The 115,343-nt window shown below is 62.6% G+C and carries 110 protein-coding genes and 2 pseudogenes (1 of these 112 only partly in view); 66 read left to right on the top strand and 46 right to left on the bottom strand.

From position 1 onward, the window contains the following. The 4 genes from J5J83_RS07155 to J5J83_RS23120 all read left to right on the top strand — a co-directional run. Positions 1-289, top strand: a 289-nt coding sequence (locus tag J5J83_RS07155) for a hypothetical protein (RefSeq protein ID WP_212347117.1), incomplete at its 5' end; no start/stop codon positions are given. A 66-nt stretch (positions 290-355) separates the two neighbouring features. After that, positions 356-1,027 (top strand): YXWGXW repeat-containing protein, encoded by a 672-nt coding sequence (locus J5J83_RS07160; RefSeq protein WP_212347120.1) that lies wholly within the window; start codon positions 356-358, stop codon positions 1,025-1,027. A 173-nt stretch (positions 1,028-1,200) separates the two neighbouring features. After that, complete coding sequence (locus tag J5J83_RS07165) at positions 1,201-1,932, top strand: serine protease (RefSeq protein WP_212347123.1); 732 nt, start codon at positions 1,201-1,203, stop codon at positions 1,930-1,932. 110 nt (positions 1,933-2,042) lie between these two features. Then, positions 2,043-2,171: a hypothetical protein gene (locus J5J83_RS23120; RefSeq protein WP_282959122.1), complete on the top strand. Its 129-nt coding sequence runs from the start codon at positions 2,043-2,045 to the stop codon at positions 2,169-2,171. Between the two features lie 82 nt (positions 2,172-2,253). Here the strand turns inward: J5J83_RS23120 and J5J83_RS07170 are convergent, their stop codons facing one another. Beyond that, positions 2,254-3,276 carry a nucleoid-associated protein gene (locus tag J5J83_RS07170; RefSeq protein WP_212347126.1) on the bottom strand — a complete coding sequence of 341 codons (1,023 nt, stop codon included), beginning with the start codon at positions 3,274-3,276 and terminating at the stop codon, positions 2,254-2,256. A gap of 169 nt (positions 3,277-3,445) precedes the next feature. Between J5J83_RS07170 and J5J83_RS07175 the strand changes: the two genes are divergently transcribed. Further along, on the top strand, positions 3,446-4,774 hold the full coding sequence (locus tag J5J83_RS07175) for a ferric reductase-like transmembrane domain-containing protein (RefSeq protein ID WP_212347129.1): 1,329 nt from the start codon (positions 3,446-3,448) through the stop codon (positions 4,772-4,774). Positions 4,775-4,821: 47 nt separating this feature from the next. Here J5J83_RS07175 and J5J83_RS07180 read toward each other — a convergent pair whose 3' ends face one another. Next, the gene (locus tag J5J83_RS07180) at positions 4,822-5,370 is read right to left on the bottom strand and encodes a peroxiredoxin-like family protein (RefSeq protein WP_212347132.1); all 549 of its coding nucleotides are present in this window, start codon (positions 5,368-5,370) and stop codon (positions 4,822-4,824) included. A 203-nt stretch (positions 5,371-5,573) separates the two neighbouring features. Between J5J83_RS07180 and nudC the strand changes: the two genes are divergently transcribed. From nudC to J5J83_RS07225, 9 genes are all read left to right on the top strand, one after another. Beyond that, on the top strand, positions 5,574-6,419 hold the full coding sequence (nudC, locus tag J5J83_RS07185) for an NAD(+) diphosphatase (RefSeq protein WP_282959123.1): 846 nt from the start codon (positions 5,574-5,576) through the stop codon (positions 6,417-6,419). A gap of 158 nt (positions 6,420-6,577) precedes the next feature. Beyond that, complete coding sequence (atpD, locus tag J5J83_RS07190) at positions 6,578-7,963, top strand: F0F1 ATP synthase subunit beta (RefSeq protein WP_349251943.1); 1,386 nt, start codon at positions 6,578-6,580, stop codon at positions 7,961-7,963. Then, positions 7,960-8,355, top strand: a complete 396-nt coding sequence (locus tag J5J83_RS07195; protein WP_212347141.1) for a F0F1 ATP synthase subunit epsilon — start codon at positions 7,960-7,962, stop codon at positions 8,353-8,355. The genes atpD and J5J83_RS07195 overlap by 4 nt, the downstream gene beginning before the upstream one ends. After that, a complete protein-coding gene (locus J5J83_RS07200) occupies positions 8,352-8,663 on the top strand; it encodes an AtpZ/AtpI family protein (protein WP_212347144.1) in 312 nt (103 codons plus the stop codon). The genes J5J83_RS07195 and J5J83_RS07200 overlap by 4 nt, the downstream gene beginning before the upstream one ends. Next, a complete protein-coding gene (locus J5J83_RS07205; protein ID WP_212347147.1) occupies positions 8,660-9,349 on the top strand; it encodes a F0F1 ATP synthase subunit A in 690 nt (229 codons plus the stop codon). The genes J5J83_RS07200 and J5J83_RS07205 overlap by 4 nt, the downstream gene beginning before the upstream one ends. Continuing rightward, positions 9,346-9,612, top strand: a complete 267-nt coding sequence (locus J5J83_RS07210; RefSeq protein WP_212347150.1) for a F0F1 ATP synthase subunit C — start codon at positions 9,346-9,348, stop codon at positions 9,610-9,612. Before J5J83_RS07205 ends, J5J83_RS07210 begins: the two co-directional genes overlap by 4 nt. A gap of 12 nt (positions 9,613-9,624) precedes the next feature. Further along, positions 9,625-10,374 carry a F0F1 ATP synthase subunit delta gene (locus J5J83_RS07215; protein ID WP_212347153.1) on the top strand — a complete coding sequence of 250 codons (750 nt, stop codon included), beginning with the start codon at positions 9,625-9,627 and terminating at the stop codon, positions 10,372-10,374. Then, a complete protein-coding gene (locus J5J83_RS07220) occupies positions 10,364-11,884 on the top strand; it encodes a F0F1 ATP synthase subunit alpha (protein ID WP_212347156.1) in 1,521 nt (506 codons plus the stop codon). Before J5J83_RS07215 ends, J5J83_RS07220 begins: the two co-directional genes overlap by 11 nt. Further along, positions 11,881-12,708: a FoF1 ATP synthase subunit gamma gene (locus tag J5J83_RS07225; RefSeq protein WP_212347159.1), complete on the top strand. Its 828-nt coding sequence runs from the start codon at positions 11,881-11,883 to the stop codon at positions 12,706-12,708. The genes J5J83_RS07220 and J5J83_RS07225 overlap by 4 nt, the downstream gene beginning before the upstream one ends. Before the next feature lie 32 nt (positions 12,709-12,740). On the opposite strand, the gene J5J83_RS07230 is transcribed toward J5J83_RS07225, so the two are convergent. Both J5J83_RS07230 and J5J83_RS07235 read right to left on the bottom strand, forming a co-directional pair. Continuing rightward, positions 12,741-14,543 carry an ABC transporter transmembrane domain-containing protein gene (locus J5J83_RS07230; RefSeq protein WP_212347162.1) on the bottom strand — a complete coding sequence of 601 codons (1,803 nt, stop codon included), beginning with the start codon at positions 14,541-14,543 and terminating at the stop codon, positions 12,741-12,743. A 68-nt stretch (positions 14,544-14,611) separates the two neighbouring features. Beyond that, positions 14,612-15,115, bottom strand: coding sequence for a hypothetical protein (locus J5J83_RS07235; RefSeq protein ID WP_212347165.1), 504 nt, complete (start codon positions 15,113-15,115; stop codon positions 14,612-14,614). 132 nt (positions 15,116-15,247) lie between these two features. Here J5J83_RS07235 and J5J83_RS07240 point away from each other — a divergent pair, with 132 nt between their 5' ends. Beyond that, the gene (locus J5J83_RS07240; RefSeq protein ID WP_212347168.1) at positions 15,248-16,483 is read left to right on the top strand and encodes a sodium:proton antiporter; all 1,236 of its coding nucleotides are present in this window, start codon (positions 15,248-15,250) and stop codon (positions 16,481-16,483) included. Between the two features lie 127 nt (positions 16,484-16,610). Beyond that, on the top strand, positions 16,611-17,447 hold the full coding sequence (locus J5J83_RS07245; RefSeq protein ID WP_212347171.1) for a D-2-hydroxyacid dehydrogenase: 837 nt from the start codon (positions 16,611-16,613) through the stop codon (positions 17,445-17,447). Positions 17,448-17,540: 93 nt separating this feature from the next. Here the strand turns inward: J5J83_RS07245 and J5J83_RS07250 are convergent, their stop codons facing one another. Both J5J83_RS07250 and J5J83_RS07255 read right to left on the bottom strand, forming a co-directional pair. Continuing rightward, a complete protein-coding gene (locus J5J83_RS07250) occupies positions 17,541-17,804 on the bottom strand; it encodes a hypothetical protein (RefSeq protein WP_212347174.1) in 264 nt (87 codons plus the stop codon). A 364-nt stretch (positions 17,805-18,168) separates the two neighbouring features. Continuing rightward, entirely contained in the window at positions 18,169-18,528 is a 360-nt protein-coding gene (locus J5J83_RS07255; RefSeq protein WP_212347177.1) for a hypothetical protein, read from the bottom strand. A gap of 670 nt (positions 18,529-19,198) precedes the next feature. On the opposite strand from J5J83_RS07255, the gene J5J83_RS07260 reads away from it, so the two are divergent. Next, positions 19,199-21,208 carry a PEP-CTERM sorting domain-containing protein gene (locus J5J83_RS07260; protein ID WP_212347180.1) on the top strand — a complete coding sequence of 670 codons (2,010 nt, stop codon included), beginning with the start codon at positions 19,199-19,201 and terminating at the stop codon, positions 21,206-21,208. Positions 21,209-21,328: 120 nt separating this feature from the next. Here J5J83_RS07260 and J5J83_RS07265 read toward each other — a convergent pair whose 3' ends face one another. From J5J83_RS07265 to J5J83_RS07290, 6 genes are all read right to left on the bottom strand, one after another. Then, the gene (locus J5J83_RS07265; protein WP_249115648.1) at positions 21,329-21,880 is read right to left on the bottom strand and encodes a glycine zipper 2TM domain-containing protein; all 552 of its coding nucleotides are present in this window, start codon (positions 21,878-21,880) and stop codon (positions 21,329-21,331) included. Positions 21,881-22,024: 144 nt separating this feature from the next. Further along, on the bottom strand, positions 22,025-22,924 hold the full coding sequence (locus J5J83_RS07270) for a transglutaminase family protein (RefSeq protein WP_212347182.1): 900 nt from the start codon (positions 22,922-22,924) through the stop codon (positions 22,025-22,027). A 55-nt stretch (positions 22,925-22,979) separates the two neighbouring features. Continuing rightward, a complete protein-coding gene (trmA, locus tag J5J83_RS07275) occupies positions 22,980-24,068 on the bottom strand; it encodes a tRNA (uridine(54)-C5)-methyltransferase TrmA (protein ID WP_212347185.1) in 1,089 nt (362 codons plus the stop codon). 163 nt (positions 24,069-24,231) lie between these two features. Next, a complete protein-coding gene (locus J5J83_RS07280) occupies positions 24,232-24,621 on the bottom strand; it encodes a thioredoxin family protein (RefSeq protein ID WP_349251868.1) in 390 nt (129 codons plus the stop codon). A 163-nt stretch (positions 24,622-24,784) separates the two neighbouring features. Then, entirely contained in the window at positions 24,785-25,954 is a 1,170-nt protein-coding gene (ribA, locus tag J5J83_RS07285; protein ID WP_212347188.1) for a GTP cyclohydrolase II, read from the bottom strand. Positions 25,955-26,182: 228 nt separating this feature from the next. Further along, positions 26,183-26,698: a ribonuclease HI family protein gene (locus J5J83_RS07290; protein ID WP_212347190.1), complete on the bottom strand. Its 516-nt coding sequence runs from the start codon at positions 26,696-26,698 to the stop codon at positions 26,183-26,185. Positions 26,699-26,797: 99 nt separating this feature from the next. Between J5J83_RS07290 and J5J83_RS07295 the strand changes: the two genes are divergently transcribed. The 17 genes from J5J83_RS07295 to J5J83_RS07375 all read left to right on the top strand — a co-directional run bounded on the left by J5J83_RS07295 (position 26,798) and on the right by J5J83_RS07375 (position 42,206). Continuing rightward, positions 26,798-27,001, top strand: a complete 204-nt coding sequence (locus J5J83_RS07295; RefSeq protein ID WP_212347193.1) for a heavy-metal-associated domain-containing protein — start codon at positions 26,798-26,800, stop codon at positions 26,999-27,001. A 158-nt stretch (positions 27,002-27,159) separates the two neighbouring features. After that, positions 27,160-28,971: a diguanylate cyclase gene (locus tag J5J83_RS07300; RefSeq protein ID WP_212347196.1), complete on the top strand. Its 1,812-nt coding sequence runs from the start codon at positions 27,160-27,162 to the stop codon at positions 28,969-28,971. Between the two features lie 53 nt (positions 28,972-29,024). Continuing rightward, a complete protein-coding gene (locus J5J83_RS07305; protein ID WP_212347199.1) occupies positions 29,025-30,836 on the top strand; it encodes a GGDEF domain-containing protein in 1,812 nt (603 codons plus the stop codon). Between the two features lie 64 nt (positions 30,837-30,900). Further along, positions 30,901-31,347: a flagellar export protein FliJ gene (gene fliJ / locus J5J83_RS07310; RefSeq protein ID WP_212347202.1), complete on the top strand. Its 447-nt coding sequence runs from the start codon at positions 30,901-30,903 to the stop codon at positions 31,345-31,347. Between the two features lie 75 nt (positions 31,348-31,422). After that, complete coding sequence (locus J5J83_RS07315) at positions 31,423-32,688, top strand: flagellar hook-length control protein FliK (RefSeq protein ID WP_212347205.1); 1,266 nt, start codon at positions 31,423-31,425, stop codon at positions 32,686-32,688. A gap of 93 nt (positions 32,689-32,781) precedes the next feature. Beyond that, complete coding sequence (locus tag J5J83_RS07320) at positions 32,782-33,348, top strand: flagellar basal body-associated FliL family protein (RefSeq protein WP_212347208.1); 567 nt, start codon at positions 32,782-32,784, stop codon at positions 33,346-33,348. Between the two features lie 12 nt (positions 33,349-33,360). Continuing rightward, a complete protein-coding gene (gene fliM, locus J5J83_RS07325) occupies positions 33,361-34,371 on the top strand; it encodes a flagellar motor switch protein FliM (protein WP_212347210.1) in 1,011 nt (336 codons plus the stop codon). Then, entirely contained in the window at positions 34,364-34,837 is a 474-nt protein-coding gene (fliN, locus tag J5J83_RS07330; protein WP_212347213.1) for a flagellar motor switch protein FliN, read from the top strand. The genes fliM and fliN overlap by 8 nt, the downstream gene beginning before the upstream one ends. A gap of 44 nt (positions 34,838-34,881) precedes the next feature. Further along, positions 34,882-35,319, top strand: coding sequence for a flagellar biosynthetic protein FliO (gene fliO, locus J5J83_RS07335; protein ID WP_349251869.1), 438 nt, complete (start codon positions 34,882-34,884; stop codon positions 35,317-35,319). Next, positions 35,306-36,058 (top strand): flagellar type III secretion system pore protein FliP, encoded by a 753-nt coding sequence (gene fliP, locus J5J83_RS07340; RefSeq protein ID WP_212347216.1) that lies wholly within the window; start codon positions 35,306-35,308, stop codon positions 36,056-36,058. The genes fliO and fliP overlap by 14 nt, the downstream gene beginning before the upstream one ends. Before the next feature lie 10 nt (positions 36,059-36,068). Continuing rightward, positions 36,069-36,338 (top strand): flagellar biosynthesis protein FliQ, encoded by a 270-nt coding sequence (gene fliQ, locus J5J83_RS07345; RefSeq protein WP_212347219.1) that lies wholly within the window; start codon positions 36,069-36,071, stop codon positions 36,336-36,338. 13 nt (positions 36,339-36,351) lie between these two features. After that, on the top strand, positions 36,352-37,146 hold the full coding sequence (gene fliR / locus J5J83_RS07350; RefSeq protein ID WP_212347222.1) for a flagellar biosynthetic protein FliR: 795 nt from the start codon (positions 36,352-36,354) through the stop codon (positions 37,144-37,146). Between the two features lie 41 nt (positions 37,147-37,187). After that, positions 37,188-38,198: a hypothetical protein gene (locus J5J83_RS07355; protein WP_212347225.1), complete on the top strand. Its 1,011-nt coding sequence runs from the start codon at positions 37,188-37,190 to the stop codon at positions 38,196-38,198. 190 nt (positions 38,199-38,388) lie between these two features. Then, the gene (locus J5J83_RS07360; protein WP_212347228.1) at positions 38,389-39,156 is read left to right on the top strand and encodes a hypothetical protein; all 768 of its coding nucleotides are present in this window, start codon (positions 38,389-38,391) and stop codon (positions 39,154-39,156) included. 28 nt (positions 39,157-39,184) lie between these two features. Beyond that, positions 39,185-40,162 (top strand): TylF/MycF/NovP-related O-methyltransferase, encoded by a 978-nt coding sequence (locus tag J5J83_RS07365; RefSeq protein ID WP_212347231.1) that lies wholly within the window; start codon positions 39,185-39,187, stop codon positions 40,160-40,162. 264 nt (positions 40,163-40,426) lie between these two features. Beyond that, on the top strand, positions 40,427-41,095 hold the full coding sequence (locus J5J83_RS07370) for a hypothetical protein (protein WP_212347234.1): 669 nt from the start codon (positions 40,427-40,429) through the stop codon (positions 41,093-41,095). Positions 41,096-41,204: 109 nt separating this feature from the next. Continuing rightward, the gene (locus J5J83_RS07375; protein WP_212347237.1) at positions 41,205-42,206 is read left to right on the top strand and encodes a DUF4402 domain-containing protein; all 1,002 of its coding nucleotides are present in this window, start codon (positions 41,205-41,207) and stop codon (positions 42,204-42,206) included. A gap of 106 nt (positions 42,207-42,312) precedes the next feature. On the opposite strand, the gene J5J83_RS07380 is transcribed toward J5J83_RS07375, so the two are convergent. From J5J83_RS07380 to flgB, 16 genes are all read right to left on the bottom strand, one after another. Further along, positions 42,313-42,918, bottom strand: coding sequence for a methyltransferase domain-containing protein (locus J5J83_RS07380; RefSeq protein ID WP_212347240.1), 606 nt, complete (start codon positions 42,916-42,918; stop codon positions 42,313-42,315). A gap of 53 nt (positions 42,919-42,971) precedes the next feature. Continuing rightward, positions 42,972-45,056 carry a tetratricopeptide repeat protein gene (locus tag J5J83_RS07385; protein ID WP_212347243.1) on the bottom strand — a complete coding sequence of 695 codons (2,085 nt, stop codon included), beginning with the start codon at positions 45,054-45,056 and terminating at the stop codon, positions 42,972-42,974. A gap of 40 nt (positions 45,057-45,096) precedes the next feature. Next, positions 45,097-49,575 (bottom strand): tetratricopeptide repeat protein, encoded by a 4,479-nt coding sequence (locus J5J83_RS07390; RefSeq protein ID WP_212347246.1) that lies wholly within the window; start codon positions 49,573-49,575, stop codon positions 45,097-45,099. Positions 49,576-49,716: 141 nt separating this feature from the next. Further along, positions 49,717-50,445 carry a hypothetical protein gene (locus J5J83_RS07395; protein ID WP_212347249.1) on the bottom strand — a complete coding sequence of 243 codons (729 nt, stop codon included), beginning with the start codon at positions 50,443-50,445 and terminating at the stop codon, positions 49,717-49,719. 13 nt (positions 50,446-50,458) lie between these two features. Next, complete coding sequence (locus tag J5J83_RS07400; RefSeq protein WP_212347252.1) at positions 50,459-53,503, bottom strand: hypothetical protein; 3,045 nt, start codon at positions 53,501-53,503, stop codon at positions 50,459-50,461. A gap of 359 nt (positions 53,504-53,862) precedes the next feature. After that, entirely contained in the window at positions 53,863-55,089 is a 1,227-nt protein-coding gene (flgL, locus tag J5J83_RS07405) for a flagellar hook-associated protein FlgL (RefSeq protein ID WP_212347255.1), read from the bottom strand. A gap of 10 nt (positions 55,090-55,099) precedes the next feature. Next, complete coding sequence (gene flgK / locus J5J83_RS07410; RefSeq protein ID WP_212347257.1) at positions 55,100-57,088, bottom strand: flagellar hook-associated protein FlgK; 1,989 nt, start codon at positions 57,086-57,088, stop codon at positions 55,100-55,102. Between the two features lie 87 nt (positions 57,089-57,175). Beyond that, positions 57,176-58,204, bottom strand: coding sequence for a flagellar assembly peptidoglycan hydrolase FlgJ (gene flgJ / locus J5J83_RS07415; RefSeq protein WP_212347260.1), 1,029 nt, complete (start codon positions 58,202-58,204; stop codon positions 57,176-57,178). 13 nt (positions 58,205-58,217) lie between these two features. After that, positions 58,218-59,291, bottom strand: coding sequence for a flagellar basal body P-ring protein FlgI (locus J5J83_RS07420; protein WP_249115923.1), 1,074 nt, complete (start codon positions 59,289-59,291; stop codon positions 58,218-58,220). A 55-nt stretch (positions 59,292-59,346) separates the two neighbouring features. Continuing rightward, entirely contained in the window at positions 59,347-60,027 is a 681-nt protein-coding gene (locus J5J83_RS07425) for a flagellar basal body L-ring protein FlgH (RefSeq protein ID WP_212347266.1), read from the bottom strand. 10 nt (positions 60,028-60,037) lie between these two features. Further along, entirely contained in the window at positions 60,038-60,820 is a 783-nt protein-coding gene (gene flgG, locus J5J83_RS07430) for a flagellar basal-body rod protein FlgG (protein ID WP_212347269.1), read from the bottom strand. A gap of 154 nt (positions 60,821-60,974) precedes the next feature. Next, complete coding sequence (gene flgF, locus J5J83_RS07435; RefSeq protein ID WP_212347272.1) at positions 60,975-61,709, bottom strand: flagellar basal-body rod protein FlgF; 735 nt, start codon at positions 61,707-61,709, stop codon at positions 60,975-60,977. A gap of 19 nt (positions 61,710-61,728) precedes the next feature. Further along, positions 61,729-63,069 (bottom strand): flagellar hook protein FlgE, encoded by a 1,341-nt coding sequence (flgE, locus tag J5J83_RS07440; RefSeq protein ID WP_212347275.1) that lies wholly within the window; start codon positions 63,067-63,069, stop codon positions 61,729-61,731. 15 nt (positions 63,070-63,084) lie between these two features. Further along, positions 63,085-63,762 carry a flagellar hook assembly protein FlgD gene (locus J5J83_RS07445; RefSeq protein WP_212347278.1) on the bottom strand — a complete coding sequence of 226 codons (678 nt, stop codon included), beginning with the start codon at positions 63,760-63,762 and terminating at the stop codon, positions 63,085-63,087. Between the two features lie 42 nt (positions 63,763-63,804). Next, complete coding sequence (flgC, locus tag J5J83_RS07450) at positions 63,805-64,209, bottom strand: flagellar basal body rod protein FlgC (protein WP_212347281.1); 405 nt, start codon at positions 64,207-64,209, stop codon at positions 63,805-63,807. A gap of 20 nt (positions 64,210-64,229) precedes the next feature. After that, entirely contained in the window at positions 64,230-64,634 is a 405-nt protein-coding gene (gene flgB / locus J5J83_RS07455; protein ID WP_212347284.1) for a flagellar basal body rod protein FlgB, read from the bottom strand. A gap of 236 nt (positions 64,635-64,870) precedes the next feature. On the opposite strand from flgB, the gene flgA reads away from it, so the two are divergent. The 5 genes from flgA to J5J83_RS07480 all read left to right on the top strand — a co-directional run bounded on the left by flgA (position 64,871) and on the right by J5J83_RS07480 (position 70,418). Further along, on the top strand, positions 64,871-65,581 hold the full coding sequence (flgA, locus tag J5J83_RS07460; RefSeq protein ID WP_212347287.1) for a flagellar basal body P-ring formation chaperone FlgA: 711 nt from the start codon (positions 64,871-64,873) through the stop codon (positions 65,579-65,581). Between the two features lie 114 nt (positions 65,582-65,695). After that, positions 65,696-65,998 carry a flagellar biosynthesis anti-sigma factor FlgM gene (gene flgM, locus J5J83_RS07465; protein ID WP_212347290.1) on the top strand — a complete coding sequence of 101 codons (303 nt, stop codon included), beginning with the start codon at positions 65,696-65,698 and terminating at the stop codon, positions 65,996-65,998. A 24-nt stretch (positions 65,999-66,022) separates the two neighbouring features. Further along, a complete protein-coding gene (locus J5J83_RS07470) occupies positions 66,023-66,502 on the top strand; it encodes a flagellar protein FlgN (protein WP_212347293.1) in 480 nt (159 codons plus the stop codon). A 78-nt stretch (positions 66,503-66,580) separates the two neighbouring features. Next, the gene (locus tag J5J83_RS07475; protein ID WP_212347296.1) at positions 66,581-68,554 is read left to right on the top strand and encodes a DNA topoisomerase IV subunit B; all 1,974 of its coding nucleotides are present in this window, start codon (positions 66,581-66,583) and stop codon (positions 68,552-68,554) included. A 169-nt stretch (positions 68,555-68,723) separates the two neighbouring features. Next, positions 68,724-70,418 carry a sensor domain-containing diguanylate cyclase gene (locus tag J5J83_RS07480; protein WP_212347299.1) on the top strand — a complete coding sequence of 565 codons (1,695 nt, stop codon included), beginning with the start codon at positions 68,724-68,726 and terminating at the stop codon, positions 70,416-70,418. An 87-nt stretch (positions 70,419-70,505) separates the two neighbouring features. Here J5J83_RS07480 and J5J83_RS07485 read toward each other — a convergent pair whose 3' ends face one another. Genes J5J83_RS07485 through J5J83_RS07500 form a run of 4 tightly spaced genes read right to left on the bottom strand, consistent with a single transcriptional unit; the run spans position 70,506 to position 73,866 of the window. Then, positions 70,506-71,525, bottom strand: a complete 1,020-nt coding sequence (locus J5J83_RS07485) for a TRAP transporter substrate-binding protein (RefSeq protein ID WP_212347302.1) — start codon at positions 71,523-71,525, stop codon at positions 70,506-70,508. A gap of 36 nt (positions 71,526-71,561) precedes the next feature. Continuing rightward, positions 71,562-72,854: a TRAP transporter large permease subunit gene (locus J5J83_RS07490; protein WP_212347305.1), complete on the bottom strand. Its 1,293-nt coding sequence runs from the start codon at positions 72,852-72,854 to the stop codon at positions 71,562-71,564. 5 nt (positions 72,855-72,859) lie between these two features. Further along, positions 72,860-73,366, bottom strand: a complete 507-nt coding sequence (locus J5J83_RS07495) for a TRAP transporter small permease subunit (RefSeq protein ID WP_212347308.1) — start codon at positions 73,364-73,366, stop codon at positions 72,860-72,862. After that, positions 73,363-73,866, bottom strand: coding sequence for a gluconokinase (locus J5J83_RS07500; protein WP_212347310.1), 504 nt, complete (start codon positions 73,864-73,866; stop codon positions 73,363-73,365). The genes J5J83_RS07495 and J5J83_RS07500 overlap by 4 nt, the downstream gene beginning before the upstream one ends. A gap of 141 nt (positions 73,867-74,007) precedes the next feature. Between J5J83_RS07500 and J5J83_RS07505 the strand changes: the two genes are divergently transcribed. Beyond that, positions 74,008-75,036 (top strand): LacI family DNA-binding transcriptional regulator, encoded by a 1,029-nt coding sequence (locus J5J83_RS07505; RefSeq protein WP_212347312.1) that lies wholly within the window; start codon positions 74,008-74,010, stop codon positions 75,034-75,036. 30 nt (positions 75,037-75,066) lie between these two features. Here the strand turns inward: J5J83_RS07505 and J5J83_RS07510 are convergent, their stop codons facing one another. The 4 genes from J5J83_RS07510 to J5J83_RS07525 all read right to left on the bottom strand — a co-directional run bounded on the left by J5J83_RS07510 (position 75,067) and on the right by J5J83_RS07525 (position 78,948). Then, positions 75,067-76,644, bottom strand: coding sequence for a DHA2 family efflux MFS transporter permease subunit (locus J5J83_RS07510; protein WP_212347314.1), 1,578 nt, complete (start codon positions 76,642-76,644; stop codon positions 75,067-75,069). Beyond that, positions 76,641-77,900 carry an HlyD family efflux transporter periplasmic adaptor subunit gene (locus tag J5J83_RS07515; protein WP_212347315.1) on the bottom strand — a complete coding sequence of 420 codons (1,260 nt, stop codon included), beginning with the start codon at positions 77,898-77,900 and terminating at the stop codon, positions 76,641-76,643. Before J5J83_RS07515 ends, J5J83_RS07510 begins: the two co-directional genes overlap by 4 nt. After that, complete coding sequence (locus tag J5J83_RS07520; RefSeq protein WP_212347317.1) at positions 77,893-78,429, bottom strand: MarR family transcriptional regulator; 537 nt, start codon at positions 78,427-78,429, stop codon at positions 77,893-77,895. Before J5J83_RS07520 ends, J5J83_RS07515 begins: the two co-directional genes overlap by 8 nt. Positions 78,430-78,564: 135 nt before the next feature. Continuing rightward, positions 78,565-78,948, bottom strand: a complete 384-nt coding sequence (locus J5J83_RS07525) for a hypothetical protein (RefSeq protein WP_212347319.1) — start codon at positions 78,946-78,948, stop codon at positions 78,565-78,567. A gap of 86 nt (positions 78,949-79,034) precedes the next feature. On the opposite strand from J5J83_RS07525, the gene J5J83_RS07530 reads away from it, so the two are divergent. Then, positions 79,035-79,577 carry a hypothetical protein gene (locus J5J83_RS07530; RefSeq protein WP_212347321.1) on the top strand — a complete coding sequence of 181 codons (543 nt, stop codon included), beginning with the start codon at positions 79,035-79,037 and terminating at the stop codon, positions 79,575-79,577. A 147-nt stretch (positions 79,578-79,724) separates the two neighbouring features. After that, the gene (gene parC, locus J5J83_RS07535) at positions 79,725-82,052 is read left to right on the top strand and encodes a DNA topoisomerase IV subunit A (protein ID WP_212347323.1); all 2,328 of its coding nucleotides are present in this window, start codon (positions 79,725-79,727) and stop codon (positions 82,050-82,052) included. A 12-nt stretch (positions 82,053-82,064) separates the two neighbouring features. Here parC and motD read toward each other — a convergent pair whose 3' ends face one another. From motD to flhB, 7 genes are all read right to left on the bottom strand, one after another. Then, positions 82,065-82,931, bottom strand: a complete 867-nt coding sequence (motD, locus tag J5J83_RS07540) for a flagellar motor protein MotD (protein ID WP_212347325.1) — start codon at positions 82,929-82,931, stop codon at positions 82,065-82,067. 16 nt (positions 82,932-82,947) lie between these two features. Next, the gene (locus tag J5J83_RS07545) at positions 82,948-83,688 is read right to left on the bottom strand and encodes a flagellar motor protein (protein ID WP_212347327.1); all 741 of its coding nucleotides are present in this window, start codon (positions 83,686-83,688) and stop codon (positions 82,948-82,950) included. Positions 83,689-83,710: 22 nt separating this feature from the next. Further along, a complete protein-coding gene (locus J5J83_RS07550) occupies positions 83,711-84,487 on the bottom strand; it encodes an RNA polymerase sigma factor FliA (RefSeq protein ID WP_212352882.1) in 777 nt (258 codons plus the stop codon). A 122-nt stretch (positions 84,488-84,609) separates the two neighbouring features. Beyond that, positions 84,610-85,410, bottom strand: coding sequence for a flagellar FleN (locus J5J83_RS07555; protein ID WP_212347329.1), 801 nt, complete (start codon positions 85,408-85,410; stop codon positions 84,610-84,612). A gap of 1 nt (position 85,411) precedes the next feature. Further along, a complete protein-coding gene (gene flhF, locus J5J83_RS07560; protein ID WP_212347331.1) occupies positions 85,412-86,875 on the bottom strand; it encodes a flagellar biosynthesis protein FlhF in 1,464 nt (487 codons plus the stop codon). 204 nt (positions 86,876-87,079) lie between these two features. After that, on the bottom strand, positions 87,080-89,185 hold the full coding sequence (gene flhA / locus J5J83_RS07565) for a flagellar biosynthesis protein FlhA (RefSeq protein WP_212347333.1): 2,106 nt from the start codon (positions 89,183-89,185) through the stop codon (positions 87,080-87,082). A gap of 11 nt (positions 89,186-89,196) precedes the next feature. Then, positions 89,197-90,339 (bottom strand): flagellar biosynthesis protein FlhB, encoded by a 1,143-nt coding sequence (flhB, locus tag J5J83_RS07570; protein WP_212347334.1) that lies wholly within the window; start codon positions 90,337-90,339, stop codon positions 89,197-89,199. Between the two features lie 299 nt (positions 90,340-90,638). On the opposite strand from flhB, the gene tssI (J5J83_RS07575) reads away from it, so the two are divergent. The 9 genes from tssI (J5J83_RS07575) to J5J83_RS07615 all read left to right on the top strand — a co-directional run bounded on the left by tssI (J5J83_RS07575) (position 90,639) and on the right by J5J83_RS07615 (position 100,275). After that, complete coding sequence (gene tssI / locus J5J83_RS07575) at positions 90,639-92,873, top strand: type VI secretion system tip protein VgrG (RefSeq protein ID WP_212347336.1); 2,235 nt, start codon at positions 90,639-90,641, stop codon at positions 92,871-92,873. An 11-nt stretch (positions 92,874-92,884) separates the two neighbouring features. Next, on the top strand, positions 92,885-94,006 hold the full coding sequence (locus J5J83_RS07580; protein ID WP_212347339.1) for a DUF2169 domain-containing protein: 1,122 nt from the start codon (positions 92,885-92,887) through the stop codon (positions 94,004-94,006). Next, positions 93,999-95,450: a GH-E family nuclease gene (locus J5J83_RS07585; RefSeq protein WP_212347342.1), complete on the top strand. Its 1,452-nt coding sequence runs from the start codon at positions 93,999-94,001 to the stop codon at positions 95,448-95,450. Before J5J83_RS07580 ends, J5J83_RS07585 begins: the two co-directional genes overlap by 8 nt. 23 nt (positions 95,451-95,473) lie before the next feature. Further along, positions 95,474-95,890 carry a hypothetical protein gene (locus tag J5J83_RS07590; RefSeq protein WP_212347343.1) on the top strand — a complete coding sequence of 139 codons (417 nt, stop codon included), beginning with the start codon at positions 95,474-95,476 and terminating at the stop codon, positions 95,888-95,890. A gap of 87 nt (positions 95,891-95,977) precedes the next feature. Beyond that, positions 95,978-96,391 carry a hypothetical protein gene (locus tag J5J83_RS07595; protein WP_212347346.1) on the top strand — a complete coding sequence of 138 codons (414 nt, stop codon included), beginning with the start codon at positions 95,978-95,980 and terminating at the stop codon, positions 96,389-96,391. A gap of 312 nt (positions 96,392-96,703) precedes the next feature. Continuing rightward, positions 96,704-97,828: an ISAs1 family transposase gene (locus tag J5J83_RS07600; protein ID WP_212352883.1), complete on the top strand. Its 1,125-nt coding sequence runs from the start codon at positions 96,704-96,706 to the stop codon at positions 97,826-97,828. A 357-nt stretch (positions 97,829-98,185) separates the two neighbouring features. Next, positions 98,186-98,938 (top strand): PoNe immunity protein domain-containing protein, encoded by a 753-nt coding sequence (locus J5J83_RS07605; protein WP_212347349.1) that lies wholly within the window; start codon positions 98,186-98,188, stop codon positions 98,936-98,938. Positions 98,939-99,176: 238 nt separating this feature from the next. Further along, positions 99,177-99,716, top strand: a complete 540-nt coding sequence (locus J5J83_RS07610; RefSeq protein WP_212347352.1) for a hypothetical protein — start codon at positions 99,177-99,179, stop codon at positions 99,714-99,716. Positions 99,717-99,780: 64 nt separating this feature from the next. Continuing rightward, entirely contained in the window at positions 99,781-100,275 is a 495-nt protein-coding gene (locus J5J83_RS07615) for an immunity protein YezG family protein (RefSeq protein WP_212347354.1), read from the top strand. A gap of 218 nt (positions 100,276-100,493) precedes the next feature. Here the strand turns inward: J5J83_RS07615 and J5J83_RS07620 are convergent. After that, positions 100,494-101,036, bottom strand: a pseudogene (locus J5J83_RS07620) (IS1634 family transposase); the annotation flags it as partial. Positions 101,037-101,286: 250 nt separating this feature from the next. Here J5J83_RS07620 and J5J83_RS07625 point away from each other — a divergent pair. From J5J83_RS07625 to J5J83_RS07695, 15 genes and pseudogenes are all read left to right on the top strand, one after another. Then, complete coding sequence (locus J5J83_RS07625) at positions 101,287-102,153, top strand: hypothetical protein (protein ID WP_212347357.1); 867 nt, start codon at positions 101,287-101,289, stop codon at positions 102,151-102,153. Between the two features lies 1 nt (position 102,154). Further along, the gene (locus J5J83_RS07630; RefSeq protein WP_212347360.1) at positions 102,155-103,243 is read left to right on the top strand and encodes a DUF4150 domain-containing protein; all 1,089 of its coding nucleotides are present in this window, start codon (positions 102,155-102,157) and stop codon (positions 103,241-103,243) included. Between the two features lie 23 nt (positions 103,244-103,266). Then, positions 103,267-104,268, top strand: a complete 1,002-nt coding sequence (locus tag J5J83_RS07635) for a type VI immunity family protein (protein WP_212347363.1) — start codon at positions 103,267-103,269, stop codon at positions 104,266-104,268. After that, complete coding sequence (gene tssI, locus J5J83_RS07640) at positions 104,231-106,234, top strand: type VI secretion system tip protein TssI/VgrG (protein ID WP_212347366.1); 2,004 nt, start codon at positions 104,231-104,233, stop codon at positions 106,232-106,234. The genes J5J83_RS07635 and tssI (J5J83_RS07640) overlap by 38 nt, the downstream gene beginning before the upstream one ends. Then, positions 106,224-106,742, top strand: a complete 519-nt coding sequence (locus J5J83_RS07645) for a DUF6484 domain-containing protein (RefSeq protein ID WP_212347369.1) — start codon at positions 106,224-106,226, stop codon at positions 106,740-106,742. The genes tssI (J5J83_RS07640) and J5J83_RS07645 overlap by 11 nt, the downstream gene beginning before the upstream one ends. Positions 106,743-106,757: 15 nt before the next feature. Further along, on the top strand, positions 106,758-107,855 hold the full coding sequence (locus tag J5J83_RS07650) for a DUF2169 domain-containing protein (protein WP_212347373.1): 1,098 nt from the start codon (positions 106,758-106,760) through the stop codon (positions 107,853-107,855). 299 nt (positions 107,856-108,154) lie between these two features. Next, positions 108,155-108,880, top strand: coding sequence for a hypothetical protein (locus tag J5J83_RS07655; protein WP_212347376.1), 726 nt, complete (start codon positions 108,155-108,157; stop codon positions 108,878-108,880). A 16-nt stretch (positions 108,881-108,896) separates the two neighbouring features. Further along, positions 108,897-109,286 carry a DUF4150 domain-containing protein gene (locus J5J83_RS07660; protein WP_212347379.1) on the top strand — a complete coding sequence of 130 codons (390 nt, stop codon included), beginning with the start codon at positions 108,897-108,899 and terminating at the stop codon, positions 109,284-109,286. Between the two features lie 3 nt (positions 109,287-109,289). Beyond that, on the top strand, positions 109,290-110,510 hold the full coding sequence (locus tag J5J83_RS07665; protein WP_212347382.1) for an HNH/endonuclease VII fold toxin-2 domain-containing protein: 1,221 nt from the start codon (positions 109,290-109,292) through the stop codon (positions 110,508-110,510). A 15-nt stretch (positions 110,511-110,525) separates the two neighbouring features. Then, positions 110,526-111,539, top strand: a complete 1,014-nt coding sequence (locus tag J5J83_RS07670; protein WP_212347386.1) for a hypothetical protein — start codon at positions 110,526-110,528, stop codon at positions 111,537-111,539. Further along, a complete protein-coding gene (locus J5J83_RS07675; protein ID WP_212347389.1) occupies positions 111,536-112,852 on the top strand; it encodes a hypothetical protein in 1,317 nt (438 codons plus the stop codon). Before J5J83_RS07670 ends, J5J83_RS07675 begins: the two co-directional genes overlap by 4 nt. Before the next feature lie 7 nt (positions 112,853-112,859). Next, positions 112,860-113,264 (top strand): thioredoxin domain-containing protein, encoded by a 405-nt coding sequence (locus tag J5J83_RS07680; protein WP_212347391.1) that lies wholly within the window; start codon positions 112,860-112,862, stop codon positions 113,262-113,264. 26 nt (positions 113,265-113,290) lie between these two features. Further along, positions 113,291-113,473, top strand: a complete 183-nt coding sequence (locus tag J5J83_RS07685; RefSeq protein ID WP_212347394.1) for a contractile injection system protein, VgrG/Pvc8 family — start codon at positions 113,291-113,293, stop codon at positions 113,471-113,473. Between the two features lie 68 nt (positions 113,474-113,541). Then, positions 113,542-114,198 (top strand): hypothetical protein, encoded by a 657-nt coding sequence (locus J5J83_RS07690; protein ID WP_212347396.1) that lies wholly within the window; start codon positions 113,542-113,544, stop codon positions 114,196-114,198. Between the two features lie 124 nt (positions 114,199-114,322). Beyond that, positions 114,323-114,807 (top strand): annotated as a pseudogene (locus J5J83_RS07695) (transposase); the annotation flags it as partial. A gap of 90 nt (positions 114,808-114,897) precedes the next feature. On the opposite strand, the gene J5J83_RS07700 reads toward J5J83_RS07695, so the two are convergent. Together J5J83_RS07700 and groL are read right to left on the bottom strand one after the other, a co-directional pair. Next, positions 114,898-115,209 (bottom strand): hypothetical protein, encoded by a 312-nt coding sequence (locus J5J83_RS07700; protein WP_212347399.1) that lies wholly within the window; start codon positions 115,207-115,209, stop codon positions 114,898-114,900. 97 nt (positions 115,210-115,306) lie between these two features. Then, positions 115,307-115,343, bottom strand: the 3' end of a protein-coding gene (gene groL, locus J5J83_RS07705; RefSeq protein ID WP_212347402.1) for a chaperonin GroEL. Its footprint extends 1,586 nt past the window's final position; the window shows 37 of its 1,623 coding nt (coding positions 1,587-1,623); its start codon lies beyond the right edge, outside the window; it ends in the stop codon at positions 115,307-115,309.

The raw sequence follows: 115,343 nt of genomic DNA on the forward strand, positions 1-115,343 counted from the left end.
CCAGCGGGGGCGCCCAATGAAACGAGACGGAGAGGACGGCGGCAACAGCCAAACGACGAGCGGTCTGGGGCTTCATGCGCGGGTGGACGAAGCGTCAGGACGCAATCGTCATGAAGTCAGGTCAGGAATAACGGCATTTTATATGACATTTTCATCAGTGATGATTCATTCGACATCCATGCGCTATCCGCCCGTCCGCACCGGTAATCCGTCAGATGCAGCCGCTCCCGACATCCACCCCTACAAGCCATTACCTTGCGTAACACCCGTCCCGCTTCAGATGCCTTAATGTATGGACAGAACGCAGCAAGTACGCGTCAACGCCGCTTGAAGGCCGCAAAGGAGTTGGTCGACCATGAGCACACATATTCTTGGGATTGCTGCCCGTCTTGGCCTGCCGCTCGGAATGACCGTGGTCCTCAGCGCCTGCGTGGTTGCGCCGGCAGACCCGTATTACCGCTCGACGCCGGCCTACGATCCGTACTACGGCACCGAGACCATCATCGTCTCGCCGCCACCGCGAGTGGAATACCGTGGCTATCCGCCCGCCTCGGACTATCTCTGGATCGACGGCACGTGGAACTGGGTGGACCGGCGTCAGGTATGGGTACCGGGCTATTGGGTACCACCGTCACGCTATGCCGAAGAGCGGCGTCGGCGCGACCGCATGATCGAGCGCGAACACGACCGTGTGCGCCGTGAGTGGCAGGATGACCGAAACCGCGACCGGACCAGGAACGAATACCGCGAAGATCAGCGGAATCTGCGCCGGGCGGAAGAGCAGGCCCGCGAGCGCGCTGAAGCCGAACGCACCGCAGCGATCAAGAAGCGTCTGATCGAGGAGCGTGCTCGCCCAAGCAACCGCCAGCAGGAACTCGAACAGAACAACGCTCGCGATCAGCGTCGCAACGCCACCGAGGAAGCCAATGCGCGGCGCCAGCGTCGTGATCAGGACGGACCGGACAGCCGGGACCCCTCGGACGTCCGGCGCTGGATTCGGGAGCGCGAGGGCGCACGGCCAAACTGAGCAGCCGGATTGCATTCGCCGCCACCCGCCGCAAGGCGGACCGTCGCCGCTGCACTCGGGGTAATATGGTGCACGCGCGACGGGCTCGACCGGCCCGAAGCGCGACGAGGGCGGGACCACGTTGCCGAATACGTGGCACGCGTCTGTCGCTTCGCACTCACTTTGGCAAAGCAATGATCGAACCGCTGCTCCTGACCTCTGCACGCATCTTCACGTTCTCCAATCAACAGCAGCTGACCAACGCCAGCGGCTTCTACTTCGAGCGTGGCGAGCGCCTGTTCCTGGTGACCAGCCGCCATGTCTTCTTCGATCTTCCCAGCCAGCATCAACCGAACCGGATCGAGATCGAGCTGCACATGGATGCCGAGAACCTCAGTGCGTCGACCGGCTTTTCGATGCCGCTTTACCGAAACGGCAAGAGCATCTGGCGCGAAGGTCTCGATACGGCGGGCGATATCGATGTGGCGATTCTCGAGATCGACCGCAAGGCGCTTCCCGCCAAGGCGATCTATCGCGCCTTCACACCGCGACATCTGCTTGGACACTTCGATCAGGTCGAAGTCGGCACCTCGCTGCTGGTGGTGGGGTTCCCGCTCGGCTTTCACGATACGCTGAACCACATGCCGGTCGTGCGGCAAGCCATCATCGCCTCGTCCTTCGGCCTGCGATTTCAGGGCAAGGGCTACTTCCTCACCGACGCCCGCACCCACCGCGGTACCAGTGGCGCACCCGTGGTGATGCGCATCACCGACCCCGACGCAGAGCACGCAGCCCTGCCCTGGATGTTGCTCGGCATTCACTCCGCCCGCCTCGATGTCGGCAGTCGCGATCTCGAACTGGATGAGGCACTGGGGTTGAACTGCGCCTGGTACGCCGACATCCTGATGACGCTGACGACCGACTGAGTGGCCGGCTGCGCCGGCCGGTCATATTTTTCGCCCCACGGTTTCCCGGCGCTGCAAAGCCTATACTGGATCAGGGCCCGCATCTGCGGGCACCGGCCAGGAGAGTCACCATGAGCAAGTCACAACACAGCAACAAGGAAGCCCGAAAAGAACCCGCACTGTCGCCGAAAGAGAAAAAGGCCGCGAAACAGGCCAAGAAGCATCAGTCCGACGTAAAGCCGCTGCTTCCGCCGCACTGACACGAACACACGACAGCGGTGAGCGTCGGCAGCAATCGTCGCCCCGCAGGCATCCACTCCACGGGCGTATCCCGATGCAGCATCAGCCTTCGAGCAGCATCCGCTTGAGGTAATCCGGCAAACCTGACAACACCAGCGTATCGGAAGCGCGATCGTATTGAATCGCGCCCGATTGCAGGCCGCTGCGGTCGAACTCCAGCTTCCATTGTTCGCCACTGGCGCTGAAACGCACCAGTGGGCGAATGGCACGGCGGTCGGGCACGAATCCGCTATTGAGTTTGATCGCCTCGGCGTTGAGTGCCGTGTCCAGGCGCTCGGCTTGCTCGGGCCACACTTGGCGCGCGATTTCATCGAGCGCAACCGGTTCGCCACTTTCGCCCAGTTCGTCGAGGTAACCGTGCGCGCGCTGCAATAGCGCGTCGCGCACAGGTGGCTCGAGACGTTCGGTTTCGACAAACTGATTCAGCGCCAACACCAGCTTCTTGGTCTCCTTGAGCGCCACCAGCACGTCGCTGCAGCCCAGAAAGCGCTTGAACCAGGCGGCCACATCGCCACGCCCCTTCAGAAAGCTGATGTAGCGCTCATCGCCCCGCTGCCAGCCGGCAAGGTCGATCCGCCCCGCGGCACGAAGACTCGAGAAGTCGAGATAGCTGCAATCGGCGATGTCGAGCGTGCCATTGATCGCACTGCCGATGCACTCTCCGATCAGCGCCACCCACAGGCAGTCCGTACCGCCTTCGGAGATGCGCGCAATGATGACGAAGGCGCTGGCGTCGAGCTCCTCGTCATGGGCGCAGATCTGCAGTTGCGCCATCATCCGTTGCGACAGGGTGATGAAGTCGGAACTGCGCTCGACAACGTACTCGCGCACCAGACGCGACATCGGAAAACCTTCCTCGTCATCCTCGAACCGCCCGAACACCTTGCTCGAACGCCCGGCGTAATGCGTGCACAGACGCTCCACCAAGCGCACCGCCGCGTCGTCGAGCGTGCAGGCCGATGCGCGCAATTCGACCGCTGCCGGGGCCTGTGCCTCCTTGACGAGGCGATGGACGACAAGGTCGGTGACCGTGTGCTGGATCGGGCTTTGGGGATTCGCGCTCATGCTCGGGGCTCGGGAGAGTTCGGGGGCGCGCATTCTCTCATGCCAGCCCCTCTGCCTTCCACGCGGGACCACACTACGCTTTGGTACAAATCACCCTGTAGCCTAAAGGGATAATGATCTCGTCTGCTGGTGCAGGCCCCGTAAACATCCGCTTCAAGCGAGTCGAACCATGAAAAACATCAAATTGGCCTATCTGCTGCTGATCGGCGTGCTCACCCTGCTGTGGCTGATGGCTGACGGCGTCATCGGCGCGCCCTACCAGTTCTTCGCCTTGCGCGCGTCGATGATGAATTACACCGGCATCATCGGCATCGGTGCGATGAGTGTCGGAATGATCCTGTCACTGCGTCCGGCCCGGCTTGAGCCCCTGCTCGGCGGCCTGGACAAGGGCTACCGCCTGCACAAGTGGCTGGGCATCACCGGCCTGGTATTCTCAATCATTCACTGGCTGTTCGCGAATGCGCCGAAATGGGCCGTGGGCTGGGGCTGGCTGGAACGTCCGGCGCGCAAGCCGCCCGTCGAACAGCAGAATGTCATTCTCGCCTTCTTCGACAGTCAGCGCCATCTCGCGGAATCCATCGGTGAATGGGCATTTTACGGTGCGCTGGCGCTGATGGTGCTGGCGCTGGTGAAGTGGTTTCCCTATCGCTATTTCTTCAAGACCCACCGCATCCTGGCGATCGCCTATCTCCTGCTGGTCGCGCACGCGGTGGTGCTGATGAAATTCAGCTACTGGGGCGAGCCCATCGGCCCGCTGATGGTCATGCTCATGGCCGCCGGCAGCGTCGCGGCCGTGCGTGCCCTCACCCGGCGGATCGGTCAGCAGCGCCGGATCGACGGCACGGTCGAGGCCCTCGACTATCACCCCGACAATCACGTGCTCAAGGTGACGGTCAAGCTTCGCAGCCCGTGGCCTGGACATCGGGCCGGGCAATTCGCCTTCGTCACCTTCGACGCGGCGGAAGGCCCCCACCCCTTTACCATCTCGTCGGCCTGGCATGGCGACGGCAGGCTCACCTTCCTGATAAAAGGTCTTGGCGACTACACCCGCAGCCTCCCCGCGAGCTTGAAGGTCGGTGATGCCGCCCGGATCGAAGGACCGTATGGTCGTTTTGAATTCGACAGCGACAAGCCGCAGCAGATCTGGGTTGCCGGCGGGATCGGCATCACGCCGTTCATCGCACGCATGCAGGCATTGGCCGACAAGCCCGACACGCCCGCCGTCGATCTGTTCTACAGCACCAGCACGCCCGACGCGCGCTTCATCGGCAAAGTCAGGCAGATTGCCGAGGCGGCGCGGGTCCGTCTGCATGTACTGGTCGCCGGCAAGGAGGGGCGACTCGATGCCGAGCAGATTCGGCGCCAGGTCCCCGACTGGAAATCCGGCGATATCTGGTTCTGCGGCCCCGCCCGCTTCGGCCAAGCCTTGCGCCGCGACTTCGCCGCACGCGGGCTGCCCGCCGAGGACTTCCATCAGGAACTGTTCGATCTTCGCTGACGACACCGGCCGGGACGCAAGTCCCGGCGGCGCCCAGACCTCCCCGCTTACACGGCGCCGACGTACTCACCGCGCGCGGGATAATCGTTGGCGATTGCGAAATCGAGCGCCCCCAGCAGATCCTGAAACTGTGGCCGCGCGAAAGGCATCGTCTGCACCGCCCCATAGAACAGCGTGCCATCGGGGCGCACCAGGAACACGCCGGGCTCGCTGAACAGCGCCGGCTCCTCGACACCAATCGAGGTCGCGCCGCGTGAGCTGCTGATGTACAAGCCCCACTGGCGCGCGCTGTGCAGACTCAGTCCATACGCGAAACGCACCCCCCTGGCCTTGACCTTCTCTGCCATCTGCCGGGCACGCTCCTCGGTATCGCCACTCACGGCAATGACCTTCACACCCCGTTGCGCGAACTCCGGGGCAAGACGTTCGAGTTCGATCAGGTATTTGGCGCAAATCGGGCAATGCAGGCCACGATAGAACACGACCAGTTCAAAACGTTCTCCGGGCTCGGCACCGAGCACGAAACGGCCACCGCCGATGAGCGGCACATTGAGCGCAGGTACGGGCTGGCGCGGAATCAGGCTGTTTACCGACATAGGGTTCTCCTCTTTTGATCGTGGGGGTCCATCCGTGCCTTCCCGCCGGGATGGAGCTTCCGTCGGCGCATCTCCCTGCGGACATTGGGGCACCATTGAACGTCTGGATTGTGCCGTACAATCCGGACTGAGACTGCGCTTTGTCGGCCGACTGCGTCGTTTCCTTACACACGCCGAGCCAGGCGCACGAATGCCGAACGGGCTTGCCGACAGACGGCTCACACGCGCCTTGGCGGCCAAACGAGCGGCACCATGACACGGACATCCACATGAACGAAGCTGTTTTCTGGCTGCTGCGATACGACGGTCGCGTGCTGGTCACGACTGACGAGCACGGTGCAGCCGCTTTTCCCTACGGCCCTGCAGCGACATTTGGCGCGCCCCCGGACGCACTGAGGATTGGCGAATGGCAAGGGTGCGCATGCCATGCTGCGGATCTGAGCGACATCCCCCACGGCGTCAGTGGTGAGCTGACCTCGGTGCGAGCCCTGTTCGGCCTTGCCGGGGCAGAAGCCTTCGCCCTGGCAGGGCGGGCCACGCAGTTGCTCGACTGGCAGCAAAACCACCGCTACTGCGGTCGCTGCGGCACACCGACGGAGATGCTGACTGGCGAACGTGCGATGTACTGCCCCCAGTGCGGTCTGGTGGCCTACCCGAGGATCTCGCCCGCGGTAATGGTACTCATCGCACGCGGGGATGCCCTGCTGCTGGCGAGGAGTCCGCACTTTGCGCCAGGCGTCTTCAGCGCACTTGCCGGTTTCGTCGAGGCCGGCGAAACGCTGGAGGAATGCGCTGCGCGCGAAGTGCGCGAGGAGGTCGGCATCGAGATCGACAATCTGCGCTACTTCCGAAGCCAGTCGTGGCCCTTCCCCAACTCGCTGATGGTCGCCTTCTTTGCCGATTACGCTGGCGGCGACATCACGCCCGACCCATCCGAGATCGAAGCAGCCGACTGGTTTCCACGCAGCGCGCTGCCGCTGCTGCCGAACCCGGTGAGCATTGCACGGCAATTGATCGACGCGGCATGCAAGGGCACCCCCCGCACATAATCCCCCGCTTCGAACGGGTGCGTCCACGTCACGATTTTCCGCATCATGCATGTTGATCGGTGCATTGGAGAATTCTGCCGAAATCGCCGCATACCGCGTTCAACCGCGAGCCAAAGCGGCGTAGGATGATGCCAATGGCGACACCATCCGGCGACTCCATGACATCCGCAGCAGCACATCGCAGAATCGGCACCATCGAGGCCGTCAAGGGCCCGGTGGTTGATATCGTGTGCGAACAGTCGCCACCACTGCACCGCGCGCTCTATGCCCAGCCCAACGGCGAACGCTGCGTGCTCGAGGTGTTTCGCGAACTGGGCGAGCGCCATGTACGCACCATTGCGCTCCACCGCACCGCGGGCCTGGCGCGCGGGCAGGCGGTGATGGATAGCGGCAGCCCCTTGCAGATTCCGGTCGGCCCCCAATGCCTGGGGCGTCTGCTCGACGTTTTCGGCAATCCGCTCGACGCCGAAGCACCCTTCGAAGCGCTCGATTTCCGCCCGCTGGTCGCCCCGCCAGGCCCGCTGTCGGAAGCGCGCGCGGCCGAGAGCGTACTCGAGACCGGGATCAAGGTCATCGATCTGCTGTGCCCTTTCGTGCGTGGCGGCAAGACCGGACTGTTCGGCGGCGCGGGCGTGGGCAAGACGGTACTGATCACCGAATTCATGAACGCGGTGATTCAGCTCCATGCCGGCGTATCGGTATTTGCCGGCATCGGCGAGCGCATCCGCGAAGGGCACGAGTTGTGGCACGACATGCGCGAGGCCGGGGTCATGCCGCGCACGGTGATGGTATTCGGGCAGATGGACGAATCGCCGGGGGTGCGCTTCCGTGTCGGCCTCACCGGGCTCACCTACGCCGAGTACCTGCGCGACACCCTGGGCAAGGACGTGCTGCTGCTGATCGACAACGTGTTCCGCTTCGTTCAGGCCGGCAGCGAAATCTCCGGCCTGCTCGGGCGCATGCCCGCCACCGTCGGCTATCAGCCCACGCTGCTGTCCGAGGTAGCCGATCTCGAAGAGCGCATCTCGTCGAGCACCGCGGGCAGCATCACCTCGGTCCAGGCCGTCTATGTGCCGGCGGACGACATGACCGACCCCGCCGTAAATGCGATCTACGGCCACCTCGACACCATGGTGGTGCTGTCGCGCAAGCAGGCGGCGAAGGGCATCTACCCGGCAGTCGATCCGCTGCATTCCAACAGCAAGATGATGGATCGCCATTTTCTCGGTGAGCGGCATTACCGGGTGGCCGAGTCGGTGCGCGAACATCTGGCCCGGTATCGCGAGCTGGAGGACATCATCGCCATGCTCGGCGTCGAATCGCTGGCGGAGGCGGATCGCCGCATCGTTGGCCGCGCACGTCGCCTGCAGCGCTATCTGACCCAGCCCTTTCACGTCGTCAGCCCCCACACCGGCATTGCCGGCGTGTCGGTGCCACTGGCCCGCACCCTGGATGACTGCGAGGCCTTCATCCGCGGCGACCACGACGCCGTGCCCGAGGCGGACTGCTACATGCGGGGGAGCATGCAGGAGGCGCGCACATGAGCGGGTTCACCCTACAGCTGGCCAGCGCCACGCGGCAGATGCGCTTAGACAATGTGCTCAGCTTCGTCGGGACCGACGCATCCGGCCAGTTCGGCCTGATGGCGGGCCATGTGGCGATGGCTACGGTGCTCGATCCCGGGCTGGCACGCTTCAGGTCCGCGGCGGGCGCCTGGCGCTACCTTGCGCTGCCCGGCGGCACCCTGCGTTTCGCCGACAATGTGCTGATGATCGCGACCCGCAGCTTCGTCGTCGGCGACGAACTGTCGACCGTGCGCGCCCAGCTCGATGCGGAACTCGAACGCGAGGAGGAACAACGCGGCGCCTTGCGACACAACCTCGACCAGCTCGAAAAAACGCTGGCGCACCGGCTGTGGAAACTGGATCAGCCATGAGCGCACCAAAGCCACCTGCGGAAAGCCCGGCGGAGACCCGGCGCAAGGCACTGGACAATGCAGTGGACAAGGATGTCGCCCGCATCGAGAAAGGCGAACGCGAGCGCCGCAGCATGATGGGCTACACCGTGTTCATGGGCACGATCGCGGGTCTCTTCGTGCTTCCGGTGGTGGGTGGGGCCTACCTTGGGCGCTGGCTGGACAGCATGGCCGCCGGCTATTCAGTGCGGTGGACGGTCAGCCTCATCCTGCTCGGCGTGGTCGTCGGTGCGGTCAATGTCTACCGCTACCTGGAAGACCGGCCATGAATGCCGAAGCGATCGTCTTCACCCTTGGTCCGCTGGCCATCTCGCGCCCCGTCGTGACCACCTGGGCGGTCATGCTGGGCCTGACCCTGCTGTGTGCGTTGGCAACCCGTCGCCTGCGACTCGACCCCGGGCCGTTGCAGACGATGCTCGAAGGCATCGTCAGTACGATTCACGACACCATCGAGGACACCCTGCCCAACTACGGCAGGCGCCTGCTGCCCTTCATCGGCACCCTGTGGATCTACATCGCCATCGCCAACCTGGTGGGCGTGCTGCCGGGGGCCACCTCGCCCACGGGCGACCTGTCCACCACCGCCGCGCTGGCCGTCGTGGTGTTCGCCTCGGTGCACTGGTTCGGCATTCGCGGCGAAGGGGTTGCGGCCTATCTGCAGCACTACATTCAGCCCAGCGTGATCATGCTGCCCTTTCACATCATCAGCGAGATTTCGCGCACCGTGGCACTCGCCGTGCGCCTGTTCGGCAACGTCATGAGCCTCGAAACCGCGGCCTTGCTGGTGCTGCTGGTAGCCGGCTTCCTGGTCCCAGTGCCGGTGCTGGCACTGCATATTGTCGAGGCGCTGGTGCAGGCCTATATCTTCGGCATGCTCGCACTGGTGTATATCTCGGGCGGCATCCAGTCGGGGCAATCCCGTTCCACACGTATCGAGGCAGGAGCCACGCAATGAGCGACATGACCTTCTTCACCACCCTATCGACCGTCGGCGCGCTGTTTGCCATCGCGCTGGGGGTGTTCTTTCCGGCGATGGCCATGGGCCGCGCCATCAGCCAGGCACTCGATGCCATCGCCCGCCAGCCCGAGGCCGAGAAATCCATCTCGCGCCTGCTCTTCATCGGCCTGGCCATGATCGAGTCGCTCGCGATCTACGTCCTGGTCGTGGTGCTGATCGTGCTGTTCCGCAATCCGTTGCTCGAATACCTGCTCAAGTAAGGACCCCGAACCATGCAACTGGACTGGACCACCTTCCTGCTCCAGATCGTCAATTTTCTCGTTCTGGTGTGGCTGCTCAAGCGTTTCCTCTACCAGCCCGTGCTGGCGGTCATCGCACGCCGTCGCGAGGGCATCGAGCAGGCACTGAACGACGCCCGCGAAGCCGAAGCCAAGGCCGAAAAGTTGCGCGAGGACTACGAAAGCAAGCTCACCGAGCAGAACAGCGCCCAGGCGTCGGCGCTGGCCAGACTCGCCGACGAAGTCGCCGCCGAGCGCGTCCGTCGTCTCGCTCGTCTCGACGACGAACTGAGCGCCGAGCGCGAACGCCAGGCGGCCCTGGCCGACAAGCAGGCGGCAGATGCGGGCCGCAAGGCCGAGGAAGCCGCGCGCGCCGCTGCACTGGGTTTCGTCACCCGTCTGCTCGGACGACTGGCAGGCAGCGCGCTGGACAGCCGCCTGGTGGACATGCTGATCGAAGATCTCGCCAAACTGCCAACGGATCAGCTCGACGCCCTGCGCGAGGCCGCTGCGGTCGCGGAAACAGGTGTTCAGCTCACCACCGCCCGCGCCCTCGCCGACGCCGACCTCGACCGCCTGCTGCAGGCGCTGAACTCGGCCCTCGGTCGTACCCTGCCGCTGACGCAGACCATTGACCCCGACATGCAATCGGGTGTGCGCATCGGGGTCGGCCCCTGGATGCTGGCCGCCAGCCTTGCGGACGAACTGGCGTTCTTCCGCTCGGGAGCGCGTCGTGCGTGCTGATCCGACGTTCGCGCTCGACTACTCTCCGCAGCTGCGCGTGGTCGAGCGCGGCACCGTCAGTTCCGTCGGCGACGGCGTCATGTGGATCGAGGGGCTGCCTTCGGCACGCATGGACGGCATCGTGCACGTCTCTGACGGCAGCGAGGCGCTGGTCTTTCACCTTGCGCCGGACCGCATCGGCGCCATCCTGCTGCGCACCACGGCGGCGCTGATGCCCGGCTGCGAAGTGCGGCAGTCGGGAGACGTTCTCACCATGCCCACCGGCGATGCCCTGCTCGGCCGGGTCGTCGATCCACTGGGCGCTGCGCTCGATGGCGGCCCCGCACCGACATGTACCAGCCACCGTCCGGTCGAAGGCGGCTCGCCGCCGATCGTGGCACGGGATTTCGTCGACCGCCCGCTCTACACCGGCAGCAAGATCGTCGACACCCTGATTCCGATCGGCCGCGGCCAGCGCCAGTTGCTGATCGGCGACAACGGCACCGGCAAGAGCGCCCTCGCCCTTGACGCCATCATCAGCCAGCGCAATCAGAATGTACGCTGTCTGTATGTGCTGATCGGCCAGAAGCGCTCCTCGGTGGTGCAGACCATCGACACCCTGCGGACGCACGGTGCCTTGGGCTACACCACCGTGGTGGTGGCCGAAGCCACTGCCAGCACCGGCATCCGCTACCTCGCCCCCTTTGCCGGTTGCGCCATCGGCGAAGACTGGATGAACGCCGGCCATGACGTGCTGATCGTATACGACGATCTCACCACCCACGCCCGCGCCTACCGCGAACTGTCGCTGCTGTTGCGCCGGCCGCCGGGGCGCGAAGCCTATCCGGCCGATATCTTCTACCTCCACGCCCGACTGCTGGAGCGTTCGACGCGGCTCAGTGCCGCCAACGGCGGCGGCAGCATGACCGCACTGCCGATTGCCGAAACCGAGCAAGGCGAGATCGCCGCCTACATCCCGACCAACCTGATCTCGATCACCGACGGACAGATCCACTTCGACACCAGCCTGTTCGCACGTGGTGTGCTGCCCGCCATCGACATAACCCGTTCGGTGTCACGCATCGGCGGCAAGGCCCAGCACGAGGCCATCAAGCGTGAAGCCGGACGCATGAAGCTGGATTACCTGCAATTCCTCGAGCTGGAGGTCTTCACCCGCTTCGGCGCCAAGCTCGAAGCCTCGATGGAGGCACGCATCCGTCGCGGACGGCTGCTGCGCGACATCCTCGCCCAGGACCGGCTCGATCCGCACAGTGCGCTCGATCAGCTCGCGTGGCTGATCGCCTGCAATGAAAACCTCCTCGACGGCCTCGACCGCGACGCGCTCGAAGCTGCGTTGAAACGGCTGCGTGCAGGCACCGCCGAATGCGCGCTCAGCCTGGATACGCCGCGCGGCGAATGGCTGGCCGCAGTGCGTGGATGGCTGACACAGGAGGCCGCGACAGACTCCACTGAAAACGACTCCACTGAAAATGCGTCATCGGCCGCCACACACCGCGACGGGCCACCATGAGCAAGCGCCGCGAACTGCAGGGCCACATCGAAAGCCTTGCCGACATCGGCGAACTGCTCTCTGCCATGAAGAACCTGGCGCTTGTCGAGAGCCGTCGCATCGCCACTTTTATCGATGCCCAGCGCGCCGCCACCCGCATTGTGGAAACCACCCTCGCCGAATTCCTTGCCGATTATCCTGGCCACGACCTGGCGGCCTCCACCGAGCACGCGGTACTGTGTGTTGTCGGTTCCGAGCGCGGCTTCTGCGGTGACCTCAACCAGCGTCTGATCGCCGAAGTCGAACCCCGGCGCGGGGATGCGCGCATCGTCCTGGTGGGCAGCCGGCTCGCGGATGCGTGGCCGGATGATGATGCGCCCGCGGCCCTCGCCGGCGCAGGCTTTGCCGACGAGGTACAGAACGTACTCGCCGCGCTCGTCGCCCGTCTTACACCGCTGTTGCAGGGCGCCGCTACGCACGCCACACCGTCGCTGAGCATGCTCTACCTGACCGAGCACGGCCCGGTACAGCTGCAATTGCTACCGGCGCCAACGCCGACGGCGGGTGCCAGACGACGCAGCCATCCGCTGGAACTCAATCTGCCGCCACAAACCTTCCACCGCGCCCTCATCGACCAGTTTCTCGAGACCGCACTCAGTGGCGCGCTGTATGACGCCCTGCTACACGAAAATCAGCTTCGGCTCGAGCACATGGAGCAGGCCAGACACCGTATCGACGAGCAGCTGGACGATCTCGGCCGGCGCAGCAACCGCGCCCGTCAGGAAGAGATCACCGAAGAGATCGAGATCATCCTGCTGGCCAGCCTCGGCGGCCGCGAAGCCTGACGCCCTCTACCCGTCGTCGCCGTGCAGCGGCGTCAGAGATCGAGCTGAAGCGCCGCAAGCCGCGAATAGAGTCCGCCCTGGCGGCGCAGATCAGCCGGCGTGCCGGTTTCGACGATGCGCCCGCCATCCATCACCACGATGCGATCGACTTTCTGCACAGTGGCCAGCCGGTGCGCAATGATCAGCGTGGTACGGCCCTCCATCGCCGCATTCAGACCGCGCTGCACGAGAATCTCCGACTCGGCGTCGAGCGCGCTGGTCGCCTCGTCCAGAAGCAGCAGCCGGGCATGCTTGAGGATGGCGCGCGCAATGGCGATGCGCTGACGCTGCCCGCCCGAAAGGCGTGTGCCACGCTCGCCGAGAAAGGTCCGGTAGCCATCCGGCAAGCGACCGATGAACTCGTCGACCAGAGCGGCCCGCGCCGCCTGAATGACCTCCTCATCGGTCGCGTCCATGCGTCCGTAACGGATGTTCTCCAGCGCATTGGCCGAAAAGATCACCGGATCCTGCGGCACGATGGCGATATCCTTGCGCAGGTCGTGCAGGCTGAGCTGGCGGATGTCCTGTCCGTTGATCAGTACGCGGCCGCCGGTGACATCGTAGTAGCGCAGCAACAGCTGGAACAGGCTGGTCTTGCCCGCACCGGACGGCCCCACGAGCGCGATCCGCTCGCCCGGCCGGATGTCGAGACAGATGTCGTCCAATGCACGGACCTGCGGACGACCTGGATAAGCGAAGACGACATGGTCAAAGCGGATACCGACTTGCACCGCAGCCACGGGCGCCAGTGTCTCCGCCTGCTCGCGGATGGCCGACTCCGCATGCAGCAGATCCAGCAAGCGCTCGGTCGCGCCCGCCGCACGCATCACGTCGCCCCACACCTCGGCCATCGTCCCCACCCCGCCTGCCACCAGCGCGGCATAGAGCACGAACGAGGCGAGCTGCCCGCCGGTCATCGCACCATCGTGCACCTGCCGCGCGCCGATCCACAGCACGAAGATGATGGTGCCCATCACCGCGGTAATGATCAGCACCGTCAGCGCCGCGCGCACCCTCGTGCGCCGGATGGCGGTGACGAAACTGGTTTCGGTACGCTCGGCATAGCGCCGTGCCTCCTGCCCTTCCTGGGTGCAGGCCTGCACCGTAGGCATGGCATTGAGAATCTCGCCGGCCAGCGCGGAGGTGTCGGCGATGCGGTCCTGCGACTCGCGCGACAGGCGACGCACCTTGCGGCCGATGATCATGATCGGCAACACCAGCAAGACCATCAGCACCAGGTTCAGGGAAAACAGATAGAAGCTGGTAACGGCAAGCATGATCATGCCGCCGATGAACTGGAACAGGCTGCGCAGTCCCATCGAAATCGAGCTGCCGACCACGGTCTGGATCAGCGTGGTATCGCCGGTCAGACGTGACAGCACCTCACCCGTCTGCAGGGTCTCGAAGAACTGCGGCGATTGCGCCAGAACGCGCGCGTACACCGCGTTGCGCAGATCGGCCGTGGCGCGCTCGCCCACCCAGGACACAGTGTAGTAGCGCATCGCCACCGCCAGCGCCCACATACTGGCCAGCCCGAACAGCGCCAGAAAGTGACCGTTGAGGCTCAACGCCCCGAGCAGCCCGCTACCGGCGGCCTCCCTGTCCTGTGCGCCGAACCCGAAATCGATCAGGTCGCGAAACGCCAGCGGCACCAGCAGGATGGTGCCCGAGGCCACGCACAGCAGCACGAAGGCGAGTGCAATTCGCGCGCGATATGGCTTGAGGAAAGGCCACAACCCTGCCAGCACGGACAGGCGCCCCTGGGGCTTGGTCGATACCAGAATGTCCTGAGTCATCCGCAGCGGTCGTCGTCCTGGTTCGAGAAAAAGGGAAAGTCGAAGTCAGCTGCGGAAGTGACTGCAGATCAGGCAGGCTGGCGAAAACCGCTTGCCACCCATGCGTTCGCCGAGGCGGTCGTGAGCCTGAACCCGGCTGACACCTTCAGCCGCGCCAGTTCTTCGCCATTGGCATTGCAAGCGGCGAGCATCGCATAGGGGTCGTATTCATCGGGCTCGATATCGAGGGTCACGTCAATCCGGCCATCATCCGTACTCACCGTGACCGTCTTGTGAAACATCGCATGCAGCTGCTGCTCGTGACGACGCCTGAACTCGGACGCGGTCTTCACCAGCGTATTGAACGCATTTGCATCGAGTGGCTTGGGGTTCTTCTTGTCGCGTCCCATCGTCCACGGCCCCACCAGCGCCGGCTCAGGCTCGCCATCGAGGGTCATCGATACCGCCCAGCCCTCGTCATCCTCGTTCTTGATCACGCGAGCGGTCCATCCGTCGTCGCACCACAGCCGCGCTTCCTTCACCGTCGCAACCTCATCGAGTCCGTCGGGTACGTCGTTTGAATGTTCTGTCATGGCGCCATTTTACTGCCGCCCGCTACAAAACAAAGCCAGCGGTAACGGAAAATTCCGCAGCCAATCGTACCGATGCCGACGGAACCCCTTCCGGCACGCTAGACTATGCGTCTTTGATGCAAAGAAATACGCATGCTGGATATCGCCGCAAGTTGCCTGGTCGTCACCGCACTCCTCGCCTACCTGAATCACCGCTTTGTCGGCCTGCCGACCTCGATCGGGGTCATGGTCACGGCACTCGGCTTTTCCCTGCTGCTGGTCGGACTTGACGCCTTCGGCTTCATGCACGGGCTGCGCGCCTACGAGGAGTCGCTGCTGCGCTCGATCGATTTCTCCGATGTGCTGATGCAGGGCATGCTGTCGCTGTTGCTGTTCGCCGGCGCACTGCATGTGGACCTGAGCGAGTTGCGCACCTACCGCTGGCAGATCGGTTCGCTGGCCATCGTCGGCACCCTGCTGTCCACCCTCATCGTGGGCTTTGCGATGTGGTGGGTGCTGCCCTGGGTCGGCCTGCCGCTGCCGCTGATCTACTGCCTGCTGTTCGGCGCGCTCATCTCACCGACCGACCCCATCGCGGTGATGGGCATCCTCAAATCAGCCGGCGCACCGAAGAATCTTGAACTCGTCATCTCCGGAGAATCGCTGTTCAACGACGGGGTCGGTGTGGTGCTCTTTTCGCTGTTGCTGGGCACGCTGGCCAGCGGCGAGGCACCGACGCTCGCCCACGGCGCCGAGCTGCTTGCGCACGAGGCCGGCGGCGGCCTCGTCTTCGGCCTCGTGCTGGGCTACATCACCTTCCGCCTGCTGCGCAGCATCGACAACTACCAGGTCGAAGTGCTGATCACGCTGGCCGCCGTCATGGGCGGCTATGCGCTTGCCAGCAGCCTGCACGTCTCCGGTCCGCTGGCCATGGTGGTGGCCGGACTGATGATCGGCAATCACGGCCGTGCCCTGGCGATGTCCGACACCACCCGGCACCACGTCGATCTGTTCTGGGAACTGCTGGACGAAATTCTCAACGCGGTGCTGTTCGTGCTGATCGGACTCGAGGTCATCCTGCTGCAATTCAACACCGGCATCGCCACCGCGGCAGTGGCCGCCATCGTCGTGACCCTGCTCGCACGCACCCTCACCGTAGGCCTTCCGGTCACCCTGCTGCACGCGCGCTTCGGTCTACCCAAAGGCGCGGCGCAGGTCCTGACCTGGGGCGGCCTGCGCGGCGGCATCTCGGTCGCCCTCGCCCTGTCGCTTCCGGCAGGAGCGGAGCGCGAAACGCTGGTCTCGCTCACCTACTGCGTGGTGGTATGGTCGATCCTCGCCCAGGGGCTGACGATTGGTCGGGTCGTGCGACGCACCGTACGCACCTGAGCAACCGCTCAAGCGCCCGTCCAGGAGTCCTGAAATGCGTTCTCCGGTTCTTCTCATCGACTCACAGGCAGATGAAATCAAGCGCTTGCTGCGAGCATCCGTACCGGACCTCGAGTTCGTCGAAAATGTGGGCGATGACGAAGCGGTACGCAGATGCGAAATCTGGTTCGGTGCACCCGACAAGGCTGCCGCGCTGCTGGCCAAAGGCTTCAAGCCGCGCTGGCTTCAATCGACGTGGGCGGGTATCAGACCATTGCTGTCGGACCACCTTACCACCGACTACCGCCTGAGTCGGGCGGTTGGCATCTTTGGGCAACCGATTGCGGAGTACATTCTGGCCCGTATTCTGGAGCAAAAGCAGCAACTGCGCAGATGTGCGACGGATCAGGCCGAGCGGCGCTGGAACCCGCAACCCCCAGCCATTCTGGCCGGAAGCAAGGTCGTGATTGTCGGTGCCGGAGACATCGGCCAGGCGGTCGCGGGGTTTCTGCGCCCGTTCGGCGTGCGGGTGACCGGTGTCGCGACACAGGCTAAAACCCTCCCGAATTTTGACAATGTCATTGCGCTGAACGACCTCCGCATCGCGGTCGCCGACGCGGATTACGTCATCAGCGTCCTGCCGGAGACACCCGCAACCACGGACATTTTCAACACCGCCTTCTTCGCTGCCGTCAATCCCGGAGCGATCTTCATAAACGTCGGCCGCGGCAGCGCCGTCGTCGATCAAGCGCTGATTGCCGCGCTCGAACGGGGCCGACTCGCCGGTGCCGTACTCGATGTCTTCCGCGAAGAACCCCTTCCCCCCAAGCATCCATTCTGGACCACGCCCGGTTTGCTCATCACCGGGCATATCGCCGGCCCGACGATTCCGTCGTTGATATGCGGTCTGTTCCAGGAAAACCTGCGCAGATTCAATGCCGGCGAACGGCTGAACGGCGAAGTGGATTTCCGTCGCCCCTACTGAGTCGAACGGAAGCGCCATGCAGTGATCCGAACGCGGGTGCCGTTGCCGCAGGAGGTAGCCCCGCTGCCGAAAGGCTTGCCCAACCCAAAGCCGTCAGGCTGCCCCGCCCCTGCTCTTCAGCCAGGCATCGAAATCACTGCGTTCGATCAGGGTTTCCAAGCGGTTGATATTGCCGGGGAGCTGTCGCCCCTCCCACTGCTCGGTTGCCCACCGTTTTATGTTTGCGTGCAACTGACCGCGCTGGATTGCCATCGCCAATGCCACCTCCGCGTCATGCTCCGACATGGTGTCTGAGATCATTGCGCGCGCGGCCTCGATCAGGGTCAAAGAACTCGATCCGGACGGATGCTCGATCATGTGGATTCTCCTTTGACGCAGGCATTCAACATACCATTCCCGACGCTGCCCGACGGCGCGCCGCCCAGGGCCTCGAACGCGATCTCCAGCCCCCTCGGTCATCAAGACTTGTAATCCAACAGCTGCAGGAGCGCAAGTGCTGCCCCGCGCAGGTGAAACGCTGTCACAAACGTCAAATGGACACCTTCGGAGTGGATTGCCGACAGGAGCCGTCGCGGCGACTCACTCCACGCCTCCGCACGCCACCTCATGGATTCAGGACCGACACATCCCACCATCGACCGAAGCCACGAACGGAAAACCCGGGTGCCCTCTACAGTCCCGCAACAGGCTCCAGTTCCGCAGCCGAATGACCACCTCCCCCTCAGTTTGCGGAATTGTTCTGCTCGGCAATCAGCCTGCCGATATTCGAGTCATCCTTGACGGGTTCCATCTGGATCACGTACTGCCGGTTCAGGAGCATGCGGTCAGGGCCATGCGCCTCTCCGCCGCGCTCAACCAGAATATTCACCACCTGTTTCGTCTCCGGGTTCTGCCGCGTCTGGATATAGAACACTTCACGCAGAACGAGATATTCATCTCCCGCCCCCTGCACTCTGCCGAAGAACACTTGACCATTGGTCAGTGCAACTGCGTGGTAGGCCGTCGTCAACTCCGGCGTCCTGCCACCAAGATATTGACAGTTAATCAGGCCGATCGCCACGGCGGCAAACAGGGCTGACACGGATGTCAGCCATTGGCGAAATGAATACATGAAAGTTGTCCGGAACGTCACGACTCTCTGGCGCACATAACATGTGCAAGGGGCGCGTAGCGTAGTAGAGTCTTTTTTGGCGCATTACCTCGCCAGCGCCCAGTTCCGGCAACCCGGTTATCGCTTTCTGCAAGAATCCGGGATGCAATATTTCCTTAATATGCCTGCAACACTCTTCAAGCCAAATACGCCGCTTACCCGCAGTCAAACGGCCTGCTCACTACAATCAGCATACACGTTTCTTTGAATTGACTACGAATTAATGAAGACCCGCAGCACCGAGTATGGCGGCGCTGCGGGTTTGTTTTTTCCCACTCAATTCATAATGCATATTTAATATGTCGGCAATTCTTACACTCGTCCTTTATCGATCCATCAATAGCCTTACAACAAATTGATCTAAATGAATTTTAGACAATTGGCACATTAAATGCGTTGAGCCCGACACCAGAGATATTCATTTTGAGCTTATTGCTCAAGAACCAACAGGACCGGCCCAGCAATGTCGAAACAATTGAGTGCCAGCACCATATTTTTTTCCGCAGTTGAATTTCGTTCGAATAGACGGCGTGCGGCAGCGCAGCGCGCACCTGTGCAGCATCTGCACCAAAATCACCGGCCCCGGGCCTTGCTCTGTGCAGTGGCACTGCTTGCCGCCTTCCCACTTGGCACGAATCTGGCGTTCGCCGCGAGCTTCACCATCAATGGCAACACCACCACAGCCCAGACCCTGGGCAGTGGCGCCGGCCAGACCGGCATCGTCAACGAAGGCGCCTCGCTTACCGTGAGCGGATCCACTGTCGCAGTGACGGTCTCCGGCAATAACGCCACGCTGACCAATCTGGGCACCATTGGCCAGACCGGCTCCGGCCGGGTAATCCGCGACAACACCGGCGTAGCCGGTTTGATGATTACCAACGGCAGCGCGACCAATGCCACTGCCTCGATGAAATCGTCTGACGCCGACGTGATCCAGATGAACAAGCCATCGGCCAGCGTCACGTTGAACAATTACGGCCGGATGCTCTCGGAGAACGCGTCGGCGGGCGGCGCTCAAGCGGTGGACTTCAATGCCATTGCTTCGGGCACGAACATCGTCAACAACTATGCCGGGGGGCTCATCAAGGCCACGGAAGCCGATGCCATTCGTCCCGGCGTCAATGGCGTGATCAATAACTGGGGCAGCATTCAGGCGGTCACGACGACCGGCGGCAGCAGCGACGCAATCGACGCCCAGGAGAACACGGGCGTCAATGTCGTCAATCATGCGAGCGGCCTGATTGACGGAGGCCGCCATGGCATCACCGGCGGCGCGAAGGACGCCTCCGTCAATTTCACGACCTCCGTTTCGAACGGTGGCCTCATCCGTGGCAACAATGGCGCTGGCATCAACCTCGATGGTTTCAATGCCAAGCAGACGGCGACCATCATCAACTCGGGGACGATTAATGGCCGAGGCGTCACTGGCGATGGCGACGGGATCGACGTAGACGGGCTTGCGAACATTACCAACACCGGCACCATCCGCTCCCTGAACGCCTTCAGTGCCGGCGGCGCACCCGCTCAAAGCGAAGCCATCTCGATCGGGGGCGGCACCATCATCAACGCCGGCATCATCGAGGGCCTGGTCGAGCCCGGCAATGCGAACGCAGTGGGGCGTGGCATTTCGCTGTTGGGAAACGACATTGAAAGCGGTCCGCTGGCAGGCACGCGCGAAGCCATCTATGGCAATTCCATTGTTATCAACCAGACAGGCGGCCTGATCCGCGGTGACAGCGACTCGGCGATTGCAGTCGACGGGCCAGCCAGCGGCTACACGGTGCGCGTCAACAATAACGCCGGCGCGACGGTAATGGGCGGTGGCGCAACTTACGCTGCGATACGCACCGGCGCGGACAACGACACCATCGTCAATGCCGGCACCATCAGCGGCGCCAGCAGCGGCAAGGCCATCGACATGGGTGCGGGCAACAACACGCTACAGGTCGTAGGCGGCGCCGCCAGCATCCTGGGCAATATCAATGGGGGGAGCGGAGGGTCGAACACGATGTCGATCGATCCCGGAACCGGCGGCCAATTCGCCTACGCCGGCTCAATCTCGAATTTCGACAGTGTCGAGATCAGGAGCGGCAGCGTCATCTTCACAGGTACCAGCGCCTATGTCGGCACCACGAACATCTCTGGAGGCGGAAAGCTGACGCTTGATGGTGCCAACCGGCTCGCCGCCGACAGCGGTCTGGCGCTCGATGGCGGCACCCTGGAGATTGCCAACGCAGTGGGCATCGACGGACAGACCTTCGGTCGGCTGTCACTGCTCGACGACTCGACGATCGACCTGAATTTCAGCGCGCTGACCATCAATGAACTGGACAAGGTCGCCGCCGGAAAATCCCTGACCATTGTTGACGCCGTGACGGGCCCGACTTCCGGGTACGCCTTCCGCCTGACTGGAAATCTCCTGGCCGATGCCGACTTCCTGGCGCTGATCGCAAATACGACGATCAATGGCCGTGCAGCCGCGTTCTGGTTCGACGGTATCTACACCGATGTCGGCGCCGTGCCCGAACCGGGAACGCTTTCCATGCTGTTCATGGGCATCATGTTGCTGGGTGCTACAACCTTGCGCAGCCAGCGCGACAAGGCGCGTTGACCGCTATCGCGCCCATGCCATCCGACTCATCGATCGCACGGGTGCTGAGACCTGGAAGGCTGGCCCTTTATCCGCGTCGGGCCAGCCCCGAGCGGCGACATCGGGCCCGGCCCATTCACGCTATTTCGCTGCAGCAGCGACCGGCTCGGTGAGCACCAGTTGCCCATCCTTGACCGGAATGCGCGGCCCCGGTTCGTGGTCCATGCGCACCTGCGCCACCTGTTCTCCAAGGCGGTACTTGACGTCGTAACCCACCACCTTTTCGTGGGTATCGGTTACGGTATTGCACTTGGTCTCAGTCGTCGTGTAGGTGTCGCCGCGTTGCATGTTCTCCTGCACCTTGTTGCCGGCGTAACCGCCCGCGGCTGCCCCCGCGACGGTGGCGATCTTCTTGCCGCTGCCACCGCCGATCTGATTGCCGAGCAGACCGCCAGCCAGCGCGCCGATCACAGTACCTGCAATCCGGTGTTGATCCTGAACCGGCTTGCGATGCGTGACAACAACGTCCTGACACACTTCGCGGGGCGTTTTCACCGTCTCCTTGAGCGGCGTCACGGCAAGCACATCGGCGTACTTCGGACCAAAATCAACCAGCTTGTAGGTTGCAATGGCGCCGCCCGCGGTGACGCCCAGCGCACCCAGCGCGATTCCCAGCATCATTGATCTGTCCATGGCTCTCTCCTCTAACTCTAACCGGGCAAATAACCCGCCATACGGTCTCGATGGCTGATTGTACGTTCGGACCGGCAGGCAGTTTCACGGCGGAAACAAAGCGATACCCAATCCATTCATAGCACCGGCGCAGGGTCAATGCCATCACTCAGCGCCTTGCGTCACAGCCTCCTCGACACTGACCTTGACCTCAACCGTCATGCCCAGATATGCGTTTGCCGGACCGATGAAGCTGCCGGTGAGGGGGGCCGCCTGAGAAGGGTCGCGTGCAACCGCAACGCGAATCAGGTTGCGCCCGCCAACGATGGCGTTGGTCGGATCGAAGGGTAGCCAGCCGGCTCCAGGCAGATACACATGCACCCATGCGTGCGAGGCACCGCCGCCGACCATACCGCTCTCGGCCCCGACGAGCGATTCGTCGTAGAGATAGCCCGACACGAAGCGAGCCGCGAGTCCGAGACTGCGCACCGCCTCCATCATCAGCAGGGCAAAGTCACGGCAACTGCCGCTGCCCAGTTCGAGCGTCTCCACCGGGCTGCGCGTGCCCTCCTCGTCGCGTGCCTCATAGGTAAACTGGGCCTTGATCGCGTGGGTGATCGCAATCAGCACATCCAGCGTACGGTCCGTCCCCGCATCGGCGCAGACCTGTCGGACCCAGGCGTCGACCCGGTGTTCGGGATCCCCGTATTGGCGCTCGTTGCACCGCGCCAGATCGGGAATCTCGCTGGCTTCGTAGCTGAACGGAAGACGCTCGGCATAGGCTTCGACCATGTCCACGTCGGGCGCCGCCGGATAGTGCTCGGCGACGAATGTGGACTCGAACATGAGCTCCGCCGCCTTGTCGGCGAAGGTCGCCACCAGCACCGAGTTGCCGAAGACATCGTGAATCCAGCGCAAGGTCGCGGGTGGATTGATACTGATGCCGGTATCGACCAGCCTCAAGTCATGGCTGTCACGCGGACGGCACATGAAACGATGCTCGCTGAAGCCAACCGGCTCGCTGTAACGATAGACGGTTCTGTGCAGCACTTTCAGTCGTGCCATCATGGGCTCCTGTTCAAGATCGTTGTCGCGCCCGGAACCGGCACGGACGCGCCGCTCAGCGACGCGTCAGCAGCAGGCCACTTTCGAGGTGGTGCGTGTACGGAAACTGATCGAACACTGCCGCTGCGCGGATCCGGTGTGTCGATTCCAGCGCGGCGACGTTATTCTGCAGCGTCTGCGGGTTACATGAAATATAGAGGATGTATTCGAAGCCGCGTGCAAGCTCGACGGTGGCCTCGTCCAGGCCACTGCGTGGTGGATCGACGAACAAGGTGCTGAAGCGGTAGCTGTCGAGATCGACGTCCTTCATGCGCTGATATTCACGCGAGCGTGCCAGCGCACCGCTGATCTCGTCGCTCGACATGCGCACCATGGTCACATTGTCGACACCGTTGGCCTCGAGATTGTAGTGCGCCGCACCGACCGAGGTTTTGCTCACCTCGGTGGCCAGAACCCGGCCGAACAGCGGCGCAAGTGCGATGGTGAAGTTGCCGTTACCGCAATACAGCTCGAGCAAATCGCCACCCAGTTCCTCGGCCTGCGAACATGCCCAGCCCAGCATCTTGCGGTTAACGCCGCCATTGGGCTGGGTAAAGCTGCCCTCGATCTGCTTGTAGCGCAGCGAACGACCATTGAGTTCGAAGTGCTCGAGCACCCAGTCCTGCTCGAGCACGATCTTCTGCTTGCGGCTGCGGCCGATCAGCTTCACCCCGAGTTCGGCTGCAAGCGCACGCGCGGCAAGCGCCCACGCATCGTCCAGCGCACGGTGATACACCAGCGCGATCAGCATGTCACCGCTGAGCGTGGCCAGGAACTCGACCTGAAACAGGCGGAATTTGAGCACCGGATTACACTGCACAAGATCCCGCAGCCGCGGCATCATGGCGCAGATAGCCTCGCACGCCTGGGGAAAATACTCGATCGTCACCGGCACCTTGGGTGCCTCGGGATCGAACATCGCGTAATCCACGCGGTCGCCTTCATGCCACATGCGAAATTCGGCGCGTAGGCGATAGTGCAGCGGTGCTGACGCGAACACCTCGGGCTCGGGAAGCGCAAATGCTGAGAAATCGTGCTTGAACTGCAGCACTTTCTGATCCAGCTCAGTGGCGTAACGTGCAGGATCGATGGTGGGAATGGGCATGATGTCCTTGGGTGTTGAGGCCGTCCCGATGGAAAGCAGCCGATGCAGGTCAAACACGGCCATCCAATGGCCGAGGGCGGAATATACCCGTCCACAGCGCAGGCCGCGAGGGCTGAGTCAGCCGCGCACGCTCAACCCGGCCCCAGGTGCTGCCGAGTGCAACTCACCCCTCACGTCCGAACAGCTGCGCGGTGAGTTCATCGAGTTCATCCGGTATTGCGGCCAATGGCCCGGCGGCAGCCAGCGCGCTACGGATCAGCTTGGCCACGACGTCTTCCAGGGGCAGGGTTGGTCCAAAATAGAGCGGCTCGCCGGCCCGAAAAATTGCCAGCGTCGGAAAGGTTTCGACATCCAGATCACCCGCCATCGCTGCATCGTCTTCAATGTCCAGCCACGCAAAGGCAATCTGCGGATGATGCGCGGCGAGCTGCTCGAGCACGGGCCGGAAGCTGCGGCAGGTGCCGCACCACTCCGCACACAGGGCCAGCACCAAGTGATGCGCTGGCGGGACACCGGACTCACCGAGACGGGCGGCGGGAAGAAGCATGGACATGGCGATGGGCTTGAGAGTGGGGAGCCGAACCTGAAGCGCATAGCTTGGCCGAAAACGCGATTGGAGACCACCCCCCGGCACTGCAGCGCGACACACCAGCGGCGGCGACAACCGCTTCGCCGCTCAGGCCCGCCGGAGCCATCCGTTCCCGGCCGGGCTACACCTAGCGCCCGCCGCCGGCCGTACAGGGCTCACATTCAGTCGCGCCCTGTCGATCCAGGCCGTGCGGCAAGGCCAGCAACTCTTCGAGCAGGTGACCGTGGCGGTCGGCCTTGGTGCGCAGGTAATGCTGGTTATGGTCGTTGATCTGGCCAAACAGCGCGCGCCGGCTCACCACGTCGATACCCGCGCTGCGCAGCGCGGTCACCTTTGCCGGGTTGTTGGTCAGCAGCTCGATGCGGGTCACGCCGAGCTCGTCGAGCATCTGGTGTGCAACGCGATAGTCGCGCTCATCCTTGCTGTAGCCGATCACCTGGTCTGCGTCGATGGTATCGAGCCCCTCGTCCTGAAGTCGATAGGCACGCAGCTTGTTCGCCAGACCAATACCCCGCCCCTCCTGCGCCAGGTAGAGCAGCACGCCGCCCCCGAGCCGGTTGATCTCGGCCAGGCCATTGCGAAGCTGGGCACCGCAATCGCAACGCTGACTGCCGAAAATATCACCGGTAAGACAGGTCGAGTGCACACGTACGGGTACTGCCGCTGCCCAGTTGGCACGCTCACCCAGCACCACCGCCACATGTTCGCGGATGCCGTCTTCCTCGCGGAACAGCACGAAACTGGTGTCACCCAGTCCGGCCAGCGGTACACGTGCATCGCTGACACGACGCAAACGCCCGGGGCCGCTCTCGCACAAGCCGATGGCCTCCTCCGTCGATACGGCAAGCAACGTGCCGTCGGTCACCAGCCGCTCGATCGCGTCACGCTGCGCCGGAACGACCGCAAAGGCGATCGCGGCCGGCACCAGTTGGGCGCGTCGCATCAGCATCAGGCCGGCACGCTCCGGATCCGTCGACGGCGCGGGAGCGAGGACCGGCAAGCGCGGCAGGGTCGATGCACGGCCAAGCGCGAACTGCACCAGCATGGCAAAAGTCGGAACGTCTGTTGCGGCAAAATGCTGAGTCGCGGAGATCCCGGTGATCTGCACGCCAAGGCTCGCGAGGCGGTGATCGGACAACACGAGCGCAGGATGTGCGCCGGCGAGCGTGCACGCCTCGTTCAGCGCTGCGAGGCCGAAGCCTTCGACCGGGGCGATGAGCGTATCGCCGGCCGCATCGCGCAGCAAGACGGGAATACCCCGTCGCAAGTCAAAAATGGCGCGCTCTGCTTGGCGCATCAATCGTTCTCCCAGGGGATGATTCTCTTGTATGGCAAAGGTCGTATTGCTTCCACAGCTGGCTTATACCAAGGGCACGACCGGTATACCGAGCTCTGACCGGGTCGGACGAGATTCGGTTCAGAATCTGTTCTCACCTTGACGGCAACGCTATGGCACGCATCGACGAAGTGTTTGGATAATAACTATAACAACGGCTGGACCGATACCGCCAGTCAATCGCCGGCGTCACCGTCGTCTCCAGCGCTTCCTGTCGACCGGTAACTTGCCCGGATGTGGCGCAGGCTTCGGCACGAGACCGAGTGCCGCACGCGACAGGCGATCGGCATCGCCGTTTCGATGGCGCGGCACCCAGCACAGTTCCAGCACCTCGAATCGCGCCATCCATGCCAACGCCTCATCGACCCATTGCTTCAGCCTCGGCGCAACGGTGCGCGTGCTGCCCACACCGTGACGCACGGCGAAGTCGCTGTCGCCCCTCAAGACGAGCCGCGTTGCGCCGGCCGCATGCGACAGCGCCAGTGCCGCGCACAAAGCTTGCATTTCCGCCTCGTTGCTGCATCCGTTTCCTGCTCCACGACGGGAGATCTCCTGACGCTGTCCATCCGGCGACTGCAACACGACGCCGATTCCGAGCACACCGGGATTGGGATGCGCCGCGCCATCAAACCAGGCTTGCCAGCAAGCGCCGGAATCGGATGCGGGTATCGGATCTGAAGCCGGAACGGCGGAGTCGCTCTTCATTGTTGGTCGCTGCCGCACGCTCAAACCTCGTCTTGACGGGGGAAGGCTGCTATCTTGCCACCGAGCACGGCCTCCCGCCCTCATCATTTGGATCCGGACATGAATACCTGCGAATTCACCATCATCGGCATGCGCGACGAACACTGCCTGCGAACCGTCAGCAACGCGATCCAGGACTTGCCGGGCATTGGCTGGATGGAAATCGCCCTCGATGGCGGACGTGCCGAAGTCGAGTTCGGCAACTTCATCTCGGAAGGCGATATTCGGCAGGCCGTGGAAGACGCCGGCTTCGAGACACGCTGACGCGGGCGCCGCCGATGCTCGGGCACGAGAAGCACGGGACGGTAAAGCCGCACCTGGTGCGATGGTTATCGCAAGCGGACGAAGGCATAATTGCGTCAGGCAGGGCAAGCTCGTCGTGTCTTTGGGTTTCAGCACCTATTTCCGTCCGGGCACACTGAATGGCTCAATCAGAATCGCCAACCAACCCACCCGCAAACAAGGCCATAGGCAGTGCCGGGCATGGTCACGCCAAAGCACCCGCGAATCACGCCAGGCCGCCGCTGGAAATTGCCCGGGAAGCCCTGATTCAACTGGCCACGCTGAGGACGCCGCCGACACCGGACAATTTTCGCGAACTGTATTTTCAGATTGCGGGAATTTCGGCCGAAGATGCTTTTCCGGCAAAGACACTCAAAGGCATCGCCCAGGCCCTGCCGCGCGACACGCCGCCAGCACTGAAGCTCGCACGGATTTTCGAGCACGGAGTCAATAGCGGACGGTGGCCTGCGTTCAAGAAGGCCGTTCTGGCGATCTGCGAGATGCAGACCGCTGAACCCAAGCCGTGGGGCGTGCTGATAAGGGATCTGAGCGTCCAGCTCGAACGTCATCACGAGGGCTTACCCGCGGGACACAAGCACGAAGCGCTCGCTCAGGTGCTCGCCGGCACCAACGACCCCGACCTGCTGTACGGTCGCTTGGCCAGCCTCGTGCGCAGCTGGGGTCAAGTCCCGTCCGCCGCCATGCGCAATGCCGGAGAGGTGGCGCCCTGCGCCAGTGAGACCTCGCCCGGCACTGCGGCGGTGCTGACGTCGCTGTTGGTCAAAGTGCTGCTCCGCGGCATTGTTCCGCTCGCTGAGGCGGACGAATCCCTGCTGGGCGAGGCACATCGCGTCGCCAGCCTGATCGCATCGTCGGACGACACTGGCGATGGCCGTTCGATCGACGGCCAGATCGAAGGCCTGCTTGCCCGTATCGACTGGACGGCAGAAGAACAGCGCGCAATTCGCGAGGCGCTGCTCAACCTGTTGCGCCTGATCGTGGATAACATTTGCGAACTGGTCATCGACGATAGCTGGTTGCATGGGCAGTTGACGCTGATATCCGAGGCCTTCAGCGGCCCGCTCAATTTGCGCATTCTCGATGAAGTCGAATGCCGGCTGCGCGACGTCATCGAAAAGCAGAGTCACCTGAAGCACGAGCTGACCGATGCCCAGCAAAAGCTCAAGTCGATGCTTGCCGGCTTCATCGCCCAGCTTTCGGCCTTTTCGACTTCTACCGAACACTATCAGCTCGTGCTCGACAGCAGCGCGCAGCGCATCAGCCAGGCAAGCGACATCGGCGAACTTGCAGACGTGGTCCAGGAGATCCTGCGTGAAACCCGCAACACCCAGGAAACCGCTCGTCGCTCCGGCGAGGAGCTCGCGCAGTTGCGCGAACAGGTTGAATCCGCAAACGAGCACATCGTGCGACTCCAGCGCGAGCTCGATGAAACCAGTGAGATGGTGCGTCACGACCCGCTCACGGGCACCCTGAATCGCAAGGGGCTGGACGAGGCACTGGAGCGGGAGATTTCGCGCGCCCGCAGACTGGGCAGTACGCTCAGTCTCGCGTTGCTCGACGTGGACGACTTCAAGAAGATCAATGACGGGCATGGTCACCTGGTCGGGGACGACGCGCTTCGCCATCTTGCACGCGTGGTACGCGACACGCTGCGCCCCCAGGACGCGGTAGCCCGCTACGGCGGCGAGGAATTTCTGATTCTTCTTCCGGATACCGAGCTCGACCAGGCGGAGGTCATCCTCGTCAGGCTGCAGCGCGAGCTCACGCGTCGGTACTTCCTCGCCGATGCCGACCACCTGCTGATCACATTCAGTGCGGGCATCGCACGCTTGAATGGCGACGAGGATCCGATCGTCGCAATCGAACGCGCGGACAAGGCCATGTATGAAGCCAAGCGCACCGGGAAGAACCGGGTCGTCAAGGCGATCTGAGCTGTCTTGGGGCGATACCCACAGGAACAACGACCCCCAACGCACGGGAACTCATGGCAGACCCTTCAAATCCATCAGAGATTGCGCGCGAAACACTGCGGCAGCTGGCCATGCGGCGCACGCCGCCGACGCCCGACAACTATCACAAGCTATATCACGAAATCGCCGGTACTGCCGACACGGAAGCGCCGTTCCCGGAGCGCTTCGTACGACGCATTGCGCAGCAGCTCCCGCGCGACACCGCCGAGCGCCAGCGCCTGGCGCGACAGCTGGACCAGGCGCTGGCCGCGGGCAACACGGCAGTCGCAGAACAGTCACTCAACCAGTACTTTGCCTGTCTGGTTGCAGACAAGCCCCCGAGCTGGAACGAGCTCATCGCCAATCTGTTGCGGCAATGGGAAGGTCGGCAGCTCGGCTGGACCACGGCACGCAAGCGCGAATCGCTCGACCGCGTGCTTGGCGCCAGTGACGCGAATACGCTGTATTCGAGGCTGCAGGCGCTGTTGCGCGCCTGGGGACAGGCCCCGGTCGACCCCGAAATTCCCGAGGCCGGTACGCCCTCCCCCGTGCCGAGCATGGTGGAGGCAGACATTCCACCGCTAGGGGGGCCCCCCGCCGGAGAAGCCGCCGAATTTGTTGCCGCCCATCGCAATCTTCTGGCCCTGACGATGGAGTCCGTGGTCCCTGCCTTCCTGCATGAACACCCGGACCTGGTCAGCGATGCGGGGCTGATCGCCAGGCACGCCCGTCAGGCGACGGATGCGCAATCGTTGTCGGTGGTCGGCACGCAGTTGCGCAAGTTCGCCCATCGGCTCGAGCTGACGGCTGCGGATGATGCAGAGATCCGCGCTGGTCTGCTCGACCTGCTCAGGCTGCTGCTGCAGAACATCGACGAACTGGTGATCGACGATCAGTGGCTGAGCGGTCAGATCGAGATGCTGCGAGACGTCGTCGACAAACCGGCCACGCCGCGCATGATCGACGATGCCGGTCGCCGGCTGAAGGAAGTCATCTACAAGCAGAGCCAGCTCAAGCACAATCTGACGCAAGCGCAACGCATGCTCAAGGAGATGCTGGCCGGATTCGTCGACCAGCTGGCCAGTTTTGCCGAAACGACTGGCAGCTATCACGATCGCATGGGCGAGTGCGCGCGCAAGATCGCCGCTGCCAGAGACATCTCGGAGATCGGTCACCTGCTCGACGAAGTCATGACGGAAACGCGCTTCATACAGCTCGAGGCCGGCCGCTCGCGTGACGAGCTCAGCCTTGCCAGACAGCAAGCGCTCGCGGCCGAGGCCCAGATTTCGACGCTGCAGAAGGAACTCGACAATGCCAGCCACCTCGTTCGACATGACCAGCTCACCGGCGCGCTGAACCGGCGTGGCCTCGAGGAGGTCTTCGCGCGCGAATCGGCCCGTGCCGAACGCCACGATCTGCCTATTTGCGTCGCATTGCTCGACATCGACAACTTCAAGAAGCTCAATGACACGCACGGACACCAGGCGGGTGACGATGCCCTTGTCCACCTCGCGCGCGTGGTAAAGGAGAATCTGCGCCCGCAGGATACCGTTGCTCGTTACGGCGGCGAGGAATTCGTCATCATCCTCCCCGAAGCCACACTGGAGCAGGCGGACCAGACCCTTGTGCGCCTGCAGCGCGAGCTGACGCGCGCGTTCTTCATGGCCGGCGACCGGCATGTGCTGATCACCTTCAGTGCCGGCGTGACCCGGCGCAGCAACGGTGAACCGATTGAAGCAGTGCTGAAACGTGCCGACACGGCCATGTACGAGGCCAAGCAAACAGGCAAGAATCGCGTGGTTCGCGCGCCGAACGACAACCGCACCGGCCTCCCCCCGGGAAGCTGACGTATGCACGCGACGGCCGCCGTGCTCGGGTACAATCGCCGTACGAACCGATCAACACGAATACATGTCCGGTAAATTTCCCCTTCAGCCGCTGCTCGATCTCGCCAATACCCGGATGGACGAGGCGGCACGCCGGCTGGGCGAACTGATCGCATCGGAGCGCAGCGGACAGCAGAAGCTCGAGATGCTCGAGTCCTACCGCGCGGAGTATCGCGAGCGCTTCATCGAGGCCACGCGCGCCGGCATCGGCCCGGACGAACTGCGCAATTTCAGCGCCTTCATCAATCGCATCGACGACGCCATCGCCGCACAACACCAGGTCGTTGCGCAGTCCCGCCACTACACGACTCAGGGTCAGAAAGTGTGGATGGCGCAACGCAACAAAGTCAGGGCCTTCGACACCCTGTCACAACGCCATCAGGACGAACAGGCGAAGCTCGAATCACGTCGGGAGCAGCGTACCAACGACGAGCACGCGGCCCGAAAGCACCTTGAACGCGACGCCGACTGAATCGCACCAATGCGGATACGGATCTGGCACGCCAATTGCTGACTTCTGCGTGACACAGCAGAAAAGGGCAACATCATGGCATCCCAGATCACTTCCGGCTCGCAAATCGTTTCACTGTTGAGCTCGGCGCCAAGCCAGGCCGCAGGCTTGAAAAGCCGCGACGCAGGCACGTCCGGATTCTCGGACGTGCTTCGCGGGCAGTTGCGGAGCAGTCACGCGAAAACCCGACCTGAAGCCACACCCGCTGCTGAGCGCCCCACGCAAAAGCGCCCCGAACGGCCTGATGCAGGCGAAGGTGCCCGCGAGACCAAGCGCAGCGAACGCACCGATGATGCGTCCGCGCCCGATCGTGCCGATAAGGCGGCGACCACTGCAGACGACGCCAAGGCCGTTGCCGAAGGCACGGCCAACAGCCCGAAAGACAAGGGCGCAGAGGCCACGCCGGCGGACAAGGCCACAACGGCAGCGAATGAACCGGCAAACGAGGCTTCAACCGACAAGGCCGATCCTGCCACCGCCATTGCCGGTCTGCCGGCAGAGATTGCCGCCTTGATGTCCGCTCACGCCATTCGCCAGACCGGCGAGACATCGGTCGAAGTTGAAGTCGAGGTCGAGGTCGACGTCGAGGTCGAGACCGATCTTGCGGGCAAAGTCGCATTGCCGGGTGACACGCAGGGAAAACCCCTGCAAAATCCTGCCGATCCGAAGCTGCAGGCCGCGCTGAACTTTACCCAGGCGACCGCGGAACAGGGCAAGGCAGTGCTGCCGCTGCAGTTCAAGCCCGAGGCGCAATCCGGTTTTGCCGAACGCGCGGCCACCGCACTGAACGCCGTATCGGCCGACGTGCCCGACAGTGCGCAAGTGTCATTCATGCACGCGCTGCGTCATCCGGGGCAGATCACGACGACGCCGCAACTTACGGTGGCCACGCCGGCCGGACAGTCTGCCTGGGCGGACGACGTTGGCAACCGGGTGATGTGGATGGTCGGACGTGCCGAGAGTAAGGCAGAGCTGGTGCTGACGCCACCACATCTGGGCAAGGTCGAGGTTTCCATCAATCTCAATGGCGACCAGACCACGGCACAGTTTGTCGCTGCCACGCAGTCGGCACGCGATGCGCTTGAACAGGCCATGCCCCGACTGCGCGAGATTCTCGCCCAATCGGGTATCAGTCTCGGCCAGGCCAACGTCAGTACGTCCGGTGATCAGCAGGCATCGGGCGACGAACGCGGCCGCGGTGGCAACCGTGGATCCGGCACGGGCGGCGTGGAGACGGGCGGGGGCGTGAGTGCTGCGCAATGGACGAGACAAGCAGAGGGGCTGGTCGATACCTTTGTCTGAAGCAAATGAATAGGGGGCACTCTGCCCCACTTTTCCGCGCTTGGGCAAGGATGGCAATCAGCCATAATTCAAGCGTAGGAAAAGGAGATTTTCATGGCGAAAGCCCCAAGCAAGCCCGAAGCCCCGGCAGGTGATGCGCCGCCCAAGAAGGGTGGCAAGATGCTGATGATCATCATCATCGTCGTGCTCGTGTTGCTGATCATCGTTGCCGGCGGCATCGGCGCCCTGATTCTGCTGAAAAAGGGCGGTGGCGACAGCGGTGGCGAACATGCCGAACCGGCCGCAGCCGCGGCCCCGCACACGGCGGTCGATCTTGCACATCCGCCGGTTTTTGCCGCACTCGACGCCTTCACCGTCAATCTTCGCCGCGAAGAAGGCGATCACTATCTGCAGGCCGTCATCGCCCTGCGCGTGACCGACCAGAAGACGGCGGACGCACTCAAGGGCTTCACGCCCGAAATCCGTCACCGTATCAACCTTCTGCTGTCGAGTAAATTGCCGTCCGAAGTACAAACGATCGAGGGACGCGAGGCGCTCGCCGCGGAAATTCTCGACCAGGTCAACGAATCGCTGGGCTACCCGCCACCGCCGCCGGGAAGTCGTGTCCCTGTTGCGACGCCGGTGCAGGCGGTACTGTTCAACTCGTTCATCATCCAGTAACAAGGCCACGCCATGTCTTCGGACTTTCTCTCCCAGGAAGAAGTTGACGCCCTGCTCCGCGGCGTCAGCGGGGAGTCCGACGAGCCAGCCGAACAGGAAGCCGACGACGGTGGGGTACGCCCCTACAACATGGCCACCCAGGAGCGCATCGTGCGTGGGCGAATGCCCACCATGGAGCTCATCAACGAGCGTTTTGCGCGCTACCTGCGAATCGGCCTGTTCAACTACATGCACCGCAATGCCGAGGTGTCGGTGGGCCCGATCAAGGTTCAGAAGTACGCGGAGTTCGTACGCAACCTGGTCGTGCCCACCAACCTCAATCTGGTCGTGGCCAAGCCGCTACGCGGCACCGGACTGGTGGTTTTCGACCCTAATCTGGTATTTCTGGTGGTGGACAACATGTTCGGCGGCGACGGACGTTTCCACACCCGGGTCGAGGGGCGCGACTTCACGCCGACCGAGCAGCGCATCATCCAGGGCATGCTCAACGTGGTCTTTACCGAATACGGCAAGGCCTGGGCGCCGGTATTCAAGCTCGATCTCGAATATGTCCGCTCAGAGATGAACTCGCAGTTCGCCAACATTGCCACACCATCCGAAATCGTATTGGCGACGAGCTTTTCGCTTGAGCTGGGTGGGGTGCAGGCGGACATGCATTTCTGCTTTCCCTACTCGATGGTCGAGCCGATCCGCGATCTGCTCTATTCGACCATGCAGAGCGATCACCTCACCCAGGACAGGCGCTGGGAAAGCCTGCTCTCGCGCCAGCTGCAGACGGCAGAAGTCGAGCTCACCTGCAATCTGGGCACGGCCAGGGTCACGCTGCGCGACATCGTCAATATGCGCGTCGGCGACGTGATTCCACTGAACGTCCCGGACATGCTCAAGGCCGAAGTGGACGGCGTGCCCATCATCGATTGCCGCTATGGTACTCAGGGTGGCCAGTACGCAATCAAGATCGAGCGCTTCATCGGCAACGACGAGCAAGATACCAACCCCGAAGTGGGAGGCCAGAATGGCTGACGACACAGACAACCAGATCTCTGAAGACGATTGGGCCGCAGCGATGCAGGAACAGGCCGAAACGGAATCCGGCCTCGATGCCGAATCGGCGAAAGTCGCCGCGGACCTTGCCGAAGCCGCAATGGGCGATTCGCCCTATCAGGCCAAGCCTGCCAGTCAATTGTTCGAGGACTTCGGCTCGACCGGCACGAAGGCCGGTGCGATCAACGATTTCGACATGATCCTGGACATCCCGGTGCAGCTGACGGTCGAACTGGGGCGTACCAAATTGTCGATCCGCAACCTGCTTCAGCTCGCGCACGGTTCGGTGGTCGAGCTTGACGGGCTGGCCGGAGAGCCGATGGACGTTCTGGTCAATGGCACACTGATCGCACAGGGCGAAGTCGTGGTGGTGAATGACAAGTTCGGCATCCGCCTCACCGATATCATTACGCCCGCAGAACGCATGCGGAAGATCCGCCACTGATCGACGCGCGGGCACGCTCCCGCGCCCTGACTGAAAGAGACGCAGTGCATCCCGCCAAAGCCCTGATTTTTACACTATTCCCGGGTACGCTCGCGGTGGCAGCCGAAACTGCTCCGGCCGCGCCGGCCACCGATCTTGCCGGCAGCCTCGGGCAGATGGTGTTCGGCCTCGTCGTCGTCATCGCGCTGCTCGTCGGCTGTCTGTGGGTCATCAAGCGTCTGTCTTCGCCCCATGGCAGTGCCGGCTTGCTGAAAGTGCTCGGTGCAACCGCAGTCGGACCGCGCGAACGCGTCGTACTGGTCGAAGCCGGCGAGAAAGTACTCGTACTCGGTGTCGCACCCGGCAGCGTGCGCACCCTGCACATCATGGACCGCGGCGAACTCCCCACCGGCGGCGCTGCGAACACCCCGGGCGTAGCGGGGGCGGCCGACTTCTCCGCGTGGCTCAAGAAATCACTGGATCGGCGCCATGATGCAAGCTAGACACCTGCTGCGCGGCGCACTCGCCATTGCGCTGACCGGCCTGCCGTCAGTCGTGCTGGCGCAGGCACTGCCCGCGCTCACTACCGTGCCGGCAGCCAATGGCGGCACGACCTACAGCCTGACCATCCAGACCCTGCTGCTACTCACGCTGCTGAGCTTCGTGCCGGCAATGGTGCTGATGATGACGAGCTTTACCCGCATCATCATCGTCTTTTCGCTGCTGCGCCAGGCCATGGGTACGCAGACCTCACCGCCCAACCAGGTCCTGCTCGGACTGGCGCTGTTCCTGACCTTCTTCATCATGGCACCGGTTGCCGACCGCGTTTATGTCGACGCCTATGTACCGATGTCCGAGGGCAAGATCGGCTTCGAACAGGCGCTCGAACGCGCAGCGGTGCCGGTCAAGACCTTCATGCTCAAGCAGGTGCGTGAGCCCGATCTCACCCTGTTCGCGGGCCTGGCCAAGGTTCCCCCGGTAGAAAAGGCCGAAGACCTGCCGATGCGGGTGGTGATCCCGGCCTTCGTCACCTCGGAGCTCAAGACCGCGTTCCAGATCGGCTTCATCATCTTCATTCCCTTCATCATCATCGACATGGTGGTGGCGTCGGTACTGATGTCGATGGGGATGATGATGATGTCGCCGGTGATCGTATCGCTACCGTTCAAGATCATGCTCTTCGTGCTGGTCGATGGCTGGACCCTGCTCATCGGCTCGCTGGTGCAGAGCTTCGCCGTATAGGAACGCCGCCATGACGCCCACCGCAGTTATCGACCTGGGTCGCCAGGCCATCGAAGTCACGCTGATGGTCTCGGCGCCGCTGTTTCTCGCCGCCTTGATCACCGGCCTGGTCATCAGCATCTTTCAGGCCGCCACCCAGATCAACGAAATGACATTGTCGTTCGTGCCAAAGCTGATCGCCATCTTCGTCACCCTGGTGCTGGCCGGTCCGTGGATGATCACGCTGCTGACCGATTTCATGCGCCGGCTGTTCGAATCGATTCCGACCATGATCGGCTGACCCGGAGCCACTCATGCTCAGCGTCACTTCCGCGCAACTCGACGCCTGGCTCGCCGCCCTGATGTTTCCGATGGCACGCCTGCTGGGTCTGTTTGCTACCGCGCCGATCTTCTCCAACCGCGGGGTATCGGTCCGCATCCGCCTGGCAGTGGGTCTGGGCATCGGCATTGCACTGCTGCCGATCATGCCGGCCATGCCTGCGGTTCCCCCGGGGTCGGGCATCGGCCTGATGATCATGGTGCAACAGATGTTCATCGGCATTGCCATCGGCTTCATGTTGCGACTCGTGTTCGCCGCCATCGACATGGCGGGATCCCTGATCGGCATGCAGATGGGGCTGTCCTTCGCCATCTTCTTCGACCCCGACGCCGGCGGCCAGACTGCCGTGCTATCAGACTTCATGGGGCTGGTCGCGACCTTGCTCTTTCTGGCCATCAACGGCCACCTGATCATGACCGACCTGCTGGTCAGAAGCTTCGACTGGTTGCCGGTGGGCACCGCCAGCGTCAGCGCCAACGGCTGGGGATACATCGCACGGGCGGGCGCCGTCATATTCGCCACCGGCCTGCTGCTCGCCCTGCCCGTCGTGGCGGTGCTGCTGGTCACCAACATCGCACTCGGTATCCTCACCCGCGCCGCGCCCCAGCTCAACCTTTTTGCCATCGGTTTTCCACTCACGCTGGCGATGGGCTTCTTTGCGCTGATGCTGATCATGAGCAACTTCGGGCCGGTAGTGCAGAGTTTGTTCGAGCGCGGCTTCGATACCGTTCCGGTCATGCTCGAAGCACTGGCGCCCAGACCCGTATGACACCGACCGCACGCTCGCCCAAGCCGACCAGGAGCCACGCGATGCCCCCCTCCGCCTTGCCAGCAGCTGACCAAGGTGCGCACAAGATGACGCACCGGAACAAGAGCGGATCCCCCACCTGGGGACTGCGCCTGACGCTACTCTCGCTCTACGCGATCGTTCTGGCCGGCTGCACACAATTGCCAATGCCGACTGCCGAAGAGGACCGCGTCCGTGCCGAACTCGCAGAGAGGGAACGCCAGGCCGCGCGTCCGGCCTCGCTGTGCTCACCCACCCCAGGCACGCCGTTCGCTTTCCGCAAGAAGGTACTCCTGCTGTCCGTTCCTCTTGAGCACCTGCTCGAGGCCCCCGATCTACCCGGACTCGGAACAACCTGGTCGGTCGAATTGCAGCAACGGCTTCGCTCAACGGACCGCTTCATCGTCCGCGACGGTAGAAACTTCCGCATCGATGCCCAGGCCGACGTGCGCAAGCAGATCATCGCCCTGGGAGAGCGTTTCGATGCCCAGTTCGTTGTCACCGGACGGATCAGAACGGCCGGTATCCAACCCGGCCGTATCGACCTCGGGCCGCTTAAGCCCATTCCGCTCCCCATGTCGGATCAGCGCAGTATCGAAACCGTGCTCGAAATCTACGACACGCATACAGGCACGGTGTTCAGCCGGCTTTCGCATGCGGCTTCCGTCAGTGGAAAAGTGCTTGCACGAGGCAACGGCAGCTTCGACGAGGCCTTTTTCCAGACCCCCATCGGCGAAGCGCTCGACAAAGTGCTGAAGCGGCAGGCAGAGGACATCGAAGACCAGCTTGCGTGCCTGCCGATGCAGGCACGAATCATCCGCACCCGGCTTCATGAGATCTTCATCGACGCCGGCTTTACGAGCAACCTGAATCCGGGTGACCGCCTGCGGGTACTTCAACGCGACGAATACAACGTCGAGCGCGGCTATGGCGACCTCGTAATCAAGCAAGTTTTCCCCGAAACGGCACTTGGCTACCTCGACGGCGGGGACCGCCCCAACTGGAAATTCAACGGCTTCGTGCGCGCATGGTGACCCTTCTCCGGCAATAGTGCCAGCCCCACTCGCCGTTCAACGGCTTTGCCGCCCGCTTCTGCGGCCCATCCGCTTTGCATTTCTATCAGGAGAACTGAAGATGCCTTCACCCTCTTTCCTTTCTACCCTCGCGCGCACGTTCATCGCGTCACTGTTCCTCATGCTCGTCGCAGGAAGCGCGCGTGCCGACATGCTGATCAGCCCGACACGCATGCTTTTGCAACAACCCGGGGAAACAGCCAACTTCATCCTGCGCAATCCCAGCAACGGTCCTCGCACCTACCGGCTTGAGTGGATCGAACAGACGCAGACGCGGGACGGCGTAGGAGAACGCATTCCGGGCGGCGCGCCCGTGCCGCATCCCCAGGCCAGCCCCCACCTCGTGTTCACGCCACGGCAGATTACCGTCGGCGCCAACACCAATCAGACCGTTCGGGTCAGCTTTCGCCCCGAGGGCGACATGAAGCCGGGTGAGTATCGGTCGCATCTCTTGTTCCGTGTCGTGCCCGAAATCTCTGAACCAATCTCTTCCTCCAAGCTGACCGATGCCAACAAAAGCGTGAACCTGACCCTGGACATGCAGATGTCCATCGCGGTGCCGGTGGTGGTGCGCTATCAGATGGAAACCCTGCCTGAAGCGCATATTGCCGAGCTCAAGCCAATTCCCTCAAATGCAAACAATCAGGGCGCTCGCCTCGCCGTCCTGCTCAAGCAAAACGGTCCGACCAGCGCCTTCGGACGCGTCACGGTCGACCTGCAGACCTCACCCAATTCACCGGTAGAGCGAATCGGCATGCTCGAAAACATCAGCATCTTTCCGGATGTGAAGGAACGCTACCTGATCGTCGGGCTGCGCGACGCGACCTTCCCCCAGGGTGCGATGCTGCGTGTCGCCTACGAAGGCATGGACGAATACCGGGGCAAGATCTGGGACGAAAAAGTACTCCAGATTCGCTGACGCGCCCCTGCCCGCACGATCTCATCGGATGAGTACGCGTCAAACGTGCCAATCCGATGACGTGCCCGCAGCTCGATCCGTCGGGTACGCCTCGCCCTACCCAATTTCTCAAGGTCACGCCATGAACGAGCCGCTTGCCGAACGTTATCTGTCGCTTCTCAAGAAGAGCCTGCTCAATGAGCTCTATATCGAGAACGAGGTCCGGATACACAATTTCATGATGCAGATCATGTTTCCCAAAGCGACTACGCTGGAGAAACTGATCCACGAGTTTCTCACTGCCGGCACGTCGGAACTGGGTAACACGCTGCGCACCATGCGTAGCGAAGGAAGCTGGCTGATGACGGTTGTCAATGATGAGAATGGCAATCCGGTGGAGGTCAAGGAAGCGAGAAACTTCGCCTTCGTGCCGCATACCATGATCGGTCGCGCGCGACTGGACAACCTGCAGGAATGCATGCACGCTGTGCTTGCAGACAATGTCGCAGGAGATTTCATCGAGACAGGCGTATGGAAAGGCGGTAGCACCATCTTCATGCGCGGATTTCTCAAGGCGCATGACGTCACCGACCGCAAGGTCTGGGTTGCGGACTCCTTCGCGGGGCTACCCGAGCCGTCCCATCCCGAAGACGACGGAGTTGATCTCTCGGCCAATACCATGCCTTATCTGGCCATCAGTGAAGCAGAGGTACGCGAGCTATTCAATCGTTACGAACTGCTCGATGAGCAGGTCGTGTTCCTGAAAGGCTGGTTCAGGGATACGCTCCCTGCGGCGCCCATCGACAAACTCGCCGTCCTCCGCCTGGACGGCGATCTGTACGAATCGACGATGGATGCGCTCAATCACTTGTATCACAAGCTCTCTCCGGGCGGCTTCGTCGTTGTGGACGACTACAACGCCCTGCCCCAATGTGAAAGAGCCGTGACGGATTTCCGCGCCAGATACGACATCAGGGATCACATTGAACGGATCGACAAGGTTTCGGTGTATTGGAGAAAGGCCTGAAGGCAAGTCATGTCGGGAATTCGGGCTGCAATTTTTTCGTTGGCAGCTGATTAATTTTTCTAAAGTTTCCTCACGCAAGTCCGTTCACTTATTTACCAAAGGACTTAGCCTTGTTGCTTCGAGCAGTTTCGGGCGCCTTCTGACCAAAGGAAGTCCGGGCGGGCAGTGAGGCAAGTAAGCCTGATGGTAACGGAACCGGGGTTGGTCAAGCTTGTACGCCGGCCGTTGTTTGCAGTCCCACTTGACGAAATCAGGAGATTCATTATGCGTTCCAACTTCATTCCCAAAGCTGCCGGCGTCATGGCAATCCTTGGGGTCGCCAGCGGGGTGGCAACAGCCCAGACGACCTTCAACGTGAGCGCCACGGTTCAGAATGCATTGACCATCACCAACGACCAGGACATGAACCTGGGTACGCTGTTTGCTGTCAATGCATCGGACACCGCCTACAAATTCGTGACCCTGGCTCCCGCCGGCACCTGGGGCACGCCTACTGGCGCCTCCACCGTGACCCTGCTCACCCTTGGTGGCCAACAGGCTGCGCGAGGCAGCGTGGCGGTCGGCAGCACGACGCCGCTCAAGGTCACGATGCCCGGCACCGCTTACAACCTCGTTGCCGCCGGTACGGTTGCCTCGGACGTCGCTGCAGTACTGGCCGAACAGGGCGCAACCAGCGCCGTCGAAGTGCGCCTGGCCGACCCCGGTGCAGCCCGTTTCTATCTCGGAAACTTCCGCGCTGGCTCGATCAGTGGCGGCTCTAGCTCGGCCGACTGCGGCACGACCAACGCGTGCACGATCACGCCGTCCTTCGGCTCGGCGAGCGTTTCGTTCGGTATCGGTGCCACGCTGATCACCGACGTCGCGGGCGGAACGCGCACGACGTATGAAGCAGCAAACTACACCGGCAGTTTCACGGTGACCGCCTCCTACTGAGCATGCGTCTGACAGCCCGGGCGAGGATGACTCCTTGCCTGGGCTTCTTGGCATTTGCCCATATGGCCATCGGCACATTCGCTCCAAAATGTCTCAGCGCTTACCCGACATGAAGTGCACGCGAGGCCAACACGCCTATACCGTCAGACTTCTGCGCTATTCAATGGTGCTGTTTCCAGCCCTGTTTGGTGCGGCCTGCGCATGGGCAGACCCGGCACTGGATGTGATCGAAGGGCTCGACTTCGGTACGTTTGCGCTGCGCAGCAACAGCGCGGTTTCAGCGTTGAGACTCTCAGCCTCTAGCAAGGTGACGTCGAGCGGCGACATCATTCCCGTTGGCGGCGCCATCGCAGGCAACTATCACCTCCGGGGTTTCCCGGCCAGCGTGGTCCTGAGCTTCGAACTGGATAACACCTTGATGAGCGAAGGCGGATTCGGCCTTCCGGAGCATTTCCAGATCTCGACCTATGAGGTCCCGTCGAGTCTCGTCACCAATGCGGCAGGCGAAGCGGACTTCAGCATTGGCGCCCGCCTGCAGAGCAGTGGCAGCGGCGCGCCATACGGTGACGCGCCGTATTCGGGCAGCACCCAGTTGCGGATTCGCTACTGGTCGGCTGCAGTGAACGAATACCTTACTTTCATCGACCAGATCGACCTCTCAGCGCGGGTGCAATCGACCCTGAACCTGGAGGAAAACCAGGCCTTGTCCTTCGGTAACATCGCCGCCTTTCCGCATGCCAGCAATATTGCCCGTCTCACGCTGAGTCCGAATGGCACTGTCAGCGTGAGCAGCACCGGTCCCGGTGCCCGCCTGATCGCGCTGGGGGGGGCGCAGCCGGGCAAATTCACGGTTTCAGGCGCGGCGGCCAATCAGACCATCCACATCACGCCGCAGCCAGGCAGCATCTTCGTTACCCATACGACACTCGGCGGCAGCACCGCGCGTTTCGTTGCAAAGGATTTCGTCACCACCCCCAATGGAAGCGCCCAGACAAACGCGTCGGGGCAATTGTCGGTAGCGTTGGGCGCAAGCCTCGAAACTGAGGCAGGCACACAGGGCTATGCCGACGGGGAATACCGCGGCACCTATACACTCGAGGTCAGTTACTAGACGGGTTGCAGCATCCTGAAGCGGTCATGTGTCGCCCGGAATGAACCCACGCGGAATGCGAGCACTGCCGCGCATGCGCTTTGCCAGCCCATGCACGGCGTGCGGCTTATCTGACGAAATGCACGGCGCACAGTGCCCGCATCTCATCCTGGCTTCTTGCACTCTTGCTTGCGAGCGCCCATAGATCAAAGGCCTCGGGCCTGCACACGGTCGCGACAATCGAAAACCCTGCGCCGTAAAGGGTGCCACTGAGCACGTCTTCGGTAAAACCGCAGCGGTGAGCCATGTACAGATTGCCGTTCGCCATCGCGCTGCGCAGGCCATACAGGATGTCAATCGGCGCAATGGGACCGGCCGGCGACATATATGCCATGTCGACAAGCTTGTTCTGTGCGACCAATGCACACACAGAACGCAGATCGGGGCAGGTAATGACCGCGAAGCCATCGGGCTTCAGCACGCGCATGAATTCAGCCGTCGCGACGGGCACCTCATGCGGGTACAGATGCTCGATATTGTGGCTGGAGAAGATCGCATCGACGGACTCATCCTCGACCCTCGACATGTCCGTCATCGTACCGACGATATCCGGCTGAACGTTTTCATCGATATCCAGCCTCAATTCCTTCCAGTCGCCGGTAATGAAGCCTCGCGTCGTTCCCTCCTTGCGCTGCGGACCGCAACCGACATGCAGAAATGTCTTCGTTGTCATTCACTTCTCCCTGATTCCCGGAACCGGCCAATTCCGGCTCTTCAATCGTGTTCTCAAAGCTCTTTCTGCTCTTGATGGTGCTTCCACATCCCTTCCATTGCGTCCTCGAAGTGACGGGCAAAACGGTCCGCATCGAAAAGCGGCGTCGTGACCAGTCGGGCACGCATACCTGTCCTCAGCCCGGCAAGCCGCTCGGGGTCGGAGACGAAATCAACCGCCTTTGCGACGAAAGCGTCTTCGTCTGCCGCGATCCAGTCCTCCAGCCCAGCCGCCTGCATCAGGCTCGCGCCCTGGCGGGAGATCAAGCTATCGCCCGCCAAGGTCAGCGTCGGAACGCCCATCCACAAAGCCTCGCAAGTGGTTGTCCCCCCGGTGTAAGGGAAGGTGTCGAGCACAAGATCCACATCACGATAAGCGGCGAGATAGGCCTCCCGATCCGTCGGACCATGGAAGCGCACACGCTCCGGATCAATTCCGCACTGTTCCATGCATTGTTTCAGTCGCTCCACGCTCTGGAGCTCACTCAACTGCCTGGACTGAAGACGCAGGCTTGCCTGCGGAATGGCATCGAGCACCCGCGCCCACAACTTCAGCGTCCGATCACCTAGCTTGGACAGATTCTGAAAGCAGCCGAACGTTGGCGCCCCACTTTCCAGCATCGGCAACGGCCCGGGTTCCGGCGCATTCTCGGGTTTCGCGAAGCATAGCCGTGTCTCCGGCAAGTACCAGATTCTCTCGGTGAAATGCGCCGCATTCTGCTCGGGCAGGCAAAGGGAATCGGCGAGAAACCAATCCATTTCCACAACGCCCGTCGTCGCGAAATACCCCGGCCAGCTCACCTGCACCGGCGCCGGTCGGCGCGCAAAGACCGGCAGCCGGTTGTCGGCCGTATGCCCGGACATGTCGATCAGCACATGAATCCCGTCGGCATGAATACGTGCCGCAGCTGCATCATCGTCCATATCCACAAGCATCACCCAGTGATCGCACGCGGCCTTCAACTGGGTGGTCATTGCATCCGTCTTCAGATCTGTCGCATACGCGCAGATCTCTATTCTGTTGCGGTCCAGCGCACGTAACAGGGCGAGGGTGAAATATGCCACCGGATGCTGCCTGAAGTCGCCCGATACCAGACCGACCTTCAGGCGCGCGGGACGGTTCTCACAGATCCAGGTCCCGAAACGCGCCTGAACCGCCCTCGCCAGACTCTCGCCATAACGCTGAGCCTCGCCAAGTCTCATCTGCGGCGTGACGTCGTCGGACTCATTCATCGCGCCGAGCAGGTTGCTATGGGCATCGAAGAACCCGGGCTTGAGCGCGAGCGCCCGCCGGAAGCAGGTCTGAGCTTCGATGAAGCGCCCAAGCCGCTGCAGGACATTGCCAAGGTTGCTGTAGGTCTCAGCCGCATCGGGACGCAAGACAAGGCCTTTCCGGAAGGACTCTTCGGCGGCCATCAGATGCCCCCCCTGCTGCAATACGACCCCCAGGTTGTTGTGCGCCTCGGCGAAATCCGGTTTCAGCTCGATCACATGCGCCAGCACCGTGGCCGCATCGGCCAAACGTCCCTGGCGGTGCAAAATCAGCCCAATCTGGTGGATGACGGCGATATTTCCGGTATCCAGTGCGTACTCTCGCTTGAGGTGGTGTTCAGCCTCCTCAAGCAGACCTTTGCTCCCCAGAATTTCGCCGAGCGCACCGTTTATTTTCGGCAGGGAAGGCGATGCCGCACATGCTTTCCGTAACAGACTCTCTGCCTCATCCATACGCCCGGTGCCGAGAAGCAGGATGCCAAGAGCACCCTGCGCCGATGCTAAATCAGCTGTCGCGTCCAATGCCCGCCGCAAGGCCTGCTCGGCCTCATCCACCTTGCCATCTTCCTGCAAAAGGATGCCAAGATTCGTCCACCCTTCAGCATCGCCCGGCTGCAGATCGAGCGACTTGCGCAGTGCTGCCTGCGCGGGCTGGCGCTGCTTAAGCGCCAGCAACGCCAGCCCCAATGCTTTCCAGCCAAAAGCATAATCAGGATACCGCCCGGTCAGTGCATCGGCCCTCTCCCGCAATGCCTGCATCTGCCCCCTGGTAAACAGGTCGATGAGAAGCTGATCCTCGCCCTGTGGCGCAGTGCGCGCCTCTCCCACGACCGCCTGTTCAGTTATCGATGACATCCTCGATGCCTCCTCAATGATTGCCTGACTGGAATTGCTGCCACATCGCCCAAAACGCATCTTCGAGATGACGTGCGAACAGCGGTGTATCGAAAAGAGCGGTACGGACCAGACGCTCGCGCATGCCCGCCCGCAGGCGCGCCAGAGCGGCCACATCGGCGGCCAGTGCCGCAGCCCGATCAACATAACTTCGGGGTGAATCCACCACCCACTCCGGCAGGCCGGCCGCCTGCATGATGCTCGCGCCCTGCCGTGCGATCAGGGTATCGCCCGTCAGAGTCAGTGTAGGCGCGCCCATCCACAGTGCCTCGCAGGTGGTTGTACCACCCGTATAGGGGAAAGTGTCGAGCACGAAGTCCACTTCGGCATATGCCGCCAGATACCCCAGACGGTCGCAGGCACGGTGAAATCCGACACGGGCAACATCGATTCCACAGGCCGTCAGGCGCTCGCTTACATGCATCACCCCTTCGGCATCACTCAACTGCCGGCACTGCAGACGCAGCTGCGCGCCCGGCACCGCTTCAAGCACCTGTGCCCAAGTCCGGAGCACCTCGTCGGTGACCTTGGTCAGGTTCTGGAAACAACCGAACGTCGGCCCCTGTCCATTCAACATCGGCAGGGGTGACACATTCGGCGCATCCACAGGGGGGGTGAAGCACAGTCGGGTATCGGGAAGGTACCAGACCCGCTCGCTGAAATAACGCTGGTGCGACTCGGGCACGGTCGTTCGATCCGCCACGAACCAGTCCATCCCCGCAACCCCGGTCGTGGCGAAATAGCCCGGCCAGCTCAACTGCACCGGAGCAGGTCTGCGTGCGAATACCGGGAGGCGGTTATGTGCCGTATGTCCCGAGAGATCGATCAGCACATGGATTCCGTCGGCGTGGATGCGCGCTGCCGCAGCGTCATCATCCATCCCGACCAGCGGATGCCATGCAGCAAAACTCGACTTCAGCTGCTCGGACAGCACATCGTTCTCGTTCGATGTCGGATAGGCAATCAATTCGAGGCGGCTCCGGTCAAGCACCGGGAGGATACCCTCAAGGAAATAACCCACCGGGTGCTGACGCAGGTCGCCCGACACGAACCCCACCTTGAGACGCACCGGTGACGCAGTCACATTCCACTCCCGATAACGCAGCGCATCCGGCACGGCAACACGCTCTCCATATGCCAACGCCTCGGACAACAACGCTTGTGGATCGTCCTCTGCGGCGAAATTCAGCGAGAAAAGCAGGTTGCTATGCACATGAGTCCAGTCCGGACGCAATGCCAGCGTCGTCCGATAGCTCTCGAGTGCATCGCTCAGGCGTCCCTGCAGGAGCAGGGCACTACCCAGATTGCTGTGCAGCAGTGCTGCCTCGGGCTGAAGAACAAGCGCCTGCCGTATCCATTTTTCGGCTTCGGCATAACGACTGCGCGCATAGTAAACAAGGCCGAGATTACCCATCGCCGAGGCATGATCGGGATCCAGGCTCAATACATAACGTAGACACTTTTCAGCCTCGTCGAGCCGACGGAGTTCGTAGAGAACGGTACCCAAACGGAAATGGACGTCGACACGCTTCGGCTCCAACTCTGCGGCCATGCTGAAGCAGTGTTCGGCTTCGGCCAGTTGCCCCTCCTTGCGCAGGAGTTCGGCGAGGCGGAAATTCAATTCGAAATGCCGTGGCGAACCTGCAACGGCCTGCCGAAGCGCATCGATCGCTTCGTCCAGTCTGTCCTGCTCGACCAGGGCCGCCACCAGGTTAATGGCAGACTCCGTATCGGCAGGATCAAGCATGAGCGCCTGACGGTGACAATCGGCGGCTTCTGCAAAACGCCCGAGCGCGAAAAGCATCAATCCCAGATTGCCTCTGGCCTCCACATCTTCCGGCAACAGAACAACCGAACGCGCCATGGCATGCAGCGCATCGTCATTACGTCCCAGTTCCTTCAGCGCAATACCCAGTACTTTCCATGCCATGCCGTATCCGGGATGGCGCGAAACAAAGGCTTCGCCCTCCGTCGCCAGTTGTTCGTAGCGGTTCTGTCGGAACAGATCGATCAGCACTTGCATTTCCTTCGCGGTGGCTGCCCCCGATTGCGCGGATTCGGGTACTGGCGTCACGTGAGCCGACGCCTCCATCGTGGAAATGGCCACCGGCGCGGCCTGGCGCCACATTGCCCACAATGCATCTTCGAGATGACGCGCAAAGCGCGGCGTGTCGAACAAGGTCGTACGGAGCAGGCGCTCGCGCAGCCCCTGACGCAGTTTCGTCAGCCCGTCGACATCCGCAGCCAGCGCAACGGCCTTGTCGAGATAATCCTGAGGAGACTCCGCAATCCAGCCGGACAACCCTGCGGCCTCCATGATGCTTGCGCCCTGGCGCGCAATCAGTGTCTCACCGGCCAGGGTCAGCGTGGGCACGCCCATCCACAAGGCTTCGCAGGTCGTGGTCCCACCGGTATAGGGGAAGGTGTCGAGGATGAAGTCGACCTCCGCATGCGCTGCCAGGTATTCGCGACGCCTGCATGGCGGATGAAACGTCACCCGCAACGGATCTATCCCACAAGCGACAAGGCGTTCGCGCACCCGTGTGATGCCACTGGCATCTTTCAGCTGATGCGACTGAAGTCGCAGACCCGCACCCGGAACCGCATCAAGGACCTTCGCCCACAACCTCAGCACTTCGTCGGTTACCTTGGTCAGATTCTGGAAGCAGCCGAAGGTTGGAGCGGCCTTGCCCAGCATCGGCAAGGGTGCGACCTGAGGCGCATCGACCGGCGGGGTGAAGCACAGCCGCGTCTCGGGCAGATACCAGACCTTCTCGCTGAAGAACGCCTGATGGGGCTCCGGCACGGTGGTCCGGTCGGCGATGAACCAATCCATCCCGGGCACGCCGGTGGTGGCGAAATACCCCGGCCAGCTCACCTGCACCGGCGCCGCCTTGCGGACAAAGACCCCAAGGCGATTGTGAGCGGTGTGACCCGACAGGTCGATCAGGACATGTACGCCATCGGCGCGAATACGCGTGGCAGCGGCATCGTCATCCAGACCGGCAAGCGAATGCCATGCGGAAAAGCTCGACTTGAGCTGCTCGGTCAGCACGTCGCTCTCGCTCTGGGTGGAGTAGGCGATGAGCTCGAGCCGCGCGCGATCGAGCACCGGCAGGATGCCTTCCAGAAAGTATCCAACGGGATGCTGACGCAGATCTCCAGACACGAATCCGACCCGAAGCCGAGCTGGTTCGGGGTCGAGTGGCCAGTCACGGTAGACCCGCGCGACACCTGCGCTCAAGCGTGCGCCGTAGCGGCTCGCTTCCTGCAGGGCTGTCTCCGACTGTTCCGCAGACGAATAGTTGAGTGCGAACAGCAGGCAACTCAAGGTATCGAGGCGATCCGGATTCATCTCCACGGCCTGCCGAAAAAGCTGGATCGCGGCTTTCGGGTCACCGCTCGCGAGGCTCAGGCTGCCAAGTCCCTCGACGGCACCGGCCAGCGACGGATCCAACTTCAGGGCCTGCCGAAAACCCGACTCCGCAACGTCCAGGCGCCCCATTTCCTTATGAACGTGCGCCAGCAGGGAGAGACACTCCGCGAAGTCCGGGCGCAGCGCCAGTGCCTTGCGATAGCAGACTTCCGCTTCGGGAAAACGCCCTTGCATGGCAAACACCAGTCCCAGATTACTTTGCGCGACGGCATCGTCCGGAGCCAGTCCGATCAGGGTACGAAAACACGCTTCGGCTTCCGCGTGTCGCGCATGATCGCGCAACATCAGACCGAGATTTCGATGCGCACCGGCGAAGCCGGGCTGCACACGGGCCGCCATGCGGTAACAGCGTTCGGCTTCCTGCCACCATCCCAGCGCCTGAAACACCACCCCGAGGTTGTTGTGCCCTTCGGCATCCTCGGGAGTGAGCTCCAAGCCGCGCTGCAGCGCATTTGCCGCATCTTCCAGCTTGCCTTGTGCATGAAGGGAAAGACCGAGCGCCTTCCATGCGGGCGCAAATTGCGGATAGCGTACGGTGAGTTCAAGCGCATACGTTTCGAGTTCGCCGAAACGCGCGGCATTGAACAATTCGATCAGGCGATGGCTATCGTCCTCGCCCGGCACCGCATGTACGCCCGCCCGCAATGCATCCATACGGGCGACTCGCGGACGCAAAAGCTCATCGGCATAACCTCTCGCCTTCGCCATGGCCATCGCAATGTCAGCGCGATCGATGGCGCCGAAGTGAAGCAGTGCATCAATGTAGCTCAGTCCGAACTGAACGCCCTCCGGGTCCGCCTCGAAAGCCGCCTGAAGGAGCGCCAGCCCCGCCTCGCGCCCTCCCGTTCCCAACAACAGCAGGCCGAGATTGTGGTTACTACCCGGATGAAGGGGCCAACGCTGCAGGATCGAACGGTAGGCAAGCTTCGCCTCCTCGAGCCGGTTCGCCTGATGTGCACCAACCGCATGGCGGAACGCGTCCGCAAGTGCTCGATCGTCGACCATTGCCTGCGTCATGAGCCGATGCTCCGCAGCTCTCCCCGCGACCGACAGGGACACATTGCTACTGCCGTCAAGCCTGACAGCGCGCAATACACCCGGGCAACCAGATCTCTCCGTTCGGAACGAACCAAGCAATGCTGGATCATGCACTGCACCTCAGTTGCCGCGAAAATAGAAACAGACATTACGCAACCTCGGATCAGCCATGTGGCCGGAAGAACCGCTGCAAAGCGAGGCGATCTGCTCTCTGCTCTGCAACCCAAAAGTGGGTGAGGGCGATGTCTTGCCGGACGCTGCTCCCGACTCCGGACCAAGAACCACACAATTCTGACAATTCTGATCATGCACAGAGTCGCCCGTTCCGGCGACGCTCTGACCCCACGTATTTCCGCCAGGACTGCCTCCTCCCAGCGTTTGCTTCGCCGGCTGAGCAGCAGGCGAAGCAAGGGGATTCGCGACCGGCAAGGGCTGTACTGGCGACGGACTGGCATCGAAACTGACCGCCCCCCCCTGGTCAAATGAAACTGCCGCCACTCCCGCCCCACCGGATGGGACGATTGCGCGGCGAGGATCGATCCGTGCAACAGAAGATGGTGCGACCGCAGACGGATCCTCATTCATCGTGGTCTTGCCAATCAGGAATCCGAACACGCTGCCCAGAACCGGACCAAGAGGATGGGCGGTCAACGCCCCGCCAAAGACGCTGCCGACGAGCGAACCCACGCGACGATAGTCCGAAAGATAGTCCTGCACATACCCGATCGTGCCCGCTTCGGCGTCGGCATCTGAACGCTTGTCGGCCCCAATGGCCGGCACGGACATCAGCAACAGCGAGAACACCACGAGCCAGGGAAGACGACCGATCTCAAACCAGTGCTTGTCCATGATGGGCGGCTCCTCACAATACCTTTGGATCGATGCCGATACACGATCCACCACGCGACTTTATCGACCGGCACATGGCCTCTGCCGACGATCGCCCCGGCGACAGCACGATGCGATGCACCACCCCCAGGCCGCCAGCCCGCGATTGCAGGATATGGGCCTGTCCAGCCGGTACGACGCCATTGGCGATCAGACGCTGCAATTCCGCCACCGCGTTTTCAACCGCGCTGAACACACCGACCTGAACCAGCCGTCCATCGGTGCCGGCGGCAGGGATGTCCGAAACGTCGGACGGGGCACGAGGCGCTGCTTGTGGCGCCGGTTCGGCTCTCGCAGGCGTGGCCAGGGGAGACAGTACCCGCGGGGACTCGACCGCCGGCGACGGCTGCGCGACCCGGATACCGGCAGCCGCCTGCTCCACAGCCTCGCTCAGTTCGAAGTCGATCTTGCGCACATCCGGACGAGCTTCGCCGATGACGATACGGCGGGCCGCCGCCTGCTTGCTGCGCGTGCCGCCGATTGCCAGAGTGTAGGCACCGTAAGGCACACCTTCGAAGACAAAGTAGCCGTCATGTGCGCTGACCTTGAAGGCGACCTGTTTGCCCGATGCGTCATGCATTTCGATCATCGTACCCGGCAGCGGCAACCTGTTGCTGCCGCGCCGGACATACACACGACCATCCACCGATCCGGTCAGCATGACCGGAAAATCCACCAGTGCCGTGGTTGTCGCCCTGGCCTGAACCGAATTGCCGGCGTTGACCGGAAGCATCTTGGGATTCGGCAGCGTGTCCAGATCGATGACAACATCGGTCGGGCGCTCTGCCGAAAGCGAATTGAGACGCGCCACTCCCTCGCTGTCGGTCGCCGCGGTACGTACCGCCTGCGGCGCGCGGACTTTCACATTCGGCAGCGGTTCGTCGCCCGCTGAGAAGGTGCCGCTTCCGTCCTTGTCGAGGAAGACCCGTGCCAGTATGGTGCCGTTCGTGGCCAGCGACCGGCTGCTGAACTGCAGTGCGGTCCGGTCAGGCCGCGGCCCCATCGAGAAGGTGGTGTAAACAAAACCGCTGTAGTCACCGTTGCTGTCATAGGTCAGGCGCGGACTGATGATCACCTGTGGCAGGCGCCAGTTGAATCCCGCCGTATAGCGGGTCAGATCGAGCAAGGGATCGTAGGTCAGACCGAAGTTCATCGTCATGTCCTGCGCAACCCGCACATTGCTGTCGATGTAATAGCGATCGAAACGGGTGTCCGGATCGAGGGTGTAGTTGGCACCCCCACGGATCGCGAGCGGACCGGAGCGGCTGCTGAAGAACAGGTTTCCGCTCACCCGGTTCGGCTCGCGGTAGCCGGTCGAGTCCGCACCAAAACTCTGATACGACAGATTGTTACCGTAGTGAAAATTCTCGTACTTGCTGGTGAAGCCGGCGGTCAGCGTGGTGTAGTTCCGGTCCGGCTCGCGGTTGTAGAACGCCGAAAAACGCGATGTCACCGGGCCAATCGGGCCGGTCAGGGTCACCCCGGTCCGGCTGCGCAGCTTGAGCTCCTCGGGTGTCGTCTCGACCTCGGGAACAAAGTTGGCGTACTGCGTATGAATGAAACGGGTGTCGAACCCCCAGAAGCGCATGCCGGCAGGAACCTGCAGCGACGCATCCCACCGCGTGCCCCCGTTCGGGTCCCTGATCGCATCGATACCGGCGGTCGCCCCCCACAAGCCGGCACGCGCACCAACGGTGTAGTAATTCAGGCGCTGATCATCGACCATGACACTGCTCCAGCCCGAGCGCAGTGAAAGCTGCGGCAGCACCCGCACTTCCAGTCCGCCTGAGAAGCGTGTCGAACCCCGGTTGCTGATCGGCGCCGTCACCGACTCGGCGGTATCCGTCGGATCGTAGAGCTGCTCGCCCTTCTGCGACACCGCCAGTTGGTAGCGGACGCTGCCCGGCAGATCGGGCCCAAGCCCGCTGTAACGATTGACCGTTTCCCGGCGCTCCTCGCCGTTCGGACCATAGAACACCAGCTCGAAGCTGTTGTCTCCCGAGATTGGCTCGATATTCTCGAAACTGTAGCGGCCGTTCGGCCCCACCGTCTGATACCCGATGCGCATGCCATTCTGAAACAGTTCGACATCCCAGCCTTCGAGTGCGTCGCCGGCAATACGGATCACATCGCCGTTGATCAGATCGTCGCGCCCGATTGCCGATCCGCCCCCCTGAATCAGGATGCCGCGCTCGACAGCTCCAGTCGAACCCCCGGTCACCAGGGCCGGGACAACATCACCCACCTCGACATAGCGCAGCCCCAACGGACCGTTCAGTTTGTCGCGCGACAGGCTTGCGCGAAAATTGGTCAACGCGTCGTTCTTATCTCCGCCAAAATAGACTCGGGAGTCCATGTAGGCGACATCGCCGGCGAGCAGTCCGGAATAAGTCAGGCCTGTGGTGGCCTTTCCGCTGTCACGGTTACGGTGAATCGAGTATCCAAGACCGAGATCGAGCGCCTGCGGCCCCAGCAGGCGATATGAATTGTCGATCGGCGGCAGACTTGCCGGCCCGATGGTGCTGATCTGGGAAGCACTTGCCCGGCGCGAAGCCCGCAGCTGGGAGGGCAAGGATTCCCTCGGCTTGACCTCGATGGACAGGCTTTGCATGTTCAGCGCGAAATCTGCAGGAAACCAGCGGCTCAGCGCCTCCATCGACACAAAGATGCCATCCTTGTATGCGATCGCATCATCGGCTGAAAGGCTCGAGCGCTTGCCATCAATCTCCACATACCCTGCTGGCAGATTGAGTTCGAAACGGCGCTCAGCGCGGATGATCGATCCGCTCGCCGTACCGGCCGCAGCGTTGACGTCGATCGGAAATTCCAGCGCACCGGCCAGTTCGGCAAGTGACACGGCGACCGAATTGCGATAGCTGTACGCGGTAATGGACGATGCCAGCCGCTGACGATCCAGCATGACGTCGAGCAGCAGGAGATCATCCTCTTTCAGGATCGCTGCACTGGCGGGTACGAGGAATGCAAGCCAGATCAACACAACCGTGAGGGCGCGGACCATCAAACGACGGCCTGTCCTTGCTGAACCTGCGGTTGATCGGTAATCCTGTCCGGATTGCATTTGAAGCCCCCTCCGCTGTAGCGCGGTTGAATGTTGTCCGTCGTGGGCAGTTTTTCCCTTGCTCATATTCTCGTGCCTGGGGGCAACATTCATTTTGCGAAAGAAGAGCGCTTATCGCACCCAATTAGCCCGCTTTGCCACGATGGGACGACGTCCGTCAGTCGCTCCGCTGCGACGGAAAGACTCTTGTGTTCGGCAGCAATGCGTTTGAACGAGATCGGGAAACGCAGACAACATTGCAACGGCAATGCCGCGCCCTAGCCGCCTGCTGCGGGCGGCTGTATCAGCGCCTCGCGGCCTTAGAGGAAGTTGAACAGGGACAATCCCGAGATCTTCATGAAGGACTGTTGAGCAGCCTGCAGATAAGTCTGCTGCTGGGTCAAGGTCGAGATTGCATCGACATAGTCGACATCCATCAGGCCGGATATTGCAGACTCATATTGCAGGTTCAGATCCGTGCCGACGTTCTTGATGCTCTCGGTTTCCACCAGTTGAGAGCCGACCTGGGCGCGGGTTTTCAACAGATTGTCGATTGCACCATCGAGGCTATCCAGCCCGAAAGCCACCGCGCCCCCGGCCATGCCTGAAGGCCCGGGGCGCTCCATCGAATCAATCAACAGCCCGAGGTTGTTGAACATGTTCGGCGAACCCACGAACAGCTCGAAACGGTCGCCGTCACCGGGCACCGCGGGGGCACCATTGACGTCCGTCATCTGCAGGTCGATGCCGATACCCAGCGTGGTGAGATCCGGCACGCCCGAGGCGACTGTCACTTTGCTCGGGTTGCCCGGCTGGTACTCGAACACGTCATAACCGGTCGCACTGTTGTAGACGATCTCGTAGCGCTTTCCGAGTTGGCCGGTGGTGACCCCTGCACTCAGGGTGCCGCTCAGCGTGGTGCCGCCCGTGTTCGCGGAGCCATCGACGTGAGTACCGGTCGATGCCTGCACCAAGTCGTCGTTTACGGGTCGGGTGGCGGCAAAAATGTCCGACCCCGGCAAGCTGACGGGCATGTAGCGGGATGCGGACACCTGAACGGTCTGGGTGCCGAAATCGCCGTTGTAGCTCACGCCGGCAAGACTGCCCGAAAACGGCTTGTCGTTGGCGCGATAACCCGAGAAAAGGTAGTCGCCCGTGCCGTCCTGACTGTTCGCCAGCGCCAGCAAGCCCTCGAACTGCGCGCGCAGGTCGGTAGCAACGTATCCCAGGTCCTCGGCCGAATACACTGCGTTACCGGCCGATACCGTCTTCTCGCGAATGTACTGGAGGATGTCGCCCGCACCGGTCAGCTTGTTTTCGAGCAGATTGAGACGGTCTTCGGCGTAGCCGTTATTGGTCATGAACTGGGTATTCACCCCCTTCGACTGACCGATCTCCAGCGCGCGCGATGCGGCAATCGGATCATCTGCCGGCGTCAGCACCTTCTTGCCAGTGGATAGTTGTTGCTGCGTATGCAAGATATCGTTCCACTGCGACTGCAGCGCGCCCGATCCCTTGGAATAAATCATGTTGGTCGAAATACGCATCACAATCTCCTTAACGGCTGATCGCCAGGATTTCGTCGAACATCGTCTGCGCCACGCCCATCACCTTCGCTGCGCTCTGATAGGCCATCTGGTATCGCACCAGGTTTGCCGCTTCTTCATCCAGATTCACGCCCGAGAGCGAATCCCTGGCGTCCATCGCTTGCGTGAGTAGCGACGCCTGCGCCGCTTCATTTACCTGGACTTCGCGCGTCTTGTTGCCGACCTGGGTCACGATCTGCGCATACACGGACTGAAAGGTCGCGGTCGGCGCACCGCTGGCACCGGCAAACATCTGCTTCGAGGTCTGAAGCGCACCGAGGGCAACCGCATTGCGGTTGTCGGCAACCCCCGCGGCAGTCGGACTGAATACGAGCGACTCACCATCCGTCCATGCGCCAACGGCGGAAAACTCAAACGAATAATCGGAAGGACTGACTCCGACCGTAACCCTGAACAAGGCGCCGGCACTGTCGGTAGACGGGTCGTACGAACCCGTGGCGCTCCAGCTTCCACTGTTCGGGTCGAAACGCTCGAGCGTACCGGCCGAAGCGGTAAAGCTATTGGCACTGAAGCTGAGCGTGATGGGCGAAAAGTCGGCCTTGCCGTCACTGTTGCCGTCGATCCCGCCAATGGACATGGTTTTCAGACCCTTGATGCGATCGCTCACCACTCCGTTGTATGCACCTGGCGCCACACTGACCGGGTCGCCCGCCGCTACATCGCGCGGGTCGGATACGATCACTGAAATCCGGCCCGCCGCGTAGCGCGTCGGCTGGATCAAGAGGCCATTCGTGGGAATCTGGGTCGGATCGCCGATCGAGAAGCGGACGCCGCCACCGGTATAACTCCCGTCGGTCTGAAGGGTCAGCGCGACGCTCGCGCCGTCGGTCGTCTTGAGCGAATAGTTGCTGCCATCCCAGGTCAGCACGAGATCGCTCGCGGTCAATTGCGAGACATCGTCGATCGAGACCGACGCCGATGAAATGGCAGGCTTGATCGAGGGGGCCGGGCTGTTGAAGAAGTCACCGCCCAGTATTCCATCCAGATCAATGCCGAGATTGTGCTGACTGTTGAATGTCTCGGCGATACCAAGGGCAACGAGTCCAAGCGAGTTCTGCGCAGGGTCGAGAGATTCGCTCCTGAATGCCAGCAGGCCACCGAGCGAGCCACCTGTGACCAGGCTTTCCGGCAAAACGCTGGCCTGGCCATTCGGTGCGATCAAGGCAATGGCGTGGCGCTCGGGATCGACCGGATCCTGCACCGCTCCCAGCGTATTGGCAGTCCCGCCCACAACGAGGCCCTGCCCCGATCCGATGAACACACTCACCGATCCGTTGCTCTCTGTAACCGAGCTGACCTTGACCAGCTTGTTGAGCTCGCTGATGAGTTGCTCGCGCTGATCGTGAAGATCGTTTGCAGCCACTGACGGTCCCGCCACCTCGGCGAGGGCGATGCGCGCGTTCATATCGGCGATCGCGCCAGCAAACATATTGATCTGCGACACCGTCGATTCGATCTCGCCCTCCACCCCCTGGCGGACCTCGTCGAGACGGGCATTCATGGTTTGAAAGCGCGAAACCATCGCTTCGGCGCTGGAGATCAGGGATTGCCGCGACGCAATACTGGTCGGATTGGAGGCCACCTCCTGCACGCCGGCAAAAAATGCCTCCAGTACCGGCGAAAGTCCGGATGTAGAGTCGGCAAGCAAGTTGTTGATCTGGCTGATCTGATTGTTGTAGGTGGCGAACTGCGATTGACGGGTGCTGCTGGTAAGAACCTGGCTTTCCAGATACTGGTTGTACGAACGCGTCACCGACGCGATTTGCGTTCCTTGCCCGAAGAACCCCGCACCTGAGAACTGGGGAGTCGCATTGCTCTGGATCACCGACTGACGGTGATAGCCCTCAACTCCCGCATTCGTAATGTTGTGGCCGGTGGTGAGCAACTGCGCTTGCGCGGCGTTCAATCCGGACAAACCGATATTGAGCAAGCCTGCCATGATGGTTCCCCTGATCTGCTTCGTTCTGACCTTTCACAGCAAGATGCTTGCCAGGTCAGAAGCGGCAATTTCAGCCGCTACAGGGGGTCAGCCGGAAAGCGCGGTACGCAGCGTATTGCCGGCAATGATGCGCGTCAGCTTGTCCGCGTACATCGGGTCCGTAGCATAGCCGGCCTTCTGGAGGCTGCCGGCAAATCCGGCCGCGCTGGTTTGCCCCAGTACTTCCGAATATCGCGAGCCGTTCGACAGCAAACGGGCGTAATCCTGAAAGGCCTCGGCATAGGAGCCGTAACTGCGGAAGCGGGCATTCTCGGTGTAGGCGCTTGCGCCCGCATACTCGGTGACGTCGCGCGTCACCGTTTCGCCCTTCCAGCTCGAGCCGGCCTTGATGTTGAAGAGGTTATAGCTCGAGCGCCCGTCGGCATGCTGCATGACCTTCTCACCCCAGCCGGATTCGAGCGCTGCCTGGGCCACGATGAACTGCGCGGGGATCCCCGTCTGCCGGCTGACGGCCTGGGCGTGCGGCCACACTTGATCGACAAAGCTGCGTACCGACGGCGAAACCGAGCCGTCGCCATCACCGCTTCGCACATTGCGCGCCGTGTTGTCCAGTCGCGATATCAGATCACCAAGCGGGTCGAGCCCCTCTGCCGCGCCATTTCCTGCAGATGCCTTAGCGGCAATGGCCTCCGCCTTGCGCATGAGTGCGGCAGGATTTGCCGACTGCCGAATCACCGATGAGAGGTCGAAGCCTCGACCGTCCACAGATCCGGGCATCGTGTGCGCATCGACTGTCGACGACGCGGCACGGCCGGTCACACCGCCCAGCTGGCGAAACAGCGCCTCACTCATGCCGTTGTTGCTACTGTGCGCCATGTTCAGCGCAAGCTGCTGATCGAGCAAGGATTGATAAGTTCGGGACTGTTCGCTATCGAACATGCTGCTGGGGGGCGTTGCCTCCCGCATGGCCTTGAGCGCCATCTGCAGGAACATCGCTTCGAACTGCTTGGACGCGGCGCGCAGCGTTTCCGGATCGTCAGGTTTCTCGCGTGCCAGACGCTTGAGATCGCCAAGCGAATTCGGATCGAATGCGTTCATCTGGATACCGCTGTTCATCCCGGCCACCCTTTCAGATCACTTCGAGTTCAGCCCGCAAGGCGCCTGCCGACTTCATTGCCTGAAGGATGCTAACCAGATCCATCGGGTTCGCGCCCAACGCATTGAGTGCCTTCACCACATCTGCGAGACTGGTGCCGCCGCGAATATTCATCAGCGCTCCGCCCGGCTGGTCGATGTTGACCAGCCCCGCCTGCGACACGACTGTTCGCCCACGTGAAACCGGCGCTGGCTGGCTGACCTGGGTCTGGGTATTGACGGTGACCGTCAGGCTCCCATGCGCAACCGCGCAATCCTGCAGTGCAACCTTCTGGTTCATCACAACCGACCCGGTGCGGGAGTTGACAATCACCTTTGCCGCCTGCTGCACCGGCGTCACTTCGAGATTCTCGAGCAGGCCAAGAAACGCCACCCGATCCGACGTATCGATCGGCGCGCGCACCTGGATGCTGCGCCCGTCCAGCGCCGCTGCCGTATTTGGCGCGGCAAGATTGATCGCATCGACCACCCGTCGAGCGGTACCGAAATCGGTGTCGTTGAGCTCGAAGGTGACATACTCGCCTTGCCCGAGCATCACCGGCACGCCGCGCTCCACCGTCGCGCCGCCAGGAATGCGGCCCGCCGAAAGATGGTTGATGGTCTGAGAGGCGCCACCGCCTTGCGCCCCTGCTCCACCGACGACCATATTGCCCTGCGCCACCGCATAGACCTTGCCGTCGGCCCCCTTCAGCGGCGTCATGACCAGCGTGCCGCCCCGCAGACTCTTGGCGTTACCCATCGACGACACCGTGACATCGAGTGCCTGCCCCGGGCGCGCAAAAGGTGGCAGCGTTGCGGTCACCATGACCGCAGCCACATTCTTGAGTTGCAGGCTGGTGCCCGGCGCGAGCGTGACCCCCATGTTGCCGAGCATGTTGATGATGCTCTGCACGGTAAAGGGCGTCTGCGTCGTCTGATCACCCGAACCATCGAGACCAACCACAAGACCGTAGCCCACAAGCTGGTTGTCGCGCACCCCGGCGACCGAGGTCAGATCCTTGATGCGCTCCGCCGAGGCAGGCGCCTGAACCAGAGCAGCCCCTAGCATGGCCGTCAAGAGCAGCACGCGGACGAAAGACCTCTTGGCAATCATTTCGATTTCCTCAGAACGGCAGGAAGGCCACGAAGAAGCGCTGCAGCCACCCCATCGTATTCGACTCGTCGATAAAGCCACTGCCGCGGTACTCGATGCGGGCATCTGCGACCTGGGTCGATTGCACGGTGTTCCCCGTCGTGACGTTGTTAGGATTGATCACGCCCGAGAAGCGGATGAATTCGTTGCCCTGATTGATTGCAACCATTTTCTCGCCGGACACCAGCAGGTTGCCGTTCGCATAGACGTCGATGACGGTAACGGTGATTGTGCCGGTAAAGACGTTGTTGGCTGCCGCAGCACCCGCCCCGGTAAAGCTCGAATCGGACGCCAGGCTGGCATCAAGGCCATTGAGCTTCGCCGTCGCGACCGACGGTATGTTGGGCGCGGTAAGCGTGACCCCGCCGGTCAGACTCGAACCCCTTGTCGCAGAGGCGTCGGCGCTTTTCTGCGCGGTATTGCGCTCGACCAGGTTGATGGTAATCGTGTCGCCGACATGCCGTGCGCGCCGATCCTCGAACAATGGTCTGTTCTGAGCGGAAAGATAAATGCTCCCACTTTCCGAAATAGCCTGTGCAGGGCGTTCCGGACGTATGCTCATGGGCTGATGAACGCCGGTTGGCGGGGTCGCGTACATCGACGAACAACCACCGAGAACCACTGCCACGGCACAGAGTGCTATCGCTTTCATGGCGCAAACCTTATAGCTGTGTGAGGCGGCCAAGCATGGAGTCCGACGTCTGGATCGCGCGCGAATTCATCTCGTAAGCACGTTGTGTGACGATCATGTTGACCAGTTCTTCGGCCACATTCACATTCGACGTCTCGACATATCCCTGATTGATCACACCCGTGCCGTTGATGCCGGGCTGGTTGGGCGTGGCCGTCCCGCTCGAAGCCGTTTCGAGGAACAGGTTTTCCCCGGCACTTTGCAGACCGCCGGGCGCGACAAAGGTCGCCAACTGGATCGAGCCGACCTGGGTTGGCGCGGTTTGCCCCGACTGCAGCACACTGACCGTACCGTCCTTGCCGATCGTTACGGTCAGTGCATCCGACGGAATGTTGATGTTGTCAGCGAGCGGATACCCGCTGGCCGTCACCATATTGCCCTGGTTGTCGAGCTGGAAGGCGCCATCACGGGTGTAGGCCGTTGTGCCATCGGGCAGTGAAATCTGGAAGAACCCGTTGCCCTGAACGGCGATATCGAGCGAGCCGCCGGTCTGCTGCAGGTTTCCCTGCGTAAAAATCCGCTCGGTCGCCACTGGCTTGACACCGGTGCCGATCTGCAATCCCGAACCGATCTGGGTCTGTTGCGTGGACTGAGCGCCGGGCTGACGCACGGTCTGATAGAGCAAATCCTCAAACACCGCGCGCTGCCGCTTGAAACCATTGGTCGACACGTTGGCAAGGTTGTTCGAAATCACGTCCAACGACGTTTGCTGGGCATCGAGCCCGGTACGGGCTGTCCACAGTGAGCGGATCATGATGTATTCCTCCTGTTCAGTGCCGTCGAACGCACGCTTCGTGCCGCAGCTGAGGGATTTGGACTGAACTCAGTTTAAGTCCGGCGCATGGGTGGTCATCGCCCGATTAGCCGCGCAAAAACGGTGCTAATCCTTCCCTTGCAGTGGATGACCGCTAGCCTGCCGACAGTACTTGCGCTGCGGCACGATCGTTCTGCTCGGCAGTCTGCAACATCCTCGTTTGCATCTCGAACTGGCGGCCAAGCGAGATCATGGTGACCATTTGATCCACCACATTCACGTTGCTTCCCTCGAGATAGCCGCCCGCGACCCTTACCGCCTCATCTGCCGCTTGCGGCAACCCGTCGCTGCTGCGGAAAAGGCCGTCTTCGCCCCGCACGAGCGAATTCTCCGGCGGGTTGACCAGTTTCAGTCTGTCGACCGCGTTCACCGTGTTCTGCCCCGCCTGCAGCGATGAGATCGTACCGTCGCTCCCGATCACGATCTCGGTGTCGGGCGGAATGGAAATCGCCCCCCCGCCACCCAGCACCGGCAAGCCGCTGCGCGTCTGCAGGATGCCATTTGCACTGACTTCAAGACTGCCGTCACGGGTGTACGCCTCTGTGCCGTCAGGCATCTGTACCGTCAGCCACCCTTTTCCCTGAACCGCCACATCGTATTGCCGCCCCGTTTCCTGCATCGGTCCCGGGCTGAAATCCGTGGCGACGCTGGCATCGACGGTGAAGGCACGCGTGTGCATGGCGTCGGTCTGGACCTCGACCGCACGCAGCTTGTGCAATTCGGTGCGAAATCCTGACGATGCCGCGTTTGCGAGGTTGTGCGAGACGGCTGCCTGCTGGTCGAGCGTGCCTTTCGCACCCGTCATTGCGGTGTATATCAGGCGGTCCATGGCAATAACTCCTCAAGAATCAGCGCAGGTTGACGAGGGTCTGCAGGATCTGGTCCTGCGCCTGAATCGACTGCGCATTGGCCTGGTAATTGCGCTGCTGGACGATCAACTGCACCAACTCCTGGGTAAGGTCGACATTCGACTCTTCGACCTGTCCGGCACTCAGGGACCCCAGCACGCCGGTCCCCGGGGCGCCGACCGTCGGCTGTCCCGAATCGTAGGACTCGGCCCAGAGGTTGTCGCCCAGCGATGTCAGCCCCTGCGGACTGGAGAAATTCGCCAGTGCAATCATGGCGAGATCCTTGATCTGCCCGTTCGAGTACGAGCCCTGCAACACCCCCGTATCGGTCACCGTCACGCCTGTAAGGCTGCCCGTCGTAAAGCCATCCTGCCGGGGCGAAGTGGTCACCCCGGACCCCATGTTCCACTGCGTTGTCTGCGAGAGATTTAGCGAGAATGTCAGATCGTCCGCACCGGTCGCGAGCTCTGCGGCCGTCCGCGTCACCGTAAAGAGGCCGTTGTTCGCGACGCTCGTATCGGGCACGCCAAACGACGTAAAGGTGATCGTCCCGAGATTCTCCAGCGGCTTTCCAGTCGATAGCGCCGGATCGGTCGTATCGGGCACGATATCGTTGCTCAAACGCCCATAGACACTCCATGTATTGGGCGACACACCACCCACATCGGCATCCCGGACGAAATACATGTTCATCAACGAACCATTGCCCAGACTGTCATAGACCGTCATCGAGGTCGTGTAGTTGTAGCTATCGACGGGAATACTCGTCGCATTGAGAAAGTTCGTGATGTCGCTGCCCAGTGGGGTCTGGTTCAACGGGTTCTTCGAGTTCGAATCCAGGTTCAGTCCGATCGACGCCTGCGTCGTTTCATTCGGATTCACGTTCGAAGTATCGATGATCAACACCGAAGGAACCCCTTCAAACACCGTAGCGCCTCCGGTTGAGGTGCTGTCTGCCGCAAACCCCGTCAGGCTGTCGCCACTTGCGTTTATGATGTGCCCGTTCTTGTCGACGTCGAACTGTCCGTTTCGCGAATAGGCTGTCGTGCCATCCGGGCGCACCAGACGGAAAAAGCCGTTTCCACTGATCGCGACGTCGAGGGGATTGCTCGTCGCGGTCAAGCCACCTTGCGAAAATGACTGCGCCACCGCAGCCACCTTCGTACCGATACCGGTGCGCTGTACGGAAGAACCTCCTGTGATCGCCGAAGCATATGCGTCGGCAAAAATCGTTCTGCTCGACTTGAAGCCGACGGTGCTTGAGTTCGCGATGTTGTTCGAGATGACATCGAGCGCCTTGGATGACGCATTCAAGCCGCTCAACCCCTGTTGGAATGCCATGATCGCCGCTCCGGATCAAAGAATCTGCTTGATTTCACTTACTTTGAAGATCCCCAGCGAACCCACCTGGAGATCCGTACTGTTCGGTCCGCGAATCACACTGGTGACAGCGCCGAACTCGAGAGGCCTGGCAACCACGTCCTCACCGGCAAGCGTTGCCTTGACCGACACGGTGTAGGTGCCATCTGCAGCCCGGCTGCCGTCTGCCGTCGTACCATCCCACACATAGTTCTGGCTTCCCGCATCCACGTCATCCACCGTCACCGTCGCAACCTCGAGACCTGACGCGTCCTTGATCGAAAGCACGACACTGTCGGCGGGGCCATCGACCTCGAATCCCCCCACCGCGCCCGCGTCGGTCAGTTGCAGTCCCTTACCCTCGACCAGCACGCCTCGCCCGACCAGGGCGGCCGCCTGCAAGCCTTCGGCAGAAGACTGGGAATCGAGCAACTGCCCCATTACGGTATTGAGTTTCTCGATCCCTTCCACCGTGCTCAACTGTGCGAGCTGCGACGTAAGCTCGGCATTCTCCATCGGGTTCATCGGATCCTGGTTCTGAAGCTGCGTGGTCAGCAGCGTCAAGAACTGAATCCGGCTGTCCGCCGCCTTGCTGTCGCTCGCGGCGCTCGTATCCTTGCGCGCAAGATTCTTCAGAACCTCCTGCGCGGTCTGGGTTGCGGTCACGGTGCTCATTTCATCCTCCTGCCTGTGGCGGCGATCTTTGCCGGTCAGTGCTTACTGGCCGATCTGCAAGGTACGCTGCAGCAAGGTTCGTGCCGTGTTCATCACTTCGGCGTTGTTCTGATACGAGCGGGAGGCCGAGATCATGTTCACCATCTCTTCGACCACATTCACGTTGGGCATTTCGACATAGCCATCGCCATTGGCGGCGGGGTTGTTGGGTTCGTACACGAGACGCATGGGCGCGGCGCTTTCCACCACGCCCGTCACCTGTACCCCCACGGCCTCGGCCCCGCCGACGGGGCGCGCGGCAAACACGACCTGCTTGGCGCGATATGGCTGCCCGTCCTCGGCGACGACGCTGTCGGCGTTGGCCAGATTGGAGGCGGTAGTGTTGAGCCGCATCGACTGCGCGCTGAGCGCAGAACCTGCGATGGAAAATACGTTCAGCATGCTCATGATCCGCCTCCGTGATGTCCTTACTGGCCGCTGATTGCGGTCTGCATCGATCGCAACAGGCCATTGATGAAGGTGATGCTGGCCTCGTAATGCACGGCATTCTCGGCAAAGGCCGCACGCTCGACATCCATGTTGACGGTGTTGCCGTCGACGCTGGACTGAAGCTCGGTGCGGTACTTGGCGAGGCCGTCGAGCAGGTTCGCGCCCGCACCCTCGATATGGCCGGCGCGGGTCGTGCTCAATGCCAGTGGCCCCAGTCGCCCGCCGACCGCACCCTGCAGCGCTTCGCGAAAATCGATGTCGCGCGCCTTGAAGTTCGGCGTATCCGCGTTGGCAATGTTGGACGCCAGCAATTGCTGCCGTTGCGCCTGAAGATCCAGTGCTGACTGGTGAAACTGCAACTGCCGATCGAGCTGGGTTCTCATTACATCACCTCGGAATCTGGGTTTTCACTGCCGCGGCAGCGGGAATAGTGCTCAGCCTTCGCATTGCACCTTCCATGCCACCAATGCTATTCCCCTCTTGCAAGCGCTCTTGCGTCGATAAGACTGGAAAAGCACGGCCAATTTCACCGCTTGGCGGCGCAAGCTGCCGCCGCACGGCAAAGCTTGCCGGTGAATAGCGGTTGCCTGCCGGCAGTCGACGTGCTGCAATCCGGTTCATGAAGATGCCAGTCCCTTTGCGCCACAACTTTGTTCTCCCCCTGCTCGCAGGCGGACTACTGCTGACGGCATTGCCGTCCCTGGCCCAACAGCCGCCACAACCGGTGGAAGCTGCGGCCCGCCAATTGCTCGAAACTGAGACGCAAGGGCTCCCCGGCCGCGTGGAGATCCACATCAGCCCGATGGACCCACGCAACCAGCTACCGCCCTGCGCGGCATTCAAGGCATTTCTGCCCGGTGGAACGCGAGCATGGGGTCAGATCAGCGTTGGCGTGCAGTGCGAGTCCCCGGTGACCTGGCAGGTATATCTGCAGGCGCGCATCGCCGTACAAGCCAGCTATCTCGTCACGGCGCGTCCATTGCGTGCCGGGCAGATCGTTGGCCCGGCCGACCTGTCCACTCGCAGCGGCGACCTCGCTGCCCTGCAGGACAACACATTGACCGACGCCACGCAGGCAATCGGTCATCGCACGCGTTACGCGCTCGCCCAAGGCCAGCCTGTGCGCGGCGACATGTTGCGCATTCCGGCAGCGGTGCAGCAGGGGCAGAATGTCAAGGTTGTCAGCCGCGGCGAGGGTTTCCAGGTGTCCAGCGAGGGACGCGCCATGAACACCGCCGCGCCCGGCGAAAAGGTGCGGGTCCGCATGCCCAACAACCAGGTGGTCACCGGTACCGCCAGCGTGGACGGCTCGGTCGAGATCAGCTATTGAGTCGCCACTACGACGCCGGCAAGATTGATTGCTGCCTCCATTGAATAATTACCTAAAGTTTTCTGCTTCGCTGCCGATTCATCAATCAGACACGGAACCATCTGGAGCTTCATCATGAAGATCGAAGGCACGGGCAAGCCGCTCGGCACGGTGCAAAGCACCGACACCCGAGCAAAACCGGCTGCCGACTCACCGAAAACAGAGAGTGGCGACAAGGTCGAACTTTCATCGCTGTCCTCGAGCCTGCAGAAGGCCGAGGTGGCGATCAGCGAGGCGCCGGATATCGATTCCGGCCGCGTGGCCGAGATCAAGCTCGCCATCAGCGAGGGGCGGTTCAAGATCGATACCAATCGGATCGCCGATGGCCTGATCAATAGCGTCCGTAATCTGCTCGACGCACAGACGTCACGCAGCTGAAGGGTTTCGCGCTAGACTGCGGCCATGCAGAAACCCGGACCTGCCGACATTCAGCGCCTGGCGCTCCTGATCGAAGCTGAAGCGATTCAGCTCAGGGAATTCATCGACCATCTCGGCCGTGAAGAAGCCTTGCTGGTCAGCGGCGACACCGACGGGCTGCTCGCCCTGACCACCGCAAAGACCGAACGCTACCGGCAGCTGCAGCGGCTCCACGACGACCGCGCCCTGCTCCTCGGCCGCCTCTGCCTGGCGAACAAGGACGCCTCCATCCGCCAATTGTGCACCCACCTCCCGCGTGTGCTTGCCCGCTGGGACGAAGTGATCGAACTCGCCGGCAAGGCCCGCGACCGCAACGCGCTCAACGGCAAACTCATCAACGAGCGCATGCAGCATAACCAGGCCGCACTGTCCGTGCTGCTGGCTGCCGCCAATCACCCCCAGCTGTACGATGCCGACGGCCAGTCGCGCCCCACCGGGGGTGGCCGCATTCTCGGCAGCGCCTGAACGGCCCCTCAACAGCCTTCCCGATCCGCCTTTCGTCTCTGCTATCCTTGCGCCCTTCCGGAAACTTCAGGGCCCGTCATGGCTGGCACGCAATACGACGAATCCTCCTTTCGCGTACTCAAGGGACTCGAGCCGGTACGCGAACGCCCGGGCATGTATACCCGGACCGACAGTCCTACCCACATCATTCAGGAAGTCATCGACAACGCGGCCGATGAAGCGCTAGCCGGTTTTTCAAAGAAGATCCACGTCACGCTGTTCCTCGACGGCTCGGTGATGGTGGCCGATGACGGGCGCGGCATTCCCGTCGGCCTGCACCCGGCCGAAGGCGTACCCGTTGTGGTTCTCGCCTACACCCGGCTGCACGCCGGCGGCAAGTTCGACAAGCGCGAGGGCAACTCGGCCTATGCATTTTCCGGCGGCCTGCACGGCGTCGGTGTATCGGTCACCAACGCGCTGTCGTCCCGTATCGAGGTCGAGGTCAGACGCGACGGCAAGATCCACCGCATCGACTTTTCAGACGGCGGCGAGACCGTCAGCCCGGTACGCATCGAAGGTGATTGCGGACGCCAGACCGGTACCCGGGTGCGGGTGTGGCCCGACCCCAAGTATTTTGAATCGCCCCGCGTTCCCATCAATGAACTGGAGCGCCTGCTGCGCTCCAAGGCCGTGCTGCTGTCGGGGGTGTCGGTCAGACTCGACATCGAGCAGGCCAGCGGCCCGCTGCTGACCAAGACGTGGTCCTACCCGGAAGGTCTGGCCGGATACCTGAAGGAACTGTCGGGTGACGTCGAGCCCGTCGCGCCGATCTTCACCGCAGAAAAATATGCGGGCAAGGATGACAGCACCTTCGCCCCCGGCGAGGGTGCGAGCTGGGCGCTGGCGTGGTTCGAATCAGCGGTGCCGAGCGAGTCTTACGTCAACCTGATCCCGACGGTAAACGGCGGCACCCACGAATCCGGGCTGCGCGCCGGTGTGTTCGATGCGATGAAGTCCTTCATCGACCATCACACCCTGTTGCCGCGGGGGGTGAAGCTGCAGCAGGAGGACGTCTGCGGGCGCATGAGCTTCGTGCTCTCGGCACGCCTGCTCGACCCTCAATTCCAGGGTCAGGTGAAGGAAAAGCTCAACTCGCGCGAAGCGGTGAAGCTCGTCTCCAGCCAGGTGCGCGACCCCTTCGAGATCTGGCTCAACAATCACGTCGATGCCGGCAAGGCGATTGCCGAACTGTCGATCAAGCAGGCACTGTCGCGGCAGAAGAGCGCGCAGAAGGTGGAGAAGAAGAAAACTTCGGGCGTAGCCGTGCTGCCGGGAAAACTCTCGGACTGCGAGTCCGAGGACATCACCCGGAACGAGCTCTTCCTGGTCGAGGGCGACTCCGCCGGCGGTTCGGCCAAGATGGCACGCAACAAGGAAACCCAGGCCATCCTGCCGCTGCGCGGCAAGGTGCAGAACGCCTGGGAGATCGACCCCGACCGCATCCTGGCCAACGCCGAAATCCACGACATCGCCGTCGCGCTGGGCGTGGATGCCCACCGTCCCGACAGCACACCTGACCTCAGCGGTCTGCGATACGGCAAGATCGTCATCATGTCCGACGCGGACGTCGACGGCGCGCACATTCAGACCCTGCTGCTGACCCTGTTCTTCCGCCACTTCCCTAAGCTCATCGAGCATGGTCACGTCTATGTCGCGCAACCACCGCTGTACCGGGTGGACGTACCTGCGCAGGGCAAGAAGCGACCACCCCGCCGCCTGTATGCGCTGGACGAAGGCGAACTCACCGCGATGCGCGACCGCCTTGCCGCGGAAGGTTTCAAGCCGGACGCCATCGAGATCGGCCGCTTCAAGGGCCTGGGTGAAATGAACCCCGATCAGTTGCGCGAAACGACCATGGACCCAGCGACTCGCCGCGTACTGCCGGTACACGTGCGTCCGGGGGCATTCGACGACACACTGAAGATGTTTACCTTGCTGATGGGCAAGGGAGAAGCGTCCGGTCGCCGCGCATGGATGGAGGAAAAAGGCGACACGGTCGACGCAGATATTTGATTTTCCTTACACTCACTGCCGAGCAGTTGTGGAAAAATTCAAGCCACGACGAAAGCTATAGTGTATCGGGACTGCTGCATTACGGTCGGCATCCAGGCGTTGCCATGATCGCCGGAAGGTCTTCGTCAGATTGCGAATGGACGGCATCCCGAACGAGGACATCAAACGCATGCACGAACAATCGGCACCGACCTCTGGTGCCGCCAGTCTCAGAAGCCGACTCACCTTGTGGTTTGGCAGTCTTGCCCTGTTCACGCTGCTGAGCGCCGGGTTCTATGTGGGCCATATCGCGATCGAGAAGATGACGGCAGCCGAGGGGGCTGCAATGCATGCATCGGCCGCAACGGTGGCCAACGCCCTGGCCACCGGCTTACGCGAACGCGAAGATGAAATTTACCTCCTCAGCAGATCTTCCCGTCTTGCCAGTGGAAATCTGGACGCGGTCGAGGTATTGCAGTCGCTGGAGCGTCGCAAGGAGGTTCACCAGGAGTACGCGTGGATCGGTGTCGCCGACACCGACGGCACCATCGTCCAGGCAACAGGCGGAATGCTGGTTGCTCAATCGGTTCGCGAACGTCCCTGGTTCAAGTCGGCACTGAAGGAACGCTATGCAGGCGATGTCCATGAGGCCGTCCTGCTCGCCAAGCTGCTGCCGGGACATCCCTCCGGAGAACCCTTGCGATTCGTGGACTTCGCTGCCCCCATCGTCGGCGCCAACGGACAGACAGTCGGCGTGCTGGGTGCTCACCTCCACTGGAGCTGGGTGACGGGTCTGGTCGAAGACGCCGTCTCCGGCAGAAGAGGCCTGCAGCAGACAGACATTCTGATCGTGGATCGGACGAACCACATCCTCTACCCGGAAAGGCTCACCGGCGAGTCGGTCCCGGATACGTCCCCTGCGCAACACCTGGATTACGAGGTGATCCATTGGCCGGACGGCAGGGACTACCTGAGCAGCGAAGTCAAGATCAATGCGAAGACGCACGCGGATCTGGGTTGGCGACTCGTTGCGCGCAAACCCCTCGACATCGCAACGCGCCCGATCCGTGACCTGAGTGGCCAGCTCTTGCTTCTCGGCGTGCTCGCAGCATTGCTGTTCGCACTGCTGGCCTATCACCTTGCGAGAAGATTGAGCCGGCCCATCGAACAACTTGCACAGGCTGCTCGCCAGGTGGAGTCACGCCAGGCAATGCCGCAGTTTCCAACGGGTCGCCAAGTGCGGGAGATCGCCCAGCTGAGCCAGTCCATGCAGTCCATGACCCGTTCGCTGCTGGCAAAGGAGCAGGAACTCGCAGCCATCAACAGTACGCTGGAGGCAACCGTCATCGAGCGCACGCAGGCGCTGACCGAAGCCAACGCCGAACTCGCGCGCCTCGCCGCGCAGGATGGCCTGACCGGCCTCGCCAACCGGCGCCGTTTCGATGAGAGGCTGACTGACGCTTTCCTCGCCTGCAAGCGCTACGGACGCGACTTCTCGCTGCTCCTGCTCGATGTCGATCATTTCAAGCAGGTCAACGACACGCACGGCCACCCCGTCGGCGACAGGGTACTCAAACAGGTGGCGAAACTGATTGGTGAGAGCCTTCGGGCAACCGACTTCGTCGCCCGCTATGGTGGCGAGGAGTTCGTCGTTCTCCTGCCCGACACGTCCGACCGTACGACCAGCCTGGGCGTGGCCGAGAAGCTCCGCGCGGCCATTGCCGCAGCGCCGGTTGCCGAGGTCGGTCACATCACCGCGAGCATCGGGCTATCCATCACCAGGGCTGCGGATCAAGACCCCTGGCAAATCGTCGGACGGGCGGATGCCGCGCTGTATCAGGCCAAGGCGGCCGGACGCAACCGGGTGTCGATGGCGCCGGACTGACACCAGTCAGCGGCCGGGCACCTCGGCGGGTGCCCGGCCGGCTCCGGCCATTTGGCCTATGGTCAATTCAGCGCCGCGGCCCGGACCTCACTTTGCGCGAAGCGCCGCAAGTTCCGCCTGGGTTTCGTCCCACAGCGCCTGACCGACGTTGGCGGAAATACTCTTGTTGATGCCATCCAGCTTGTGGCGCATCCGCTCGGCCTCCGCCGCCGGCAAATCATTTACCTGCATTCCCTTGGCCTTGAGATCCGCGAGCGCCTTGGCCGCTTCGTCGCGCGTATCCTTGCGTTCGAAATCGCGCGCCACCTTCGCCGCATCGAGCAGCACCTTCTGCTCATCGTTCGACAGACCGTCCCACCACTTCTTGCTCACGAGCACGATCCACGGGCTATAGACATGGTTCGTCACGCTCAGGTACTTCTGCACTTCGTAGAACTTGCTCGACAGGATCGTGTTGAACGGGTTCTCCTGGCCATCGACGGTCCTGGTCTCCAGCGCACTGAAGAGCTCGGAGAATGGCAAGGGAATCGCGTTGGCGCCCAGGGTACGGAAGCTGTCGAGAAAGACCTCGTTTTGCATCACGCGCAGCTTCATCCCTTCCATGTCTTCGAGCTTGGTCACCGCGCGGGCGTTGTTGGTCACGTTGCGAAAGCCGTTCTCCCAGTACACCAGGCCGACCAGCCCCTTTTCTTCGAGCTTGTCCATCACTTTCCGGCCAATCGGGCCGTCCAGCACCGCATCGGCCTCACGCGCGTTGTTGAACAGGAAAGGGGTATCCCACAGCGCCATTTCCTTGGTGATCCCGACCAGGGTCGCGGTGGAGCCGACCATCATCTCCTGCGCGCCGCCGATCAGGGCCTGCTGCATCTGCGTGTCCGGCCCGAGTGCCGCTGCACCGATGGCGCGCAGTTTCATTTTGCCACCCGACGCCTTTGCCACCTCGTCGGCGAAGACCTTGGCCGCGCGGCCCTGATTGCTCTGTTCGTTAAGGCCGTAGCCAAAGCGGATCAGGCGCGGCTTGATGTCGAGTGCGAAGGCGGAACCTGCCGCACCGAGCGAGAGCGCCACCATGGTGGCAACGAGCGTGCTGCGAATGAGTGTCTTCATTGTCTGTCTCCTGATAGTTACCGACTGGGATGAATCTCAGCGCATCCACGCGACAGGCGCGGTGACGATCTGAGGGAAAAGCACGAAAAGAACGAGGATCAGGACATAGGTCAGCAGAAAGGGATTCACGCCCCTGATCACGGAGTGCATCGACATTCGCCCGACGCTTGCGACCACGTTGAGCACCGTGCCGACCGGCGGCGTAATGAGACCGATGGCGCCGTTCAGCACGAACATCAGGCCGAAATAGACCGGATCGATGCCCGCCTTTACCGCGATCGGCAGCATCACCGGCGAAAAGATGAGGATGGTCGGGGTGAGATCCAGCGAAGTGCCGATCATCACCAGCAGCACCATCATCACGGCCATCAACAGGCGCGGATGCTCGATCAGGGGGCCCAGCCAGCCGGCCAGCACACCGGGCAGATCGGCCAGCGTGATCATGTAGCTGGCCACCTGCGCACCGGCACACAGGAACATCACCACGGCAGTGGTCTTGGCTGCGCGCACGAGCACCCCGCGGATATCGGAAAACCTCATTTCGCGATGCACGACCATGGCGACGAACAGTGCGTAGAACGCGGCGACCACCGCGGCCTCGGTCGGCGTGAAGATGCCGGTTTTCATGCCGCCGATGATGATCACCGGCATCAGCAGGGCCCAGAAGGCCTTCGCCGTGATCTGCATGCGTGTGACCAGCGGAAGGGCCTCGCCTGCAGGCAGCTCGATGCGACGCAATACCCACTTCCAGGCCAGGATCAGGCCGGCACCCATGATCAGTCCCGGCACGACACCGGACAGGAAGAGCGCCGAAATCGAGGTATTCGTGGTGACGCCGTAGATGATGAAAGGCATCGAGGGCGGAATGATCGGCGCGATGATGCCCCCGGATGCAATCAGGCCGGCCGAGGTATTCATCGGATAACCGTGCTGGCGCATCATCGGCAGCAGGATCGTGGCCAGCGCGGCGGTATCGGCAAGCGCCGAACCACTCATGCTGGCCATCATCACCGCCGCGCCGATGGCGACGAAGCCCAGGCCACCGCGAATATGACCGCACCACGCCTGCGCCATGGTAATGATGCGCTGGCTGATGCCGCCCGAGTTCATCAGTTCGCCCGCAAGGATGAAAAACGGTACGGCGAGCAAGGGAAAACTGTCGACGCCGGCAACGAGGTTCTGCGCCAGCAGCTGGGTATCCCAGAAGTCGAGCACCCATGCCATACCGGCGCCGGTCAGTACGAGCGCGAGCGCCATGTTCATGCCCACGCCCATCAGCACGACCATGCCCGACAGGAACGCCAGGAAAGCGAGACCTTCCACACTCATGGCGCTTACTCCAGTTCCGCGCCGTGAGGCAGCTTGAGGGGCTTGTTGCACACGAGCTCCCACAGCGCCATGAGGCCGATCGCAGTGGTGCACAAGAATGCGGGCAGCGGCAGCAGCGCGGTCGGGTAATGCATGACCACCGAATGGCTACCCATGCCGACGACGACCTGTTGCCAGGCGCCCCATGCCACGAAGGAACAGGCGACAATCACCAACACCCGAATGACGACGATCATCGCCGTTCGCACCACACGCGTGTTGCGCAAGGCCGAGAGCAGAATGGTGAAGGCCATGTGCTCTCCGCGCGGATAGGCCACGGTCGCACCGATGAACACCATCCAGACGAAGAGCAGCCGCGATAGCTCTTCGCTCGCGGCAATACCGGTGCCGAAACCGTAGCGCAGCACCACGTTAACGAAAACTGCCAGCGCCATCACGGCGAGGCAGGCTGCCATCAGAGAGTCGACATGGTGCCCGAGACGGGCCCCTTTGACGGATTCAGACTGCTTCATGCTCTGCCCTCCTCGTACCATTCGATGATTTTTCGGGTCAGGGCCTCGAGCGGCTGCGTTGCATCGACGCCAAGTACGCCTGGCTCGCCCGCCGTGCTCTCCAGGGTGTCGAACTGACTGTCGATCAGACTGACGTTGAAATAGTGGCCGCCACCACGCTGCTCGACACGGCGCTGAGCCTCCTCACGCGTGAGTTGAAGATGAACGAAGCGCAACTCCGGTACGGCCGATCGCAGCCGTTCGCGATAGGCCTTTTTCAATGCCGAACAGGTCAGCACCACACCGCCCTCGTACTTGCGCAACTCGCCGCAAAGGGCGTCGAGCCAGCCGGCCCGGTCGCCGTCATCCAGCGGCTTGCCAAGACGCATCTTGGTTACGTTTTCGACCGGATGAAAATCATCCCCTTCGATCAGAGGCCATCCGGCGGCACTGGCCAGCGCCTTTCCAAGACTGGACTTTCCACACCCCGCCACGCCCATCACCACGACTTTCAGTACCATGGATAGCGCTATCCCAAATTCGCCGAAAAAAAGCAGGCGATCCGCCTGCAGCCATTTCCTTGTTGGCGTTAATATAGCACCTGAAATTTGGTTAGCGCTATCCCTGATGTCTAAATTAAGTTTTTTAATAGGCAACCCCGGATGACAAATCCACCCCTATCCCGCAAGCGCGCCACCGGTCGCTGCACTCTCAGTGATGTCGCACGTCTGGCCGGTGTCAGCGCAATCACCGCATCGCGCGCCCTGCGGGGCATCCGCGGTGTCGACGCCGAACTTGCCGACCGCGTACGCGCGGCGGCAAAGCAGCTGAACTATGTTCCCGATCCAGCCGCGCAAGCGCTGGCATCCGCACGCAGCAATAACGTCGCGGTCCTGATTCCCCTGCTGACGAACGCGCTTTTCGTCGAACTGCTTGAAGCCGTGCAGCGCAAACTCATGCCTGCCGGCTTTCAGACCCTGATCGGCGTGACGCACTATCATCCCGACGAGGAAGAGGCCTTGCTGCAGAGCTACCTTGCCCATCGCCCGGCAGGACTGCTGGTGACCGGCCTCGACCGCAATGAATCCGCGCGCAACATGATCGCCGAAAGTGGCGTGCCCTGCGTACACCTGATGGAAACCACCGTCGCCGCCGGCATGTACAGCGTTGGCCTGTCGCAGCACGACGCTGCGCGAACACTGACCGAGCATCTGCTGGCTCAGGGGCGCCGGCGTATCGCCTATGTCGCCGGTCAACTCGATCCCAGGGTCCTGCAACGCAGAAGCGGGTATGAAGCGGCACTTCGCCAGGCCGGATGCTACGATGCCAGCCTGGAGATTCTCGACCCCACACCCACCTCGATGGCCCTTGGCGGGCGCCTGTTCGAGCGCGTGTTGAAGGCGCATCCCGACGTCGACGCCATCTTCTTCTGCAACGACGACCTCGCGCAGGGCGGGCTGCTCGCGGCCTTGCGCATGAAGGTGGCCGTTCCCGGGCAGGTGGCGATCGTGGGATTCAACGACCTCGCCGGCAGTGACCAGATGCTGCCCCCGCTCACCACCATTCGCACGCCGCGGGCCGAGATCGGCACCCAGGCGGCATCGATGCTGCTGGCCCTGATACGCGGTGAAACCGTGGCGACGCCGACGGTCGACGTCGGCTTCGAGCTCGTCGTCCGCCAGAGCGCATAGCCCCGGTGCGGTGCATCCGGGTACATCAGATCAGTGACCGCCGCCGGCACGCACGGTGAAAGGAGGCCGGGCGAGCCAGATGGGTATGATCAGGCACAGCAGCACCACACCGCTGACGAACAGCACGTCGTCGGTCGCCATCAGGAATGCCTGCCCCCTGATCGTATTGTCCAGCGCAGCAAGCGCCTGTTCGGCACTGAGACCCGCCGCGCGCAGGGAGGCGAGATAGTCGATTGCCGCCGGATCGAAGTCGGTCACGTGAGCCACCATGTCGGCGTGATGAACGGTGGCTTCGTGATCCCACAGCGACACCATGATGGCGGTGCCAAAGCTGGAACCCAGATTGCGCATGAAGCTCGACAACCCGGATGCGCTGGCAATCTGCGACGGATGCAGCCCCGACAGGTTGATCGTGATGATCGGCAGGAAGAAGCAGCTGATGCCAATGCCCATCATCAATCTCGACAGCGCCACCGTCCAGTAGTCGACATCGGGCGTGAATCCGCTGCTCCAGAACGCGACCAGCGCAAACACGATGAAACCGAACGTTGCGACCGCACGCGCATCCACCCGATGGATATTGGCGCCGACCACCGGCCCCAGCATGAGTGCGAATACGCCGCCAAAAGACACCACTTTGGCTGCCCACAACGACGTATAGCCCTGAAAGGTCTGCAGCCACAGCGGAATGAGCACCACGGTACCGAAGAAAGCCATCGAACCGAGCAACATGCAGATCGACCCCACCAGGAAATTGCGTCGTCCGAACAATCTCAATTCGACCACCGGATGCGCGTCGGTCAGTTCCCATGCAATGAAGAATGCGATGGCGACAAACGACACGCAGCCCAGCGCAATGACCTCGCCGGAATTGAACCAGTCCAGCTCGTTACCCTTGTCGAGCACGATCTGCAGCGCACCGACGCCCACGGCAAGCAGCGCAAGGCCGACGTAATCGACGGGCGTCTTGCGCCGCGGGGTTTCGCGATGCCTGAGCAGATTCCATGACGCCAGCGCGACACACAGACCGAAAGGCAGATTGATCAGAAACACCCAGTGCCAGGAAAGCGCCTCGGTCAACCAGCCACCCGTCAGGGGGCCGACGATCGGCGCCAGCACCGTGGTCATGGACCACAAACCCAATGCCACTCCCCGGCGATGTGGCGGATACAGCGAAGTCAGCAGCGACTGCGACAATGGCACCATCGATGCGCCGAAGACGCCCTGCAGGACGCGCGCCGCGATCAGCACCGGAAAATTCGGTGCGATGCCGCACAACACCGACGCCAAGGTAAATAGCAAGGTGGCCATCACGAACAGGCGCACCTGGCCGAAGCGCTGTGCGAGCCAGCCGGTCAGCGGCATCATGATCGCCTCCGACACCGCATACGAGGTGATGACCCAGGTTCCCTGCGTGTAACTCACACCAAGATCGCCGGCGATGGTCGGGATGGACACATTCGCGATCGACATGTCGAGAATGTTGACAAAGGAGCCCAGGCCGAGCACGACCGTGGCGAGCACGAGCGGCAAGCCGCTCAGATACGCTTGCCCGGCTGGGGCCGCGGCGCCCCCGCCTCCGGGCGCCGCCAGCGTCGCCGCACTCATTTCTGCGCCGGCGACCGATTCTGCGCAATGACGCGGGCAATGACGACGTCCGCCGCATGCGCCTGCTCGGCGAACACCGTCGTCGTCACCCCGCCGTCCCGATGCGCATCGCGGTCGAGGATGGGGCCGCCACGGTCATGGGTATCGATACGCGCGCGCATCGACAGGCCGATGCGCAACGGATGTTCGGCCAATTCCGCCGGCTCCAGCGTTACCCGCACCGGCAAGCGCTGCACGATCTTGATCCAGTTGCCCGAAGCGTTCTGCGCCGGCAACACGGCAAAGGCACCGCCGGTACCGGCCGCGAAACCGGCCACCCGCCCGTGATATTCGACCGTATCGCCCCAGAAATCGGACGTCAGTCGAACAGGCTGGCCAATCCGCACGTTGGCGAGATCGGTTTCCTTGAAGTTGGCATCGACCCACATCTGCTCGGCCGGAATCACCGCCATCAATGCGCCCCCGGGCGCCACACGCTCACCCAGCTGAACCTTGCGCCGCGCGACATGACCGCCCGCCGGCGCCAGAATGCGCGTGCGGCGCAAGGACAGGTAGGCATCCTTCACCCTCGCCGCTGCCGCCGCGACCCGTGGATGACTCTCCAGCGACGTGTTGTCCACCAGCACATCGGCGCCGTCCTTCTGCTTGCGCGCGCCGGCCAGTGCCGACACCGCCTCGCGCACGCTGGCACTGGCCGCAGCCCGAACCGCTTCCGCAGCCTGCAACGAGGTGCGCGCCACCTGCAGCGCATCGTCGGAGATGAACTTCTGTCGGTACAGGGTCTCCTTGCGCGCAAGATCGTCGCGCGCGCGCTGCCACTCGGCCTCGGTGCGCGCCAGCTCCTGGCGCAGACGTTCGATTTCTGCCGTCCGTTGCGCTACCAACTCGCCGGACTGACCCGCACCGGCGTAGAGCCCGCGCACTTCCCGCACCGCATCGGCGAGGTCTGCCTCGGCGGCCTGCAGCGCAATCCGCGCATCGGCATCGTCGAGTTCCACCAACAGTTGGCCTTCTTCGACGAAATCCGTATCGTCGCCATGCACGGCCACCACGGTTCCCGCAATCTGGGCTGCGATCTGGATCACGTTGCCGGCCACGTAGGCGTTATCCGTCTCCGCCCGGTAGCGCGCGACCCCCAGCCACCAGGCCGAAACAGCAACAGCGACCAGCAAGAACACCATGCTCATGATCGACAATACGCGGCGCCGATTGCGTCCCGGGTTCGCCGCTTGTTCAACACTCACGGAATCAGCCACGTCCAGGATCCTCCCCGATCAAATCCGCCGTACCGTCCGGGCGTTCAAGGTCAGCCAGCCAGTCGCGCAACAGACCGCACAGATGTTGAGCATCCTCGTCCGGAAATCCCGAGACCAGTGATTCGTACTCGGCCCACATGATCGGCAACATGTCCTTCAAAGCCGCACTGCCAGCGGCCGTCAGGCGCAGGACGACGGCACGACGGTCGATCGGGTCCTGCACGCGTTCGATCCAGCCGCGCGCCACCAGATCGTCGGCAATCCGGGTCATGTGCGGTCTCGACTGGCGTAGCGCATCGCTCGCGGCCGACGGACTGATCGATTGTGCTGGATCGCTGTGGATCATGATCATCAGGGACCACGCCGAATGGCTCAGGCCGCGCGCCTCGAGCACACTGGCCAGGCGCTCTTCGAGACGGCGCTGCAGGAAGAACACGAACCGCACCATGGTCACGGCCCGCGCCGGCATTTCCGGGTAGCGCCCCTGCATCCCCGCCATACGCGATTCGAAACATTGAAGATCGATCAATTTAATTACCAACGTAATAGTTACGTAGGTAACTTTAACGACAAACAGCCTTTCGAGGCAAGGTGTTTGCCGCCCGACGGCAGGCAAGACCAGCAGCGGCCTGAACACCCCGAACCCGACCCGGTCGCACGGTGTCTAGTAGCGTGAAAACAGATCCTTGAGCTTGCACAGCGCGGTGGTGACGTCGAAACGCGTATCGGGCAGTGCCTCGCCCGCCAGGACATGCGTCAGCGCAGCGTGCGGTGCCTCCTCGCCAGTCAACAAGACCTCGGCTCCGCGTGCCTGCATGTGACGCAGAAACCCGTCACCCGCACTCCCGGCAATGACCACGTCCACCCCATCGAGTGGATGCGGACCGTCGTCTTTCCAGTAGTGCATCAGTTGCGCCTTCTCCAGCGTGATGCGCTGCGGTTCCGGCAGCGCGGCGCCCGGTATGCACTCATACAGCAGCCAGTGTTGTGACTTTCCCGCATGGCCGGCCACGGTGGCGAAGTCCCGGGTCGCGATGGCAATTTTCATGATGGTCACGGCGTTCAGATCAAATACACGATTGCAAGCAGGTTCGGTGCCATCGACCACGATTGCGCTACGCAGCGGAATGCAACTTGCTAGAGATCGTCGTTCCGATTCCCGCCAGCCCCACCATGACCCGTCAGAAACCTCAGGAAAACCTCATCGCCTTCGGCCCCCTGCCGGCCCACGTCAATGCACTCCTGCAGGAAGGCGTGGCCTGCCATCGCAGCGATCCGGCCCGCGCCCGCGCCTTGTTCCGCCATGCCATCGAAATCTCGCCCTCATCCCTGCCGGCCTATCGCTGCCTGTTCAAGCTGCAGAACCAGCAGCGCGAGTTCGACGACGCGCTCGCCGTTGCACTCGACGGCCTTGCCGAAGCGGCCCACCAGGCGCGGGTCAGCCAGGACTGGCGTCACTGGACGCCAGAGGACATCGGCGAGGACACCTTGCGTACGGTGCCGCAGCGCTTTCTGCTGTCCTTCCTGAAGGCGCTGTCCTTCATCGAACTGCGCCGTGGCAACCCCGAAGCCAGCCGCCACATCGTCGCGCGCCTGCAGGTGCTGGATCCGGACGACGGCGTCGGCCATTCGGTGATCTCGGCACTGCTCGACGACGACGAGCGCGCCGCGGATTGAGTCGGAAATCCGACAACGCGCGCGCCTTCGTCGTGTCCCGTCCCTGATTGCGGGCACTTCGACTCGCGCCGCAGGGCCCACACGGGTTAAGATCGCCCCCTTTCCGGCCTGTCGCCGGGATATCCGCCTGTATCCGGCCCACTCCCGATGAGCAACGACACCTCCAATCCGTTCGACGAACCCGCCGCCGCGATGCCGCCAGAGCCGCCACCGGCTGACGACGGCACCCTCGCCCTCGACCACTATGCCGAGCGCGCCTATCTCGCCTATGCGATGAGCGTGGTCAAGTCGCGCGCCCTGCCGCAGGTCGAGGACGGCATGAAGCCGGTGCAGCGCCGCATTCTCTATGCCATGAACGAGATGCGGCTGTCGTCCACGTCGAAGCACGTGAAATCGGCACGCGTGGTCGGCGACGTCATCGGCAAGTACCACCCCCACGGCGACACCTCGGTATATGACGCCATGGTGCGGGTGGCGCAGGATTTTTCGCTGCGCTACCCGCTGGTCGACGGCCAGGGCAACTTCGGCTCGCGCGACGGCGACTCGGCCGCGGCGATGCGCTACACCGAATGCCGCCTGACCCCGATCGCCGAGCTGCTGCTGTCCGAGATCGATCGTGGCACGGTGGACTTCATCCCCAACTACGACGGCGCCTTCGAAGAACCGCAACTGTTGCCGGCACGCCTGCCCTTCGTGCTGCTCAACGGTGCGTCGGGCATTGCCGTCGGCATGGCGACCGAGATTCCGCCGCACAATCTGCGTGAAGTGGCCGAGGCCACCTGCCTTCTGATCCGCCACCCGGACGCCGGACTGGCGGAAGTCATGGCGTGCCTGCCAGGGCCGGACTTCCCCGGCGGCGGACAGCTGATCTCCTCCCCCGAAGCCATCCGCGACGCCTATGCCGGTGGCCGCGGCAGCCTGCGCATGCGTGCGCGCTGGCGCATCGAAGAACTGGCCCGTGGCCAGTGGCGGGTGATCGTCGAGGAACTGCCGCACGGCGTGTCCGCCTCCCAGGTGCTGGCCGAAATCGAAACCCTGACCAATCCGCAGCCGCGCGCGGGCAAGAAGGAAGTCAGCCAGGAGCAGAAGAATCTCAAGCAACTGGTGCTCGGCGCAGTGGAAACCGTGCGCGACGAATCGAGTGACAAATCGCCGATCCGCATCGTGCTCGAACCCCGCTCCAGCCGCCAGGGCCGCGACGAATTCATGGCGGTGCTGCTCGCGCATACCAGCCTGGAAACCTCGGTTTCGGTCAACATGACCATGATCGGCCGCGACGGCCGGCCGCAGCAGAAGAACCTGGTGCAGATCCTGCGCGAATGGATCGACTTCCGCTATGTCACCGTCGAGCGCCGCACCCGGCACCGGCTCGACGAGGTCGACCGTCGCATTCACATCCTCGAAGGCCGCATGATCGCCTTCATCCACATCGAGGAAGTGATCCGCGTCATCCGCGAATCGGACGAACCCAAGCCCGCGCTGATTGCCGCCTTCGGCCTCACCGACATTCAGGCCGAGGACATCCTCGAGATCCGCCTGCGTCAGCTCGCACGCCTGGAAGGCTTCAAGATCGAAAAGGAACTCGGCGAACTGCGCGACGAGCGCGCCGGCCTGCAACACATCCTCGACAACCGCTCGGCGATGACCAAGCTGATCCTGAAGGAAATCCAGGACGACACGAAAAAGTACGGCGACGACCGCCGCACCCTGATCGAAGCTGTCGCCGCGGTTGCACCGACCGAGATCAGCGTGCCGGACGAGCCGGTCACCATCATCCTGTCGCGCAACGGCTGGATCCGCTCGCGCCAGGGGCACGGCATCGACCCTGCGTCGATCAGTTACAAGGCGGGCGACTTTGCCTTTGCGGTGCTGGAAACGCGCACCGTCTGGCCGCTGGTCGTCATCGACACGCGCGGGCGCGCCTACACCGTCAAGACCGCCGAAGTGCCCGGCGGTCGCGGCGACGGCGTGCCGATCGCCACCCTGGTGGAGTTCCAGGACGGCGGCAAGGTCGCGCAGGTCGTGGCCGACGCCCCCGAGGCCACCTATTTCTTCGCCAACAGTGGCAGCTACGGCTTCATCTGCAGCGTAAACGATGCCACCAGCCGTCAGCGCGCAGGCAAGGCCTTCATGGTGCTGGAAAAAGGTGAAACCGTACTGAAGCCGGCCCGGGTCGAAGGCGAGTGGATCGCGGCTGCATCGGCCGGCGGCCGCGTGCTGATCTTCCCGCGCGCCGAAATGAAGCTGCAGTCGGGCGGACGCGGCGTCATCGTGATGGGCATGGACGAAGGCGAAACCCTCGCAGCCGTTGCCGTACCGGCCGATGATGCGGCGCTCACCGTCGAGGGCATCGGGCGCGGCAACAAGCAGACGTCGGTCACGCTCAAACCCGCCCAGCGCGAAACCATGCGCCATCGCCGCGCACGCAAGGGCATGCAACTCGCCATCCGGCTCAAGCCGGAAAGCATGTATTGAACCGGCTCAGCCTCAGCTTGGGGGGGTAGGCTCGAGCGGGGGCAGGATGGAGCGGATCGGGTCGTTGCGGGGAATGGCGCCAGGTGCAGCCGGCGGCGCCTCACCCACGCGCGACTCGATGAGGATCGCCACCCGCCGGTTGCGCGAGCGACCTTCTTCGGTTGCGTTGTCCGCGACCGGACGCTGATCGGCGTATCCTGCCGCGGTCAGGCGCTCGGGCGCGACACCGGACTCCACGAAAAGGCGCACGACGGACGACGCCCGAACGGCCGACAGCTCCCAGTTCGACGGAAAGCGGTAGGTGCTGATCGGCACATTGTCGGTGTGTCCTTCGACGGTCACCGGGAAGGACGCGGTGGCAATCACGCCGGCCACGGCACGCAGCGCCGCCACCGCCTCCGCGCCCAGCACCGCCTCGCCCGGCGCAAACAGCAGACTGGCATTGATTTCCACGGTGATGCCGAAGGCACCTTCCGACACGCTGACCTGCCCATCACGTGTCATCGGTCCCAGCACGCTGCGAATCTCGTCCGCCATGCTGCGCATCTTGCGCGCATTCTGCTGCCGTTGCTCTTCGGCCTTTGCTTCATCTGGCGACGGCGTCTGCGTCTGTTGGGGGCGCGGTGCGGGCGGGACGACCGGCGAACTCACCACCGCCACCGGCGGCATGATGATCTGCTTGCCGCTTTCGTTGATGCTGATGCTGCGAAAGGCCTGCACCAGCGAATCCGACAACACCCGGTAATTGCCTTCGTTGATCGAACTCAGTGAGTACATCACGACGAAAAAGGCAAACAGCAGGGTGATGAAGTCGGCGTAGGACACCAGCCAGCGCTCGTGATTTTCGTGCTCTTCGGAATCCCTGCGTCTGCGCCCCATCGCGTGCCGTACGCCGTCAGACGACGTATCCCTCCATTCGGCTTTCCACGATACGCGGATTGTCGCCGCTGGCAATCCCCACCAGTCCATCGACGAACATCTCGCGCTGCGCCACGAGGGTGGCGATATGCGCCTGGAGCTTTTTCGCGATCGGCAGGAATACCAGGTTCGCCAGCCCGACGCCATAGATGGTTGCAACGAAAGCCACGGCAATCCCCGCACCGAGCTTGGACGGATCGGAGAGATTCTCCATGACGTGGATGAGCCCCATCACTGCGCCGATGATGCCGATCGTCGGCGCATAGCCACCCGCCCCCTCCCAGATCTTCGCATGCTGCCTGAGCTGCCCTTCCCAGGTATCGATCTCGACTTCCAGCACCTCGCGCAGCCGTCCCGGTTCGACGCCGTCCACAAGCATCTGCAGGCCTCGCCGCATGAAGGGATCGCTCAATCCGGCGATCTGCCCTTCCAGTACGAGCAGACCTTCCTTGCGGGCGACGGTGCTCCACGCCGACACCTGGTCGATAATCGTCCGGTGACTGACCATCGGCGGCACGAACACCCATTTCGCCATCTTCAGACCCGCGACGAAAATGCTCAAGGGGCTTTGCAGCATGACCGCCCCTGCGGTTCCGCCGACCACGATCAGAAATGCAGTGGGCTGCAGCAGGGACGACAGATGGCCGCCTTCGAGCACCTGCCCGACAAGGATGGCGGCCAGTCCGAGTGCAATGCCGGCAAGACTGATGCTATCCATGGGGACGCTTTCCTATGGTCGCTTACGCACCCGCGGGCGGGTTCTTCGGGGGCCGGCCACGCCGCGCGCCGCCTGCCGAGCCGGGCGTGCGTGTGCCGAACACCTGGACACGCAGGCGGGCGATGGCCTGGCTGTGAAGCTGGCACACACGCGATTCGGTCACGCCCAGCACCTCACCGATTTCACGCAGGTTGAGCTCCTCGTCATAATAGAGCGCCATGATCATCTTCTCGCGCTCCGGCAGGGCATCGATGGCCCGCACCAGCCCGGCACGGGTATCGGCTTTTTCGAGCAGAGTCAGCGGATTGGTTTCATGATCGCCAAAATGGCGTTCGAGAAAATCCTCGCCCTCGTCGCGGGCAAAGTCGTCGAAATACACCAGCTGGTGACCGCGCGCCTCCTGCAGCATGTGCTGGTATTCCGCCAGCGACACGCCGAGCGATTCAGCAAGCTCGGTCTCCGTCGGCGTCCGCCCATTGAGCTGCTCGAGCTCATTGATCGCCGACTCGATACGCCGCATGTCCCTGCGCAGGCTGCGCGGCACCCAGTCGTTTTCGCGGAGACCGTCGAGCATCGCGCCGCGAATCCGCTGCACCGCATAGGTTTCGAACTGCGCGCCCATGCCTTCCTCGAAGCGGCCGATCGCGTCAAGCAAGCCCATCATGCCATTCTGGACAAGATCCTCGACTTCCACGCTGGCCGGCAACTTGGCCATCAGTTGATAGGCGATGCGCTTGACCAGCGGGGCATAGGACACCACCAGGTGATCGGTATCGAGTTGGCCGTCAGCGTCGTACATCCATTGGACCTGTATCTTTTTCCGCCGTGTCCGCTCGGGTGCGGGCACAGGCGCGTCGGAGGTCCATTTTCCCGCAGTGGCGGGCTTATTGCCAGCGGGATAGGTCAGAGACATCATGCTCGTCACTCCCTGCGCACTTGCGCGACGGGCCGGCTGCGCGAAACAACGGCAAGACGCCGCAGGAATGCGGCTTCGGGCTCATGCGGCGACGCCATCGACTGCGGCTGCGAGAGCCCTTCGGCGAGGTCGTCGCGCTCGACTTCGCCCAGCCAGGCCAGCGGTACGCCCACATGCCGGCGCACCAGCGCCTGCAGGCTGGCAAAGAAGCGTTCGGCATCGGCGCGGCTACGGGCGCGGCACACCGCGACATGCAGCGAACCGGCACCTGCCGCGGCGAGATGCTTGATGATCTGGTAGGCCTCGGTCGCGCCGGTCGCGCTGGCCTCGGCCACCAGCAGGCGCCGCGGCGCCGCGTGCACGAAGGGCGACGGATCGCTTGCCGAGCTTGGTCCGGCGTGAATCAGCACGAATCCGGCATGACGGTATAGCACCCGCAACGCCTCCACCAGGCAGGCGCGACGGGCATCGTCGAGCAGCGGCAAGGCCAGCGCTGCGGCGGCGGCGGGCACTCGACCGAGCAGACCGGGCACCGGTTGCAACAGCCCGGCCAGGGTCAGGCGGCCGTCGAGCATCTGCAGCAGGTCGGGGCCGGACGGCAGCGCGAGCGCGGCCCCCAGCGACTCGTCGCCGGTGGCCTCGTCGAGCACCAGCACACGATGGGCCTGACCGGCAATTCGGTGGGCCGCCAGTATGGCGTTCTGGCAGCGGTTGCGTCCGCTCGCATACAGCGCCACGACACCTGGAGGGGCGTGGCGGAACAAGCGGCGCAGTCCGGCGGCCTGGTCTTCGCGTCCGTCGATCATGTCAGGCCCCCCGTCCCGCCGCAGCGAGCAACATACCGGCTTCGTCGCCGTTCAGATGCCATGGCGACTCGTCGCCCTGCTCGCGCAATGCACGATGCAACAGGTAGGCACGGTTCGGCAGGTGCAGATCCTCCGGCACGCGCTGGCCGTTGGTCACGTAGAACACGTTCAGGGCGCGGCGGACGGCAACATCGATTGGCGGCGCCAGCGATGCTGCCTCGTCGACCTTGGTGAAGATGCAGCCTTCGAGATCCGGGCCCGCATACGCGCGCACCACATCATCGAGCGTATCGCCGCGGCAGGTGGCGTTGAGCAGCAGCAGACGCCGCACGTCGCCCGCACCATTGAGCATCGCAGCCTGCTGCGCCACCAGGCGGTCGCGCTGACTCATCCCCATCGTGTCGATCAGCACCATATGCTTGTTGCGCAGCTCGCCCAGGGTCTGACGCAGGTCGGCGGCATCACGCACCGAGAACACCGGCACCCCGAGAATGCGCCCGTAGATGCGCAATTGCTCCTGCGCGCCGATACGGTAACCGTCGGTAGTGATCAACGCGATGCGCGACGCGCCGTGACGCATCACACAACGCGCGGCAAGCTTGGCGGTGGTCGTGGTCTTGCCGACGCCGGTGGGGCCGACAAGTGCGAATACGCCGCCGCGATCGATGATGTCGTCGTCGGTTGAGCGTGCGTTGAGCTTGCGGTCCAGCATGGCACGTACGCTGGCATGAGCCAGCTCAGGCGTCGCGTCCTCGGGCACCGCCTCGACCAGCTGACGCGCGGTGGTGGTGGAAAAACCGGCTTCGAGCAGTTCCCCCAGCATCGCCGCGCGCGCTGGCGCGTGGCGGCGGGTCTCACCCCAGGCAAAGCCGGCGAGCTGACGCTCGATCATGCCGCGGATACCGGTCAGTTCTTCCATCAGTTTGGCGTTGGCGTCCTGCAGCGCGCGCACGCGGGCATCTTCGGTCTCGCGCCGTGGCTCGGTCTCGCGCCGTGGTGCCACATCGGCCGCCGTCGCACGCTGCAGACCTTCCTCCACGGTGACCCGCGGCCTGGCTGCGGCCTGCACTGTGGCCTGCGTGGGCATGCCGCGCGGACCGTACTCGGTGGCATCGATGCGCGGCGGATTGAACGGGCGCACGGCCGGCGCCTGGTTGCGCCGCTGCTGCGGAACGGCACTGCGCGGGACCACGCCAGCCGCCAGACCGGACAGGCTGAGATGAAAGTCTTCATCGTCGATCGGCAGCACCGGCGGGCGCGCAGCCGGCGCGGGCTGCGGGCGGGGAGCGGCCGGTGCCGGTCGCGCGCTCTGCAACGCACCGACGGCATCCGCGGGCAGCGCCAGAATCTCGACACCGCCCTCGACCGCCCGATTGGACAGCACGATTGCGTCAGCTCCGAGCTCTTCCTTCAAGGCCCTCAGCGCCTCGCGGGCAGAAGGGGCAAAGTAGCGCTTGACGTTCATGATCAATCTCCCGACTCCAACAGCGCTTTACGCGCATCCTGGAACCGATTATGCGTCGGCGACCGGAATCGGCATGGCGCGAATAAACCGGTTTTCCCCCGCCTATTCCCTTCGTCGAATGCAGTGAATTGCGGTCGATTGCGGCGACAGACGGGCACGACGCAATGCGCCTCGAGGCTTGGATACTCAGGTGCAAGCGGGGATTCAGGTCGGTGTGCCGACCATGCCGGTGATGCGGATGGTGCGCGATTCCGGCACCTCGCCATTGGAAATGACCTTGAGCGATGGCACCGCCCGACGCAGGAAGCGCGACAGCAGCATGCGCAGTTGCGCAGGCACCAGCAGCACCGGCGGCAGACCGATATCCTCCTGGCGCTGTGCCAGCTGCGCGGTCTGACGCAACAGCGTGTCGGCCAGCCCGGGTTCGATCGCGCCCCCCTCGCCACCGGCGCTCATCGCCTGCAGCAGAATGCGTTCGAGTCCAGGCTCGAGCGACATCACCTGCACCTCGGCATTGCCCGGGAACAGGCTCTGCACGATCGCGCGCCCCAGCGCCTCGCGGACCTTGGCGGTGAGTTCGACCGGATCCTGGTTGCGCGGCGCATGCTCGGCCAGCACCTCGATGATGCTGCGCATGTCGCGGATATTGACGCCTTCGTCGAGCAGGTTCTGCAGCACACGCTGCACGGTGGACACCGACAGCAGCTTGGGCACCAGCTCGTCGATGAGCTTGGGCGAATCCTTGCCGATGTGGTCGAGCAGCGACTGGGTCTCCTGGCGCCCAAGCAGTTCGGCCGCATGATTGAGGATAACGTGGTTGAGATGGGTCGCCACCACCGTGCTTGCGTCGACCACCGTGTAGCCAAGCGCGTGGGCCTGCTCGCGCGTACCGGCATCGATCCAGAATGCCGGCAGACCGAAGGCGGGATCCTTGGTCTCGCGTCCGGTCAGCGGGCCGGACACGCGCCCCGGATTGATGGCGAGGAATTGCCCCGGGTAGGCCTCGCCGTTGCCCACCTCGACGCCCTTGAGCGCAATGCGGTAGGCATTGGGCTTGAGTTCCAGGTTGTCGCGGATATGCACCGGCGACGACAGGAAGCCGACCTCCTGTGCAAACTTGCGGCGCAGCCCACGAATGCGCTTGAGCAGTTCGCCGTCCTGCCCCTTGTCGACCATCGGAATCAGCCGGTAGCCGACTTCCAGTCCAAGCACATCGACCGGCGCCACGTCGTTCCAGCTCGCCTCCTGCGACTCGGCCGGCTGCTGGGCAGCCGCCGCCTGCGCAGTGGCGGCCGGCGCCGCCGCCTGAGCCACCTCGCCCATGCGCTTGTGCTTCATCCACGCCAGCGCCCCAAGCGTTGACGCAAGCAGGATGAACACCACGTTAGGCATCCCCGGGATCAGGCCGAGAACGCCGATGATCATCGCCGTGAGCGCCAGCACCTGCGGGTTGGAGAACACCTGATTGATGACCTGGCCGCCGATATCGCCCTCGTCGCCCACGCGCGACACCACCAGGCCGGCCGCCACCGAGATGATCAGCGCCGGAATCTGTGCCACCAGACCGTCGCCGATGGTAAGCAGGGTATACGTATGACCGGCCTCGCCGAAGGCCATGTCGTGCTGCATCACGCCAACGAACAGACCGCCGATGATGTTGATGACCAGGATCAGGATGCCTGCCACCGCATCGCCGCGCACGAACTTCGAGGCACCGTCCATCGCGCCGTAGAAGTCGGCTTCCTGCCCGATCTCCTTGCGCCGGGCCTTGGCCGTCTTCTCGTCGATGAGGCCGGCATTGAGATCGGCATCGATCGCCATCTGCTTGCCCGGCATCGCATCGAGGGTAAAGCGCGCGCTCACCTCGGCAATGCGGCCCGCGCCCTTGGTGATGACGACGAAGTTGATCAGGGTGAGGATGACGAACACCACCATCCCCACCGCCGTATTACCGCCGACGAGAAAACTGCCGAAAGCCTCGATCACCTTGCCCGCCGCATCGGCCCCGCTATGCCCCTCGAGCAGCACGATCCGGGTCGACGCAACGTTGAGCGACAGGCGCAACAGGGTGGTGACCAGCAGCACAGTCGGGAACACGGAGAAATCGAGCGGCTTCTTCGAGTACATCGCCACCAGCATCACCATCACCGAGATGGCGATGTTGAAGGTGAAGAAGACATCGAGCAGGAACACCGGCAACGGCAGCACCATCATCGACAGGATCATGATGATGAGGATCGGCGCGGCCAGCGTGCGCAGGTTCTCGGGCGTCAGCAGTGCGCGCAGGTTCAGGGTGTCGTTGGTCGCCATCGTTCAGGCATTCACTCTTCAGGGGCGCCGGGGTCGAGCCCTTCCGGCACCGGCAATTCGGCAGGCGGCTGGGGCGGCAATCCGCCCTGGGCCACCCAGTTGTTGAGCTGATACACGTAGGCCATGACCTCGGCCACCGCAGTAAATAGCGTTGCAGGAATCGCCTGTTCGAGTTCGCAGTGCGCATACAGTGCCCGCGCTAGAGGCGGCGCCTCGAGCATCGCGACCTTGTTCTCGCGTGCGATCTCGCGAATCTTCAGCGCCAGGTCGCCCCGCCCCTTGGCCACTACGACGGGCGCCGCCATCTTGCTGGCGTCATAGCGCAAGGCAACCGAGAAGTGGGTCGGGTTGGTCACCACGACATCGGCCTTGGGCACCTCGGCCATCATCCGTCGCCGCGCCATCTCGCGCTGCATGGCGCGTATGCGTCCCTTGACCTGCGGATCGCCTTCCTGCTCCTTGCCCTCTCGCTTGACCTCTTCCTTGGTCATGCGCAGTTTCTTGTGGTACTGCCAGAGCTGGAAGGGCACGTCCATCAGGGCCAGCAGCCCCAGGCTGGTCGTGATCATCAGTGCAGCGAAGGCAACCGTATCGGCAAAGTCGGGCATGCCGACCTCGAGCGGCTCGACCATGAAGTCGAACAGATGGTCCTTGTTGGTCCACAACACGATCGCCGACACGCCCCCCACCAGTACCGACTTCAGCATGGCCTTGACCATCTCCGCCAGTCCATGCAGCGAGAACATCCGGGCCAGCCCCTGCAGCGGGTTCATGCGACCGAAGTTCGGCCCCAGCGCTTTCGGCGAGAAGATCAACCCACCGAGCGCGATCGGCGACGCCACGGCGGCCACCAGCAACGCGAGAAATAGCGGCATCAGCGTCAGCAAGGCGCCGCTGAGCAGGCTGTTGAAGTCACCGAGCATCAGCACAGGATCGAACGCCACCTCGCGCTCGAACGCGAACGATCGCCGCAACAAGCCGAACAGCCGATCCGCCATCCAGTCGCCGAGCATCCACAGCGTCGCCACACCGGTCATGGTGATGAGAAAGGTCGACAGCTCGCGCGACTGCGGAACCTGCCCTTCCTCGCGGGCCTGCTCTATTCGTCGCGATGACGCTGGTTCTGTTTTCTCGAGATCGCTGTCTTCAGCCACCCTCGGCTCCGATATCGGCCTGCCATGCCGAAAGCGGCACGGACGCAAGACGACGTAGAGCCATTATCACCCGCAGCGCCCAGGCGCCGAAGCCCGATAAGCGCGGGGAAAACCACGCTATTCATTCGCTGCATGGCAAGCGCCGGACCAGATCGACGCGATGGCCGCCTCTCGCGCTCGACCCCACACCCGCCCCTGTCGCCGAGCCGCCCCGCTTGATTGCGAACGCAAGAATATGCCATTTCGGTCAAATGAATTAGAATGCATGAATTCTTTCAGCATTTACGTATCCATTTTTCATGAACCGTCTTCTCATAGCCCACACCCCGCTGGGCGACGCGCTGTGGGCCGTGAGCGTGGCGGGGCGCGAAGCGCTGTCCTCGCTGTATCAGTTCCACGTCCGCTTTCACGCCAACGACAAGAACCTCGACTGCCAGGCCATGATCGGCGAGCTGTGCGCCATCGAGCTCGAAACCGACCGCCGCGGCACGCGCTACCTGTCGGGCAACATGATCAACTTCTCGGCCATCGGCCGCGAGGGCCGCTACTGGGTCTACGAGGCCACCGTCGCCCCGCGCCTGTGGCACGCCTCGCGCCGCGCCGACTTCCGTATCTGGCAGAACAAGACCGTCCCCGACATCGTCAGCCAGGTGCTGGGCGAGAACGCCGTGCGCTTCGACGTGCGCCTGAAGCAGACCTACAAGACCTGGACCTACCTCACCCAGCACGGCGACACCGACTTCGAGTTCATCTGCCGTCAGCTCGAGCACGAGGGCATCTTCTTCTGGTTCGAGCACGCCGCAGGCGGCGAGACCATGGTGCTGGCCGATCACTTCACCATCCACCAGCCCTTTCCCGGCTACGCCTCGGTGCCCTTCTACGCCCCGGGCGAGGCCCGCGCCACCGAGGACCACTTCGATGCCTGGCGCCTCACCCGCCAGGTCGAGACCGGCCAGTTCGAGCACACCGACTACGATTTCACCAAGCCGCGCGCCGATCTCACCACCCGCTTCGTCGATCCCCGCGGCCACCTGTTCGACCAGTACCAGCGCTTCGCCTACCCGGGCGACTACACCGAGCTGCCCAACGGCAACAGCTACGCCGCCAACACCCTCGAGCGTCTGCAGACCGAGCAGGAAACCGTGCTGCTCGAAGGCCGTGTGCGCGGCGCCGCCCCTGGCTACCTCTTCAGCCTCACCGAGCATCCGCGCGACGACCAGAACCGCGAGCTCTTGATCACCGCCGCCCACTACGACATCACCGACAACACCTACGAAGGCAGCGACGCCGCCCAGTCGAGCAGCTTTCGGCTCAGCATCGAGGCGATGCCGGCCAACCGCCCCTTCCGCCCGCCGCTTGCCACCCCCAAGCCACGCACCCGCGGCCCACAGACCGCCGTCGTCGTCGGCCCCCCGGGCGAGGAGATCCACACCGACCAGTACGGCCGCGTCAAGGTCCACTTCTTCTGGGACCGCTACGGCAAGAAAGACGGCACCGACACCTGCTGGATCCGCGTCGCCCAACCCTGGGCCGGCAGCCACTTCGGCGCTATCCACCTGCCGCGCATCGGCCAGGAGGTCATCGTCGATTTCGAGCACGGCGACCCCGACCGGCCCATCATCACCGGGCGCGTCTATAACGCCGAGCAGATGCCCCCCTGGGCCCTGCCCGCCAACAAGACCCAGTCCGGCTTTCTCACCCGCTCCTCACTGGGCGGCTCCGCGGCCAACGCCAACGCCATCCGCTTCGAGGATCTGAAGGGCGCCGAGCAACTGTGGATCCACGCCGAGCGCAACCAGGACATTGAGGTCGAGCTCGACGAGACCCACTGGGTCGGCCAGGACCGCACCAAGACCATCGACCGCGACGAGACCACCCACGTCAAGCGCAACCGCACCGAGACGGTCGATGCCAACGAGACCATCACCGTCCACAAGAACCGCACCGAGACCGTCGACGGCAACGAGTCGGTCACCGTCCACAAGAACCGCAAGAAGACCATCGACAAGAACGAGACCGACCGCATCGGCAAGAGCTGGTCGATCAATGTCGGCAAGTTCAAGACCGAGACCATCGGCATGGCCTACATGCAGAACGTGGGCATGGGCCGCATGGAGAACGTCGGCATGGGCTACAGCCTGAACGTGGGGCTGATGATGAACACCGTGGTCGGCATGAACCAGTCGGCCCAGGTCGGCAAGAACAAATCGACCACTGTCGGCACCCAGTACAGCCTGAACGTAGGGGGCGGTGGCGGGGGCGCTGCACCGGAGGTCACGTCATTTACCGGCGCACCGGTCGGCGGCGCAGGCGGGGGCGGCAGCGGATCGAGCATCACCATGGATGCCGACTCCATCACCTTGAAGGTGGGCCAGAGCACCGTGGTGATGAAGGCGGATGGCACCATTCTGATCAACGGGAAAGACCTGTCCTTGCAGGCCTCATCCACTATCCTGGAGAGCGCTGCCGAAGGGGTTCAGATTACCGGTGGTCCAAGCGTCGTGGTCAAGGCAAAGACCATCGACCTCAACTAAGGGGCGCAGCCATGGAAGTTGAGAACTGCTCCCCCTTCCCGCACATGATCTTTGAGAAGGCCACGACGCGAAATCGCCACTTTGACGTCATGGTCGTGGCCGGGACCTTCGATCTGGTACATGGGCAGCCGCTGCTGATCTCAGACGAGCAAAAGCCCATCCGCTGTGCCGACCGCTATACGGGGGAGCCACACTGCTCCGCGTTGCTCGAAGAAACGCATCTCGTGGTCGGAAAGAAGTGTTGCGATGTTCATCTGCTTGGCAGTGCCCGCGCGGAGGATGAATTACCTCGGCGCAGTTGGCATGTAGGGGTGCGGGTCGGATCAGTGAGCAAGATCGCGACGGTTACCGGCCCCCGTGCCTGGACCTGGGGGCTGCTGAGCGGATGGCGTCTGAGCGAGCCTGAGCTGACCGATCGGGTTGCACTGCACATGGGCATGGCCTACGGCGGCAGCGTCAAGCGCAGCAATGACCGTGCGGCGGCCACCGACGACATCCATGACGACCGAGCCTTCGATACCTATGCCCCCAACCCGGCAGGCAAAGGCTATGTCGGACGCGCCGCGCTCGCGCGGGGAGAGGCCTACGTGGCCGCACAAATCGAAGACCCCGCACTCCCAATCGACAATATGCATAAGAAATACCCCCCGGTCTCGTTTGGTCCGATACCGCGCTGGTATCCTCAACGGGCAGCGCATGCCGGCACTTATGACGCCCACTGGCGGGCCGAACACTTTCCCTACTTGCCAGCGGACTTCAACTTTGCGTTCTACCAATCGGCCCAGCCCGAGCTGACGGCCCCAAGCTGGCTCGATGGCAACGAGCCCCTCGTCCTCCTGGGCTGCCTGCCCAAGGGGCGACTGGAAACACAGTTGCCGGGTATCCGCATCCTTTCCATCCTCACCGACCAGCATGGTCTGAGCCAGCCGGCCCCCCTGCGGCTCGATACGGTCAGCATTGACCTGGACACCGAGACAGTGCAGCTTGTGTGGCGCTACGCCGTCCCTAAGCAATGGGGGCTCAGCAGGGTGCTGCTGAGCGCCATCCCTAGCGGACCGCCCCCTCGTGGCGCAAGCCGCCCGGTCCATCTCCACCGCCAGAGCAGCAAATCGAGCAGAGGACTGCATGGCTGAGAAGCATATCGCCAATGCCGAGGCGAGTTGGAAAGCGATCTGCGTCACGCCTGACATGTGCAAGGTGGGCGACAAGGTCATCCCTTTCGACAGCTTTCGCGACCTCTCGCATGACATTGTCGCCTCGCCCGATGTGAATGCGCGCGGCACCCCGGTCTATCGCATCAGCGACTGGGTGCAGGGCACTGACAGCAATGCAGGTCGTGGCGTCGTCTCGGGCACCTCCGGCGCACCCGGGAATGTGCAGATGTTCGCCGACAACACCACCGTGCGGGTCAACGGCCTGATCTGCGCCCGCCATGAAACCGTGGTGCTGATGAACTACGGCGCCGGCCCCAACACGGTGGGCAAACTGGAAACAGACCAGGGCGCGCCCTTGGGTGTGATCGAGAACGGCAAACTGCCCTGCAACAATCCGCCCAAGACTTCACCCGCACTGAAGCAGCTCGAAGCGCTCAAGCAGAAGCTCGCCTTCATGGACCCGGACCAGCTTGACCAGTGGGTGCGTTTCGGGGATCTCCATGAGACGCTTGACGGGCTCATCAGTGACATCGATGTAGCCACAGACGGCGACTACGGCTGGCTCGAAGGCGGTGCCCGCCAGGTGGGTGACACGGCGGCGCAAGCTACACGCGCGGTGGTGGGCTTTGGCAAGGATGCCATCCTCGGACTGGGGCAACTGCTGTACGGCGCGGGCAAGATGGCGAACCCCGCAGGCGTGATCCACACCAACCTGGATGCACAAATCCTCGCCGAGCACATCAAGCTGGGTAACATCTGCCTGGAGAGCCTCAAGCAGGCAGCGGCCGCCACCGGCCAGGAGCTGGCCAAGCCGGTCACCGATGCATGGGAGCGCGGCGATCATGTCGAGGCGCTCACCCGCGCCGGGCTCGAGATCGGCACCCTGGTCGTCGCCATCGGGCAAGTGGCCAAGGCCGCTACGGCAACCCGGGCCACGAGGGCCGCCGCCGCAGGGGCCGCCGATGATGCGGCAAGGGCCGGCGCAAAACCCGTTGGGGCCGCTGATGATGCAACCAGGGCAGCCGATGCGCCTGAGGGAACCAATGGGGTCAAGGTCAAGGAAAAGGACGCGGCAAAGCCAGTGTCGCTGCGCGAGCAGTACCTAGGCCGCACTCCGGGCAAGAGCTCGAAGACAGGGAAAGAAGTACAGGAGCGAATGCGTAAGGAAGGCACCTTGCGTGACGGTCCTGACGGGCCCGAGTTTAAGGCGTCTGACGGCGAATGGTATCCGCTTAAAGATGCAGACATGGCGCATAATACTGATGCAGTTAAGTGGTGGAACGAAACTGGGAGAAACTACGGAGCAAAGTCTTCTGAAGTGAGGAAATGGATGCTCGATGCGAGAAACTATACCCTTGATCACTACAGCTACAATCGCTCCGCCGGTGCGAAATTGCCGGACAGGTATCTCCCTCCCCTCTAAGCAAACATTATTGAGATTTCAAAATGCATGACTTGGACATCGCTATTCGAGACAAGATTGACGCCGCATTTCGTAACGCCAGGCAGAAATTTAACGACGGTGACATTCCATCCGCATTGGCGATTGCTACCGAAGCTTGGCATAGCTTACCCGAACCCAAGTTCGGATGGGACGTCAGCAAGAGCTATACCCACGCCTACGCCTCTCTGCACCGGGACGCAGGAGTGTTTGACGAAGCCATCAAGGTCATGAAAGCGTTATTTGCATCCGGTACGGTAAGACCTAACCAGGACCGTCCGCACTTTATTCTTGGAACTATCTACTACGAAATGGGCGACCTTGAAAATGCGAAACGCAGTTTTGCTGAAGCAAATCGCATATCCAAGGGGCGTTGCTTTAACGAAGAGCCAGAGAAATATTTAAGCACACTAACAAGATAAGAGCGTTCCTATATATTAATCAGGAACCTGCTGCGGCGCCTTTCGAACGATGAGATTTGACAACTTTGAATTTCCTTCATAACGCAAATGGAATTACCAGACGACCTTTATGTTCGTATAAGAAAATTGTGCGAACAAGCTAACGATGCGTTGGAAAGCGACTCCCCGCAGCACGCCGAAGCCCCCCTGCTCGAAGCGCTGCGACTGCTTCCGAAGCAACAAGACCGGTGGGAGGCCTACACTTGGATCTGCGCATCTCTCGGTGAGATGTACTTTCTCAGCAAACGCTACCAGGAAGCCAAGGAAGCTTTGTTTGACGCCATGAATGGCCCGGACGGCAATACGAATCCTTTCATCTTCTTGCGCTTGGGACAAGTCTTGTTTGAGCTCGGCGACATGCGCGGCGCCCAGGAATATCTCGCAAGAGCTCACATGTTAGAGGGCGACGAGTTGTTTGTCCGTGAAGACACTAAATATCTTGAATTTTTGAAGGGCAAGTGAGCAGAGATGCGTGTTTCAAGCCCTGTCAAACCGGATTTCTGACTACGGTGATACTCATAAATGGAACGAATATTTATGAAGATTGCAACTTGATCGCTATTGATCGGGGTTCGCGATTTTTTGTTCGGCATGACGACAGGGTCAACGCACTTAATTGTCATTGCCCCACCCGCATATACGATTAACATGCATCGTTCATGAAAGCCGTTCACGTTCAAGCACTTGCAGAGACCTCTTGTGAACCTCTGGCAAAAGGCGTCTACTCTCGTCTTTTGGACAATGAGAATGGAATCGCCGACGCCGATGCCCTTGATGAGTTGCCTTGCCCAGATCGAAGACCCGCGCCGACCAGGTTACGCGCATCGGCATGACCTGCAGGAGATCCTGGCGATCGCCGTCTGCGCGGTGCTGTGCGACATGAACAGCTTCGAGGACATGGCGTTCTGGGCCGAGCACAAGGTGAGCTGGCTCAAGCGCTTCCTGAAGCTCGAAGGCGGCATACCGTCCCACGACACCTTCAACCGCGTGTTCCGCATTCTCGATCCGCGCGCGTTCGAAGACGCGTTCCGACGCTGGGTAAGCGGGATCATCCCGGCGGTGGGCAGCGGCACGCTCGCGGTCGATGGCAAGACAGTGCGCGGTTCGGGCGACGGGCCGAGCGGGCCGATTCACCTCGTGAGCGCGTATGCCACCAACCACGGTCTCGTGCTGGGGCAGCAGAAGGTCGATGGCAAGACCAACGAGATCAGCGCCATCCCCGAGTTGCTCGACACGTTGCTGATCAAGGGCTACTTGGTCAGCATCGACGCGATGGGCTGCCAGAGCGAGATCGCAGCCAAGATCCTGGAGAAGAAAGCCGACTATCTGCTGGCCGTCAAAGGCAACCAGCCGAGCCTGCACAGTGCTCTGCAGGAGCGTTTCGGCCTCGCCCAGCGGGAAGCCCTGCAGCAGGCAGGACGCTACGCCCAGTGCACGGAGCAATCCCACGGGCGCTTCGTCTGGCAGGGCTTCTGGGCCGCGCCTAACGCGGGCGAGGCCGATAACGAACGCTGGCCCGGTTGCCGCATGCTGGGCATGGTCGAGTCCCTGCGCAAGGTCGGCGACAACGAGTCGGCGCCCCAGCGCCGCTACTACATCAGCTCCCGCATGCTCTCCCCTGAAGCCTTTGCCTCTGCCGTGCGGGCGCACTGGGGTATCGAGAACCGCGTGCACTGGATGCTCGATGTGAATTTCCGCGAGGACGCCGCCACCGTGCGCAAGGACCATGCGACCGACAACCTTTCCCGACTCAAGCGCATCGTGCTCAACCTGCTGAAGGTCGAAACGGCCACGGCCTCCTTCGGCAAAATCAGCCTCGCAAAGAAGCGAAAGCTGGCCGGCTGGGATGACGGCTACAGAATGGCGATGCTCGGGATTAAGCCCGATCATGATGTATAAATGCAATGGCCCTGGGCATGACGCAGACTCTCACCAAATTGCAATGCGAGAAGACGAGATATCTGAGGCAGAATCCAACCTGATCATGCGTGGGGAAGGAAGCAAATGATTTGCTGTTCGCCTTGCAAGAGCGGTTAGCCAAGGCTGGTATTGACCCGTATGTGTCAAAAATCCATTAGTATTGATTCCGATGCCAGACGCTCTTACTAACGAGAAGATTGGATGCCGTACATGAGCATCTCTCTGAAAGCCGCTCTACTGCTAGGTTTCGAGAGAAATCGTGCCGGAATTCCATGTACGGCTACCAACCTACTTCTTAGTAAGCTTCGGTGTGGCTCTCGAGATCAGGAATCACGAATGTCAAGAGACCAACAGAAGGAAGTTTCGTATTTTAGTGCGCAAATCGACTTCATTAATGGTGCCGCTGCGAAGCGGTTTTTGGACACAGAGAGTTTTCCGAATATTTCTGGTCGACCTGGACTTGTTCATGATCTTGCTTATTATGTCTTGCAGATCACGATTCTCCGCTACAGCCGAGGTGACACACTAGAAACCATAAGGCCCGCCTTATGGCAGTGGGTCGAAGCCAAGGAGATCCAGCAACGGGCTCATGCCGGTCTGCCATCGGAACTGGCCAACATCCGCCAGATGTACGAGAAGGTCACCCTCGACACGGTCTACGATGCCCTGACCATGCTCGCCTTTGCTGCAGCCCTTCCTTTCAAGAATGAAGAGATGACTCGCCTGATCCGGGCCATCGGACATGCCGGTGAAGACGCCCTCATCGACCTTGCAGCGCACGCTTTGGGTGATGCTGGCCGCACCGTGTCGCCCACATGCAAGTACCCCAAGGTCTATCAACCCTTGCTCGAGGTCTGGCAAGCCGAACCCGCGCAACGCCCTGCGCTGCTGCAAGCCTATGCCAAGGACTGGAAGCGAAAAATTAAGCCCATCTACTGGTCAAACAGCCTCAACGGCGCTGAAGGTGCGTATTTCGGCTACTGGGCCTTTGACATTGCCTTGACGGTTATGCTGCTCGATATCGATGATCAGGGATTGTTGACGAACCCCTACTACCCAAAAGATCTGGTGCAGCATTACCGCGCTTGATCGACGGCAAAGTGGGCACCAGTCGGGCAGTTGTGTTGTTTTGCAAGGGCTGTCATGAAGGCTTGGCGTTGATACAGATGGCCAGAGTCGCCTCGAACTTGATAGTCGAGGCTATCGAGGTCGACTTCTCCGAAGCCGACCGGAGCACGTTGGACAATGACCTCATGCCGAACACATGCGCTGGCAGCCCGGCCGCCATCGCAACTGACTAATCTTTCTGCCTTTCGGCCCAATTCCGATGAAATCGAATGCCCCACCTTTTGCAGCCCTCCCCACTGCCACGCCCGCCGCTTGGGCCGAAGCCCTCGCGCAGCGGGTGAACTGTTATGGCCTGGGGCTGTGGTTCAGGCCGCTTGGGCAGTGGCTTGAACTGCCGCCCGACCTGCGCTGGCTGCCGCAGTCCTGCGCGGATGGGCCTCAGCAAGTGCCTGCTGCGCATCGCGCGGTGCAACTGAGCGTTGCTCCGCTGCGCACCTTCGATGCGGCCCCAAGGCGTGCTCGTCACCACCACTTGGTCCTTGACAGGCTCTGGTTCAATGGCCGCATGGTGCGTGAACGACCCGGCACCTGCGCCCTGCCCTTCGGACTCGACGCCCACGCTGCCACACCCGAGCAGGTGGCCGCCACCCTCGGCGCATCCCCGCTGAAACAGTCCGAAGACACCTTCGACTACGCACTGGCCGACGGGCGTAGCGTAATCATCTCCTTCGAACCCGCGCAAACCGGCATCGCGCGGGTCGCGCTAAGTCGCTTCGGTGAGCCCGTGCTCTGGGGTTAAACATCAGCAGAACCTGGTCAGATTCCGCATCCAATCGCGCCCATGGGCAGGCCGAGGTAACAAGATGAATCAACAATTACAGGAACTTCAGACACAAATTGCGCAGGGTATTTGGAGGGTGATGCCTGAGCATCATTGGATTCGTACGGTATTTGTGGAAAAGGCAATCAAACCCTACTTCCATGCTACGGGAAATGTAGAGTTGGCCAACGGGCAAATATCAAGGGTAAATGGTGTCAGCGGCGACATCTTTGTCGCTTTCAGATCGCTCCGCCCTGAAATGGCGAAGCTGCACGACAACGGCCACGCCTGGTACACCGCCACCTTCACCCTCACCACGGACGGAAAGTTCAAGTTCGACTTCGACTACGACCACCTGCCCGCCTTCGACATCATGCCCAGCCCGGACAAATGGCTGGACGAATTCAAGCACTACCCCCGTCCGGAATTGCAGGCCTTGATTCAGGACTGGATCGATGGAGAAATTACCTATGATGACGACGACGAAGTCGCTTATGCAGCATTGATCAAGCGTCTGAAGGACGCATCAGCACCGTAGAGGTCATTCAAGCGATGCACTACCGGGCCTGAGTGTAGCTACCGGTCTAGATAGCCACCGTCGCTTGCGCCTGTGACACGCTCCGCCCGGACGATGATGAATCGTCGTCCGTGGCGCAGCTGCGGTATTACGGCCACGGTCCACGCCGGGCGCACCCGAGTTCGACAGTTAATCTCGTAACTATCTGATTTCGTTAGTGACGATTTTCAAACGTGCCCCTACAACAGCGTCAGCTGCTGTGGTGCGACTGGTTTTTTCACACGAAGGGCACTGAGGACCTCGTTCTGGTGTGCGTTGATGGACGAGACTGCGGTTACTGGCTCGGCGCCGCCGAGTCGGACGCGGTGATGCTGGATGCGATGGAGCTGCTCGAGCGCGCGCTCGGGCGTGAGTCCGGAGTGCGCCGCACGAAGGCGCGTACGCATGATCCGGTGAAGGATTAGCGCCATGAAGCAGATCGAGGCGTGCGCGCGAATGCGCTCGGGCAGCCGGTGATAGACCGGCCCGATCTCGATCTCGGATTTCAGTACCTTGAAGCCGCGTTCGATGTCGGCGAGGGCCTTGTAACGGGTAAGGACCTCGGCGGGGGCGAGCTCCTGCGCGTTGGTCACGAGCAGGAGCTTGCCGTCCATGAGTTCGGCCAGCCCACGGGCCGTCTCGTCGATCTCGTAGCAGAAGAGCTCGGCCTTGAGATCGACGCGGATGATCCTGGACAGGTGTGCTTCGCACACCGCGTGGTAGAAGCGCGCCTTCGCGCCGCTCGACCGCGCGGAGCAGGTATGAGCACACCCTCCCATGGCGCGGCCCCCATCGCTGTGCTCGCGGCCGGCTGCGCCTTTCCCGCCGGCCCCAATCTGGCATTGGCCGACGTGGCCGTGCGCGCCGCACTGTGCCTGACCCGGCCCCATCCGCACTTCGTCGACCGCTGTGGTCACCGGGTTCGCTGCTCGATCTTCCCCACCCCCTCTACCCTCGAGCAACGCTGGCTCGAACTGGCCGACGCGGCCCTGCGTGACCTGGCCACCCGCCTGCCCGAGGCGGCACGTCCGCACCTGCGCGCGCGCCATTCCCCTGTGGCTGGTCTTGCCCGAGCACTCCCGGCCAGGCTTGCCGCCCGAGTTGGTGTCGCGCCTGACGCGGGCGTTGCAGCCGAACTGGTCCGACGTCCATCTCGTCACCGGGCAGCATGCCGCCACCGCCCTCGCCCTGGGCGCGGCAAGGCAGTGGATCACCCAACATCAGATCGCCGCAGCAGTCCTTGCGATCGATACCCCACACGCGGCCGATACGCTGGCTTGGCTCGAAGCCCGCGCCCTGCTGCACCACGCCCGCACACCCTACCAGGGGCAGGCCCGCGCCAACCCCTACGGCCGCATCCCCGGTGAAGCCGCCACCGCGCTGCTGCTCGGCCCCGTCCGCCCACCCGCGCGGAGCCCCGCCTGGTGCCATGTCTCCGCACTGGCCACCGCCGACGAACCGCTGACCTTCGACACCGAGGGCCCGTGCGTGGGCGCCGGGCTCAGCGCCGCCGCCTTCGCCGCACTCGATGCGGCAGGACACGCCGCCACCGCCATTGGCCAACTGATCCACGACGCCAACGGCGAGCCCTACCGTGCCGACGAGTTCGGCTTTACCGCCCTGCGCCTGGCCGATCGCCTCGCCGACGGCTGGCGCCGCATCAGTCCGGCGCTGGCAACGGGCGATCTCATGAGTGCCAGCCTGGCCACCCAGTTGGCCATCGCCGCCTTGCACCTGCACCAATCCAAGCAAGCCAGCCAACGCTCGCCGGCGGCACCCGCACAGGCCACCTTGCTGCTGGCCAGCAGCGACCAGGCGCTGCGTGCCGCGCTCGTCCTCACCCCCGCAAAGGAAGCCTGAGATGCCCGTCACCATCAACATCAACGGCCTCACCCTGTGCCACAAAGGCAGCCAGGGCCTCGTCCACAACACCTTGCCCGACGTGTGCAAAACCCCGGACGATGGCGACCCCATCCCCTACGAAAACGAGGCCTACTCAAAGGACCTCGTCAAGGGCACCACATCGGTGTTTGCCGACGGCGGCAACATGATCGCCAACCTCGGCTCCGAGTTCGCCATCTCCGTCTTCGACGAACCCGGCTCCATGGGCGGCATCAAGTCCGGCACCCATATGGCCGAGGCCGACTGGATCACCCACTCATTCGACGTCTTTTTCGAGGGCAAACCCGCCTGCCGACTCACCGACAAGATGTTCATGAATCATCGCAATACGGTGAGTTTGTGCGGCGAGCAGCAGGGTTTCCTCAACGAATCTGAATTCCACGACTGGCTGTGCAAGATGGCTTGTGAATGCTGGAACGCCCACAAAACAGACGGCCCCGAACCTCTCAGCAAAGGTCAGACCTTTCAGAATTGCCTTAACAAGAAAATCGAGGCTGAATGTTATGACAACGGCTATCCAAAGGATGACGCGAATGTCTGGCGAGAAGTACCATTCGACCGTGGTAGCGGCTGGGACATGATCGAGAGCGGAACACACCAAGGAAAGCCGACCGCAAACGTCATCCGTGGCAACAGCCGGCGTCCGGACCTCATCCAGTTCGGTAAGGACGGGATGTCGAAGATATTCGATGTCAAGTTCCCGACCGATCCGACGGGAAATGGGAACTTGGGTGCGGAACGAGAACGTGAATACAGGGAAATCGCCAAGAAGCACACGGGTGATCCCGATAACTTCAAAGAGTTCAACGTAGCTGACGAGTGCGGTGGCTGCGGTGACCCAAACCTGCAGGAAGCCACCGAACTCGCACCGATCGAAGTTTCAGCCAAAGCGGAGGCCAGTGTTGGCGATTACGCCGTGCTCGTCGGTCTGGGGGTCGCCACTATCGCCCTTACGTTGATCCCCTTCGATGGCCCGCTCGGTGAAGGCGCCGCCGGTGCCGGTTTCCTCGGCCAAGCTGCGCGCATGGGGATCAAATTCGGATTCTGATGGACGAATTTCAAGGAAATAATATGGCGCTCAGTAAAGAAGACATCCTCGCCTGCGAAGGCCATCCAACCCTGCTCGACCGCCTGGCCATTGCCACCCCTCGCGGCCAGCTCATGGCCATGTTTGGACTCGGCGCAGAACTCTATGTCGCCCCGTATGAGCGCCAACAGCTACGGCTGGACATGCTCGATGTGCAGGAGGACTACTACCTACGGTTCAAGGATCACATCGACCGTTGTCGCTTCCCCTCAAAAAAGAAGCCCGATGGGCAGATCATCAAACTGACGGGCGAAAACCCGTTTCCGGCGATCCGCGACGCTATGGGCGATTGGCCTTCTGATCGAGGCTATGCCAATGAGCTCCTCAAACGTTACGTCCACCCTGACTATCCCCGGGACGCTGGCAGAATCACCCCGTGGGAAAGCAACTTCCTGGTAGCAGCTGAACGGAACAATGAACTCTCGTTTTTCAGTAATCATCTACCGATCGGAGACGAACAAGAAGGACTGCATTTCGACACGCTACGCGAATGCGTACTTGCCTGGGCCACCCGGCTGAAGCCCGCCCACGGACAGGCCGGCTTTTCCGTCATCCTGGAAATCGGCTCCATCAGCGGCCAACCCTACACCTACGCCACATTGCAACGTCATCCTGGCCTGGACATTCATGTACCTGTTGCTTTCGTCATGGAAAGCGAGGGTATCTTCAACCGCATCAAGTCAGTAAACTGGCTCACCGTGCTCGGTGAGCCCATCCTCGAAGAACTCGGCGGCATCGAAGCCGCCCGGCGCGCGCTCGAACCGGACTGCACCCTGTACCCCTACCCCGGCGGCCTCCTCATCCAAGCGGGCCCCCTGCCCCAGCTTGGCGACACCCATCGCGGACTCATCCCGGAGCGTTACCGCAAGGTCGCCCAGTTCACCCGGCCCGTGCGGTTCGAGGCATATCGAAGCTCGCTGTTCAGGGTATTCGAGCCCATGGTCGGACGTGAAGAAGCCGTCAAATGGGTTCGCCGCTTCGACTGAACATGTCTGTCATCCCGTCAAAAGACTCCCTCGCCTGCGAGGGCCACCTTCGCGCCGCGCCGACTTCCGTATCTGGCAGAACAAGACCGTCCCCGACATCGTCAGCCAGGTGCTGGGCGAGAACGCCGTGCGCTTCGACGTGCGCCTGAAGCAGACCTACAAGACCTGGACCTACCTCACCCAGCACGGCGACACCGACTTCGAGTTCATCTGCCGCCAGCTCGAGCACGAGGGCATCTTCTTCTGGTTCGAGCACGCCGCAGGCGGCGAGACCATGGTGCTGGCCGACCACTTCACCATCCACCAGCCCTTTCCCGGCTACGCCTCGGTGCCCTTCTACGCCCCGGGCGAAGCCCGCGCCACCGAAGACCACTTCGATGCCTGGCGCCTCACCCGCCAGGTCGAGACCGGCCAGTTCGAGCACACCGACTACGACTTCACCAAGCCGCGCGCCGATCTCACCACCCGCTTCGTCGATCCCCGCGGCCACCTGTTCGACCAGTACCAGCGCTTCGCCTACCCGGGCGACTACACCGAGCTGCCCAACGGCAACAGCTACGCCGCCAACACCCTCGAGCGTCTGCAGACCGAGCAGGAGACCGTATTGCTCGAAGGCCGTGTGCGCGGCGCCGCCCCCGGCTACATCTTCAACCTCACCGAGCATCCGCGCGACGACCAGAACCGCGAGCTCTTGATCACCGCCGCCCACTACGACCTCGCCGACAACACCTACGAAGGCAGCGACACCGCCCAGGCGAGCCGTTTTCGGCTCAGCATCGAGGCCATGCCGGCCAACCGTCCCTTCCGCCCGCCGCTGGCCACCCCCAAGCCGCGCACCCGCGGCCCACAGACCGCCGTCGTCGTCGGCCCCCCGGGCGAGGAGATCCACACCGACCAGTACGGCCGCGTCAAGGTCCACTTCTTCTGGGACCGCTACGGCAAGAAAGACGGCACCGACACCTGCTGGATCCGCGTCGCCCAACCCTGGGCCGGCAGCCACTTTGGCGCCATCCACCTGCCGCGCATCGGCCAGGAGGTCATCGTCGATTTCGAGCACGGCGACCCCGACCGCCCCATCATCACCGGGCGCGTCTATAACGCCGAGCAGATGCCCCCCTGGGCCCTGCCCGCCAACAAGACCCAGTCCGGCTTTCTCACCCGCTCCTCCCTGGGCGGCTCCGCCGCCAACGCCAACGCCATCCGCTTCGAGGATCTGAAGGGCGCCGAGCAGCTGTGGATCCACGCCGAGCGCAACCAGGACATCGAGGTCGAACTCGACGAGACCCACTGGGTCGGCCAGGACCGCACCAAGACCATCGACCGCGACGAGACCACCCACGTCAAGCGCAACCGCACCGAGACCGTGGATGGCAATGAGACGATTGTCGTCCACAAGAACCGCACCGAAACCGTCGACGGCATGGAGTCGGTCACCGTCCACAAGAGCCGCAGGAAGACCATCGACCAGAACGAGACCGACCGCATCGGCAAGAGCTGGTCGATCAATGTCGGCAAGTTCAAGACCGAAACCATCGGCATGGCCTACATGCAGAACGTGGGCATGGGCCGCATGGAGAACGTCGGCATGGGCTACAGCCTGAACGTCGGCCTGGCCATGAACACCGTGGTCGGCATGAACCAGTCGGCTCAGATCGGAAAGAACAAATCGACCACCGTGGGCACCCAGTACAGCCTGAACGTCGGGGGCGGAGGGGGCGCTGCACCGGAGGCCATGTCATTTTCCGGCGCACCGGTCGGCGGCGCGGGCGGTGGCGGCAGCGGATCGAGCATCACCATGGATGCCGACTCCATCACCCTGAAGGTCGGCGCCAGCACCCTGGTAATGAAAGCCGATGGCACGGTCACCGTGAATGGTCATGACTTTCAGAGCACTTTCACTGGGGAGCAGGTCATCAAGGCCGATGGCAACATCACGATCAAAGGAGCCAAAATCCTTGAAAACTGACACCCTGCCACCCGATTCGACATTGCACGCGCAGCCAAACGAGGACGCTCCACTTGACCGCCTCCTGAGTCGGGCGACGACGCCTCGCCCACATCCAGACAAGGTCGAAGGCTTGAGTCTGGGCACCCTGGAAGCGCTGGACGCGTGCGGGAAAGCCCGAGTTGGGATCGACTGCTTCTCACTGACGAATATCCCCGCAGCCACACTGGTTGCACTTACCCCCGAGGATGTCGGTCGAGCGGTGGCACTCGGCTTCACCCATGGCGACCCACAACAACCGGTAATCCTGGGCTTCATGCTCGACGCTGCGCCCGCTTCCAGGTCGCTGCGTATCGACCGCAGCGGCGAACGCGTCATGATCGAGGCACAGAGCGAGCTGGAGCTCCGCTGCGGTGACGCCGTCATCTTGCTGCAGGCTGACGGCCATATCCACTTGCACGGGCGCTACATCACCAGCCACGCTGAGGCAGGGCAACGCATCCGCGGTGGCTCAGTGCAGATCAACTGACGCCGAAACCGATCCATGGAACTTGTCTGTACCTCCAAGCACCTTGTCAGCTCTATTGCCACGGCAATCGATGTAACGGGGCGCGAGCATCTGGTCATCGTTGCCAAGGCGAGTTGGCGTATTCCGGCGCCACGCCAGCGCCCCCGCCCCCTGCCGCCGCAACCCTTGGCAGTGGCCGATGCCTACCACGGCGTGCCCGGGCGCTCGGCCATGCGGTACTGCGATGACTTCGCGCGCTTCAAACCCCGCTGCGACGTTCTGTTCGATGCCTGTGCCCATGCGCCGTCGGGGCATCCCATCCGCCAACTGGATCTGGCCGTGCAGGTCGGCGCGCTCAATAAGCGGATTCGCGTCTTCGGCCCACGTAATTGGACACGCGGCCTGCTCGGACTCACACCATCCGAACCCGAGCCATTCATTCGCATGCCGCTGCATTTCGGCCACGCCTTTGGCGGTTCTCGCAGCTACGACGCCAACGGAAAAACGCTGACCGAGGCCTTGCTCACCAACCCCGACGGACTGGGCTGGGGAGGCCCCAACACCGCACGCGGGCTCGTCGGCGCGCCTGTGGCCAACCTCGAGCATCCCGACGACCAGATCAAACGCCCCGACGGGCCCAATCAACCCGTTGCGCTGAGTGCCATCGGTCGTCACTGGCAACCACGCCAAGGCTATGCCGGCACCTACGATGACGCCTGGCGCCGCGACGTCGCCCCCTTTCTGCCTGAAGACTTTGACGACCGCTTCCATCAGTGCGCCCCCGAGGACCAGCAGATCGACTATCCCCGTGGCGGAGAAACCGTCCGCCTGAACCATCTCGTGCCATCGTGTCCCGCACTCGCCTTCTCGCTTCCGCAGTTGGACGGAGTGAAGGTCCGCATCCTGCGTACCGACTACAGCACCGAGCAGATCGATGCCGTCGTCGACACTCTGTTCTTCGAAACCGACGCCGAGCGCTTCTCGGCCGTGTGGCGGGCCAGCAGCCCCATCCGGCGCCGCCTGCAAGAATTTGACACCATCGCCGTCGGGCCGATCGAACCGGAGTGGTGGCGCGCGCGCAGCCTGGGGCTGGACGATCACGGCTGCCCGGGCTGCGGGGAGACACCTGCATGACAGCACCGGCGCAATCCCTGCGTGTTTCAGCCAGCGGCATCTGTTGCGCGGTAGGCTATACGGCCGAAGCAAGCGCATGTGCCTTACGCGCGGGGCTCGACCATTTTCAGGAAAGCACTTTTGTAGCAGAAGACGGTTCGCCCGTGCGTATCGCGCGTCTGCCCGAAACAGATGTCTGGGGGGCGCCCCGTCTTGCTCGTTGGGCTGCACGGGCAATTGAGGCCTGCCTGGCGTCAATCGCGGCGACCGAGCGACACTCGATTCCCATTCTCTTACTGACGGCCTCACTCAGTCGGCCGATGAGCGAGGAGCGCGCGCAGTTCGAAACAGCTCGCGCAGCCCAGGCCGCACTCGACCACACGTCCCCCCCTCATTCCAGGATCATTCCAGGTGATCGCGCCGCCTTGGGCACGGGACTGACCCTTGCGCGCCGGCTTCTTGACCAGGAGCAGGTACCTGGAGTGCTCGTGGTCGGCCTCGACAGCTACCTCAACGCAGCCAGCATCAACCACTACCTGAGTGAAGAGCGCCTGCTGGTGCCCGGCAACCGTGACGGGTTCATTCCAGGCGAAGCCGCTGCGGCCGTATTGCTCGAACGTTCCCGTCCAGATGCATCGGGGCTGCACGTCATCGGCATCGGACAAGGCCAGGAATCCGGACGCCCGGACGGCAGCGTGCCGAGCCGCGCACAAGGCCTGAGCCACGCCATCCGCGAGGCGCTCGCCGATGCCGGAGCCGATGCTGCCGACCTCGAGTTCCGCCTGAGCGACCAAAACGGCGAAAGCTTCTTTGCCCGCGAGGCCGCCAATGCGCTGACCCGCATTGACGTTCCGGGGGGGCGCAAACGCCCCACGCTTACCACCGCTGACTGTACAGGCGAGATCGGAGCGGCCACCGGCCCACTCATGCTCGCCTGGCTCCACCGGCTGCTTGCCCATGCCGACGCACCGGGTCGCTGCGGCCTCATCCACCTCGCCAGTGACGAGGGCGCGCGCTGCGCGCTAGTCGTACGCCATCAACCCTGACAAGGACTCAAGCACCATGGAAACCCATGTCTATGCCAACGACGACGAGTTCTGCTCCCGCGCGGCCGACGGCATATCGACTGCCGCCTTTCCCGACCCATGCTGGAGCCCTCCCCCCGAAGACGCCGGCCCCGTCCTCGTTCCCTATGCCAATACAGCCTTTGCCCGCAACCTGCAGAACGGCACCACCACGGTGTTCGTCTGCGGCACACCCATTGCTAAGAAGGACGTCTCCTACCTCGCCAACAGCACAGGCAATGAACCGGCAACCTGGGCCTTCGAACGCGGGGACAGGAGCCATGTCATCACCGGCAAGGCCTACTTCATCGACTGGTCGCCCGACGTCAAGGTCGAGGGCCTCAACGTATGCCGTCATACCGACCCGATGACCCATAACCACGGCTAACACATGGCTGCCAATACGCCAACCAACTACTATCTCGACACGGAAGCGGTCAAGAAGGCCTGCAAGCAGGACTTCGACAAGATCGACAAGGCATGCAAACCCGAGCACGAGAAGTCCGACAAGAACAAGCACCCCGCACTCAAGAAGATGCTCGGTGCCAAGCGCGTTGCCGCCCTAGAGAGCATGGCCAACAAGGTCAAAGACAAGACAGGCTTCAAACCGGGCGCCGACAACGGCTGGATGTCGCATTGCGACGGACTATGGATCAAGCCCGGATCGAGCGAATTCTCTGCCGAGATGGGCGAGTTCAACGACCAGATCAGCCACATGGCCGATGACCTGGGCGCTGCGATCGACAGCCAACTCAAACCGCTGGTCGAAAAAGTCGGACAAGAGGTCAGGGACGCCGCCATGGAAGCGGCCAAGGACAAGGCCAAGAAAGCCGGCGTGCGTTCGGCCGCGCGGTGGGGCGTGGGCCTGGCCGGCGCGGCCGTCGGCGGTGTGGGCGCGATCGTCACCGAGATCGGCGCCACCGCCTGGAACATCTGGGATTGGGCCAGCACCGGGGTTGAGGCGGTCAAGCTCGGCGCCGAGGCCTACGGTGCGATCAAGGAGATGGGCGCCGTGCTCGACATCGCCCAAAAAGCACAGGGCGAACTGGCCGAGCTCGCCCGTAACGCCGCCTCAAAATCCCCGACGGACCTCATGGCAGACGGCATGGGCATCCTGTCGCGCCTGAATCCGTGCACCCGCGCCCGCCGCTGCAAGCTTGTGCCGTACAACAAGACCGGCACGCCCACCAGCATGGGCGGGGACGGCTGCTGCCCGGGCCAGACCGGTCACCACGTGATCCCCGACGAAGCGGCCAAGGACGCCTGCTCGAACTACTCACACGGGGGCGCACCCACGGTCTGCGTCGAGGGAGCCAATAACAGCAACGGCACCCATGGGAAGATTCACACAGCCTTGGATAGGAGCGTTCAGGACCACAAGGACGGAGGGGCGTTCGGAATCGGCGCCTCGGAGACCATCAGCTACGGAAAAATGCGCGATCTCGGCATTAAGAGCGTCCAGGCCACCTTCCCGGAATCCAAGTGCGACACCAAATGCCTTCGCGCCCAACTCGATGCCTATTACAAGAGCAAGTGTACCGGACCAATGCCGGCCAAATCCGGGGCTCCACAAAAGAAGGAAACCCCCTCAAAACCGAAACCCACAAAGTAAGCGAGGCACGACGACATGGTCATCACACCCAGTGACTACATTGATGTTTTAAAAGGTTTCACGATTACGGACTGTGCAGTAAGAAACAGAGATTGCTTCACTTTTTCGGCCCGTAACATTGAGGAATCGGCAAAAGCAAGCGCGATTTCCGAACAGTGGGTTGGCAAACGGTACGTAGCATTCTATCCAAACGACGAGAGCGACAGGCTTCTGTTTACGGGATTCAAGACCGGCTATGAGAGGATCCAAGTCGGCGCATCGCAATATCGTGAAAACAAGAGCATTTGTATCGATAGCTCCGGTGTTGTCTATTCAGCGGGCGGGGGGTCGGAGGAAGACGAAGCCCCGATCCCCAAGAGCAAAGACGGCCCTCTCCGGGGTGGCGTCCGCCGCATCCGCATGATTGACGGGATGCTGTACGTCGTGGGCGGCGCCCACTCCGCCTGCCGCCGGCGAGGCCCCAACGACTGGGAATCGCTGTGCCTCGACCTGCCGGTTCCGACCCGCAGAGACTTCGACAACGTCGATATCATCGAAAACATGGGTTTCAACGACATCGACGGCTTCGCCCCCGACGACCTTTACACCGTGGCCGGCCGCGGTGTCGTGTGGCATTGCGACGGCACACACTGGCACCAAATCGCCTTTCCCTCGAACATGCTGCTCGAATCGGTGTGTTGCGCCGGCGACGGATTCGTCTATATCGGCGCGCAGTCGGGCGCCCTCTTTCGTGGTCGTGACAAGCATTGGGAGATGCTCGAGCGCGGCAACATGAGCCTGCCCTTCAAGGACATCGTGTGGCATGCCGGACGCCTGTGGTGCACCAGCGACTACGGTCTGTGGACCCTCGAGGAGGACCAGTTGGTGCGCGTCGAGCTGCCCTCGGACATCGCCGTGTGCGCGGGCAACCTCTCCGCGGCCGACGGCGTCATGCTCATGGCCGGCGCTCACGGTGCCGCCTTTCACGACGGCGACGACTGGCAGCTCATCTTCAACGCATTCAAGATGGAACAGGCGCTCGGTCTGTGAGCCCGGTCGATCTCGCGCAGCGCGACGGCGGCTTCGCCGCTGCCGTCATCACCCCACTGGTCGAACGCCACGTGGGTGACGCCGCCTTCTACTGGACCCAGCACGACCGCTCGGTGCATTCGCCGCTCGTCGATCTGGCTGAACTGCGCCGCTTCGACCGCCTGCTCGACGCCCATCTGGACGGCGCCCAGGTGGCCGGGGAAACCGGCTGGCAGTTGGCGCTGGCGGCACTGGCGCGCTGGCGCGGGTCGGGTGAAGCATTTGTCTGCACGGTTCTCGCCCTCGGCGCGCGCGAGCCGGGTGTGCGTCTGGCCGCGACCTGGGCCATCGTCGAGCAGGCGCCCGAACGCATGCTGCGCGGCTTAATCGGCGGCTTGCTATGGGTCGAACCTCACCTCGCCGCGCCCTGGGTCGCACACTGGACGCTACCGCATACGCCGGTCGCGCTGCAGATCGCGGCGTGGCGGGCGCTCGCCCGAGCGCCCCAAACACTGCGAGGCGACAATCGCTTACTCGACGAGCAACTGGCAAGCCTGCTTGCCCACCCCGACGCACGCCTGCGCGCCACCGCTTGCCGCGCGGCGTACGCCTTCGGCCAGGTCTCGGCACTGCACACCTTGCTCGCCGATGCCGACACCGCAGTCGCAGCCGAGGCCGCTATCGGTCTGTCGCGAGCAGGCATGTCCGAGGGCGCAGGCTACTTGTGGCGCTCGGTCCAGCGGCTCGCCCAGGCACTGGCGCATCTGGGCGGCGCCGAGCGCGGCCGTGCCGAGCATCGTCTTGCCCGCTGGGTTCGCCACCTTGCGCTGATGGCGCCGCTCGGCCACCCCGACATCGCCCCCCTCATCGACGCGATGCCGGTGCGCCTCGGGCTGCTCTTCATCCTGCACCATGGCGACGGTGCCCTGCTGCCCTGGGTGCGCGACCACCTCGACGACGCCGAGGCCGCCCGTCTGGCAGGGTGGGTATGGTCTGCCTTGGCCGGGCGCGATCTCGTCGCCGAAGGACTGACACAGCCATCGCAGCCACACGCTGCCGCCCGGGAACGCCTCACCGACCGCCTCGACCCAGGCCTGCCGCTGCCCGACGCCGCCGCAGTGCGCGCGCAGCACCTCGACCTGCCGCAGGGGGTCGCCGGCCTGCTCGGCGAGACGGTGACACCGACTCGCCTGCCCGGGAACTTGCACAACGCCCCGCAGGCCCTGCGCTGGATTGCCGCTCGACGCATCGAGGCCAGCGGCGGCCCCCCCTTCGACACCCGAGCACACGCTCGTCTCCAATACGCCGCGCTCGATGCGTGGCTCGAACGCTGAGCGCACGATGAACCAGACCCCTCTCGACCCATGGAACGACGCCGCCCTGATTGCAGGGCGCCTGGGCTCACCTTATAACCGTTTGATCGTGGTGCTCGGCGCCGAAGCCTGGTGCGAGAAGTGCCGACAGTTGAGACCACATTTCGATGCGATCGCGCTCGACGCACATGAGCGCGAATTGATGTTGTGGCTCGATATCGAGGACCATCTGCCATTCATTGGCGACTATGTGCCCGCCTCTCTCCCCGAACTGTTGATCTATCGCGGCACCACGCTGGAGTACCGCCAGGTCATCGAAAGCAACCTCGACGCGCTCGATGCGGCACTGTCTGCCCCGCCGATGGCCGACCCCGGTCCCGACCCCGGCATCGCCAACCGCCTCGCGGCTCAGGACTGGGCACAGGCCATGTAGCGTGCCCACCCCACCCTGCGGGCGGCGTGATCGCCCCCAACGATTCGCGCGAAGGCCGCGCAGTCATCTGCCTGGGCGACATCCTCATTCGCCCTGCTATCAAACGCCACGGTCGCGCCGACTTCCGCATCTGGCAGAACAAGACGGTCCCCGACATCGTCAGCCAGGTGCTGGGCGAGAACGCGGTGCGCTTCGACGTGCTGTATTGACCCAGTGAATGGAAAATGGGTCATGGCAAGCGCCCCACCAGTGCTGTTGCCTCTGACGGAGAAGTACCATGCTGCTCGATTTACCAGAAGTGACGATCCTCCTCCAGGAATTGAGGCAAGAGTTCGAAGCGACCGATTTGAGAACTCTGTATTCTGCCTACCTAGACCGATTCAATTCGGTCACGGACTGGAAATTCTCATCCGGGGATTACTTTTCGCCCATTCCCTACGAGTCAGAGCGAATGGGGTTCTCATCTGATTTTTTGATCAAGAAAAAATACAAGAGCGTGGATGAGGCTCGCTGGCTGGGGAAATACTGCGCTGGTTTTGTCAACGGCAGACATGTCATCACGGTGCTTCCGAGCCAGAGAACAGTTAAAGCGCTACACGCCACCCTCTACGATGAAGCTGATTCAATTCTTGAAATGCACACTGTTTCGTTCAAGTGGATAGGCAAGCCAGAGAAAATGCAGTCTCAGGTGCGAGGTATTCGTAAAGTGATCTCAAGGCCCGATAACACGAAACTCGACGTGGTTGTGGGCCTCGCTGGCGCTTTCTCTATCAACCTGTATCAGTATTCAAAAGATGGCCGGCCTGTAAGCGTCCGTGCACTCTCCAAAGGATGGACGGGCGAAGATCAACTCGAATACCGCTACACCTCTGACGGTCGGCTAGACGAGATTACCGCTGGCGGCCCCATTCCTCTCTGGAAGCGGAAGAAGTAGCCTTGGAAAAGCAACGGTAGGTCTTGTAATCCTGCATGCCTGCGGGCAGCGCCCCGTGACCTGCTCCGGGCTTTTCGGACCAACTGAAACTTGAGAGGATGGCTTCCAAGAAGAAGGGAGAGCCATGCGCAAGAGTCGTTTTACAGAAGAACAGATGGTGAAGATCCTTCGGGAGGCCGATCGTTTGCCGGTCGCGGAGGTCTCGAAGAAGCACGGGGTGAGCGAGCAGACGATCTATACGTGGCGCAAGCGCTTTGGCGCAATGAACTCGGACGAGGTCAAGCGACTGCGGCAGCTGGAGACCGAGAACGCGCGGCTCAAGAAGATGCTGGCCGAGCGGGATCTGGAGATCGACGTGATGAAGGAGATCACGGCAAAAAAGTGGTGAGCACCTGCGCACGCCGAGCGCAGGTGCTTTACGCAGTGAAGCGAGGCGTTTCGCAGCGTCGCGCGTGCGCCTTGTTGTGCGTGTCGCGTTCGGCGCTGGGCTATGTGTCGCGGCTCGATGAGCGTGATCGCCCGCTGATTGGCGAGATGAGGCGGTTGGCAGCGCAGTACCCGCGCTACGGTTACCGACGCATCCGCATCTTTCTTCGTCGCGCCGGGCACCGGCTGGCCATGGCCGCATAGCTCTACTTCTGGCTGCCCTAGAAATGGGGGGATTACCACTCCTTTCTAGGTTAACACCTGAGCAGCTTTTCACTGGGTCAATACACCCAGGCCTTCCGCTACGACCCCACCGGCCGCATCCTCGAGGCCACCGGCCCCCGCCCCGAGTCCTTCGCCTTCGATCCGGCCGGCAACCTGCTCGACCCCATCGACCGCGCCATCGGCTACCCCGCCCTCGATAACCACATCGCCATGTTCGAGGATCTGCGTTTCGACTACGACGCCCACGGCAATATTACCTGCAAGCGCAACGCCGCCCTCTCCTGGAAACGGCACGACCGCTCGGGGCGTTCGCCGCTCGTCGATCTGGCTGAACTGAGCGGTCTGAGTCGCGCCCCCCATACCTCAAACTCAAAAACGAAAAAGCCGAAGCGGCGTACCCCACCGCTTCGGCGCTCTTCGGGATGCCGGGCCGCGAGGGCCCGGCGTCGGGCCCGACTCAGTAATCCATGTCAGACATGGCTGGTGCGGGCGCC

It is taken from the genome of Azoarcus sp. L1K30 (assembly GCF_018122735.1).
Lineage (GTDB): Bacteria > Pseudomonadota > Gammaproteobacteria > Burkholderiales > Rhodocyclaceae > Parazoarcus.

What these genes read in the sequence shown, in the direction of transcription:
- J5J83_RS07160 (WP_212347120.1), top strand. Translation starts at nt 356, where the DNA reads ATGAGCACACATATTCTTGGGATTGCTGCCCGTCTTGGCCTGCCGCTC.
- J5J83_RS07165 (WP_212347123.1), top strand. Translation starts at nt 1,201, where the DNA reads ATGATCGAACCGCTGCTCCTGACCTCTGCACGCATCTTCACGTTCTCC.
- J5J83_RS23120 (WP_282959122.1), top strand. Translation starts at nt 2,043, where the DNA reads ATGAGCAAGTCACAACACAGCAACAAGGAAGCCCGAAAAGAACCCGCA.
- J5J83_RS07170 (WP_212347126.1), bottom strand. Translation starts at nt 3,276, where the DNA reads ATGAGCGCGAATCCCCAAAGCCCGATCCAGCACACGGTCACCGACCTT.
- J5J83_RS07175 (WP_212347129.1), top strand. Translation starts at nt 3,446, where the DNA reads ATGAAAAACATCAAATTGGCCTATCTGCTGCTGATCGGCGTGCTCACC.
- J5J83_RS07180 (WP_212347132.1), bottom strand. Translation starts at nt 5,370, where the DNA reads ATGTCGGTAAACAGCCTGATTCCGCGCCAGCCCGTACCTGCGCTCAAT.
- atpD (WP_349251943.1), top strand. Translation starts at nt 6,578, where the DNA reads ATGACATCCGCAGCAGCACATCGCAGAATCGGCACCATCGAGGCCGTC.
- J5J83_RS07195 (WP_212347141.1), top strand. Translation starts at nt 7,960, where the DNA reads ATGAGCGGGTTCACCCTACAGCTGGCCAGCGCCACGCGGCAGATGCGC.
- J5J83_RS07200 (WP_212347144.1), top strand. Translation starts at nt 8,352, where the DNA reads ATGAGCGCACCAAAGCCACCTGCGGAAAGCCCGGCGGAGACCCGGCGC.
- J5J83_RS07205 (WP_212347147.1), top strand. Translation starts at nt 8,660, where the DNA reads ATGAATGCCGAAGCGATCGTCTTCACCCTTGGTCCGCTGGCCATCTCG.
- J5J83_RS07210 (WP_212347150.1), top strand. Translation starts at nt 9,346, where the DNA reads ATGAGCGACATGACCTTCTTCACCACCCTATCGACCGTCGGCGCGCTG.
- J5J83_RS07215 (WP_212347153.1), top strand. Translation starts at nt 9,625, where the DNA reads ATGCAACTGGACTGGACCACCTTCCTGCTCCAGATCGTCAATTTTCTC.
- J5J83_RS07225 (WP_212347159.1), top strand. Translation starts at nt 11,881, where the DNA reads ATGAGCAAGCGCCGCGAACTGCAGGGCCACATCGAAAGCCTTGCCGAC.
- J5J83_RS07230 (WP_212347162.1), bottom strand. Translation starts at nt 14,543, where the DNA reads ATGACTCAGGACATTCTGGTATCGACCAAGCCCCAGGGGCGCCTGTCC.
- J5J83_RS07235 (WP_212347165.1), bottom strand. Translation starts at nt 15,115, where the DNA reads ATGACAGAACATTCAAACGACGTACCCGACGGACTCGATGAGGTTGCG.
- J5J83_RS07240 (WP_212347168.1), top strand. Translation starts at nt 15,248, where the DNA reads ATGCTGGATATCGCCGCAAGTTGCCTGGTCGTCACCGCACTCCTCGCC.
- J5J83_RS07250 (WP_212347174.1), bottom strand. Translation starts at nt 17,804, where the DNA reads ATGATCGAGCATCCGTCCGGATCGAGTTCTTTGACCCTGATCGAGGCC.
- J5J83_RS07265 (WP_249115648.1), bottom strand. Translation starts at nt 21,880, where the DNA reads ATGGACAGATCAATGATGCTGGGAATCGCGCTGGGTGCGCTGGGCGTC.
- J5J83_RS07270 (WP_212347182.1), bottom strand. Translation starts at nt 22,924, where the DNA reads ATGGCACGACTGAAAGTGCTGCACAGAACCGTCTATCGTTACAGCGAG.
- trmA (WP_212347185.1), bottom strand. Translation starts at nt 24,068, where the DNA reads ATGCCCATTCCCACCATCGATCCTGCACGTTACGCCACTGAGCTGGAT.
- J5J83_RS07280 (WP_349251868.1), bottom strand. Translation starts at nt 24,621, where the DNA reads ATGTCCATGCTTCTTCCCGCCGCCCGTCTCGGTGAGTCCGGTGTCCCG.
- ribA (WP_212347188.1), bottom strand. Translation starts at nt 25,954, where the DNA reads ATGCGCCAAGCAGAGCGCGCCATTTTTGACTTGCGACGGGGTATTCCC.
- J5J83_RS07290 (WP_212347190.1), bottom strand. Translation starts at nt 26,698, where the DNA reads ATGAAGAGCGACTCCGCCGTTCCGGCTTCAGATCCGATACCCGCATCC.
- J5J83_RS07295 (WP_212347193.1), top strand. Translation starts at nt 26,798, where the DNA reads ATGAATACCTGCGAATTCACCATCATCGGCATGCGCGACGAACACTGC.
- J5J83_RS07300 (WP_212347196.1), top strand. Translation starts at nt 27,160, where the DNA reads ATGGCTCAATCAGAATCGCCAACCAACCCACCCGCAAACAAGGCCATA.
- J5J83_RS07305 (WP_212347199.1), top strand. Translation starts at nt 29,025, where the DNA reads ATGGCAGACCCTTCAAATCCATCAGAGATTGCGCGCGAAACACTGCGG.
- fliJ (WP_212347202.1), top strand. Translation starts at nt 30,901, where the DNA reads ATGTCCGGTAAATTTCCCCTTCAGCCGCTGCTCGATCTCGCCAATACC.
- J5J83_RS07315 (WP_212347205.1), top strand. Translation starts at nt 31,423, where the DNA reads ATGGCATCCCAGATCACTTCCGGCTCGCAAATCGTTTCACTGTTGAGC.
- J5J83_RS07320 (WP_212347208.1), top strand. Translation starts at nt 32,782, where the DNA reads ATGGCGAAAGCCCCAAGCAAGCCCGAAGCCCCGGCAGGTGATGCGCCG.
- fliM (WP_212347210.1), top strand. Translation starts at nt 33,361, where the DNA reads ATGTCTTCGGACTTTCTCTCCCAGGAAGAAGTTGACGCCCTGCTCCGC.
- fliN (WP_212347213.1), top strand. Translation starts at nt 34,364, where the DNA reads ATGGCTGACGACACAGACAACCAGATCTCTGAAGACGATTGGGCCGCA.
- fliP (WP_212347216.1), top strand. Translation starts at nt 35,306, where the DNA reads ATGATGCAAGCTAGACACCTGCTGCGCGGCGCACTCGCCATTGCGCTG.
- fliQ (WP_212347219.1), top strand. Translation starts at nt 36,069, where the DNA reads ATGACGCCCACCGCAGTTATCGACCTGGGTCGCCAGGCCATCGAAGTC.
- fliR (WP_212347222.1), top strand. Translation starts at nt 36,352, where the DNA reads ATGCTCAGCGTCACTTCCGCGCAACTCGACGCCTGGCTCGCCGCCCTG.
- J5J83_RS07355 (WP_212347225.1), top strand. Translation starts at nt 37,188, where the DNA reads ATGCCCCCCTCCGCCTTGCCAGCAGCTGACCAAGGTGCGCACAAGATG.
- J5J83_RS07360 (WP_212347228.1), top strand. Translation starts at nt 38,389, where the DNA reads ATGCTGATCAGCCCGACACGCATGCTTTTGCAACAACCCGGGGAAACA.
- J5J83_RS07365 (WP_212347231.1), top strand. Translation starts at nt 39,185, where the DNA reads ATGAGTACGCGTCAAACGTGCCAATCCGATGACGTGCCCGCAGCTCGA.
- J5J83_RS07370 (WP_212347234.1), top strand. Translation starts at nt 40,427, where the DNA reads ATGCGTTCCAACTTCATTCCCAAAGCTGCCGGCGTCATGGCAATCCTT.
- J5J83_RS07375 (WP_212347237.1), top strand. Translation starts at nt 41,205, where the DNA reads ATGAAGTGCACGCGAGGCCAACACGCCTATACCGTCAGACTTCTGCGC.
- J5J83_RS07380 (WP_212347240.1), bottom strand. Translation starts at nt 42,918, where the DNA reads ATGACAACGAAGACATTTCTGCATGTCGGTTGCGGTCCGCAGCGCAAG.
- J5J83_RS07390 (WP_212347246.1), bottom strand. Translation starts at nt 49,575, where the DNA reads ATGACGCAGGCAATGGTCGACGATCGAGCACTTGCGGACGCGTTCCGC.
- J5J83_RS07395 (WP_212347249.1), bottom strand. Translation starts at nt 50,445, where the DNA reads ATGGACAAGCACTGGTTTGAGATCGGTCGTCTTCCCTGGCTCGTGGTG.
- J5J83_RS07400 (WP_212347252.1), bottom strand. Translation starts at nt 53,503, where the DNA reads ATGGTCCGCGCCCTCACGGTTGTGTTGATCTGGCTTGCATTCCTCGTA.
- flgL (WP_212347255.1), bottom strand. Translation starts at nt 55,089, where the DNA reads ATGCGTATTTCGACCAACATGATTTATTCCAAGGGATCGGGCGCGCTG.
- flgK (WP_212347257.1), bottom strand. Translation starts at nt 57,088, where the DNA reads ATGGCAGGCTTGCTCAATATCGGTTTGTCCGGATTGAACGCCGCGCAA.
- flgJ (WP_212347260.1), bottom strand. Translation starts at nt 58,204, where the DNA reads ATGAACAGCGGTATCCAGATGAACGCATTCGATCCGAATTCGCTTGGC.
- J5J83_RS07420 (WP_249115923.1), bottom strand. Translation starts at nt 59,291, where the DNA reads ATGCTAGGGGCTGCTCTGGTTCAGGCGCCTGCCTCGGCGGAGCGCATC.
- J5J83_RS07425 (WP_212347266.1), bottom strand. Translation starts at nt 60,027, where the DNA reads ATGAAAGCGATAGCACTCTGTGCCGTGGCAGTGGTTCTCGGTGGTTGT.
- flgG (WP_212347269.1), bottom strand. Translation starts at nt 60,820, where the DNA reads ATGATCCGCTCACTGTGGACAGCCCGTACCGGGCTCGATGCCCAGCAA.
- flgF (WP_212347272.1), bottom strand. Translation starts at nt 61,709, where the DNA reads ATGGACCGCCTGATATACACCGCAATGACGGGTGCGAAAGGCACGCTC.
- flgE (WP_212347275.1), bottom strand. Translation starts at nt 63,069, where the DNA reads ATGGCATTCCAACAGGGGTTGAGCGGCTTGAATGCGTCATCCAAGGCG.
- J5J83_RS07445 (WP_212347278.1), bottom strand. Translation starts at nt 63,762, where the DNA reads ATGAGCACCGTGACCGCAACCCAGACCGCGCAGGAGGTTCTGAAGAAT.
- flgC (WP_212347281.1), bottom strand. Translation starts at nt 64,209, where the DNA reads ATGAGCATGCTGAACGTATTTTCCATCGCAGGTTCTGCGCTCAGCGCG.
- flgB (WP_212347284.1), bottom strand. Translation starts at nt 64,634, where the DNA reads ATGAGAACCCAGCTCGATCGGCAGTTGCAGTTTCACCAGTCAGCACTG.
- flgA (WP_212347287.1), top strand. Translation starts at nt 64,871, where the DNA reads ATGAAGATGCCAGTCCCTTTGCGCCACAACTTTGTTCTCCCCCTGCTC.
- flgM (WP_212347290.1), top strand. Translation starts at nt 65,696, where the DNA reads ATGAAGATCGAAGGCACGGGCAAGCCGCTCGGCACGGTGCAAAGCACC.
- J5J83_RS07470 (WP_212347293.1), top strand. Translation starts at nt 66,023, where the DNA reads ATGCAGAAACCCGGACCTGCCGACATTCAGCGCCTGGCGCTCCTGATC.
- J5J83_RS07475 (WP_212347296.1), top strand. Translation starts at nt 66,581, where the DNA reads ATGGCTGGCACGCAATACGACGAATCCTCCTTTCGCGTACTCAAGGGA.
- J5J83_RS07480 (WP_212347299.1), top strand. Translation starts at nt 68,724, where the DNA reads ATGCACGAACAATCGGCACCGACCTCTGGTGCCGCCAGTCTCAGAAGC.
- J5J83_RS07485 (WP_212347302.1), bottom strand. Translation starts at nt 71,525, where the DNA reads ATGAAGACACTCATTCGCAGCACGCTCGTTGCCACCATGGTGGCGCTC.
- J5J83_RS07490 (WP_212347305.1), bottom strand. Translation starts at nt 72,854, where the DNA reads ATGAGTGTGGAAGGTCTCGCTTTCCTGGCGTTCCTGTCGGGCATGGTC.
- J5J83_RS07495 (WP_212347308.1), bottom strand. Translation starts at nt 73,366, where the DNA reads ATGAAGCAGTCTGAATCCGTCAAAGGGGCCCGTCTCGGGCACCATGTC.
- J5J83_RS07500 (WP_212347310.1), bottom strand. Translation starts at nt 73,866, where the DNA reads ATGGTACTGAAAGTCGTGGTGATGGGCGTGGCGGGGTGTGGAAAGTCC.
- J5J83_RS07505 (WP_212347312.1), top strand. Translation starts at nt 74,008, where the DNA reads ATGACAAATCCACCCCTATCCCGCAAGCGCGCCACCGGTCGCTGCACT.
- J5J83_RS07510 (WP_212347314.1), bottom strand. Translation starts at nt 76,644, where the DNA reads ATGAGTGCGGCGACGCTGGCGGCGCCCGGAGGCGGGGGCGCCGCGGCC.
- J5J83_RS07525 (WP_212347319.1), bottom strand. Translation starts at nt 78,948, where the DNA reads ATGAAAATTGCCATCGCGACCCGGGACTTCGCCACCGTGGCCGGCCAT.
- parC (WP_212347323.1), top strand. Translation starts at nt 79,725, where the DNA reads ATGAGCAACGACACCTCCAATCCGTTCGACGAACCCGCCGCCGCGATG.
- motD (WP_212347325.1), bottom strand. Translation starts at nt 82,931, where the DNA reads ATGGGGCGCAGACGCAGGGATTCCGAAGAGCACGAAAATCACGAGCGC.
- J5J83_RS07545 (WP_212347327.1), bottom strand. Translation starts at nt 83,688, where the DNA reads ATGGATAGCATCAGTCTTGCCGGCATTGCACTCGGACTGGCCGCCATC.
- J5J83_RS07550 (WP_212352882.1), bottom strand. Translation starts at nt 84,487, where the DNA reads ATGTACGACGCTGACGGCCAACTCGATACCGATCACCTGGTGGTGTCC.
- J5J83_RS07555 (WP_212347329.1), bottom strand. Translation starts at nt 85,410, where the DNA reads ATGATCGACGGACGCGAAGACCAGGCCGCCGGACTGCGCCGCTTGTTC.
- flhF (WP_212347331.1), bottom strand. Translation starts at nt 86,875, where the DNA reads ATGAACGTCAAGCGCTACTTTGCCCCTTCTGCCCGCGAGGCGCTGAGG.
- flhA (WP_212347333.1), bottom strand. Translation starts at nt 89,185, where the DNA reads ATGGCGACCAACGACACCCTGAACCTGCGCGCACTGCTGACGCCCGAG.
- tssI (WP_212347336.1), top strand. Translation starts at nt 90,639, where the DNA reads ATGAACCGTCTTCTCATAGCCCACACCCCGCTGGGCGACGCGCTGTGG.
- J5J83_RS07580 (WP_212347339.1), top strand. Translation starts at nt 92,885, where the DNA reads ATGGAAGTTGAGAACTGCTCCCCCTTCCCGCACATGATCTTTGAGAAG.
- J5J83_RS07585 (WP_212347342.1), top strand. Translation starts at nt 93,999, where the DNA reads ATGGCTGAGAAGCATATCGCCAATGCCGAGGCGAGTTGGAAAGCGATC.
- J5J83_RS07590 (WP_212347343.1), top strand. Translation starts at nt 95,474, where the DNA reads ATGCATGACTTGGACATCGCTATTCGAGACAAGATTGACGCCGCATTT.
- J5J83_RS07595 (WP_212347346.1), top strand. Translation starts at nt 95,978, where the DNA reads ATGGAATTACCAGACGACCTTTATGTTCGTATAAGAAAATTGTGCGAA.
- J5J83_RS07600 (WP_212352883.1), top strand. Translation starts at nt 96,704, where the DNA reads ATGAGTTGCCTTGCCCAGATCGAAGACCCGCGCCGACCAGGTTACGCG.
- J5J83_RS07605 (WP_212347349.1), top strand. Translation starts at nt 98,186, where the DNA reads ATGTCAAGAGACCAACAGAAGGAAGTTTCGTATTTTAGTGCGCAAATC.
- J5J83_RS07610 (WP_212347352.1), top strand. Translation starts at nt 99,177, where the DNA reads ATGAAATCGAATGCCCCACCTTTTGCAGCCCTCCCCACTGCCACGCCC.
- J5J83_RS07615 (WP_212347354.1), top strand. Translation starts at nt 99,781, where the DNA reads ATGAATCAACAATTACAGGAACTTCAGACACAAATTGCGCAGGGTATT.
- J5J83_RS07630 (WP_212347360.1), top strand. Translation starts at nt 102,155, where the DNA reads ATGCCCGTCACCATCAACATCAACGGCCTCACCCTGTGCCACAAAGGC.
- J5J83_RS07635 (WP_212347363.1), top strand. Translation starts at nt 103,267, where the DNA reads ATGGCGCTCAGTAAAGAAGACATCCTCGCCTGCGAAGGCCATCCAACC.
- J5J83_RS07650 (WP_212347373.1), top strand. Translation starts at nt 106,758, where the DNA reads ATGGAACTTGTCTGTACCTCCAAGCACCTTGTCAGCTCTATTGCCACG.
- J5J83_RS07655 (WP_212347376.1), top strand. Translation starts at nt 108,155, where the DNA reads ATGAGCGAGGAGCGCGCGCAGTTCGAAACAGCTCGCGCAGCCCAGGCC.
- J5J83_RS07660 (WP_212347379.1), top strand. Translation starts at nt 108,897, where the DNA reads ATGGAAACCCATGTCTATGCCAACGACGACGAGTTCTGCTCCCGCGCG.
- J5J83_RS07665 (WP_212347382.1), top strand. Translation starts at nt 109,290, where the DNA reads ATGGCTGCCAATACGCCAACCAACTACTATCTCGACACGGAAGCGGTC.
- J5J83_RS07670 (WP_212347386.1), top strand. Translation starts at nt 110,526, where the DNA reads ATGGTCATCACACCCAGTGACTACATTGATGTTTTAAAAGGTTTCACG.
- J5J83_RS07680 (WP_212347391.1), top strand. Translation starts at nt 112,860, where the DNA reads ATGAACCAGACCCCTCTCGACCCATGGAACGACGCCGCCCTGATTGCA.
- J5J83_RS07690 (WP_212347396.1), top strand. Translation starts at nt 113,542, where the DNA reads ATGCTGCTCGATTTACCAGAAGTGACGATCCTCCTCCAGGAATTGAGG.
- J5J83_RS07700 (WP_212347399.1), bottom strand. Translation starts at nt 115,209, where the DNA reads ATGGGGGGCGCGACTCAGACCGCTCAGTTCAGCCAGATCGACGAGCGG.